The 115343-nt window shown below is 61.7% G+C and carries 106 protein-coding genes (2 of these 106 only partly in view); 78 read left to right on the top strand and 28 right to left on the bottom strand.

All coding sequences use genetic code 11. The annotated features are described in order from the left end of the window. The 57 genes from BM059_RS05645 to BM059_RS05925 all read left to right on the top strand — a co-directional run. Positions 1–1226, top strand: partial view of a flagellar hook-associated protein 3 gene (locus BM059_RS05645; protein WP_037002924.1) — the 3' portion only. 463 nt of this gene lie to the left of the window's left edge; 1226 of the gene's 1689 nt are visible here — the last part of the coding sequence; its start codon lies off the left edge, out of view; it ends in the stop codon at positions 1224–1226. A gap of 193 nt (positions 1227–1419) precedes the next feature. Continuing rightward, positions 1420–2190: a glucose-1-phosphate cytidylyltransferase gene (gene rfbF / locus BM059_RS05650; protein ID WP_037002922.1), complete on the top strand. Its 771-nt coding sequence runs from the start codon at positions 1420–1422 to the stop codon at positions 2188–2190. After that, entirely contained in the window at positions 2181–3248 is a 1068-nt protein-coding gene (gene rfbG, locus BM059_RS05655) for a CDP-glucose 4,6-dehydratase (protein ID WP_074937321.1), read from the top strand. Before rfbF ends, rfbG begins: the two co-directional genes overlap by 10 nt. Continuing rightward, on the top strand, positions 3241–4563 hold the full coding sequence (rfbH, locus tag BM059_RS05660; protein WP_037002919.1) for a lipopolysaccharide biosynthesis protein RfbH: 1323 nt from the start codon (positions 3241–3243) through the stop codon (positions 4561–4563). Before rfbG ends, rfbH begins: the two co-directional genes overlap by 8 nt. After that, positions 4563–5255 (top strand): sugar phosphate nucleotidyltransferase, encoded by a 693-nt coding sequence (locus tag BM059_RS05665; RefSeq protein ID WP_074937323.1) that lies wholly within the window; start codon positions 4563–4565, stop codon positions 5253–5255. Before rfbH ends, BM059_RS05665 begins: the two co-directional genes overlap by 1 nt. Next, positions 5252–6616 carry a GHMP family kinase ATP-binding protein gene (locus tag BM059_RS05670; RefSeq protein WP_074937325.1) on the top strand — a complete coding sequence of 455 codons (1365 nt, stop codon included), beginning with the start codon at positions 5252–5254 and terminating at the stop codon, positions 6614–6616. Before BM059_RS05665 ends, BM059_RS05670 begins: the two co-directional genes overlap by 4 nt. Then, the gene (locus tag BM059_RS05675; RefSeq protein WP_074937327.1) at positions 6613–8511 is read left to right on the top strand and encodes an N-acetylneuraminate synthase family protein; all 1899 of its coding nucleotides are present in this window, start codon (positions 6613–6615) and stop codon (positions 8509–8511) included. The genes BM059_RS05670 and BM059_RS05675 overlap by 4 nt, the downstream gene beginning before the upstream one ends. Before the next feature lie 25 nt (positions 8512–8536). Beyond that, complete coding sequence (locus BM059_RS05680) at positions 8537–10342, top strand: thiamine pyrophosphate-binding protein (protein ID WP_074937329.1); 1806 nt, start codon at positions 8537–8539, stop codon at positions 10340–10342. Continuing rightward, positions 10339–11094, top strand: a complete 756-nt coding sequence (locus tag BM059_RS05685) for a TylF/MycF/NovP-related O-methyltransferase (protein ID WP_037002911.1) — start codon at positions 10339–10341, stop codon at positions 11092–11094. Before BM059_RS05680 ends, BM059_RS05685 begins: the two co-directional genes overlap by 4 nt. Beyond that, a complete protein-coding gene (locus BM059_RS05690) occupies positions 11094–12176 on the top strand; it encodes an FkbM family methyltransferase (protein ID WP_074937332.1) in 1083 nt (360 codons plus the stop codon). Before BM059_RS05685 ends, BM059_RS05690 begins: the two co-directional genes overlap by 1 nt. Further along, the gene (locus tag BM059_RS05695; RefSeq protein WP_083413235.1) at positions 12173–13483 is read left to right on the top strand and encodes an FkbM family methyltransferase; all 1311 of its coding nucleotides are present in this window, start codon (positions 12173–12175) and stop codon (positions 13481–13483) included. Before BM059_RS05690 ends, BM059_RS05695 begins: the two co-directional genes overlap by 4 nt. 45 nt (positions 13484–13528) lie before the next feature. After that, entirely contained in the window at positions 13529–14206 is a 678-nt protein-coding gene (locus BM059_RS05700; protein WP_037002909.1) for a class I SAM-dependent methyltransferase, read from the top strand. Between the two features lie 12 nt (positions 14207–14218). Next, positions 14219–15142 (top strand): LicD family protein, encoded by a 924-nt coding sequence (locus tag BM059_RS05705; protein ID WP_074937335.1) that lies wholly within the window; start codon positions 14219–14221, stop codon positions 15140–15142. Positions 15143–15151: 9 nt separating this feature from the next. Beyond that, positions 15152–16228 (top strand): NAD-dependent epimerase/dehydratase family protein, encoded by a 1077-nt coding sequence (locus tag BM059_RS05710; RefSeq protein ID WP_244154384.1) that lies wholly within the window; start codon positions 15152–15154, stop codon positions 16226–16228. Positions 16229–16356: 128 nt separating this feature from the next. Further along, a complete protein-coding gene (locus tag BM059_RS05715; protein ID WP_083413236.1) occupies positions 16357–19914 on the top strand; it encodes a glycosyltransferase in 3558 nt (1185 codons plus the stop codon). Between the two features lie 248 nt (positions 19915–20162). Then, a complete protein-coding gene (locus BM059_RS05720; protein WP_074937337.1) occupies positions 20163–21647 on the top strand; it encodes a flagellin in 1485 nt (494 codons plus the stop codon). Between the two features lie 72 nt (positions 21648–21719). Next, the gene (locus BM059_RS05725; RefSeq protein WP_074937339.1) at positions 21720–22112 is read left to right on the top strand and encodes a flagellar protein FlaG; all 393 of its coding nucleotides are present in this window, start codon (positions 21720–21722) and stop codon (positions 22110–22112) included. 79 nt (positions 22113–22191) lie between these two features. Then, positions 22192–23661 carry a flagellar filament capping protein FliD gene (gene fliD / locus BM059_RS05730; RefSeq protein WP_074937341.1) on the top strand — a complete coding sequence of 490 codons (1470 nt, stop codon included), beginning with the start codon at positions 22192–22194 and terminating at the stop codon, positions 23659–23661. A 3-nt stretch (positions 23662–23664) separates the two neighbouring features. Then, positions 23665–24057 (top strand): flagellar export chaperone FliS, encoded by a 393-nt coding sequence (gene fliS / locus BM059_RS05735; RefSeq protein ID WP_037002900.1) that lies wholly within the window; start codon positions 23665–23667, stop codon positions 24055–24057. Positions 24058–24170: 113 nt separating this feature from the next. Beyond that, positions 24171–24551, top strand: a complete 381-nt coding sequence (gene fliS / locus BM059_RS05740) for a flagellar export chaperone FliS (RefSeq protein ID WP_017361938.1) — start codon at positions 24171–24173, stop codon at positions 24549–24551. A gap of 25 nt (positions 24552–24576) precedes the next feature. Then, complete coding sequence (gene fliT, locus BM059_RS05745) at positions 24577–24870, top strand: flagellar protein FliT (protein WP_074937344.1); 294 nt, start codon at positions 24577–24579, stop codon at positions 24868–24870. A gap of 259 nt (positions 24871–25129) precedes the next feature. Continuing rightward, the gene (locus BM059_RS05750) at positions 25130–26605 is read left to right on the top strand and encodes a sigma-54 dependent transcriptional regulator (protein ID WP_037002896.1); all 1476 of its coding nucleotides are present in this window, start codon (positions 25130–25132) and stop codon (positions 26603–26605) included. A 167-nt stretch (positions 26606–26772) separates the two neighbouring features. Continuing rightward, the gene (locus BM059_RS05755; RefSeq protein WP_037002894.1) at positions 26773–27987 is read left to right on the top strand and encodes a sensor histidine kinase; all 1215 of its coding nucleotides are present in this window, start codon (positions 26773–26775) and stop codon (positions 27985–27987) included. A gap of 3 nt (positions 27988–27990) precedes the next feature. Continuing rightward, positions 27991–29406, top strand: coding sequence for a sigma-54-dependent response regulator transcription factor FleR (gene fleR / locus BM059_RS05760; protein WP_074937346.1), 1416 nt, complete (start codon positions 27991–27993; stop codon positions 29404–29406). A 198-nt stretch (positions 29407–29604) separates the two neighbouring features. Continuing rightward, positions 29605–29934, top strand: coding sequence for a GIY-YIG nuclease family protein (locus BM059_RS05765; RefSeq protein WP_074937348.1), 330 nt, complete (start codon positions 29605–29607; stop codon positions 29932–29934). 135 nt (positions 29935–30069) lie between these two features. Continuing rightward, positions 30070–30399, top strand: coding sequence for a flagellar hook-basal body complex protein FliE (gene fliE, locus BM059_RS05770; protein ID WP_017679158.1), 330 nt, complete (start codon positions 30070–30072; stop codon positions 30397–30399). Between the two features lie 10 nt (positions 30400–30409). After that, positions 30410–32194: a flagellar basal-body MS-ring/collar protein FliF gene (gene fliF, locus BM059_RS05775; RefSeq protein ID WP_037002889.1), complete on the top strand. Its 1785-nt coding sequence runs from the start codon at positions 30410–30412 to the stop codon at positions 32192–32194. Continuing rightward, a complete protein-coding gene (gene fliG, locus BM059_RS05780; protein WP_037002888.1) occupies positions 32187–33203 on the top strand; it encodes a flagellar motor switch protein FliG in 1017 nt (338 codons plus the stop codon). Before fliF ends, fliG begins: the two co-directional genes overlap by 8 nt. 3 nt (positions 33204–33206) lie before the next feature. Continuing rightward, positions 33207–34010 (top strand): flagellar assembly protein FliH, encoded by an 804-nt coding sequence (fliH, locus tag BM059_RS05785; RefSeq protein WP_074937349.1) that lies wholly within the window; start codon positions 33207–33209, stop codon positions 34008–34010. Beyond that, entirely contained in the window at positions 34000–35346 is a 1347-nt protein-coding gene (gene fliI / locus BM059_RS05790) for a flagellar protein export ATPase FliI (protein WP_037002886.1), read from the top strand. Before fliH ends, fliI begins: the two co-directional genes overlap by 11 nt. Positions 35347–35392: 46 nt before the next feature. Next, positions 35393–35842 (top strand): flagellar export protein FliJ, encoded by a 450-nt coding sequence (gene fliJ, locus BM059_RS05795; RefSeq protein WP_037002885.1) that lies wholly within the window; start codon positions 35393–35395, stop codon positions 35840–35842. 85 nt (positions 35843–35927) lie between these two features. Next, on the top strand, positions 35928–36233 hold the full coding sequence (locus BM059_RS05800; RefSeq protein ID WP_037002884.1) for an STAS domain-containing protein: 306 nt from the start codon (positions 35928–35930) through the stop codon (positions 36231–36233). A 2-nt stretch (positions 36234–36235) separates the two neighbouring features. After that, a complete protein-coding gene (locus tag BM059_RS05805; RefSeq protein ID WP_074937350.1) occupies positions 36236–37924 on the top strand; it encodes an ATP-binding SpoIIE family protein phosphatase in 1689 nt (562 codons plus the stop codon). A gap of 30 nt (positions 37925–37954) precedes the next feature. Then, complete coding sequence (locus BM059_RS05810) at positions 37955–38308, top strand: Hpt domain-containing protein (protein ID WP_037002881.1); 354 nt, start codon at positions 37955–37957, stop codon at positions 38306–38308. A 67-nt stretch (positions 38309–38375) separates the two neighbouring features. Next, positions 38376–39602 carry a flagellar hook-length control protein FliK gene (locus BM059_RS05815; protein WP_074937352.1) on the top strand — a complete coding sequence of 409 codons (1227 nt, stop codon included), beginning with the start codon at positions 38376–38378 and terminating at the stop codon, positions 39600–39602. 240 nt (positions 39603–39842) lie between these two features. Further along, positions 39843–40364, top strand: a complete 522-nt coding sequence (gene fliL / locus BM059_RS05820) for a flagellar basal body-associated protein FliL (RefSeq protein ID WP_074937354.1) — start codon at positions 39843–39845, stop codon at positions 40362–40364. Between the two features lie 12 nt (positions 40365–40376). Beyond that, the gene (fliM, locus tag BM059_RS05825; RefSeq protein ID WP_013714989.1) at positions 40377–41348 is read left to right on the top strand and encodes a flagellar motor switch protein FliM; all 972 of its coding nucleotides are present in this window, start codon (positions 40377–40379) and stop codon (positions 41346–41348) included. 70 nt (positions 41349–41418) lie between these two features. Continuing rightward, entirely contained in the window at positions 41419–41895 is a 477-nt protein-coding gene (fliN, locus tag BM059_RS05830; protein ID WP_037002875.1) for a flagellar motor switch protein FliN, read from the top strand. 2 nt (positions 41896–41897) lie between these two features. Continuing rightward, positions 41898–42329: a flagellar biosynthetic protein FliO gene (gene fliO, locus BM059_RS05835; protein ID WP_074937356.1), complete on the top strand. Its 432-nt coding sequence runs from the start codon at positions 41898–41900 to the stop codon at positions 42327–42329. Continuing rightward, positions 42329–43114: a flagellar type III secretion system pore protein FliP gene (gene fliP, locus BM059_RS05840; RefSeq protein ID WP_037002867.1), complete on the top strand. Its 786-nt coding sequence runs from the start codon at positions 42329–42331 to the stop codon at positions 43112–43114. Before fliO ends, fliP begins: the two co-directional genes overlap by 1 nt. 11 nt (positions 43115–43125) lie before the next feature. Then, positions 43126–43395, top strand: a complete 270-nt coding sequence (gene fliQ, locus BM059_RS05845; protein WP_037002864.1) for a flagellar biosynthesis protein FliQ — start codon at positions 43126–43128, stop codon at positions 43393–43395. A gap of 13 nt (positions 43396–43408) precedes the next feature. Then, positions 43409–44185 (top strand): flagellar biosynthetic protein FliR, encoded by a 777-nt coding sequence (fliR, locus tag BM059_RS05850; protein ID WP_037002861.1) that lies wholly within the window; start codon positions 43409–43411, stop codon positions 44183–44185. A 9-nt stretch (positions 44186–44194) separates the two neighbouring features. Next, the gene (flhB, locus tag BM059_RS05855; RefSeq protein ID WP_037002860.1) at positions 44195–45331 is read left to right on the top strand and encodes a flagellar biosynthesis protein FlhB; all 1137 of its coding nucleotides are present in this window, start codon (positions 44195–44197) and stop codon (positions 45329–45331) included. Positions 45332–45416: 85 nt separating this feature from the next. Beyond that, complete coding sequence (flhA, locus tag BM059_RS05860) at positions 45417–47564, top strand: flagellar biosynthesis protein FlhA (RefSeq protein WP_074937360.1); 2148 nt, start codon at positions 45417–45419, stop codon at positions 47562–47564. An 11-nt stretch (positions 47565–47575) separates the two neighbouring features. Then, positions 47576–48886 carry a flagellar biosynthesis GTPase FlhF gene (gene flhF / locus BM059_RS05865; protein WP_074937361.1) on the top strand — a complete coding sequence of 437 codons (1311 nt, stop codon included), beginning with the start codon at positions 47576–47578 and terminating at the stop codon, positions 48884–48886. An 89-nt stretch (positions 48887–48975) separates the two neighbouring features. Continuing rightward, positions 48976–49806: a flagellar synthesis regulator FleN gene (gene fleN, locus BM059_RS05870; protein ID WP_162843938.1), complete on the top strand. Its 831-nt coding sequence runs from the start codon at positions 48976–48978 to the stop codon at positions 49804–49806. Next, complete coding sequence (gene fliA, locus BM059_RS05875; RefSeq protein WP_037002854.1) at positions 49803–50549, top strand: RNA polymerase sigma factor FliA; 747 nt, start codon at positions 49803–49805, stop codon at positions 50547–50549. The genes fleN and fliA overlap by 4 nt, the downstream gene beginning before the upstream one ends. 97 nt (positions 50550–50646) lie before the next feature. Next, entirely contained in the window at positions 50647–51021 is a 375-nt protein-coding gene (locus tag BM059_RS05880) for a chemotaxis response regulator CheY (protein ID WP_169968482.1), read from the top strand. Between the two features lie 19 nt (positions 51022–51040). After that, the gene (locus BM059_RS05885; RefSeq protein WP_037002853.1) at positions 51041–51829 is read left to right on the top strand and encodes a protein phosphatase CheZ; all 789 of its coding nucleotides are present in this window, start codon (positions 51041–51043) and stop codon (positions 51827–51829) included. Between the two features lie 12 nt (positions 51830–51841). Continuing rightward, the gene (locus BM059_RS05890) at positions 51842–54055 is read left to right on the top strand and encodes a chemotaxis protein CheA (protein WP_074937363.1); all 2214 of its coding nucleotides are present in this window, start codon (positions 51842–51844) and stop codon (positions 54053–54055) included. Positions 54056–54100: 45 nt separating this feature from the next. After that, the gene (locus BM059_RS05895) at positions 54101–55231 is read left to right on the top strand and encodes a protein-glutamate methylesterase/protein-glutamine glutaminase (RefSeq protein WP_037002848.1); all 1131 of its coding nucleotides are present in this window, start codon (positions 54101–54103) and stop codon (positions 55229–55231) included. Between the two features lie 25 nt (positions 55232–55256). Next, positions 55257–55997, top strand: coding sequence for a flagellar motor protein (locus BM059_RS05900; protein WP_037002846.1), 741 nt, complete (start codon positions 55257–55259; stop codon positions 55995–55997). 12 nt (positions 55998–56009) lie between these two features. Next, positions 56010–56819: a flagellar motor protein MotD gene (motD, locus tag BM059_RS05905; protein WP_037002845.1), complete on the top strand. Its 810-nt coding sequence runs from the start codon at positions 56010–56012 to the stop codon at positions 56817–56819. A gap of 82 nt (positions 56820–56901) precedes the next feature. Continuing rightward, positions 56902–57690, top strand: a complete 789-nt coding sequence (locus BM059_RS05910; protein WP_037002844.1) for a ParA family protein — start codon at positions 56902–56904, stop codon at positions 57688–57690. An 86-nt stretch (positions 57691–57776) separates the two neighbouring features. Beyond that, a complete protein-coding gene (locus tag BM059_RS05915; protein WP_074937365.1) occupies positions 57777–58601 on the top strand; it encodes a CheW domain-containing protein in 825 nt (274 codons plus the stop codon). 95 nt (positions 58602–58696) lie between these two features. Continuing rightward, positions 58697–59176, top strand: a complete 480-nt coding sequence (locus BM059_RS05920) for a chemotaxis protein CheW (protein ID WP_003243242.1) — start codon at positions 58697–58699, stop codon at positions 59174–59176. A 3-nt stretch (positions 59177–59179) separates the two neighbouring features. Further along, complete coding sequence (locus BM059_RS05925) at positions 59180–59593, top strand: DUF2802 domain-containing protein (RefSeq protein ID WP_074937367.1); 414 nt, start codon at positions 59180–59182, stop codon at positions 59591–59593. 75 nt (positions 59594–59668) lie between these two features. Here BM059_RS05925 and BM059_RS05930 read toward each other — a convergent pair whose 3' ends face one another. Further along, positions 59669–60025, bottom strand: coding sequence for an EscU/YscU/HrcU family type III secretion system export apparatus switch protein (locus tag BM059_RS05930; protein WP_074937369.1), 357 nt, complete (start codon positions 60023–60025; stop codon positions 59669–59671). After that, positions 60022–61554, bottom strand: coding sequence for a flagellar hook-length control protein FliK (fliK, locus tag BM059_RS05935; RefSeq protein ID WP_074937370.1), 1533 nt, complete (start codon positions 61552–61554; stop codon positions 60022–60024). The genes BM059_RS05930 and fliK overlap by 4 nt, the downstream gene beginning before the upstream one ends. Before the next feature lie 214 nt (positions 61555–61768). On the opposite strand from fliK, the gene ccmA reads away from it, so the two are divergent. The 10 genes from ccmA to BM059_RS05985 all read left to right on the top strand — a co-directional run bounded on the left by ccmA (position 61769) and on the right by BM059_RS05985 (position 69082). Further along, positions 61769–62413 carry a cytochrome c biogenesis heme-transporting ATPase CcmA gene (gene ccmA / locus BM059_RS05940; RefSeq protein ID WP_074937372.1) on the top strand — a complete coding sequence of 215 codons (645 nt, stop codon included), beginning with the start codon at positions 61769–61771 and terminating at the stop codon, positions 62411–62413. Then, positions 62410–63081 (top strand): heme exporter protein CcmB, encoded by a 672-nt coding sequence (ccmB, locus tag BM059_RS05945; protein WP_037002833.1) that lies wholly within the window; start codon positions 62410–62412, stop codon positions 63079–63081. Before ccmA ends, ccmB begins: the two co-directional genes overlap by 4 nt. 65 nt (positions 63082–63146) lie before the next feature. Continuing rightward, positions 63147–63902, top strand: a complete 756-nt coding sequence (locus BM059_RS05950) for a heme ABC transporter permease (RefSeq protein WP_037002831.1) — start codon at positions 63147–63149, stop codon at positions 63900–63902. Then, positions 63899–64075, top strand: coding sequence for a heme exporter protein CcmD (gene ccmD / locus BM059_RS05955; protein ID WP_037002829.1), 177 nt, complete (start codon positions 63899–63901; stop codon positions 64073–64075). Before BM059_RS05950 ends, ccmD begins: the two co-directional genes overlap by 4 nt. Beyond that, positions 64072–64560 carry a cytochrome c maturation protein CcmE gene (gene ccmE / locus BM059_RS05960; protein WP_037002828.1) on the top strand — a complete coding sequence of 163 codons (489 nt, stop codon included), beginning with the start codon at positions 64072–64074 and terminating at the stop codon, positions 64558–64560. Before ccmD ends, ccmE begins: the two co-directional genes overlap by 4 nt. Further along, complete coding sequence (locus BM059_RS05965) at positions 64557–66530, top strand: heme lyase CcmF/NrfE family subunit (RefSeq protein ID WP_037002827.1); 1974 nt, start codon at positions 64557–64559, stop codon at positions 66528–66530. Before ccmE ends, BM059_RS05965 begins: the two co-directional genes overlap by 4 nt. After that, on the top strand, positions 66527–67066 hold the full coding sequence (locus tag BM059_RS05970) for a DsbE family thiol:disulfide interchange protein (RefSeq protein ID WP_074937374.1): 540 nt from the start codon (positions 66527–66529) through the stop codon (positions 67064–67066). Before BM059_RS05965 ends, BM059_RS05970 begins: the two co-directional genes overlap by 4 nt. Then, positions 67063–67551, top strand: coding sequence for a cytochrome c-type biogenesis protein (locus BM059_RS05975; protein ID WP_074937378.1), 489 nt, complete (start codon positions 67063–67065; stop codon positions 67549–67551). Before BM059_RS05970 ends, BM059_RS05975 begins: the two co-directional genes overlap by 4 nt. Further along, complete coding sequence (gene ccmI / locus BM059_RS05980) at positions 67548–68759, top strand: c-type cytochrome biogenesis protein CcmI (RefSeq protein ID WP_074937379.1); 1212 nt, start codon at positions 67548–67550, stop codon at positions 68757–68759. Before BM059_RS05975 ends, ccmI begins: the two co-directional genes overlap by 4 nt. Further along, positions 68756–69082, top strand: a complete 327-nt coding sequence (locus tag BM059_RS05985; RefSeq protein ID WP_074937382.1) for a hypothetical protein — start codon at positions 68756–68758, stop codon at positions 69080–69082. Before ccmI ends, BM059_RS05985 begins: the two co-directional genes overlap by 4 nt. A 117-nt stretch (positions 69083–69199) precedes the next feature. Here the strand turns inward: BM059_RS05985 and BM059_RS05990 are convergent, their stop codons facing one another. The 3 genes from BM059_RS05990 to BM059_RS06000 form a co-directional block, all read right to left on the bottom strand. Then, positions 69200–70657, bottom strand: coding sequence for an SLC13 family permease (locus BM059_RS05990; protein WP_074937384.1), 1458 nt, complete (start codon positions 70655–70657; stop codon positions 69200–69202). Positions 70658–70740: 83 nt separating this feature from the next. Beyond that, positions 70741–71607, bottom strand: a complete 867-nt coding sequence (locus tag BM059_RS05995) for an ion transporter (RefSeq protein ID WP_074937386.1) — start codon at positions 71605–71607, stop codon at positions 70741–70743. An 86-nt stretch (positions 71608–71693) separates the two neighbouring features. Then, the gene (locus tag BM059_RS06000) at positions 71694–72083 is read right to left on the bottom strand and encodes a hypothetical protein (protein WP_074937388.1); all 390 of its coding nucleotides are present in this window, start codon (positions 72081–72083) and stop codon (positions 71694–71696) included. A 160-nt stretch (positions 72084–72243) separates the two neighbouring features. Between BM059_RS06000 and BM059_RS06005 the strand changes: the two genes are divergently transcribed. Continuing rightward, positions 72244–73143 carry a sterol desaturase family protein gene (locus BM059_RS06005; protein ID WP_074937390.1) on the top strand — a complete coding sequence of 300 codons (900 nt, stop codon included), beginning with the start codon at positions 72244–72246 and terminating at the stop codon, positions 73141–73143. On the opposite strand, the gene BM059_RS06010 is transcribed toward BM059_RS06005, so the two are convergent. The 8 genes from BM059_RS06010 to gcl form a co-directional block, all read right to left on the bottom strand. After that, on the bottom strand, positions 73132–73803 hold the full coding sequence (locus BM059_RS06010; protein ID WP_074937392.1) for a helix-turn-helix domain-containing protein: 672 nt from the start codon (positions 73801–73803) through the stop codon (positions 73132–73134). The two genes, BM059_RS06005 and BM059_RS06010, sit on opposite strands and share 12 nt — an antisense overlap. Before the next feature lie 152 nt (positions 73804–73955). Next, on the bottom strand, positions 73956–75848 hold the full coding sequence (locus BM059_RS06015; protein WP_074937393.1) for a PhoX family protein: 1893 nt from the start codon (positions 75846–75848) through the stop codon (positions 73956–73958). 91 nt (positions 75849–75939) lie between these two features. Further along, entirely contained in the window at positions 75940–76851 is a 912-nt protein-coding gene (locus BM059_RS06020) for an urea transporter (protein ID WP_074937395.1), read from the bottom strand. A 250-nt stretch (positions 76852–77101) separates the two neighbouring features. Further along, a complete protein-coding gene (gene pyk, locus BM059_RS06025; RefSeq protein ID WP_074937396.1) occupies positions 77102–78517 on the bottom strand; it encodes a pyruvate kinase in 1416 nt (471 codons plus the stop codon). Then, positions 78514–79785 carry a glycerate kinase type-2 family protein gene (locus BM059_RS06030; protein ID WP_074937398.1) on the bottom strand — a complete coding sequence of 424 codons (1272 nt, stop codon included), beginning with the start codon at positions 79783–79785 and terminating at the stop codon, positions 78514–78516. Before BM059_RS06030 ends, pyk begins: the two co-directional genes overlap by 4 nt. 410 nt (positions 79786–80195) lie before the next feature. Then, positions 80196–81086 (bottom strand): 2-hydroxy-3-oxopropionate reductase, encoded by an 891-nt coding sequence (locus BM059_RS06035; protein WP_074937399.1) that lies wholly within the window; start codon positions 81084–81086, stop codon positions 80196–80198. A 12-nt stretch (positions 81087–81098) separates the two neighbouring features. Then, positions 81099–81881, bottom strand: coding sequence for a hydroxypyruvate isomerase (gene hyi, locus BM059_RS06040; RefSeq protein WP_037002801.1), 783 nt, complete (start codon positions 81879–81881; stop codon positions 81099–81101). A gap of 104 nt (positions 81882–81985) precedes the next feature. Further along, positions 81986–83761 carry a glyoxylate carboligase gene (gene gcl, locus BM059_RS06045; RefSeq protein ID WP_037002799.1) on the bottom strand — a complete coding sequence of 592 codons (1776 nt, stop codon included), beginning with the start codon at positions 83759–83761 and terminating at the stop codon, positions 81986–81988. A gap of 109 nt (positions 83762–83870) precedes the next feature. On the opposite strand from gcl, the gene BM059_RS06050 reads away from it, so the two are divergent. Together BM059_RS06050 and BM059_RS06055 are read left to right on the top strand one after the other, a co-directional pair. Next, positions 83871–84785, top strand: a complete 915-nt coding sequence (locus BM059_RS06050; RefSeq protein WP_017679201.1) for a LysR family transcriptional regulator — start codon at positions 83871–83873, stop codon at positions 84783–84785. Positions 84786–84961: 176 nt separating this feature from the next. Further along, the gene (locus BM059_RS06055; RefSeq protein ID WP_026088791.1) at positions 84962–85396 is read left to right on the top strand and encodes a GlcG/HbpS family heme-binding protein; all 435 of its coding nucleotides are present in this window, start codon (positions 84962–84964) and stop codon (positions 85394–85396) included. Between the two features lie 290 nt (positions 85397–85686). On the opposite strand, the gene BM059_RS06060 is transcribed toward BM059_RS06055, so the two are convergent. Then, positions 85687–86331, bottom strand: a complete 645-nt coding sequence (locus BM059_RS06060) for a TetR/AcrR family transcriptional regulator (protein WP_017679203.1) — start codon at positions 86329–86331, stop codon at positions 85687–85689. A gap of 212 nt (positions 86332–86543) precedes the next feature. Here BM059_RS06060 and moaA point away from each other — a divergent pair, with 212 nt between their 5' ends. Together moaA and BM059_RS06070 are read left to right on the top strand one after the other, a co-directional pair. Continuing rightward, positions 86544–87539, top strand: coding sequence for a GTP 3',8-cyclase MoaA (moaA, locus tag BM059_RS06065; protein WP_017679204.1), 996 nt, complete (start codon positions 86544–86546; stop codon positions 87537–87539). 42 nt (positions 87540–87581) lie between these two features. After that, the gene (locus BM059_RS06070) at positions 87582–88421 is read left to right on the top strand and encodes a substrate-binding periplasmic protein (protein WP_074937401.1); all 840 of its coding nucleotides are present in this window, start codon (positions 87582–87584) and stop codon (positions 88419–88421) included. 4 nt (positions 88422–88425) lie between these two features. Here BM059_RS06070 and BM059_RS06075 read toward each other — a convergent pair whose 3' ends face one another. The 7 genes from BM059_RS06075 to puuE form a co-directional block, all read right to left on the bottom strand. Next, entirely contained in the window at positions 88426–89892 is a 1467-nt protein-coding gene (locus BM059_RS06075; RefSeq protein ID WP_037002794.1) for an NCS1 family nucleobase:cation symporter-1, read from the bottom strand. A 1291-nt stretch (positions 89893–91183) separates the two neighbouring features. Continuing rightward, complete coding sequence (locus tag BM059_RS06080; protein ID WP_017679207.1) at positions 91184–92044, bottom strand: outer membrane protein OmpK; 861 nt, start codon at positions 92042–92044, stop codon at positions 91184–91186. 76 nt (positions 92045–92120) lie between these two features. Next, entirely contained in the window at positions 92121–93638 is a 1518-nt protein-coding gene (locus tag BM059_RS06085; RefSeq protein WP_017679208.1) for a nucleobase:cation symporter-2 family protein, read from the bottom strand. 234 nt (positions 93639–93872) lie between these two features. Beyond that, positions 93873–95210, bottom strand: coding sequence for a urate hydroxylase PuuD (locus tag BM059_RS06090; protein WP_017679209.1), 1338 nt, complete (start codon positions 95208–95210; stop codon positions 93873–93875). Between the two features lie 48 nt (positions 95211–95258). Further along, a complete protein-coding gene (locus BM059_RS06095; RefSeq protein ID WP_017679210.1) occupies positions 95259–95762 on the bottom strand; it encodes an ureidoglycolate lyase in 504 nt (167 codons plus the stop codon). Between the two features lie 41 nt (positions 95763–95803). Further along, a complete protein-coding gene (gene uraD / locus BM059_RS06100) occupies positions 95804–96319 on the bottom strand; it encodes a 2-oxo-4-hydroxy-4-carboxy-5-ureidoimidazoline decarboxylase (protein WP_017679211.1) in 516 nt (171 codons plus the stop codon). Continuing rightward, positions 96316–97257, bottom strand: a complete 942-nt coding sequence (gene puuE / locus BM059_RS06105) for an allantoinase PuuE (protein ID WP_017679212.1) — start codon at positions 97255–97257, stop codon at positions 96316–96318. Before puuE ends, uraD begins: the two co-directional genes overlap by 4 nt. Positions 97258–97659: 402 nt before the next feature. Between puuE and uraH the strand changes: the two genes are divergently transcribed. Then, positions 97660–98013, top strand: a complete 354-nt coding sequence (uraH, locus tag BM059_RS06110; protein WP_017679213.1) for a hydroxyisourate hydrolase — start codon at positions 97660–97662, stop codon at positions 98011–98013. Positions 98014–98320: 307 nt separating this feature from the next. On the opposite strand, the gene BM059_RS06115 is transcribed toward uraH, so the two are convergent. Beyond that, on the bottom strand, positions 98321–99661 hold the full coding sequence (locus tag BM059_RS06115) for an NCS2 family permease (RefSeq protein ID WP_017679214.1): 1341 nt from the start codon (positions 99659–99661) through the stop codon (positions 98321–98323). 593 nt (positions 99662–100254) lie between these two features. On the opposite strand from BM059_RS06115, the gene BM059_RS06120 reads away from it, so the two are divergent. Continuing rightward, positions 100255–101022: a GntR family transcriptional regulator gene (locus BM059_RS06120; protein ID WP_003243324.1), complete on the top strand. Its 768-nt coding sequence runs from the start codon at positions 100255–100257 to the stop codon at positions 101020–101022. A gap of 181 nt (positions 101023–101203) precedes the next feature. Here the strand turns inward: BM059_RS06120 and guaD are convergent, their stop codons facing one another. The 6 genes from guaD to BM059_RS06145 form a co-directional block, all read right to left on the bottom strand. Next, entirely contained in the window at positions 101204–102508 is a 1305-nt protein-coding gene (guaD, locus tag BM059_RS06125; RefSeq protein WP_037002790.1) for a guanine deaminase, read from the bottom strand. A gap of 103 nt (positions 102509–102611) precedes the next feature. Then, positions 102612–103442 carry a xanthine dehydrogenase accessory protein XdhC gene (gene xdhC, locus BM059_RS06130; RefSeq protein ID WP_017679216.1) on the bottom strand — a complete coding sequence of 277 codons (831 nt, stop codon included), beginning with the start codon at positions 103440–103442 and terminating at the stop codon, positions 102612–102614. Continuing rightward, complete coding sequence (locus BM059_RS25715; protein ID WP_277813605.1) at positions 103439–103570, bottom strand: hypothetical protein; 132 nt, start codon at positions 103568–103570, stop codon at positions 103439–103441. The genes xdhC and BM059_RS25715 overlap by 4 nt, the downstream gene beginning before the upstream one ends. Before the next feature lie 103 nt (positions 103571–103673). Then, positions 103674–106070 carry a xanthine dehydrogenase molybdopterin binding subunit gene (gene xdhB / locus BM059_RS06135; RefSeq protein ID WP_074937402.1) on the bottom strand — a complete coding sequence of 799 codons (2397 nt, stop codon included), beginning with the start codon at positions 106068–106070 and terminating at the stop codon, positions 103674–103676. 62 nt (positions 106071–106132) lie between these two features. Continuing rightward, on the bottom strand, positions 106133–107572 hold the full coding sequence (gene xdhA, locus BM059_RS06140) for a xanthine dehydrogenase small subunit (protein WP_074937404.1): 1440 nt from the start codon (positions 107570–107572) through the stop codon (positions 106133–106135). 382 nt (positions 107573–107954) lie between these two features. Continuing rightward, the gene (locus BM059_RS06145) at positions 107955–109088 is read right to left on the bottom strand and encodes an alkane 1-monooxygenase (RefSeq protein ID WP_074937405.1); all 1134 of its coding nucleotides are present in this window, start codon (positions 109086–109088) and stop codon (positions 107955–107957) included. 232 nt (positions 109089–109320) lie between these two features. Between BM059_RS06145 and BM059_RS06150 the strand changes: the two genes are divergently transcribed. From BM059_RS06150 to ligA, 4 genes are all read left to right on the top strand, one after another. Next, on the top strand, positions 109321–109980 hold the full coding sequence (locus BM059_RS06150) for a GntR family transcriptional regulator (protein WP_037002784.1): 660 nt from the start codon (positions 109321–109323) through the stop codon (positions 109978–109980). A gap of 6 nt (positions 109981–109986) precedes the next feature. Beyond that, positions 109987–113475, top strand: coding sequence for a chromosome segregation protein SMC (smc, locus tag BM059_RS06155; protein ID WP_074937406.1), 3489 nt, complete (start codon positions 109987–109989; stop codon positions 113473–113475). A gap of 213 nt (positions 113476–113688) precedes the next feature. Then, positions 113689–114510 carry a cell division protein ZipA gene (gene zipA, locus BM059_RS06160; protein WP_074937408.1) on the top strand — a complete coding sequence of 274 codons (822 nt, stop codon included), beginning with the start codon at positions 113689–113691 and terminating at the stop codon, positions 114508–114510. A gap of 59 nt (positions 114511–114569) precedes the next feature. Further along, positions 114570–115343, top strand: the beginning of a protein-coding gene (gene ligA / locus BM059_RS06165) for an NAD-dependent DNA ligase LigA (protein WP_074937409.1). Its footprint extends 1587 nt past the window's final position; 774 of the gene's 2361 nt are visible here — the first part of the coding sequence; its start codon is at positions 114570–114572; its stop codon lies off the right edge, out of view.

A 115343-nucleotide genomic window follows, 5' to 3' on the forward strand; every position in this document is an offset into this window, starting at 1 on the left:
CCTATTCGTACTTCGGTGACGAAGGGCAGCGTACGCTGCAGGTGGCCAGCTCGACCAATGTCGCGATCAACGACAACGGCAAGCGCCTGTTCGAGGACGTCACCAACGCCAACCGTGTGGCAAACGACAACGGAGTCAATAATCCGGCACTGCCATCGCCCCCGTTGCCGGCAACGACCATCCCGGCAGTGCCCGCTGCCGACCAGCGCGTGTTCATCTCGCCCGGCCTGGTCGAAGATGAGCGTGCCTTCAACTCGGACTTCCGTAACGGCGAGCCCTATTCGCTGGCGTTCGTCAGTGGCAGCGAGTTCCGTATCTACGATGCCAGCGGCGCTGACGTAACCTCGGAGATTCCTGGCGGCGGCAAGATCGACCCGTTGGTCAATGGCGGCAACGTCATCAACTTTCGTGGCATGCGTTTTCAGCTCGACGTAGTGCTGAAAGAGGGCGATAACGAGCTGGATCTGGACAATCTGCTGGCAGATATCCAGCCGCCAGCTACCGCGGGTTCGCCAGGCATCGGCACCCATAGTTTCACCCTGCAGTCCGCGTCCACCGAGTTCGCTGTGACCCGCGCGTCCACCAATGGCTCTGCCGCCGTGGTGGCAGGCGGTAATGTCGTCAACCAGGCGGTATTCGACAGCCAGTTTCCTACCTCCGGCGTGGTGCTTCGCTTCACCGACGACACTAACTACGAGGTCTATGCCCAGCCGGTCGGCCCCAACAGTCCGGTACTGACCACCGGAACCGTTACTGCGCCTTATCCTGCCACCTTCACCGTGTATGGCGCGGAGTTCACGATGTCCGGCCCTGCCGCCGCCGCTGGTGGCGACGAGTTTGGCGTGAAGCCGCAGTTCCAAGAGCAACGCAGCATCCTCAACACCATCTCCCGCCTGCGCCAGTCGCTGGAGTCCTCGCCCACTTCGGCAGCGGGTAATTTGGCCATTCGCGACGAAGTGGCCATCGCCCTGAAGAACCTCGACAATGGCATGGGCAACGTGCTGGAAGTGCAGACCGAAATTGGCGCGCGCCTCAACCTGATCGACACCACCAGCGTCGACAACGAAGACGTGACCCTGGTGAACAAATCGGTGCAGGCCGAACTGCGTGAACTCGACTATGCCGAGGCATTGTCGCGCCTGTCGTTCCAGACCATCATTCTCGAAGCGGCGCAGCAGAGCTACGTGAAGATTGCTGGGTTGAATCTTTTCAATCAGTTACGTTAGTTTCCTGCCTAGCCGCCTTCCGCTCGGGGCTGTTACGCTCGCGCCCCGGGCGGGCATTCATCGCGTGACCTTTCGCCACGTCGTACGCGCGCCCGTCCCATCCAATGGTACGGCATGTATTTTGCTCGGTGGGTGATACGAGTAGGGTAAGGTCAATGAATTGTCGGTCAGTACGGACGACCTGGGCGAATCTATGAAAACAGTCATTCTGGCCGGTGGATTGGGCACGCGTATCAGCGAAGAGTCCCACTTGCGGCCCAAGCCGATGATCGAGATAGGCGGCAAGCCGATCATCTGGCACATCATGAAGATCTACTCCCATTACGGCATCAACGACTTCGTGATCTGCCTGGGCTACAAGGGCTACGTGATCAAGGAGTATTTCGCCAACTACTTCCTGCACATGTCTGACGTGACCTTCGACATGGCAGAAAACCAGATGCACATCCACAACCGTCATGCCGAGCCGTGGCGTGTGACCCTGGTCGACACGGGCGAGAGCACCGCTACGGGCGGGCGCCTCAAGCGCGTGCGCGATTACCTGGGCGACGAGACCTTCTGCCTGACCTACGGTGATGGCGTCGCCGATATCGACATTGCGCAACTGATCGATTTCCACCGCAGTCACGGCAAGCTGGCCACGGTAACGGCCGTGCAGCCGCCAGGTCGCTACGGCGCGTTGGATATCCAAGGCCAGCAGGTGCTGGGCTTTCAGGAAAAGCCTCAGGGTGATGGCGGCTGGATCAATGGCGGCTTCTTCGTGCTTGAGCCAGGTGTCCTCGATTACATCGATGGCGACAGCGCCACCTGGGAATTCGAACCGATGCGCCAGTTGTCCGAGCAAGGACAGTTGATGAGTCATCTGCATCGTGGCTTCTGGCAACCGATGGACACCCTGCGTGATCGCGTGCTGCTCGAAGATCGCTGGAAGAGCGGCCAGGCGGAGTGGCGTATATGGCCGTGAGTGCGGCTTTCTGGGCCGGTCGCCGAGTCTTGCTGACCGGGCATACCGGTTTCAAGGGCGGCTGGCTGGCGCTGTGGCTGCAGGAACTGGGCGCCGAGGTCTGTGGCTATGCCTTGCCTGCGCCTGCTGAGCCGTCGCTCTGGCAGGTCGCGCGCCTGGTCGAGTGTGTGCCCGGCACCCTGGCCGATATCCGTGACGCTCAGCGCGTTGCCGAGGCCGTTACGACCTTTCGCCCGGAAATCGTCCTGCACCTGGCGGCTCAGCCGTTGGTGCGTGAATCCTACCGTGCGCCGGCCGAGACTTACGCCACCAATGTCATGGGCACGGTCAATCTGCTGGAGGCGCTGCGTGGCTGCGACAGCGTGCGTGCGGTGCTGGTGGTTACCAGCGACAAGTGCTACGAAAACCGCGAATGGCTCTGGCCGTACCGCGAAAGTGATGGCCTCGGTGGGCATGACCCCTACAGCAGCAGCAAGGCCTGCGTGGAGTTGTTGTGCGCGTCCTGGCGTGAGTCTTTTTTGCGCGAGTCGGGCATTGCCCTGGCCACGGCCCGAGCCGGTAATGTGATTGGCGGCGGTGACTGGTCGGCTGATCGCTTGCTGCCCGACATCCTGCGTGCCTGGCAGGCAGGTCAGACGCTGACGCTGCGCTACCCTCAGGCCGTACGTCCCTGGCAACACGTGCTCGAGCCGCTGCAAGGCTATCTGTGCCTGGCACAGGCGTTGGTCGAGCAGGGCGAGGCTATGGCCTCGGCGTGGAACTTTGGCCCCGATAACGAGGGGCAGGTCAGTGTCGGCGAGCTGGTCGAGCGATTGGCTCAGCGCTGGCCAGGTCAGGCGCCTTGGACGGTCGAGGCGAGCGGGCAACCGCACGAGGCGGGCCTGCTCGCGCTGGACTCCAGCCAGGCACGTGTTCGACTGAACTGGCACCCCCGCTGGAACTTGCAGCAGGCCATCGAACGAACCCTCGACTGGCACCAGGCCTGGCAGGCCGGCGAGGATATGCAGACATTCAGCCGCGCGCAGATCGCGGCCTATCAAGGCGAAACTCATGAGTGAACAGACGGCGCAAGCGCTGCGTCAGCAGATAGCCGAGCTGGTGGAGCGGTATGCCGAGTTGCAATTGGCACCTGCTGCTTTTGAAGCTGGCCGCGATGCCGTGCCGCCCTCGGGCAAGGTGATCGGTGCCGGTGAGCTGAAAAACATGACCGAGGCGGTGCTCGACGGCTGGTTGACCACTGGGCGCTTCAACCAGGCCTTCGAGACTCGTCTGGCTCGCTATTTGGGCCGCCGCTGCGTGCTGACCACCAACTCCGGTTCCTCGGCCAATTTGCTGGCGTTCTCCGCCCTGACCTCGCCGCGTCTGGGCGATCGGGCAATTCGCAAAGGTGACGAAGTGATCGGCGTGGCCGCCGGTTTTCCCACCACGGTCAACCCCATCCTGCAGTTCGGTGCGGTGCCGGTGTTCGTCGATATCGAACTGGGCACCTACAACATCGATCCGGCATTGGTCGAGGCGGCCATCGGCCCGCGCACCAAGGCGATCATGCTCGCCCACACGCTGGGTAACCCGTTTAACCTCAAGGTCATCCGTGAACTCTGTGATCGCCACAGCCTGTGGCTGATCGAGGATTGTTGCGACGCTCTCGGCTCGACCTACGAAGGTCGCCAGGTGGGCAGTTTCGGTGACATCGGCACGCTCAGCTTCTATCCGGCGCACCACATCACCATGGGCGAGGGCGGGGCGGTGTTCACTGACTCGCCACTGCTCAAACGCATCGTCGAGTCGTTCCGCGACTGGGGCCGTGATTGCTATTGCGCGCCTGGCGAGGACAACACCTGTGGCAAGCGCTTCTGCTGGCAACTGGGCGATTTGCCGGAGGGCTACGACCACAAGTACACCTACTCGCACCTAGGCTACAACCTGAAGATTACCGACATGCAGGCCGCTTGTGCCCTGGCGCAGATGGATCGTCTGGATGACTTCATCGCCGCGCGCAAGCGCAATTTTGCTTGGCTCAGCGAACGCCTGGCTGGCTGCGCCGAGCAACTGATCCTGCCGCAGGCGACGCCTGGCAGTGATCCGTCTTGGTTCGGCTTCCCGCTGACCCTGCGCGATGGTTGCGGCATCGAGCGTGTCGAGCTGTTGCGTTATCTGGACGAACAACGTGTGGGCACGCGCCTGCTGTTCGCTGGCAACCTGACTCGCCAGCCCTATATGCAAGGCCAGCAATACCGTGTGAGCGGTGAACTGACAGTGACCGACAAGGTGATGCGTGACACCTTTTGGATCGGCCTCTGGCCGGGGCTGTCCGAGGATCATCTGGAGCACGCCGCGTGCAGCCTGGAAACCTATGTGCGGAGGCTGCGCTGATGCGCGCCTACGTGCTCTGCGGTGGTTTCGGCACGCGCCTGCGCAGCGTGACGGACACGCAGAAAGCTCTGGTGCCGGTGCATGGCGAGCCTTTTCTGGCGCGCGTGCTGCGCCAACTAGAGCGGGCCGGCATCAGTGAGGCCGTGCTTTGCGCGCACTACCGGGCCGAGCAGGTCGCTGAACAACTGGCGGCTCTGGCACAGGACGCCGGGCTGCGACTGGTACTGGTGGTCGAACCCAGCCCAATGGGCACCGGCGGGGCGTTGCTCAATGCGTTGCGCGAGCAACCGCCATACGGGCGCTATCTGGTGCTCAACGCCGACACCTTTCTCGACGTCGATGGCTACGCGCTGATAGCGCAGGGGCAAGGTAATGCGCTGCTGAGTGTGCAGGTCGATGAGCGCAGCCGCTACGGTAGCCTCGAGGTCGATGCCTGTGGTCGGTTGCAGGCGCTGCTGGAGAAGGGGCGCGGGGGTTCGGGCCTGATCAACGCTGGCGTCTACGCTTTTACCTGCGAAACCTTCGCGAGCATCACTGTGCGTGCGTGCTCGATGGAGCAGGAGCTACTGCCCGAATTGCTGGCGCGCGAAGCCGTGAACGTCATCGAGTACAGCGGTCGCTTCATCGATATCGGCACGCCGGAGTCGCTTGACCGATATGCCAATGATTTTCGGATGGAACCTCGATCATGAGCCTGCTCGTGCAAACCCTCAGTATCCGTGAACAGCAGAGCATCCTCGACGCTGTCGAATGCATTGAGGCCGGCGCCCTGCAGATCGTTTTCGTGGTGGACGAGCAGATGCGTTTGCTGGGAGTGGTGACCAACGGTGACGTGCGCCGCCACTTGCTACAGGGTGGCAAGACGGACGAGCCAGTGACCACCTGCATGAATGAGGAGTTTCGTTCGGTGCGCATAGGCGCGCCGCGTGAGGATCTGCTCAAGGCGTTTGATCTGGGCTGCATCGCTCTACCAGGCCTGGATGAACAGGGCCGTCTGGTGGAGGTGTACACCCGGCAGATGGCTGCCAGCGTCGAGGTGCCCGTACTGGCCCGTGCCCGTGCGCCCGTGCGCATGAGTTTCTGCGGCGGCGGTGCGGATCTCACCTATTTCTTCATCGATCACTCGGCGGCAGTGCTCAGCTGCACCGTGGGCCTGTATGCCCATGCCACCCTGATCCCGCGTGACGATGGGCGTATCAGCATCTACGCCGAAGACTTGGGCCGTGAGGAGCATTACAGCTCCCTGGCCGAGTTGCTGGTCGCGCCGGAGAAGAGCCTGTTGGCCACCATCGTCGCAGTGATCAAACCCAAATACGGCTTCGACCTTTACCTGCGTTCGGACTTTCCCGTGGGCTCCGGCCTGGGTGGCTCGTCGGCAGCGACCACCGCGACCATCGCGGTGTTCAATGAGCTGCGTCAGGATCGTTGGAATACCTACGAAATCGCCGAGCTGGCGTTTCAGGCTGAACGCCTGTGCTTCGGCATCGCCGGTGGCTGGCAGGATCAGTACGCCTCGGCGTTCGGCGGCTTCAACCTGATCGAGTTCGAGAACCAGCGTAATCTCGTCCATCCTATTCGCTTGGAAGACTCGATCCGCAACGAACTGGAGTCCTGCCTGGTGCTGTGCGACACCGGCATCTCCCATGACTCCGGGCGCCTGCACGAACTGCAGCGCGAGGAGATTGAGGCCGAGCTATCGCAAACCGAACTGCTCAGCGCCAGCGTTACCCTGTGTCGGCGTATGCACCACTTTCTTATCCGGGGTGAGCTCAAGGCATTCGGTTCCTGCCTGGACGAAGCCTGGCACTTGAAGAAGCGCTTTTCCTCGGCCATCAGCGATGGCCGGCTCGATGACATCTATGCGGCCGCGCTGGCTGCCGGAGCCTGTGGCGGCAAGCTGCTGGGCGCTGGTGGCGGCGGCTTTTTCCTCTTTTACGTTCAGCCCCAGCATCGTCAGCCCGTGGTCAACGCCGTCGGCGCGCTGGGCTGTCAGACCCAGAACTTCCGCTTCGAATCGAGCGGCGTGACCTCATGGCGAACGAAAATCCAATGACCTCATTTAATATCGACGGCTTCCCGGTTGGCGGCGAGCGCGTCTACGTCATCGCCGAAGTCGGCAACAATCATAACGGTTCGCTGGAACTGGCGCGGCAACTGGTCGATGCTGCCATCGAAGCCGGTGCCGATTGCGTCAAGTTTCAATTGCGCAACCGTGACGCCCTGTATCGGCGCAAGGCAGACGGCTCACGCGCCGAGGATCTGGGGGTCGAGTACATTCAGGACTTGCTGGACAAGGTAGAGCTCAGCCACGACGAGCACCGCGAGGTGCGTGCCTATTGCGCGCAGAAGTGCATCAGCTATCTGTGCACGCCCTGGGACGAACCCAGTGTCGACGCACTGGCCTGTTTCGACGTTGCGGCGCTGAAGATCGCCTCGGCGGATCTGTGCAACCCTTACCTGATCGCCAAGGCTGCCAGCCTGGGCAAGCCGCTGATCCTGTCCACCGGCATGTCCTTCGAGCATGAAATTGTGCGCGCCATCGAGCAGCTCCAGGCGCTCGGCACGCCCTTCGCCCTGCTGCATTGCAACAGCGCCTACCCGGCGCCGGAAACCGATATCCAGCTTGGTTACCTGCGGCGCCTGCAGGAACTGCATGGCCTGATCGGCTACTCCGGTCACGAACGTGGTATCGCCATTACTCTGGGTGCGGTTGCCCTGGGGGCCAAGCTGGTGGAGCGGCACATTACCCTGGATCGCGGCATGGAAGGGCCAGATCACCTGGCCAGCCTGGAGCCGGGCGAGTTTCGCCAGCTGGTCGACGGCATCCGCCAGCTTGAGCTCGCATTGCCTTGGCAAGGCCCGGGTCGCCATGCCAGCCAAGGCGAACTGCTTAACCGCGAGAATCTCGCCAAGAGCGTCATCGCCGCCTGTGACATCACCCGAGGCAGCATTCTCGAGGCAGGCATGCTGCGCGTTGCCAGCCCTGGCCAGGGTCTGCCGCCGTATCGTTTGCAGGAGCTATTGGGCAAACCGGCCGGTCGTGATATCGATCAGGGGGATTTCTTCTTCGAGAGCGACCTCAACGAGCAACAGACCGAGGAGAAACTGGCGTTCAAATTGCCGATTCGCTGGGGTGTACCCGTACGCTACCACGACTTTCACGACTATCGTCGACGGATCAGCCCGGACCTGTTCGAGTTCCATCTGTCCTACCGTGACCTCAGCCTGAAACCGCAACCGTATCTTGCCGAGGTCGACTGTTCGCGCCTGGTGGTGCACGCGCCGGAGCTGTTCGAGAACAGCGAACTGCTGGATCTGGCCTCGGACGATCCGGCCTATCGCCAGCGTTCGATCGATAATCTGCAGCGCGTGGTGGATGCCACCCTGCAAATCGGTGAATGCTTCCCCAATGCCGATGCGCGGCTGATCGTCGCCAATATCGGTGGCTTCTCCGCCGACGCGCCACGTCCGCTGGCAATGCGCCCGGAGCTTTATGAGCGCTTCCACGAAGCCTGCCGCCAGGTGGATTTCGCCGGCACCGAACTGATTCCGCAGAACATGGCGCCGTTCCCCTGGCACTTCGGCGGTCAGCGCCACCAGAACATCTTCATGATGCCCGAGGAGCTGGCCGCCCAGGCGCGTGATCATGGCCTGCGCCTGTGCCTGGATCTGTCGCACCTGCAGATGACCTGCTTCCACTTCGGCCTCGATTTCCAGCAGGCACTGGCGCTGCTGCTGCCGCATTCGGCGCACCTGCACGTGGCCGATGCCAAGGGCACCAATGGCGAAGGCGTGTTGATGGGCACCGGCGACATCGACTGGCCAGCCACCTGGGCGCAGATTCGCCAGCACCCACAGGTCAGCTTCATCCCCGAGGTCTGGCAGGGGCATAAGGATCATGGCGCTGGCTTTTGGTCGGCGCTGCAATTTTTGACGCGGCTCGCTTAAGCGCCGGTTTCGAGAGGTCTTCGATATGACTCAGACTATCCGTGTAGCTGATTACATCATGGAGCGCCTGGCGCGCTTGCAGGTGAAACAGGTCTATTTCCTGCCAGGCGGTGGCGCCATGCACCTCAATGACGCGCTGGGACGCCACCCCGAACTGGAGCCAGTGTTGTGCCTGCATGAGCAGGCGGCCGCCATCGCCGCCGAAGCCGCTGGCAAGCTCACCGGTGGGCCCGCTGCCTGTATGACCACCTGTGGTCCGGGAGCGACCAATACCGTGACTGCGGTGCTCGGTGCCTGGCTGGATTCCACCCCTGTGTTCTTCGTCTCCGGCCAGGTCAAAAGTGCCGATCTCAAAGCCGGTACCGGCCTGCGCATGTTGGGTGTGCAAGAGGCCGATATCGTCTCGATCGTCCAGCCGATCACCAAGGGGGCCATCACCTTGACCGATCCGCAAGCGGTTGCGGAGGTCTTCGACCAGCTCGAACACGCTGCGCTCAGCGGGCGTCGTGGGCCAGTGTGGCTGGACGTGCCGTTGGACGTGCAGGCTGCCCAGGTCGATCCCGCCACTCTACGTCGGGCAAAACCGCCAGTAACGATCGAACAACCGGATGTCAGCGCGGCTGTGGAGCAAACCGTGAGACTGCTGCGTGAGGCCAAGCGACCGGGGATCATTGCCGGTAGCGGCATCCGCATGGCCGGCGCTGTTGACGCGTTCCACCAGATGATCGCGGCCGCGGGCGTGCCGGTCATGCCAACCTGGCTGGCCATGGATATCATCGATGATGAGCATCCGCTCTATGCTGGACGCCCTGGTTCGATTGCGCCGCGTTGGGCCAACTTCGCCCTGCAGAACTGCGATTTGCTGATCGTTCTCGGCTCGCGTCTGGACATGGCACTGACGGCATACAATCACGCGCATTTTGCTCCGTATGCGAAGAAGGTGGTGGTGGACATCGATCCGGCGGAAATCGCCAAGTTGCAGATGCCTATCGAGGTATCGGTAGTCTCCGACGTCAAACCCTTTATCGAAGCGCTGGCGTTGCAGTCATCCCGTGGGCGCCTGCCGTCTTACGCCGACTGGCTGACGCGTATCGGCGAGTGGCGCAGACAGTACCCGCTTCTGCAGGAGGAGCACGCCGACGACAGCCAAGGTGTCAGCATGTACTACTTCACTGACCAGCTTTCCTCGCTGCTCAACGAGGGGGATGTGATCGCGCCGGGTAGTTCGGGATTCGCTTCCGAGTTGTTCTTGCTCAACTTACGGCTGAAGAAGGGCCAACGTTGCTTCCATAATCGCGGTACCGGTTCGATGGGGTTCGGGATTCCGTCGGCGATTGGTGCGTGCCTGGCATCCGGGCGTCGGCCGACCGTATGTGTCGAGGGTGACGGTGGTCTGCAGTTGAACGTTCAGGAGTTGGCGACGCTCGCTGCGCAGCGGCTGCCGGTCAAATGCTTCGTCATCAACAACCAGGGTTATGCTTCGATTCGTACTTCGCAAAACACGCACTTCAAGCTACTGGTCGGGGCCGACTCCACGAGCGGCCTGCAGTTGCCGGATCTGGCGCAACTGGCCGGTGCCTATGGAGTGGGGTATGCACGCATTGATTCGCACGCCGATCTGCAGGCTCGTCTACAGGCGGTGCTGGACATCGATGGGCCTGTAATCTGTGAGGTACTGGTGCAGGTCGAAGAGCCGCGGGTGCCACGTGTCATGACCCGTATCGATGAAAACGGCAAGCCTGTAACCGGCGCTCTGGAGGACTTGTATCCCTTCCTCCCGCGTGAGGAACTGGCAGAACAAATGGCGGTTTCCGCCGAGTGTGCCGAATGACTGGCTGGATCAAGCGGCGCTTGACCGGCTTGTGCTATGGCTATCTGCGTAGCCAGGAAGATTGGGCGCATCCGCAGGCGCAGGAGCTTCGTCACTCACGGGTGCTACCTTATGCCAGTTACGCTCCCTGGGTGGGCAATGCCGACTTCCTGGATGTATATGAGCGGGTTCGTGAGCATACCCTCGTGGACATCTATCGCCTCTACGAACTTTGGCAATTGGCTCGCCAGATGGATCATCTGGAGGGTGCATTCCTTGAGGTAGGGGTATGGCGGGGCGGGTCGGGTTGCTTGCTCGGACTTGCGAGTCGGCGCCCGGGGCGCCGCCTGTTTCTGGCCGATACTTTTGCCGGCGTCGTGAAGGTCGGTGAGCGTGATACCCGATATAAGGGGGGCGAGCATGCCGATACGACTGTCGATGAAGTCAGGGCATTGCTGTCACGGAATGGTCTGAATGAGGCGCAGGTGCTTGTGGGGATGTTCCCGGAGCAGAACGCCGAACAGGTGGATGAGCGCATCGCGCTCTTGCATATCGATGTGGATGTCTACGAGTCGGCTCTCGGTGTCCTGACCTGGGCGCTGCCACGACTGGTCATGGGGGCTGTGGTCATTTTCGACGACTATGGCTTTCATGGATGTGAAGGCGTAACGCGCTTGGTCAATGAGTTCGTCTTGGACAATCCGCAGTTCCGCTTCTTTCATAACCTCAACGGTCATGGCGTGCTGGTTCATATCCCAAGAGGTAGTGCCTGATGGTCAATCTTGGCTCTGAGTACGTTCTTGTCTATGGTGCCCGGTTGGCGGGTCAACAGGTTCAGGCGTATCTGGCACGCATGGGGGTCAAGCTGAGTGCTTTCCTGGATCGCGACAGGACACTGCGGAGTGTAGGCGACGTTCCTGTTCACTCGTGCGAGGACTGGGCCCTGCACCATGATCCGGCCAAGGCCTGCGTGATCATCGGGCTGTTCAACAATCATGTGAACGTCGGGGCCATAGTCGATCAGCTTGAGGCGCTCGGCTACGGGGAGATCGTAAGCCTCGTCGAGTTCGTGCGAGATCACCCTGAGGATCAGCCATTTCGCTATTGGCTTGTCGAACCCTCTTTCTATGAGCAGCACGCGGACCGTATAGCGAACCTGAGGCGTCACTTAGCTGATGAACGAAGCCGAGCCTTGCTTGATCGGATTGTCGAGTTTCGCACTGACGGTGACTATCGTTGCCTGCCAGAGCCGGATACGCGCCAGTATCATCCCGATGATCTGCCGATGTGGCCTCAGCCGCTGCGGTTCATTGACTGTGGTGCCTACGTCGGAGATACGATCCAGGAAATGAGCGAGTCTGGATTGCGATTCGACGCAATAGCGACCTTCGAACCCAATCTCGACCATTACCGAGTGCTTGTGCAGACACTCTCTGGCAGGCAGGCGAGCCATTTTCCCTGCGGCGTATCCGATAGCAACCGTTTGGCAGGCTTCGACAGCTCTCTTGGGGCTGGTGGTCACCTATCGGAGCAGGGGGGCGAACCCGTTTTTTGCGTGCGCCTGGATGATGCCTTACCTGGCTTCGCCCCCAATCTGATCAAGATGGATATCGAGGGCGAGGAGCCGGCAGCGCTGCGAGGAGCCGAGGGGTTGCTGCGTGCCTTTCGCCCAGGCCTCGCGGTCAGTGTCTACCATCGTGCGGAGCACCTTTGGAGTGTATTCGAACAATTGCACGCGCTGGATCTGGGCTATCGCTTCTACCTGCGTTGCCATGCCTACAGTTCGTTCGATACCGTGCTTTACGCCGTGCCGGACATTGCTGTCGTTCCCCAGCCCCCTATAGGTGACGTATGAGCGGTTATCCATCAGCGGAGCATCTGGCTGGACATGAGCTGGTGGCTGGCTCCAGTTATAAGTTGCCAATCATGCTGCCTGACGCCGAAACCTGCGAGGTCTGCTTCCGTTTCGACCCTCATGGAACTATCGACCCAGAGCAGGGGCTGCTCCTACGTGACGGCGCACGTCTCACGGTGCTGCGTCAGATCGCACGCTACCCGGCGATGTTGCGTTTATTGCAGGGCGCTGCGATACCCTGTGACTATTCCGTGCTGGAGCGACAGGTTGGCGACGAGGTCTACATTTTTGGCGCTCATCAGGTGGGTGTGCTGTTGGCTCGCCTGTTCCAGGCACGCGGTGGTCGCGTTCGCGCTTTCCTGGATAACGACGAGCGCAAGCACGGCGCGATCATTGAAGGTATTCCCGTGCAGGGCTTCGACCGTTCGACCATGGCGCCAGGTGCACTCGTGGTCTTGGGAAGTGGGCGTTACAGCGAGACGATTCGCGTTGATCTTGCGACCAAGGGCTGGATCAACGTGATGACCATGCAGGCATTTCTGGCTGCGATCGATGCGCCTTATATCACCGAGGACAGTTTTCGGAACTATCACTCGGTGCTGTTCAATCAGGCCTCTGCATTTGTGAGTGCTTTCCTCTGCCTGGAGGACGAGCGCTCGCGCGAAGTGTATGACGGACTTATTCGTATGCGTCTTGAGTTGGACAACGCGGCCGCCTCAATCCGATCCGATTTCCGACTCGAGTACATCGAGCCCGACTTTATCGAAGCACAGGACATCCGTTTCTATGTCGATGCCGGTGCCTACGATGGCGACACGCTCGCGCGGTTGGAGTCACGCTTGGGGGCAGCGCAGAATGCTTATTTGTTTGAGCCAGAGCAGCGCGCTTTCGAGGCTTGCCAGCGCAGGTTTGCTGATCGCAAGACGGTCAAAGTGTTGCAGGCGGCGATGAGTGAAACGCCGTGCTGGATTCCGGCACCACGCGCCAACAGTTGTGACGTACTCGGGCAACTGGCTGCCGGCGATGTGCAGCCCATGGCGGATGTCGCGGGTTTGCCGTTGGACGAGGTGGCGGTGGGTGCCGTCAGCCTCATCAAGCTCGATATCGAGGGTGCCGAGGGCTCTGCACTGCGCGGCGCACGTCAGGTGCTCCTGCGTGAGCGACCCAAACTCTGCGTGTGTGCCTATCATCGCAGCGACGATCTGTGGCGGCTGATCGATACGGTATTGGCTCTACGGGGCGATTATCGGGTGGGTGTTCGACACTACTCGGACATCATCGACGACACCACGCTGTATTTTTATTGAGATGCTGTCGCCATGAGTACACGACAGCCTAGCCAAGGACTAACCATGGATTCCTCCGTGTCGTATCGAGAGCACCCGAGCTACTGGAACGACTTCTACCAGCGAGGTCATGCTGCTGCGCCGCGCCTGCCGTCGCAGTTTGCTGCGTTTGCGCTGGGCGAGATGTTGACCCCGGACTCGCCTATGGGGCAGATCGATGGTGTCATCGAGTTTGGTTGCGGAAACGGACGCGACAGCCAGTTGTTCGCAGCCCATGGCCTATCTGTCTTGGGTCTTGATGAGTCGATCGAGGCGATTGGGCTCTGCAGGGTGGCAGGTCTTCCCGCCCATGCCCGTTTTGAGTGTTGTGCAGCACGTCAGGCTCGGGAGGCTGTAGAGGTATTTGCTGAGCAGCACAGCCGTGTAGCCGTGTATGCGAGGTTTTTCCTGCACGCGATCAGCGAAGAAGACGAGCACAGCCTTCTGGCGTTATTGCAAGCTACCTTGCCGGAAGGTGCACCACTTTTTCTCGAGTACCGCACGACCGCTGATGCGGATCAACACAAGATATTCGGAGAAAGTCACTACAGGCGTTACCTCGATCATCGGGCAACTCTGGCCCGGATTGCCGCCGCTGGCTTCGCCACTGTCTATGAGATTGAAGGGCGGGGGTTCGCCAAGTACCGTGAAGAAGATGCCCTGGTAGGTCGCTGTATCGCGATTCGTAACGCCTCGTTAGCCTAGTGGAGAGCGCCCATGCAGGAACTGAAAGGTAAGAAACTGGTGCTCTTCGGGGCGGGACGCAGCGGTGAAATCTTCGCTGAAAATGCCAAGGGGCTTGAGGTTCTGGCCTTCGCGGACAATGACGTCAAGAAGCAAGGGCAGCAGCTAATGGGCTTCCCAATCATTGCCCCGGAGCGAATCGCCGAGTCCGGTTGTGAGGTCATCGTCGTTACGACCGTCTGCCCAACCCAGCGTATCGTTGAGCAACTGATCTCTTTAGGCTTGGGCGACATTCCTCTGATTACCCCCGACAAGGCAGTGCTCAAGGGGACCCAGAACCATCCCTTCAGCCATCCGCTGACCAAACAGATCGCGCGTGAACTGATCGTTGCCCTTGATGAACTGGCAAGTCGTGCCGGTGTGGATCTTTACCTGGATTACGGAACCTTGCTCGGAGCATTTCGCGAGCAGGACTTCATCGCATGGGATGATGATATCGACATGTCGGTCAAGGACGAGCAGTTGGATGCGCTGCTTGTGCTTGTCCAGAAGGACAAGAGATGGCTGCCGCAGTATCCCGGCGTCGAATGGTCCGTCCAGGTGGTGACGGCAGGAACTCACCGGCTAGGCGTCTTGATCGCGTTCGATAATGCGCCGGGGGAGCGCTGTGTACTGCCGCTGGAGTTGGCGGTGACGAACCGGGTGGTGCGCGATGGCCAATCGGTGATGTCGGGTAAGATGCTTGAGTTCTTTTGTCCCGCGTCATTCTTCGACGGCCATGACACGGTTGAGTTCTTTGGTCGTCGCTTCAAAACCCCAGTCAATCCCACCGGCTATCTGGACTTCATTTACGGCGATTGGCGAAAGCCCAAGCAAAACATGTCGTTCAGTGAGTATCAGGGCATTCGGGAAGTGCCTCAGGATCAGGTCGAGGAAATCAATTATCAAAAGCTGTAGGTGTTCCCCGTGACGCATGATCAGCTCTATGAGATGGGGAAAGCCGGTATGGACTATCAGGGCACTTGTTCGGATTCATCGGCCATTTTCTCTGTGGATAATCTGCCCATACTTCAATCGCTGACTGACGCACTTGAAGGACGTCATCTTCTGGTGACCGGAGGAACTGGTTTCTTTGGGCGTTGGCTGTTGGCGCTTTTCCAGACCCTGCAATCGAGAGGGACTAAGTTCGAGGTCACTGTCGTCTCACGTGACCCTGAACGCTTTCTCATGCACTGGCCAACGTTTCGCGGCTGTCGCTGGTTGCACTGGGTTGCCAACGATGTGCGCCTTATTCCCTCCAGTCTGTCCATCGATCTGGTTGTGCATGCAGCCGCAGATACCTCGGCAGTTGGCCAGCGTGACTCCCTCGAGTTGTTCGATATCATTACCGAGGGTGCACGGCGCGTTTGTAAACTGGCGGTAGAGTGCGGTGCTCGGCGTGTCCTGCTGATCGGCTCCGGTGCTCAGTACGGTTTGATACCTGCCGGCCTCCCGGTGACGGAGGACTTTCTGGGGGGGTGTGACAGCACTTATGCCGGTAACGCTTATGCGGAAGCTAAACGTGCCCAAGAGGTTATAGGCTCGATTTATGCAAAAGACTATGGCCTCGACGTAATTATGGCGCGCTGTTTTGCATTCTCTGGGCCTGGCTTACCGCTGGATGGGCATTTTGCGATCGGCAACTTTGTGCGAGATGCCCTTTATGCTGATGCCATCGTGCTGAACTCCAGTGGTCAGGCAATGCGTAGTTATCTGCACGGTGCTGATCTGGCTGGTTGGTTGCTTACCTTGCTGTTGCATGGAGAAAGTGGTCAGGCTTACAACGTCGGTTCAGATCATGCGATCAGCATTGCCGATCTAGCCCATCTTGTCGCTGCCAGAATCGCTCCATACAAGCCTGTTTGCATTCTTGGGCAGGCTAATACGTCTGAACGGTCGTTCTATGTGCCCGATATCAGCCGCGCCCGAGGGCTGGGGCTTGATGTGTGGACAACACTCAATGCCTCTATAGATAGCATGGCTCATTGGGGGCGGGGCTTCTAGAGCCTTAAGGCTGGTTTTTATAATGCTCATATGCTGATAGTGAAATCACAGCGAGCTTTATAGGGTGTGCGGGCGCAATTGGTGATTGATTTTTTTTATCGTCATAGCAGTACTTGGGAGTGAAGGCGATGCGCAAACTATTTTCCAGACGGCCCCATCCTTATTATATTTATTCATACGATTATCGACGCAACTCGGCAGGGGTTCGGGTTTTACACATGCTGTGTGATGCTTTGAATCGATCAGGGCAAGAAGCATATGTGGTTGCCAGGAATATCTCGCCGAAGCTGATTACCCCAATGCTGAGCGATGAGGTGATTGAATATCACAAGGCTCAGGGGATAAAACCCGTTATGGTTTATCCGGAGGTTATCGACGGTAATCCCCTGAATGGTGAGACGGTAGTTCGTTATCTTCTGAATAAGCCGGGATTTCTTAAGGGGACTGGTGAGTATGAAGAAAGCGATTTGTTGTTTGCATTTAAAGAAGCCCTACTACAACCAGGTATGCCTCTTGATCATGTGCTGTATTTGCCAGCAATAGACTTGGAGGTTTTTAAGCTCTCTGACGATCCTAGTAAGCGTGAGCCGGGTCTAGTATGTTTCTACCAAGGGCGAGAAGGGGCTGCTCATATTGATCAGGCTTTGCTGCCTGAGGGCGCCATCGAGATCACACCAAACTTTCCCGCTACTTGGGAGGAGCTCGCAGATATTTTTCAGCGCTGTGAGTATTTCTATTGTGGGGAAGCTTCGGCCTTGGCGGGTGAGGCTGTTTTATGTGGCTGTTTGACCGTCATCATGGCTAGCCAGCATGCGCCTGGTACAGTGGGGCATCTCCAGAATAGCGGTTTTGGTGTTGCTAAAGATCTCAGCATAGAGGAGTTGGCACAGGCCCGTGCCAGCATGCCTAAGTTGAGAGAGTATCAGCTTCGCAAGCAAGAGGAATTCTGGCTTGCGCTGGATCGTTTTATCGAGATAACCCAGAGGGTCGCTGCCGAGAATCAGGTTCGTCCTGGCCGATATGAGTTGAATCGCTGGCTCGCTAAACGTTTACCAACATCAGTACAGAACCGTTTGATAGGTGATTACCTGCAACAGCATGCTGGCGGGCCTTTGATCGGACTTCTGATTCTCGATCTGTCTGGCAGTAGTAAGAAACTTGCAGCGACTATTGCAAGCCTGCGGCTGGAAAAGAACCTTTATGCCACTGTGAATATTGTCGTGTTGTCGGTAAATGACGTGCCGGCTACTTCAGCTCAGGGTAAGTTGCATTTCATAAAGATCGATGCGCATGAGTACGTGGCAAGACTCAATCAGGTGGTAGAGCAGAGCAGCTTTGATTGGATCATGCTGGTCAACGCAGGAGATGAGTTCACGCCGGCTGGCCTGATGATGCTGGCTTTGGAGCTGGTTGCTGCACCGGACTGCCGGGCGGTTTATGGCGATGAATTGCAGCGTTTGCCGAATGGCGATTTGGGGGGGGCGTTCCGACCGGCTTTCAATTTGGACATGCTGCTCGCATTCCCGACGGGCATGGCCAGCCATTGGTTGATCCGACGTGATGCGTTTCTAGAGCTTGGTGGTTTCGACCCGGAGTTTGGCGATGCACTGGTGTTCGAACTGCTAGTGCGCCTGATCGAGAAGGAAGGGGGGCAGGGTATCGGTCATATCGATGAGCCGTTATTGATAACTGACGCCCCTATATTGCGGGATAATTCTCAGGAACGTTTGGTCATTGAACGACATCTGGCGTGGCGTGGGTACCAGGGGACTGTATCTGCCAAGTTGCCTGGGCGTTACCGAATTAATTATGGTCATCAAGCGCAGCCACTGGTTTCCATCATTATTCCTACCAAGGATCAACTGCCGATACTCACGCGCTGCGTTGAAAGTTTGTTGGAGAAAACCCGCTATCAGCACTACGAAGTGTTGATCGTTGATAACAATAGTGAAACTCCTGAGGCCTGCGACTGGCTGGCGCAAATAGAGAGCCTTGGGGCGGATAAGGTGAGAGTGCTGCGTTATCCGCATCCATTCAATTTTTCGGCGATCAACAATGCAGCGGCTGCTCAGGCCAGGGGCGAATATCTGGTGTTGTTGAACAACGATACTGCGATCATTCAGGAGGACTGGTTGGACGCGCTGCTCAATCATGCGCAGCGTCCAGAGGTTGGCATAGTCGGCTCCAAGTTGCTTTATCCCGATGGCAGTATTCAGCACGCGGGAGTGATACTGGGGCTGCGTGGTCCGGCAGACCACCCTTTCCTTGGCGAACCTATAGATGCTCCGGGGTATATGCAGCGTTTGCAGGTCGACCAGGGCTACAGTGCGGTTACAGCAGCCTGCCTGATGATTCGCAAATCGATCTACGATCAGTTGGGGGGGATGGATGAGGAGGTCTTTAAGGTTTCTTACAACGATGTAGACCTGTGCCTGAAAGTTCGCGAGGCCGGTTATCTGATTGTATGGACCCCTTATTCGATCGTCATGCATGAAGGGAGTGTGAGCCAGACCCATGTCGATACAGCCGCTCATGCCATGAAGCGCAAGCGCTTCATGGCAGAGCAAGATGCGATGTATGAGAGGTGGTTATCCGTGCTGGCGAATGACCCTGCCTATAACCGTAACCTTGCTTTGAACGGTAAGGGGTTCGAACTGGAGACGGACAGCAATCTGACCTGGCGACCATTGACCTGGCGTCCTTTGCCAACGGTCTTGGCCCATCCGGCCGATCCATGGGGTTGTGGTAATTACCGTGTGATTCGTCCTTTCGAAGCTCTAAGGCGCGAAGGGCTGGTCGATGGAATGATGTCTGATGGACTACTTCAGGTTGTTGATCTGGCTCGCTATGACCCTGACGTAGTGATTTTGCAACGGCAAATCGGCGATGAGCGTCAGGAGGCCATGCGACGTATCAAGGCCTTCTCGCGGGCGTTCAAGGTATACGAATTGGATGACTATCTACCCAACCTGCCATTGAAAAGCCTCCACCGTGAACATATGCCGAAAGACATTCTCAAGTCGTTGAGGCAGGGGCTGCGTTTTGTAGACCGCTTCGTTGTTTCCACGCAGCCGCTGGCGGAAGCCTTTGTAGGGCTGCATGAGGACATCCGTGTGGTCGAGAACCGCTTGCCGGTGGAGTGGTGGAAAGGACTGTCCAGCCGACGTAGGAGAGGCCGAAAACCTCGGGTCGGCTGGGCCGGTGGGGTCAGCCATACCGGCGACCTGGATCTGATCGTCGATGTCGTCCGCGAGTTGGCGGGAGAGGTCGAGTGGGTATTCATGGGCATGTGTCCGGATGCGATCCGGCCCTTCATTAATGAGTTTCACGGCGGTGTCGATATCGAGAGCTACCCGGCTGCTCTGGCGAGCCTGGATCTCGATCTGGCGCTTGCACCGGTAGAGCAGAACCTGTTCAACGAATGTAAAAGCAATCTGCGTCTGTTGGAGTATGGTGCCTGCGGCTTTCCAGTGATCTGTAGTGATCTGGTGTGCTATCGCGGTGACCTTCCTGTGACGCGGGTGAAAAACCGCTTTCGCGATTGGGTCGACGCCATCCGCATGCACATCAGCGATCTGGATGCGACCGCCCAGGCCGGTGATCGTCTACGTGAAGCCGTTTATCGTGACTGGATGCTCGAAGGCGAGAACCTGGAGCGCTGGCGCAGGGCGTGGATGCCGGACTGATTGGGATGAAAAGTCCGCCGGGTGCTGCAATGGCGCTCGACGGATTTCAGTCAAAGCCCTCTGCTTAGCCGATGTGCTTGGTTAAGTGCCTGACAGCAAAGAATAAAAAAAACCTGAAAATTCCCTCTAAAGCTCCTTAGGCAAGCGCCGATAAAGAGATCGAATGCGAACTCTCTGGGCGTCTGAGCATGCAGGCCCGAGCTCGCAAGCTCAGACAAACGGTTCTAAGGTCATCTGGAGGCAATACCATGGCCCTTACAGTCAACACTAACGTTGCGTCCCTCAACACTCAGCGTAACCTGAACACCTCGTCCAAAGGCCTGGATACTTCCCTCCAGCGCCTGTCTACTGGCTACCGCATCAATAGCGCCAAAGACGATGCTGCTGGCCTGCAGATCGCCAACCGCCTGACTAGCCAGATCACTGGCCTGGGCGTAGCGACCCGTAACGCCAATGACGGTATCTCCCTGGCGCAAACCGCTGAAGGTGCCCTGCAGCAGTCCACTGGTATCCTGCAGCGTATGCGTGACTTGGCCCTGCAATCGGCCAACGGTTCCAACGGCGCCATCGAGCGTTCCGCCCTTCAGGGTGAAGTTGCTCAGTTGCAACAAGAGCTGAACCGTATCTCTGATACCACCAGCTTCGGCGGTCGCAAGATTCTCGACGGCAGCTTCGGTTCGCAGAGCTTCCAGGTGGGCGCCAACGCCTACGAAACCATCAGCGTTTCCATCGGTTCCGCTGCCACTGATCGTATCGGTATCAACCGCGTCACCACTTCCGGTGGGGCAGCTCAGGCCATCGCTTCCGGTGCCGCGTTCAGCGCCACCTCGGGCAGCGCCTACGCCAGTTCTTCGTTCAACATCAACTCCAAGCTTTCCGACGGCGATGTCGCGATCTCTGGTGCGGCCAGTGGTTCTGCCAGTGAAGTGGCACGTGCAGTCAACGCGAAGAGCGACGAGACCGGTGTGACGGCCAACGCTCGTACCGTCGCAACGCTCGGTGGTATCACTACCTCGGGTACCGTGTCGTTCAACCTGTCCGGCGTCACCAGTAAGTCCAAGGACACTGACGCGGCAACCGTCTCGGCTGTGGTGACCGATCTGACCGACCTTTCCTCGCTGGCTGACGCCATCAACCGTGAAACTGGCAAAACCGGTATCTCGGCTGTTTCCAAAGGCGACACCATCGAGCTGGTCAGCTCGCGGGGTGATGCCATCCAGATCACCAACTACGCTGGTTCGGGTGGTGCGACTCTGCAGGCCAAGAGCTTCGATGGCGAAGACGATGTGGGGGCTGTGGCTACCATCGCCACTGGTGGCGGCGCTCGCGCCGACGGCCAGGTGCAACTCGAGGCAGCCGATGCCTTCCAGGTTACCGGGATGACTGGCGGTCTGGGGTCTGACGGCTTCAGTGAGCTGGATGCGGTGAACACCATCGACATCAGTACGGCGACAGGGGCGCAGAGTGCTCTGGGTATCATCAACGGTGCGATCTCCAACATCGACAGCCAGCGTGCTCAGCTCGGTGCCGTGCAGAACCGCTTCGAGAACACCATCTCGAACCTGCAGAACATCGCTGAGAACTCCTCCGCTGCTCGTAGCCGGATTCGTGACACTGACTTCGCTGCCGAAACCTCGGAACTGACCAAGAATCAGATCCTGCAGCAAGCCGGTACCGCGATCCTGGCTCAGGCCAACCAGTTGCCGCAGGCCGTACTCAGCCTGCTGGGCTAAGGTCAAAGGCGCTAGACTACGGGGGGAAGGGCCTGGCTCTTCTCCCCGTTACCTCATTCTGAGGAGAAATTTATGGACGTCAGCTCAATTAAGCCCCAGGTCAATTCCACGGTTGTCCGCGATGGTGGCGTCTCCAATGCTGCCGAGACTCGGCAGAAACAAGGCCTATCGACTGTCTCAGCGGTTTCGAATCCCGACGAGCAGGCAGTTGCCCGAGCGGTCATACCTGCTCAGGAAGTCAGTCGTGAACAGGTCGAAGATGCGGTAGCTACCATTCAGGAATTCGTGCAGTCGGTTCGTCGCAGCATCAATTTTGCAGTCGATGACGGCTCTGGGCGTGTAGTTGTCAAGGTGACGGATGCTGGATCGGGCGATGTGATTCGCCAGATTCCGTCGGAGGAAGCGTTGAAGTTGGCAGAGAATCTGTCAGAAGTGCGCAGCCTTTTGTTCAAGGCCGAGGCATAACGAAACGTCTTGGCATGAGTTTTGACTGATACCCTTCAATCGACAGGGTGCAGTCGAATTTTTGACGAGGTGCAAGATCATGGCAGGTATTACGGGAATCGGTTCGGGTCTCAACATTGACGATATCGTCAAGGCGTTGGTCAATGCCGAGAAAGCGCCAAAGACCAACCAACTCGACAGTCTCGAACAGAAGACCACCACCCGTATCTCGGCGATCGGTACGCTCACGGGGGCGATGAACTCCTTCAAGACGGCCCTCGATGCTCTCAACAAGCCTGCCTTGTTCGAGTCGCGCACTGCCAGCACCTCCAACAGCAGTGTGCTCAAAGCCACTGCCACTCCTACAGCGCCCGCAGGCACCTACAGCGTTCAGGTTCAGCAACTGGCTGCCAGCAGCAAGGTTGCTCTGCAGTCCGTCTCGGGTGTGGGTGATGCCCCGGCTACTTTCAACAGCGGTACGCTGGAAATTTCCGCCGGCAACACCAGCATCAGTGTCGATGTCACTGCGGCCAACAACACGCTTGCCGGTATGCGTGACGCGATAAACGAAGCCGGGAAAAACAGCGGTATAAGTGCCACCATCATTACCGATGATTCTGGTCCCCGCCTAGTACTGAGTTCGACCAAGACTGGCGAAGGCAATGACATCCAGGTAGCGGTCACCGAAGATGGTGAAACGATCGGCGGCAATGCCCTGACGACTCAGGCGTTCACGCCAGAGGCTGATCCTGATAATGCTGGTGCTTTCCTCAAGCCAAGCTCGGACAGTGGTGCGGGTGGGGTAATCAGCCAAGCCAAGTCTGCGAAATTGACCATTGATGGTCTGCAACTGGTGCGTGACAGTAACAAGATCGAGGATGCGCTCGAGGGCGTTACGCTCGACTTGGTCGCCGTACAGAGCGCCGCTGATCTGACCGATGGCAAGACCATCAACCTGACCGTCGGCGTCGACAAGTCCAGTGTGAAGAGCAACCTGCAAAAATTCGTCGACGCCTACAACGCCTTGATCACGTCTTCGGCCCAGCTCACTGCGGTTGTCGAAGTGGAGGGCTCCAAACCAGTGGCGGGCCCGCTGGTTGGCGACTCCACGGTGCGTAGCGTTCTAGCGGGGCTGCGCAATGAAATCGTCAAGATGACCAGCGGCGGTGATACGGGCGTACGCGCCTTGGCCGACTTGGGTATCACCACAGGCAAGGACGGCAAGCTGGCGATCAATGACACCACGCTGACGAAGGCCCTCGACAGCAATTTCGATCAGGTGGGCAGCTACCTCACTGGCACGGACGGTCTGATGGGGCGTCTTTCCGGTTTCGTTTCGGATTATGTAGCCACCGACGGCGTCCTGAAGCAGCGCGACAGCGCCTTGCGTGGCACGCTGAAGGACATCGACAAACAACGTGAGTCGCTCGACAAGCGCGTCACCAGCCTGCAAGACCGTCTTTATGCTCAGTACAACGCAATGGATTCCCTGGTGGGCCAGCTTTCACGTACCAGTGAGAGTTTGAGTGGCATGCTCGCCAACCTTCCTGGTTTCGTGAAAAAGGATTAAGTAATGGGCAAGAACCCGATAGACGCTTACAAGCAGGTCAAGACCAGCCAGGAGGTATCGCCTTATCGCACGGTTCAGCTGTTGCTTGAGGGCGCCCTGCAACGTGTGATGCTTGCCAAGCAGGCGCAGGCCGAAGGCGATACCGAGATTCGCGGCATGGCGGTAGGCAGCACCATCACCATTCTTGGCGTGTTGCAGGCGGCTCTGGACAAAGAGCTGGGCGGCGAGATCGCCGAGAATCTGGATGCGCTTTACGACTACATGACCCGTCGTCTAGCGGGGGTGGCGCTGGATGATACGCCACGCAACCTGGAAGAAGTTCAGGCTCTGTTGGGCGATATCAAGAGCGCTTGGGATGCTATCGGCCCTGAGGTTGAGCCGGCACCTGCTGGCTGATTGATCGGTTCGCTCTTGGTTTGGCGGCGACGTTTCAGCGACAAAATCGTTAAAGCTTTGAGCCTTAGGGCCGATACCTGAAGTATCAGCCCATCGGTAGAGCGAGAGCGACTATGAACGCAATGGCGGCCCTCAAGCAGTATCAGACCGTCAACAACCAAGCGCAGGCCGCAGAGGCCAGCCCCCATCGTCTGATCCAGATGTTGATGGAGGGTGGTTTGTCTCGCATCGCTCAGGCACGTGGTGCCATGGAGCGCGGGCAGACTGCGTTGAAGGGTGAATTGATCGGCAAGAGTATTGCCATCGTCGCCGGGCTGCGCGAGAGTCTCGACCATCAGCAAGGTGGTGAGCTGGCTGGTAACCTCGACAGCCTGTATGAATACATGATCGCCCGCTTGACCGAGGCCAATGTCAGTAACGAGCCGGAGCTTCTGGAAGAAGTGTCGGTGTTGCTGCGCAACGTCAAGCAGGGTTGGGATGCTATCGCTCAGTAATGAGCGAGCATCGGAGGAGAAGCGAATGAGTTCATCCGTCCAGCGTTTGGAAGCGACAGGTTCGGCCCTGCGCGATGCTCTGGCCAATCAGGACTGGGCCGCGATTGGCGAGCTCGATCTGCAGTGCCGTATGGCGGTCGATGCCGCCATGGTCGATAGCCGTGACGAGGAAGAACTGCGCAACGGTCTGGAAAACCTGCTGTCGCTGTATCGAGAGCTGGTGACCGTTTGTCAGACAGAGCAGCAACGTCTGGCCGGCGAGTTGGTGCAGCTCAATCAGTCTCGCCAGGGTGCCAAGGTCTATCAGCTTTTCGGCTGATTACGCTGCATTTACCGAGCTTAACCACCAGGTTCGGCTCGGTTCTCTCTTTTGCTGCTTTCGTTTCCCCTTCTTTTTTATCTGCTTTCACTACCCGTCTCTGCAAACAGCTGCTTAGCTAGTGTCGTTTACGGGCGAAAAAGTTACGCCATAAAATTGACTGGCTTCAATTTTTTGACTTTACTAGTGGCCAAATGCCGGTGTGTGCCGAAGATCTGGCGCGCTATCCCACTCATTCCTCGAGTCAGACAAACACAAGATGTGGCGTGAAACCAAAATCCTGTTGATCGATGACAATGCTGCGCGTCGCCACGAGCTGGCGATCATTCTGAGTTTCCTTGGGGAAGAGCATCTAGCCTGCACCAGCCAGGACTGGCGCAGCGCAGTGGCCGAGCTGGGTTCCAGCCGTGAAGTGCTCAGCGTTTTGCTGGGTGACGTCGAAGCCAAGGGCGGTGCGCTGGAGCTGACCAAGCAGATTGCAGGCTGGGACGAGTTTCTACCGTTGTTGACGGTGGGCGACTCCAGCCTGGCCGAATGGCCTGAGGATTTGCGCAGGCGTGTGTTAGCCGCTCTGGAGACGCCGCTTAGCTACAACAAGCTGCTGGACTCCTTGCACCGTGCTCAGGTCTATCGCGAGATGTACGATCAGGCCCGTGACCGTGGTCGTCAGCGCGAGCCCAATCTGTTCCGCAGTCTGGTTGGCACCAGTCGCGCCATCCAGCAGGTGCGGCAGATGATGCAGCAGGTGGCCGACACCGAGGCCAGCGTGCTGATTCTGGGGGAGTCCGGAACCGGCAAGGAAGTGGTGGCGCGTAATCTGCACTATCACTCCAAGCGTCGCGAGGCGCCGTTCGTGCCGGTTAATTGCGGCGCGATCCCGGCCGAGTTGCTCGAGAGCGAGCTGTTCGGCCATGAGAAGGGCGCCTTTACCGGCGCTATCACCAGCCGGGCAGGGCGCTTCGAACTGGCCAATGGCGGTACGCTGTTTCTCGACGAGATTGGCGATATGCCGCTGCCGATGCAGGTCAAGCTGCTGCGCGTACTGCAGGAACGTACCTTCGAGCGTGTGGGTAGCAACAAGACTCAGACTGCTGACGTGCGCATCATCGCCGCCACGCACAAGAACCTGGAGAAGATGATCGAGGACGGCAGCTTCCGTGAGGATCTGTACTACCGCCTCAATGTCTTCCCCATCGAGATGGCGCCGCTGCGCGAGCGCATCGAAGACATTCCGCTGCTGATGAACGAGCTGATATCGCGCATGGAGCACGAGAAGCGCGGCTCCATCCGTTTCAACTCGGCAGCCATCATGTCGTTGTGTCGCCATGACTGGGCAGGCAACGTGCGTGAGCTGGCCAACCTGGTGGAGCGCATGGCGATCATGCATCCCTATGGTGTGATCGGCGTCGGCGAGTTGCCGAAGAAATTCCGTCACGTCGATGACGAGGATGAGCACCTTGCGGCTAGCCTGCGCGACGAGATGGAAGAGCGCGCGGCGATCATGGCCGGTCTGCCTGGGCTCGATACGCCGGCCATGTTGCCCCCGGAAGGCCTGGACCTGAAAGACTACCTCGGCAATCTGGAGCAGGGTCTTATCCAGCAGGCGCTGGATGATGCTGGCGGTGTTGTAGCACGTGCGGCCGAGCGTCTGCGTATTCGTCGGACCACGCTGGTGGAGAAGATGCGCAAGTACGGCATGAGTCGCCGCGAAGAGGACGGCCAGGACGAGGATTGATCCTTCGTTTTTCGGGTAAATGCCAGAAAGAAAGCCGGAGCTTTGACGCAAGCTCCGGCTTTGTTTTTTCAAGTGTCTGATAAATAAGAATAAAAAAATAGGCACGGGGATTGCTAAAGCTCTTGTATCCGACCGTCTTCTGACGGTGCGTCGTACGAGAGAAGCAGATGGAAGCCAACCTTCGTCCTACCGAGTCAGCCGAGCCAAGCGTCTCTGCGCCGCTCGAACAAGCCAGCCGTGAGGGACTGGAGCAGGCTTTTGCCCTGTTCAATCAGATGTCCAACCAGCTCAGCGAGTCCTACAGCCTGCTCGAGGCGCGGGTTAGTGAGCTGAAGGGCCAGCTGGCATTGGTCAGCGCCCAGCGCATGCAGGAGCTCGCGGAGAAGGAGCGTCTTGCTCATCGTTTACAAAGCCTGCTGGACTTGCTGCCCGGTGGTGTGATCGTTATCGACGGCCAGGGCGTTGTGCGCGAGGCCAATCCTGTTGCGCGCGCATTGCTCGGCCAGCCGCTGGTGGGCATGCTCTGGCGTCAGGTGATTGCCCGCAATTTCGCGCCGCGTGAGGACGATGGCCACGAAATCTCCATGCGCGACGGCCGTCGTCTATCCATCGCCACGCGTTCCCTGCACGGGGAACCGGGGCAGCTCGTGCTTCTGACTGACCTGACAGAAACCCGTCGCCTGCAGGATCAGCTTTCTCGTCACGAACGCCTTTCTGCGTTGGGGCGAATGGTCGCCTCCCTCGCGCATCAGATCCGTACGCCACTTTCCGCTGCGTTGCTCTATGCAAGCCATCTCAATGAGCAGGTGCTGCCAGCCGAACAGCAGCAGCGCTTCGCTGGGCGTTTGAAGGAGCGCCTGCACGAACTGGAAAACCAGGTGCGCGACATGCTGATCTTCGCCCGTGGGGAGCTGCCGCTGCCAGATCGTCTGTCGCCGTCTGTCTTGTTCGATGCGTTGCGCGCAGCTGCCGATGCGCATGTGGGCGACATGGCCGTGCGCTGGCAGTGCGACGTGCGTGACGGCGAGCTGCTGTGCAACCGTGACACGCTGGTTGGCACCGTGCTCAACCTGATCGATAACGCCATACAGGCGGCCGGGCGCGATGCGCGCCTGAAGGTTCATCTGTATCGCCGCGACAATCAGTTGCGCCTGTGTGTCAGTGATAACGGGCCCGGCATGAGTCAGGAAACCCTGGCGCGTTTGGGCGAACCGTTCTTTACCACCAAGACCACGGGAACTGGCCTCGGCCTAGCGGTGGTCAAGGCGGTGGCACGCGCCCATCAGGGCCAACTGCTGCTGCAATCGCGTGCGGGTCGTGGCACCTGCGCCATCGTTTCTCTGCCGCTGCAAGTTGCAGCGCCTCACTCGAATCAGGAGTAACCCATGGCTGCCAAAGTCCTGCTGGTTGAAGACGATCGCGCCCTGCGCGAAGCCCTGGCCGACACCCTGTGCCTGGGCGGGCATGATTATCGGGCGGTCGATTGCGCCGAGGCGGCGTTGGTCGCGTTGACCGAGGAGCCGTTCGGTCTGGTGGTCAGTGATGTCAACATGCCTGGCATGGATGGCCACCAGTTGCTGGCGCAGATTCGTGGCCGCTACCCGCAGTTGCCGGTGTTGCTGATGACGGCTTTCGGTGCGGTGGAACGGGCGGTCGATGCCATTCGCCAGGGTGCTGCCGATTATCTGGTCAAACCGTTCGAGCCGCGTACCTTGTTGGAACTGGTGGCCAAGCATGCCCTCGGAAAACTGACGGCGGGGGATCGTGATGGCCCCGTGGCGCTTGAGCCGGCCAGCGTGCAACTGCTGGAGCTGGCGTCGCGCGTGGCACAGAGTGATTCGACGGTGATGATTACCGGTGAGTCCGGGACGGGTAAGGAGGTGCTGGCGCGTTACATTCATCAACAATCGCCACGTGCATCCGGCCCCTTCATCGCCATCAATTGTGCGGCGATTCCCGACAACATGCTCGAGGCGACGCTGTTTGGTCACGAGAAGGGCGCGTTCACCGGAGCGGTCACCGCGCAGCCAGGCAAGTTCGAGCTGGCCGATGGTGGGACCATCCTGCTTGACGAGATTTCCGAAATGCCGCTGGGGCTGCAGGCCAAGCTGCTGCGTGTGCTGCAAGAGCGCGAGGTGGAGCGGGTCGGCGCGCGCAAACCGATCAACCTGGACATTCGCGTGCTGGCCACCAGCAACCGTGATCTGGCCAGTGAGGTTGCCGCAGGGCGTTTCCGTGAAGACCTCTACTATCGCCTGTCGGTCTTTCCCTTGGCCTGGCGCCCGCTGCGTGAGCGGCCTGCCGATATTCTGCCGCTGGCCGAGCGACTGTTGGCCAAACACGTCAAAAAAATGAATCAGGCGCCAGTACGCTTATCCGACTCAGCCGCGCAGAGCCTGGTACAGCATCAGTGGCCGGGCAATGTACGTGAGCTGGATAACGCCATTCAGCGTGCCTTGATCCTGCAGCAGGGGGGGGTGATCCAGGCACAGGACCTCTGCCTGCACGCACCTATCGGTCAGACGGTGCAGAGTGCTGCGCCGCGCCTGGCAGTCGTGCCGAGCGTTGCGCCGCCAGTGGTTCAGCCGCTCGAATCGCCGAGTGCGGTGGATTCCGGCGCCCTCGGCGAAGACCTGCGTCGTCGTGAGTTCCAGGTGATCATCGACACCCTGCGCGCCGAGCGTGGCCGGCGCAAGGAAGCTGCCGAACGCCTGGGTATCAGTCCGCGTACTCTGCGTTACAAGCTGGCGCAGATGCGTGATGCCGGCATGGATGTCGAGGCCTATCTGTATGCCAGTTAGCGTTGTGGTTCCTGGGTTCCCGCCTGCGCGGGAATGACGTGAACATTAGACAGTCGTCACCCCCGCGAAGGCGGGGATCCAGTTGCGGTGTTCAGGTTGTCCTGGCTTGTGTGAGCGACTATTTTTCGTTCGGGCTTAAATCGATCGCTGAGTAAATCTCCATGCTTATGGAAGGCGCCACCTGCAAAGGACTGCAGCATGAAACGACCTGTCGTTTACATCATGGCCGGCCAACGTAATGGCACGCTCTATACCGGCGTTACAGCGGATCTGCTGCAGCGTGTCTGGCAGCATAGAGAGGGAGCCGTTGAGGGCTTTACCCGCCGCTATGGGGTGAAGTTGCTGGTGTGGTACGAACGGCATGAGGACATGGGCAGCGCGATAACCAGGGAAAAGGCGATCAAAAAATGGAATCGGACCTGGAAGCTGCGCCTGATCGAAGAGCGAAATCCGCAATGGCGCGATCTTTGGTCAGAGATTGTGGGTGACTCGTCTGTTGCCGCTGGGTCCCCGCCTTCGCGGGGATGACTGTGGTTATCTCATTTATCTGCGTGTTCGCCGCCTAATTCCCATAAGCCGCCTGTAGCTGCTCTGTTGGCACCCTTGTTGCAGATACCCCTGCATAGCGCCGCTAGTGTCAAAAAGCGGGCAGTGGAGGAAGTCATGAGCCAGGGTGTCGAATTCAATCGCTTGATGCTGGAAATGCGTTCCATGCAGGCCGAGGCCATGGCGCGGCAGAAGCCGGCTGTGAGCGAACCTGTGCAAGGGGCGCCGAGCTTCTCGGAAATGCTCGGCCAGGCGGTGAACAAGGTCAATGAAACCCAGCAGGCCTCCAATAAACTGGCGACCGCTTTCGAGATGGGGCAGAGCGGGGTCGATCTGACCGACGTGATGATCGCCTCGCAGAAAGCCAGCGTATCCTTTCAGGCCATGACCCAGGTGCGTAACAAGCTGGTTCAGGCTTATCAAGACATCATGCAGATGCCGGTCTGAGGATTGATTCATGGCTGAGGCAGCAGTAGCAAACGTACCGGCCAAAGCCGATGCAGGTGGGCCCAAGAAGCCGCTGCTCGGCTTGAGCTTTCTGGAAAACCTTTCCGAGATGTCGGTGCTGCGCCAGCTCGGTCTGCTGGTTGGTCTGGCGGCCAGTGTGGCGATCGGTTTTGCCGTAGTGCTCTGGTCGCAGCAACCGGATTACCGTCCGCTCTATGGCAGCCTCAACGGTATGGATGCCAGTCAGGTGGTCGACACCCTGACCACGTCCGGCATCGACTACACCATCGAACCGAACTCGGGTGCGCTGCTGGTCAAAGCCGACGATCTGGCGCGTGCGCGCATGCGTCTGGCGGCTGCCGGCGTGGCCCCCACCGACACCAACGTGGGTTTTGAAATCCTCGACCGTGAGCAGGGCCTGGGCACCAGCCAGTTCATGGAAGCGACCCGCTATCGTCGCGGTCTCGAAGGTGAGCTGGCGCGCACGGTGTCCAGCCTCAACAACGTCAAGGCGGCGCGCGTTCATCTGGCGATGCCCAAGGCTTCGGTATTCGTGCGTGACGAGCGCAAGCCGTCTGCATCGGTCCTGGTCGAACTCTATCCGGGGCGTGCGTTGGAGCCGAGCCAGGTGATGGCGATCGTCAATCTGGTGGCGACCAGCGTGCCTGAGCTGGACAAGGGCCAGGTCACAGTGGTCGACCAGAAGGGCAATCTGCTCTCCGATCAACAGGAACTGTCCGAGCTGAGCATGGCTGGCAAGCAGTTCGACTACACCCGTCGCATGGAAACGCTGTTCACCCAGCGCGTGCACAATATTCTGCAACCGGTACTGGGTACTGGGCGCTACAAGGCGGAAGTGTCGGCTGACGTGGATTTCAGCTCGGTGGAATCTACCTCCGAAATGTTCAATCCGGATCAACCGGCGCTGCGTAGCGAGCAACAGGTCAACGAGCAGCGTCAGAGCAGCCTGCCACCGCAGGGCGTGCCGGGCGCGCTGTCCAATCAACCGCCTGGTCCGGCTGCCGCTCCGCAGCAGGCCGCTGGTGCCGCTGCTCCGGCTGGCCCGATCGCTGCTGGGCAGCCGCTGGTCGACGCCAATGGTCAACAGATCATGGACCCGGCGACCGGTCAGCCAATGTTGGCGCCGTATCCGGCAGACAAGCGTGAGCAGTCCACCCGCAACTTCGAACTGGATCGCTCCATCAGCTACACCCGTCAGCAGCAGGGGCGTCTGCGCCGTCTGTCGGTGGCGGTGGTGGTGGATGATCAGGTGCGTGTCGATCCGGCCACTGGTGAGAGCAGCCGCGTGCCGTGGACAGCTGACGACCTGGCGCGCTTCACTCGACTGGTACAGGACTCGGTGGGCTTCGATGCCAGCCGTGGCGACAGCGTCAGTGTGATCAATACGGCCTTTACCGCTTCGCTGAGCGAAGAAATCCCGGACATTCCGTTCTACACCCAGCCCTGGTTCTGGGACATCGTCAAGCAGGTGCTCGGCGTGTTGTTCATCCTGGTGCTGGTGTTCGGCGTGCTGCGTCCAGTGCTCAACAACATCACTGGCGGCGGCAAGGGCAGGGAACTGGCGGGCTCTGGCGATGTGGAGCTTGGCACGATGGCCGGTCTGGATGGCGAGCTTTCCGATGATCGCGTCAGCCTTGGCGGCCCGCAGAGCATCATGTTGCCTAGCCCCAGCGAGGGGTATGATGCACAACTGAACGCTATCAAGAGCCTGGTGGCGGAAGACCCTGGCCGCGTCGCCCAGGTCGTGAAAGAGTGGATCAACGCCGATGAGTGACAACCGTACCGCTACCAAGCTGAACAAGGTCGACAAGGCCGCCATTCTCTTGCTGTCGCTCGGCGAGACGGACGCGGCCCAGGTGCTGCGTCACCTCGGGCCGAAGGAAGTGCAGCGCGTCGGTGTGGCCATGGCTGGCATGCGCAATATTCATCGCGAGCAGGTCGAGCAGGTGATGGCCGAGTTCGTCGACATCGTCGGCGACCAGACCAGCCTGGGCGTCGGTGCCGATGGCTACATTCGCAAGATGCTCACCCAGGCACTGGGCGAGGACAAGGCCGGTAACCTCATCGACCGCATCCTCCTCGGTGGTAGCACCAGTGGCCTGGACAGCCTGAAGTGGATGGAGCCGCGCGCCGTGGCCGATGTGATCCGCTACGAGCACCCGCAGATCCAGGCCATCGTCGTCGCTTACCTCGACCCTGATCAGGCCGGCGAAGTGCTCAGCCATTTCGATCACAAGGTGCGCCTGGACATCATCTTGCGCGTGTCCTCGCTCAACACCGTGCAGCCCTCTGCGCTGAAGGAACTCAACCAGATCCTCGAGAAGCAGTTCTCCGGCAGCGCCAATACCACGCGCGCCACCATGGGCGGTGTCAAGCGTGCGGCGGACATCATGAACTTCCTCGACAGTTCGGTGGAAGGCCAACTGATGGACTCCATTCGCGAGGTGGACGAAGACCTGTCGACGCAGATCGAAGACCTCATGTTCGTCTTCGACAACCTGGCCGATGTCGACGACCGCGGCATCCAGGCATTGATGCGCGAAGTCTCGTCCGAAGTCCTGGTGCTGGCACTCAAGGGCGCCGACGACGCCATCAAGGACAAGGTGTTCAAGAACATGTCCAAGCGTGCGGCCGAGCTGCTGCGCGACGATCTGGAGGCCAAGGGCCCGGTGCGCGTCAGCGACGTCGAGACGGCGCAGAAGGAAATTCTCACCATCGCCCGCCGTATGGCCGAAGCCGGAGAGATCGTGCTCGGCGGCAAGGGTGGCGAGGAGATGGTGTAAACCATGGCGGCCAAGGAGCCCGATAGCGAGCTGATTCGCGCCAAGGATCTGGGTACATTCGACCGCTGGGCGCTGCCCAGCTTCGATGCACCGGGTGAAGAGACGATCGATGCCGATGTTGCCGCTGATGAGCAGGCGCAGCAGCATGCTGCGGCAGCCGAGGAGCCAGAAGCGAGGCAGGCCGAGGAGGTCGCACTCGAAGATGTCAAACCGCTGACACTCGATGAACTCGAAGCCATCCGCCAGGATGCCTACAACGAAGGTTTCGCCACAGGCGAGAAGGACGGCTTTCACGCCGGCCAGATCAAGGCCAAGCAGGAGGCTGACGCGGCCCTGGCGCTGAAGGTCGGCAGTCTGGAAAAAATCATGACGCAGTTGCTCGAGCCGATTGCCGAGCAGGATCAGCAGATGGAAGTGGCCATGGTGCGCCTGGTCAGCCATATGGTACGTGAGGTGATTCAGCGCGAACTGAGCACCGATTCCAGCCAGATTCGCCAGGTCTTGCGCGAGGCACTCAAGCTGTTGCCGATGGGCGCAGACAATGTGCGCATTCAGGTCAATCCGCAGGATTTCGAGACCATCAAGGCGTTGCGTGAGCGCCATGAGGAAAACTGGCGCATTCTCGAGGACGACAGCCTGCTGCCTGGCGGTTGCCGCATCGAGTCGGAGCATAGCCAGATCGATGCCAGCGTTGAAACGCGTATGGCGCAAGCGCTCAAGCAATTGTTCGAGCAGCAGCGCGCGCAAATCACTCAGCCGCCGGAAGCGGACATCAACCTGGATCTGGACAGCGACGATGCGCCTTGACCGCGTGAGCTTCGCCCGGCGTCTGGAGGGTTATAGCGATGCGATCAATTTGCCCAGCCAGCCCATACTCGAAGGCCGCTTGTTGCGCATGGTTGGTCTCACCCTGGAGGCCGAAGGGCTGCGCGCCGCGATTGGCAGCCGCTGCCTGGTGATCAACGAAGACAGCTACCACCCGGTTCAGGTCGAGGCCGAGGTGATGGGCTTTTCCAGTGGCAAGATCTACCTGATGCCGGCCGGCAGCCTGGCCGGCATTGCGCCAGGTGCGCGCGTGGTGCCGCTGCCAGATGCCGGGCGTTTGCCCATGGGCATGTCCATGCTAGGCCGCGTGCTTGACGGTGCTGGCCGCGCGCTGGACGGCAAGGGCGGGATGAAGGCCGAAGACTGGGTGCCGATGGATGGTCCCACCATCAACCCGCTCAACCGCGACCCGATCAGCCAGCCGCTGGATGTCGGCATTCGTTCGATCAACGGCCTGCTCACCGTCGGCCGTGGTCAGCGCCTGGGCCTGTTCGCCGGCACCGGCGTGGGCAAGTCCGTGCTGCTGGGCATGATGACCCGTTTTACCGAGGCCGAAATCATCGTGGTCGGGCTGATCGGCGAACGGGGGCGCGAGGTCAAGGAATTCATCGACGAAATTCTCGGTGAAGAAGGTATCAAGCGTTCTGTCGTCGTGGCGTCGCCTGCCGACGATGCACCGCTGATGCGCTTGCGCGCTGCGCAGTACTGTACGCGTATCGCCGAGTATTTCCGCGACAAGGGCAAGAACGTCCTGCTGCTGATGGATTCGCTGACGCGCTATGCCCAGGCCCAGCGTGAAATCGCCCTGGCCATCGGTGAGCCGCCCGCTACCAAGGGGTATCCGCCCTCGGTGTTCGCCAAACTGCCGAAGTTGGTCGAACGTGCTGGTAATGCTGAAGCCGGCGGTGGTTCGATCACTGCTTTCTACACCGTCCTGAGTGAGGGCGATGACCAACAGGACCCCATCGCCGATGCCGCGCGGGGTGTGCTCGACGGGCACTTCGTGCTGTCGCGTCGCCTGGCCGAGGAGGGGCACTATCCGGCGATCGATATCGAATCCTCCATCAGCCGGGTCATGCCGCAGGTGGTACCGCCGGAGCAGCTCAAGCAGGCGCAGCGTTTCAAGCAGCTGTGGTCGCGCTATCAGCAAAGCCGCGACCTGATCAGCGTTGGCGCCTATGTTCCAGGTGGCGATGCGGACACCGATCTGGCCATCGCGCGGCAACCGATCATGGCTCAGTACCTGCGTCAGGGGCTCGATGAAAGCGTGGGTATGCCGCTGAGCCGTGAACAGTTGGCTGCCGTACTGGGACAATGATGGTGTTGCCAAGGACAATTTTCGTCGCCACTGAGGTCGTGTATCCATGAGCCTCAGCCGAGCCAAGCGTCTGCAGCCGGTCGTTGAAATGGCAGAAAGGGCCGAGCGCGAGGCAGCTCGCCAGCTTGGCCATTGCAAGGGGCTGGTAGGCCAGGCCGAAGCCAAGCTGGGCGAGCTGGAGCGGTTTCGCGGTGACTACCAGCAGCAGTGGATCAACGAGGGCAGCAAGGGCGTTTCCGGCCAGTGGCTGATGAACTATCAACGCTTCTTGTCACAACTGGAAACGGCAGTTGGTCAACAGCAGCAGAGCCTCGAGTGGCACCGCGCCAATATGGAGAAGGTGCGCGCCGTGTGGCAGCAGCGCTATGCGCGTCTCGAAGGGCTGCGCAAACTGGTGCAGCGCTACATCGACGAAGCGCGGTTGGTCGAGGATCGGCGAGAGCAGAAATTGCTCGACGAGCTGGCGCAACGCCTGATCGACCGTGGTGAGCCCTGAATAGAAGTTGTTTCGGCGCCTGCCAAATGCTACACCTTGAGACGTGAACCGCCCCATCTGGCAGAGTCTCGACAAAGGAGTAGACATGGCCATCACTTCGCAGCCGTCGGCGGACGGACAAGAGCTGACCATCGTGATTCGAGGACGCTTCGACTTCGCCTCTCACCAGGAATTTCGTGACGCCTACGAGCGCACCAGTGTGACGCCCAAGCGTTATCAGGTCGATTTGCGTGATACCAGTTACCTGGATAGCTCGGCGTTAGGCATGCTGTTGTTGTTGCGTGATCATGCCGGCGGCGACTCTGCGCAAATTCGCTTGCTCAACTGCAGCAGTGATGTGCGCAAGATCCTCGCGATCTCCAACTTCGAGCAGCTGTTTCAGATCAGCTGAGGATGCCAGATCGTCTTGCGATCCTGATCGCCGAGGACAACGCGGCTGATCGCATGCTGTTGTCCACCATCGTCAGTCGCCAGGGCCATCGCGTGCTCACCGCCAGCAATGGCCTGGAGGCGGTCGCGCTGTTCGAGCAGGAGCGCCCGCACCTGGTATTGATGGATGCGCTGATGCCCGTGATGGACGGCTTCGAGGCCGCCCGGCGGATCAAGGAGCAGGCCGGCGAGGCGTTGGTGCCGATCATCTTTCTCACCTCGCTAACCGAAGGTGAGGCGCTGGTGCGCTGCCTGGAGGCCGGTGGCGACGACTTTCTCGCCAAGCCCTACAACCGGGTGATACTCGAAGCCAAGATTGGCGCGATGGACCGCCTGCGTCGTCTGCATGACACGGTCTTGCAACAGCGCGACCTGATCGCCCGGCACAACGAGCACCTGCTGAGCGAGCAGCGTGTGGCCAAGGCGGTATTCGACAAGGTGGCGCATTCCGGCTGCCTGGATGCGCCAAACATTCGCTACATGCAATCGCCCTACGCGCTGTTCAACGGTGACTTGTTGCTGGCTGCCTACAAGCCGTCCGGCGGCATGCATGTGATGCTCGGCGATTTCACTGGTCACGGCTTGCCTGCGGCCATTGGCGCCATGCCGCTGGCCGAGGTGTTTTACGGCATGACTGCCAAGGGCCACGCGCTTGCCGAGATCCTTCGCGAGATCAATGCCAAGCTCAAGCGCATTCTGCCGGTGGGCGTTTTCTGCTGCGCCACGTTGCTCAACATCAGCAGCAAACGCGGTTTGCTCGAGGTGTGGAACGGTGGGCTGCCGGATGGCTACTTGCTGCATGCCGATAGCCGGCCGCGTCAGCCATTGGTGTCACGTCATCTGCCGCTGGGGATTCTAGAGCCTGCGGCGTTCAGCGATCGTTGCGAGGTCTACCCGCTGGCACCGGGAGATCGCATCTTCCTGCTCAGTGACGGCGTGCTCGAAGCCAGCGATAAGCAGGGCGAGTTATTCGGCGAGGCACGCCTGCTCAGGCTGTTGGAGGCCAATCGTCAACCGCAGGCGCTGTTCGAGGAAATCCAGCAGGCGTTGGTGGCGTTTCGCGGTGAGCAGCAGGACGATGTCAGCATGGCCCAGGTCGGCTTGGCCGAAGACGACGAGCGTCCCCGGCCGTTAGCCTTTGCCGACAGCGGCCAGAGCTGCGTGATGGACTGGTCAGCCAGTTTCGAGTTTCGCGCATTGAGCCTGCGCCATTTCAATCCCTTGCCCTTTCTGTTGCAGCTGCTGCTGGATGTGCAAGCGCTGCGGCCACGCGGGGGCGAGCTGTACACCGTACTTTCCGAGCTTTATTCCAACGCGTTGGAGCATGGCGTGATGGGCCTGGACTCGTCGCTCAAGCAGGATGCCAGTGGTTTTGCCGAGTATTACCGGGAACGGCGTCTGCGCCTGGCGTCGCTGCATGACGGCTATGTGCGTTTTCATCTGCAGATGCTGCCCGAGGCCAATGGCGGTCGGCTGATCGTGCGGGTGGAGGACAGCGGGCCCGGTTTCGACCCTGCCACGATCATCGGCACGGCGGACGATGCGCTCTGTGGGCGTGGGCTGGCGTTGGTGCGTGAGCTCAGCGACGGTTTCGGTCGTTGCCCCGACGGGCGGGGCGTCAGCGTGGAGTTTTGCTGGTCCACTGAGGCATAATTCTGGCCTCGATGTTCAGGGAGTGACCCGGTGTCCGATATCCATCTCGACGATGCTGTCCTGGCAGCCTTGCAGGACGTCATGGAAGACGAATATCCGATTCTGCTCGATACCTTCGTGGCCGACTCCGAAGAGCGTCTGCGTCTGTTGCATCAGGCCCAGGTCGAGGGTGATGCCCAGGGAGTGCGCCTGGCAGCCCATAGCTTCAAGGGCAGCTGCAGCAACATGGGGGCGGTGCTGCTGGCCAACCTGTGCAAGGAGCTGGAGGACGCTGGCCGGCGCGACGCGCTGGAACTGGCTCCGGCCTTGATCGAGCAGATCGAGCGTGAGTTCGCCATCGTCCGCATCCTGTTCAAATCCGAGCGTCAGCGTTACCGGCTCTGACACCTTTTCACGAGTTGGCCCGCCCTTTGCTCTGATCCCGTCACGACCCATCAGACGGAGAGCGTCCATGTCCGCGTTGCCCGACCTACGCCTGCAGGCTACGCCTGAGGTGAAGAGCAAAGCGAAGCCGCCGGCCAAAGCGCCGGAGCCCAGCAAAAACGGTGCTTCCAGCTTTGCCGAGGTATATGCCAAGGAGCGTCAGGCCAAGCCTGGCGAGCGCGCTGGCAGTACCGACAAAACCAGCCAGGAGCAGAGTTCTGCGCCATCAACAGGGGAGCCCGATGCCGCTTCTGCCGCTGCCGAGCAGCCTGCGGTTGCCGCCCCCGGCAATTCCTTGCCGACGCAGGAGGGCGCTGAAGAAGAGCTCGATCCGTTGCTGGCAATGGCGCTGGGCGGTATCCAGCCACAGGTAGATGGCGCTCCGGTAACCGAGGAGTCGGCGGAGCTGCCGGCGCTGGTGATTACTGGTGCCAACGGCGATGTTGCTGAGAATGCCGAGCCGGTGCCAGAGGAGGATGCGCTCGACCCGTTGGCGCTGCTCAAGCAGTCGACGGAAGAGGCGAGCAAGGCGCAGTCGCCGCAGGACGCTGCGATCAAGAGCACGCGAGTGGCGACCAGCACGGATTTCGCCGCGGCCATGGCGGCCATGGGCAAGGGCGAAGAGTCGGCCGAGAGCGCTGAGGAGCCGGTGCTGGATCTACCGCTGGAAAGCCTGGCCAAGGATACCCTGGAGAGTCTCAAGGACAGCGTTCAGCCCAATCGGCCGGATCAGTTCGTCAGCAAGCTCAATGCGCTAACGCAGGCGCTCAATCATCAGGCTGGCGCTGCCCAGCGCGTGCCGTTGGTGCCCGGCCAGCCGGTAGCCATGCATCAGGGCGGTTGGAGCGAGGCGGTGGTGGATCGTGTCATGTGGCTGTCCAGCCAGAACCTCAAGTCGGCTGAAATTCAGCTCGATCCGGCGGATCTGGGGCGCCTCGAGGTGCGCGTTAACCTGTCTCAGGATCAGGCCCAGGTGACCTTCGCCAGCCCCAATGCCGGGGTGCGTGAAGCGCTCGAGGGGCAGATGCATCGCCTACGCGAACTGTTCGCGCAGCAAGGCATGAATCTGGCCGATGCCAACGTTTCCGATCAGTCGCTCAACCGCGGTTGGCAGGGGCAGGGCGAGGGAGGCCGGGGAGGTAATGGCTCGCGTGATGAATTGCTTGGCAGTGACGAGTTGCAGCCAGGTGTTCATCAGGAAGTGCGTAGCGAGCGTCTGGCCTCTGGTCGTGGGCTGGTCGATTACTACGCTTGAGTGACGCTGGGGCAGGATAGCCAGGCCGGGCAATGTCTGGTTATCGCTGATCCTCCGCTAGACTTGCATTCGCCCGGGTTGCCGAAAGGTACTCGGGCGAATGCATTTAGGGTGACAGCAAGGAGCTGGCGCTGTTAAATCCGCAGCCCAGAGTTAGACAAGCCTGCTCATATGCTGGCATAACACTTGCTCTTAACCCTTTGAATGCGGAAAGAACTCCGATAGTGACGGATTATTGGCATGGCTAAGAAAGAAGCGGCACCGGCTGCCGACGGACAACCCGCCGGCAAGAGCAAGCTCAAACTCATCATCCTGATCGTGGTGGGCCTGCTCCTGGCCGTCGGTCTTTCCGTGGGCGGGACCTGGTTCATTCTCAGCAAGGGCGACAAGAGCGAGGAGGCCAAGCCGGCAGAAGCTGCTGCATCGGCGGCTCCCGTGCGTCAGCCTGCCATCTACCAGGACCTGATGCCGGCCTTCGTGGTCAATTTCAACTACCAGAACCGTACCCGCTACCTGCAGGTCAGCATGGCCCTGATGAGCCGCGATGCGGCCGGCATGGAGAAGCTCAAGGTGCACATGCCGGTATTGCGTAATCGTCTGGTGATGCTGTTGTCCGGTCAGGATTTTGCCGCGCTGCAAACGCCGTTGGGCAAGGAAATGCTCTTGCAGCAGGCCCTGGCCAGCGTGCAGGAACTGGCGCAGAAGGAAACCGGCAGCACTGTGGTCGAGCAGGTGCTGTTCACCAATTTCGTGTTGCAGTAGCGGGAGCCGAAGATGGCCGTGCAAGACCTGCTTTCCCAGGACGAGATCGATGCGCTGTTGCATGGCGTCGACGACGGCCTGGTCGAAACCGAGGACGCCGCGGAGCCGGGGAGCGTCAAGCAATATGACCTGACCAGTCAGGATCGTATCGTCCGTGGGCGCATGCCGACCCTGGAGATGATCAACGAGCGCTTTGCCCGTTATACCCGTATCAGCATGTTCAACCTGTTGCGCCGCTCGGCTGACGTTGCCGTCGGTGGCGTACAGGTAATGAAGTTCGGCGAATACGTGCACTCGCTGTACGTGCCCACCAGTCTCAACCTGGTGAAGATGAAGCCACTGCGCGGCACCGGGCTGTTCATCCTCGACGCCAAGCTGGTGTTCAAGCTGGTGGACAACTTCTTTGGCGGCGATGGTCGCCACGCCAAGATCGAAGGTCGTGAATTCACCCCGACTGAACTGCGCGTGGTGCGCATGGTGCTCGATCAGGCCTTCGTCGATCTGCGCGAAGCCTGGCATGCGGTGATGGACATCAATTTCGAGTACGTCAACTCCGAGGTCAACCCGGCGTTGGCCAATATCGTCAGCCCCAGCGAAGTGGTGGTGGTGTCCACCTTCCACATCGAGCTCGATGGCGGTGGCGGCGACCTGCATATCACCATGCCGTACTCGATGATCGAGCCGATTCGCGAAATGCTCGATGCCGGTTTTCAGTCCGACGTCGACGATCAGGACGAGCGTTGGATCAAGGCCCTGCGCGAGGACATCCTTGATGTCAGCGTGCCGCTGGCCGCCACCGTCGCCCGCCGTCAGTTGAAGCTGCGCGACATCCTGCACATGCAGCCAGGTGACGTGATCCCGGTGGAATTGCCTGAAAACGTGGTCATGCGCGCCAATGGCGTGCCGACCTTCAAGGTCAAGTTGGGTGCACACAAGGGCAATCTGGCCCTGCAGGTGCTGGAACCCATCGAACGCCAGCGCTGATGCGCTGGTAACTCTTCAGGGCTGACAAGCCCGATGCGAACGAATAGCTGAAGCCAGGCGAGGAACGACGATGGCAGACGAAGAAAACACCTCTCCCGAGGAGCAGGCTCTGGCCGATGAGTGGGCCGCAGCGTTGGCCGAGGCGGGCGATGCCGACCAGGACGATATCGATGCCATGCTGGCCGGGCAGGCCGCTGCTCAGCCTGCAGCACCTGCCGCGCCGCGTGCACCGATGGAAGAGTTTGGCAGTGCGCCGCCACCGAGCAATCTGCCGGCGAACCTGGATGGACCTAATCTGGATGTGATCCTCGATATTCCGGTGTCCATTTCCATGGAAGTGGGCAACACCGATATCACCATCCGCAACCTGCTGCAGCTCAACCAGGGCTCGGTGATCGAACTTGATCGTCTGGCCGGTGAGCCGCTCGACGTGCTGGTCAACGGCACGCTGATCGCTCACGGCGAAGTGGTGGTGGTCAACGAGAAGTTCGGCATCCGCCTGACGGACGTGATCAGCCCCAGCGAACGTATCAAGAAGCTGCGCTGATCATGGCCCGACTCATCGCGTTGCTGTTGGCGCTGCCCGGTTTCGCACTGGCCGCCGAACCTGCTGGCAAGGCTGCAACGCCCATGGCCGGTAGCGATATCGCCGGTCAGCTCGGCCAATTGCTGCTCGGTCTGCTGCTGGTCATCGGGTTGATCTTCCTGCTCGCCTGGCTGCTGCGTCGCGTGCAGCAACTGAACCCGCGTGGTGGGCAGGTGATCAAGCTGCTGTCGAGCCAAGCACTCGGCCCGCGTGATCGCCTGGTGCTGGTGCAGGTGGGTAACGAGCAGATTTTGTTGGGCTTGTCGGCGGGACGCATCACCCCCTTGCACGTGCTCAAGGAGCCTGTGCACCTGGCTGATGCCCAGCCTGCCACACCGGAATTCGCCCAGCGCCTGATGGAGCTGCTGGGCAAGGATCAGAAGGACAAATCCTGATGCTGCGTTTGTTGCTGGTGCTGGTGTTGAGTCTGGCCGCTTCACTGGCGTTCGCCGAGGACCCGCCTGGTACCAGCACGCTGATTCAGCAGGGCAGCAACCCGCTGTCAATTCCGGCCATCACCCTGTCCACCGACGCGCAGGGGCAGCAGGAGTACTCGGTCAGCCTGCAGATTCTGCTGATCATGACGGCGCTGAGTTTCATTCCGGCGTTCGTCATGTTGATGACCAGCTTCACGCGGATCATCATCGTCTTCTCCATTCTGCGTCAGGCGCTGGGCTTGCAGCAGACGCCGTCGAACCAGATTCTGGTCGGTCTAGCGCTGTTTCTGACGATGTTCATCATGGCGCCGATTTTCGATCGGATTAACACCGATGCGTTGCAGCCCTACCTGAACGAGGAGATCGTCGCCCAAGAAGCATTGACCCGCGCAGAGGGACCGATCCGCGACTTCATGCTGGCGCAGACCCGTGAAAGCGATCTGGCGCTGTTCGTGCGCCTGTCCAAGCGCACCGATCTGGCTGGCGTCGAGGACGTGCCGCTGACCATCCTGGTACCGGCGTTCGTCACTTCCGAGCTGAAAACCGCGTTTCAGATCGGCTTCATGATCTTCATTCCGTTTCTGATCATCGACATGGTGGTCGCCAGTATCCTCATGGCGATGGGCATGATGATGCTCTCGCCACTGATCATCTCATTGCCGTTCAAAATCATGCTGTTCGTCCTGGTCGATGGCTGGGCGCTGATCATGGGCACCTTGGCCGCCAGTTTCGGCACCATTTAGCGAGGCTTTTGATGACTCCCGAGGTTGCGGTTGATCTGTTTCGCGAAGCGCTCTGGCTGATCGTGCTGATCGTTGGCCTGGCGGTGGTGCCCAGCTTGCTGGTCGGCCTGGTGGTCGCCATGTTCCAGGCGGCCACGCAGATCAACGAACAGACCCTGAGTTTTCTGCCGCGCCTGATGGTGATGCTGCTGACGCTGATCTGGTCTGGACCCTGGCTGGTGAGTCAGCTGATGGAGTACACCCAGACGTTGATTCAGAACATTCCGTACCTCATCGGTTGAGGGACAGGGCGCGATGTTGGAGTTGAGCAACGAGCAAATCAGCGCCTGGATCGGCCAGTTCCTGCTGCCGTTGTTTCGCATCGCCGCAATGCTGATGGTGATGCCGATCATCGGTACCCAGTTGGTGCCGACTCGCGTACGACTCTACCTGGCGCTGGCCATCAGCGTGGTGCTGGTTCCCACGCTGCCGCCGATGCCGCAGGTGGATGCCCTGAACCTGCGCAGTCTGTTGCTGATCCTCGAACAGGTGCTGATCGGCGCCATGTTCGGTTTCATCCTGCAGCTGTTCTTCCACCTGTTCGCCGTGGCCGGGCAGATCATCGCCATGCAGATGGGTTTGGGTTTCGCTTCCATGGTGGACCCTACCAACGGTGTATCGGTGCCGGTGCTCGGCCAGTTCATGCTGATGCTGGTGACCTTGTTGTTCCTGGCCATCAACGGCCATCTGGTGGCGTTGGAGATTCTGGCGGAGAGCTTCGTCACCCTGCCATATGGACAGGGTCTGATGGTCAATCACTACTGGGAGCTGGCCGGCAAGCTTGGCTGGGTAATCGGTGCGGGTCTGCTGTTGACCCTGCCTGCCGTCACCGCTTTGTTGGTGATCAACCTGGCGTTCGGTGTGATGACCCGCGCTGCGCCGCAACTGAACATCTTTTCCATCGGTTTCCCTCTGACCTTGGCCATGGGCCTGGTGATTTTCTGGGTAAGCCTCTCCGACTTCGGCAACCTGTTTCAGGCACTGGCCAGCGAAGCCCTGCAGCAACTGGGCGAATTCGCCCTGACGCGATGAGGTGCGAGTATGGCTGAGAGCGAGAGCGGCGCCGACAAGAGTGAGGAACCCACAGGCAAGCGACTGGAAGAGTCGCGCAAGAAGGGCCAGATCGCTCGCTCCAAGGAGCTCAACACCCTGGCGGTGACCCTCACTGGCACCGTGGCATTGATCATCTTCGGCGCCTATATGGGCAACGCGCTGATGGACATCATGCGCAGTAACTTCAGCCTGCCGCGTGACGTGTTGATGAACGAGGGCAGCATGGCGCTGTACCTGTTGGCGTCGGGCAAGCAGGCACTGTTGGCGGCGCAGCCATTCTTGCTCGCGTTGCTGATCGCTTCCGTCGTGGGTCCGATTGCGTTGGGCGGCTGGTTGTTTTCAGCTGAAGCGCTGCAACCCAAAGCCAGTCGGATGAACCCTCTGGCAGGCCTGAAGCGCATGTTCTCGGTTCAGGCATTGGTCGAGTTGATCAAGGCACTGGCCAAGTTTCTGGTGATTCTGGCTGTTGCCCTGGTGGTGCTGTCGGTGGATCAGGATGATCTGCTGGCGATTGCCAACGAGCCGCTCGAGTCCGCCATCCTGCACAGCCTCAAGGTGGTTGGCTGGAGCGCGTTCTGGTTGTCCTGCGGGTTGATTCTGATCGCTGCGGTGGATGTGCCGTTCCAGCTGTGGAGTCACAAGCAGAAGCTGATGATGACCAAGCAGGAGGTGCGCGACGAATACAAGGACACCGAGGGCAAGCCCGAGGTCAAGGGTCGTATTCGCCAGCTACAGCGGGAAATGGCCGAGCGACGCATGATGCAGGCTGTACCGCAGGCCGACGTGGTGATCACCAACCCGACTCACTTCGCCGTAGCACTCAAGTACGACCCGGAGAATGGCGGGGCGCCAGTGCTGCTGGCCAAGGGTGGCGACTTCCTGGCGCTGAAGATTCGTGAAATTGCCCAGGAGCACCAGGTGATGGTGTTGGAGTCGCCTGCTCTGTCTCGGGCCGTGTATTACTCCACCGAGCTGGATCAGGAAATCCCAGCAGGCCTGTACCTGGCGGTGGCGCAGGTTCTCGCTTACGTCTATCAGCTGCGGCAATACCGGGCGGGCAAGGGCAAGCGGCCCGGGCCGTTACCGGATCTGCCGATTCCGGCGGACCTGCGCCGCGACACGTAAGTCGCACCTTGCGCGGCACTGCGTCATTTCTGGAACGCTTCTTGCCATTACCCCTTCAAGACGCATTTTCGCGTCAAAAGATTGAATGGCTTGGGGTGGGGACGTGGCAGTAGATCGCGCACAGTTAATCGGTGATGTTCGCAGCAATCTGGCAGGCCTGCGTCACGGCAATCTGGGTATTCCCCTGCTGCTGCTGGTCATGCTCGGCATGGTCATGCTGCCGATCCCGCCGTTCCTGCTGGACGTGCTGTTCACCTTCAGCATCGCGTTGTCGATCGTGGTGTTGCTGGTCAGTATCTATGCACTGCGCCCGCTGGACTTCGCGGTATTCCCCACCATCCTGCTGGCCGCCACGTTGCTGCGTCTGGCCCTGAACGTCGCCTCGACGCGTGTGGTGCTGCTCAATGGGCATGAGGGGCATGGCGCCGCTGGCCAGGTGATCCAGGCTTTCGGTGAAGTGGTGATTGGTGGCAACTACGTGGTTGGTATCGTGGTGTTCGCCATCCTCATGATCATCAACTTCGTGGTGGTGACCAAAGGTGCGGGGCGTATCTCCGAAGTCAGTGCGCGTTTTACCCTCGATGCGATGCCCGGCAAGCAGATGGCCATCGATGCCGACCTCAACGCCGGTCTGATCGATCAGGCCGAGGCCAAGAAGCGGCGCAGCGAAGTGGCCCAGGAAGCCGACTTCTATGGCTCCATGGACGGTGCCAGCAAATTCGTTCGTGGCGATGCCATCGCGGGTTTGCTGATCCTCTTCATCAACCTCATCGGTGGTATCGCCATCGGTGTGTTGCAACACAGCCTGGCCTTCTCCGATGCGGGCAAGGTCTACACCCTGTTGACCATCGGTGACGGTCTGGTCGCACAGATTCCCTCTTTGCTGCTGTCCACTGCTGCTGCGGTGATGGTGACGCGCGTTTCCTCCTCCGAAGACATGGGCGCGCAGGTCAATCGGCAGATGTTCGCTTCGCCGCGCGCCCTGGCCGTGGCGGCAGCGATCATGATCGCCATGGGCCTGGTGCCGGGCATGCCGCATTTTTCCTTCATCAGCCTTGGCCTGATCGCTGCTGGCGGTGCCTACTGGATCGCCAATCGCCAGCGCAAGACCAAGGAAGAGGAAGTCAAGGAAGTGCAACGCCAGCAGGAGCTGATTCCGGCGCAAAAGGCGCAGGAGATCAAGGAGCTGGGCTGGGACGACGTTACTCCGGTGGACATGGTCGGCCTGGAGGTGGGCTACCGCCTGATTCCGCTGGTCGACCGCAACCAGGGCGGTCAGTTGCTGGCGCGGATCAAGGGTGTACGCAAGAAGCTGTCGCAGGAGATGGGCTTTCTCATGCCCTCGGTGCATATCCGCGACAACCTTGACCTGGCGCCCAATGCCTATCGCCTGACGCTGATGGGGGTCAGCGTGGCCGAGGCCGAGGTCTACCCGGATCGCGAATTGGCGATCAATCCGGGGCAGGTGTTCGGCCCGCTCAATGGCATCGCCGCCAAGGATCCGGCGTTCGGCCTGGAAGCGGTGTGGATCGACCCCAGCCAGCGTGATCAGGCGCAATCGCTGGGTTACACCGTGGTCGACGCCAGCACCGTGGTCGCCACCCACCTCAATCAGATCCTGCACAAGCATGCTCACGAGCTGCTGGGGCACGAGGAAGTGCAGCAACTCATGCAACTGCTGGCCAAGAGCTCGCCGAAGCTGGCCGAGGAGCTGGTACCGGGGCTGGTATCGCTGTCGACCCTGCTCAAGGTATTGCAGGCGCTGCTGCAGGAGCAGGTGCCGGTACGCGACATCCGTACCATCGCCGAGGCGATCGCCAACGTCGCGCCAAAGAGTCAAGATCCCGCCGCTATGGTCGCTGCCGTACGCGTGTCGCTGGCCCGTGCAATCGTGCAAAGCATTGTGGGACTAGAGCCGGAGCTGCCTGTCATCACCCTTGAACCCAGGTTGGAACAGATATTGCTCAATAGTCTGCAGAAGGCCGGTCAGGGCAGCGAGGATGGCATCCTCCTCGAACCTGGCATGGCCGAGAAGCTGCAGCGTTCCCTGGTGGAAGCGGCGCAGCGCCAGGAAATGCTCGGCAAACCGGTGATTCTGCTGGTAGCCGGACCGGTCCGGGCGATGCTGTCGCGCTTCGCGCGGCTGGCGGTACCCAGCATGCATGTGCTGGCGTACCAGGAGATTCCGGACAACAAGCAGGTCACCATAGTCGCTACGGTTGGCCAGAACTGAGGTAAAGGGTCATGCAGGTCAAACGCTTCTTCGCAGCCGATATGCGGACCGCCATGAAACTGGTGCGTGACGAATTGGGCGCTGACGCCTCGATCATCGGCAATCGCCGAGTCGCCGGTGGCGTCGAACTGACTGCTGCGCTGGACTACCAGGCGCCGACACCGGTACGTCCGAACCCGGCGCTGGAAGCCGAGCTGCGCAAGACCCAGGCGCGCATCGCCAGTGCCCAGGCCGAACTGACCACCCGTGCCGAGCAGGATGCCGGCAAGGACCGTCAGCTGTTCGCCAACGAATCGCTGCTGGCACCCGAGCTGCCCGCGACCCCGGTCAAGCCGCAACGTGCGCTCGAGGCCTCCGCGCCTGCCACGCCTGCGGTCGATCCGCGTGCGCTGGATGCCATGCGTTTCGAGCTGCACGGCTTGCGTGAGCTGATTGAAGTACAACTGGGTTCCATCGCCTGGGGCCAGCTACAGAATCGCCGCCCGCAACAGGCCAATCTGTGGCGTCGCCTGCAACGCATGGGCTTGTCCGCCGAACTGTCTCAGGCGCTACTGGGCAAGGTGGCCGGCATTGCCGAGCCGCGTCAGGCCTGGCGCATGCTGCTCGCGCATCTGGCTCACGCGATCAAGACGCCCAAGGTCGAGCCGCTGGAGGAGGGTGGTGTCATCGCCCTGGTCGGCCCGGCAGGCATGGGCAAGACCACCACCCTGGCCAAGCTGGCAGCGCGTTACGTGCTTAAGTACGGCTCGCAACAGGTCGCTCTGGTGAGCATGGACAGCTTCCGTATTGGCGCGCAGGAGCAACTCAAGACTCTAGGGCGCATCCTCGGTGTATCGGTGACCCAGATCGATCCGGGTCAGTCTCTGCTGCAGGCTTTGGCGCCGCTGGCGAAGAAGCGCGTGGTACTGGTCGATACCGCCGGCTTGCCGGCCAACGATCCGGCGCTGCGTCTGCAACTGGAAAGCCTGGCCTCGGCGCGGATCAAGGCGAAGAATTATCTGGTACTGGCGGCAACAAGTCAGAGCCAAGTGCTCAAGGCGGCCTACCATAGTTACAAGCGTTGTGGTCTTTCAGGCTGCATACTGACGAAATTGGACGAGGCCGCGAGCCTGGGCGAGGTTTTAGGTCTGGCTATAGGCCAGCAACTGCCGGTAGCCTATGTGACAGACGGGCCGCGAATTCCGGACGATCTGCAAGTGCCGCGCAGTCATCAGTTGGTAAGCCGGGCAGTAGGCCTGCAAGCCGCCGAGGAGCCGAGTGAAGATGCCATGGCGCAGATGTTCGCCGGCCTCTACCACAACTCGGCGCAGCGAACCGGCTGAAGCGGCGAGAATGTTGCACCCTCTCATGCGTGGGCGTGGGAGTGAACGGCCTGATGGCCAGTCGAAGTTAGACAAGGTGTAAAGAGAACATGGGTATGCATCCCGTACAGGTGATTGCGGTGACTGGCGGCAAGGGTGGCGTCGGCAAGACCAACGTGTCGGTCAATCTGTCCATGGCCCTGGCCGATCTTGGCCGTCGGGTGATGCTGATGGACGCTGACCTTGGCCTGGCCAACGTCGATGTTCTGTTGGGGCTGACGCCCAAGCGCACCCTGGCCGATGTGATCGCGGGCGAATGCGACCTGCGTGACGTGCTGCTGCAAGGGCCGGGCGGTGTGCGCATCGTGCCAGCGGCTTCAGGTACGCAGAGCATGGTCAGCCTCACGCCAATGCAGCACGCCGGCTTGATTCAGGCCTTCAGCGATATCAGCGAGAATCTCGACGTGCTGGTGATCGACACCGCCGCCGGTATCGGCGATGCAGTGGTCAGCTTCGTCCGCGCCGCGCAGGAAATCCTCGTGGTGGTGTGCGACGAGCCCACCTCGATCACCGACGCCTACGCCCTGATCAAGCTGCTCAACCGCGATCACGGCATCAGTCGTTTCCGCGTGCTGGCCAACATGGCCCACAGTCCGCAGGAAGGGCGCAATCTCTTTGCTAAGCTGACCAAGGTGACGGATCGTTTCCTCGATGTCGCCCTGCAGTATGTCGGTGCCGTGCCCTATGACGAGTGCGTGCGCAAAGCCGTGCAGAAGCAGCGCGCTGTGTATGAAGCCTTCCCTCGCTCCAAGTGCGCCCTGGCGTTCAAGGCGATAGCTCAGAAGGTTGACACCTGGCCGCTGCCGGCCAATCCCCGTGGCCATCTGGAGTTTTTCGTCGAGCGTCTGGTGCAGCAACCGACTGCAGACTCGGCCGTATGACAGCAGCCTCTGGACTTCGTATGTACAACAAGGCTCAGGCGCAGGATTCCCAGCATCAGCTGATCGAGCGCTACGCGCCTCTGGTCAAGCGTATCGCTTATCACCTGCTGGCTCGCTTGCCTGCCAGCGTGCAGGTGGATGACCTGATTCAGGCTGGCATGATCGGCCTGCTCGAAGCCTCGCGCAAATACGACTCCAGCAAGGGTGCCAGCTTCGAGACATTCGCCGGTATTCGCATTCGCGGTTCCATGCTCGACGAGGTGCGCAAGGGTGATTGGGCGCCACGTTCGGTACACCGGAACAGTCGGATGGTCAGCGATGCGATTCGCACCGTGGAGGCGAGAACGGGGCGTGACGCTAAAGATCACGAGGTTGCGGCCGAACTCCAATTGAGTCTGGAGGATTACTACGGCATTCTTGGCGACACTTTGGGCAGCCGCCTGTTCAGCTTCGACGACCTGTTGCAGGACGGCGAGCACGGCGGGTTGCATGAGGACGCCGGGCACAACCACCTCGAACCTTCGCGGGACCTCGAAGATGAACGCTTCCAGACAGCCTTGGCCGATGCCATTGCTGGCTTGCCGGAGCGCGAACGCCTCGTGCTGGCGCTGTATTACGATGAAGAACTGAACTTGAAAGAAATCGGTGAAGTGCTGGGGGTTAGCGAGTCGCGCGTGAGCCAGTTGCACAGCCAGTGTGCGGCGCGTCTGCGCTCGCGGCTGAGTGAATGGCGTGCTGGCTGAGCGACGTACTCGCAGGCGGAAGCGGTTTCACGATTAAAGGACGTAGTTGCAAGCGCAATACGTTTGGGACTGTACGGAGGTCGACTTGGACAAGAACATGAAAATCCTCATCGTTGACGATTTCTCGACGATGCGACGGATCATCAAGAACCTCTTGCGGGATTTGGGTTTCACCAACACCGCGGAAGCCGATGATGGCACCTCGGCGCTGCCGATGCTGCAGAGCGGCAGCTTCGATTTTCTGGTAACCGACTGGAACATGCCCGGCATGACCGGCATCGACCTGCTGCGTGCCGTGCGCGCCGACGAGCGCCTCAAGCACCTGCCGGTGCTGATGGTGACCGCTGAAGCCAAGCGCGATCAGATCATCGAGGCGGCCCAGGCCGGCGTGAATGGTTACGTGGTCAAACCCTTCACTGCTCAGGTGCTGAAGGAAAAGATCGAGAAGATCTTCGAGCGGGTCAACGGCTGATGTCAGCCGCGAGGGTGCTATGGAACACGATGACTCCACGATGGGTGACCTTGAGTCGACCCTGAAAAGCAATGCCCGCGATCTGGTAGACAGCCTCGAACAAGGCAACTTCGGTGCCGCGGTGCAACTGATCAACGAGCTCAACAAGGTTCGTGATCGCGGTCTTTACCACGAGGTCGGCAAGCTGACCCGTGAGCTGCACAACGCCATTGTCAATTTTCAGCTTGATCCGCGCATGCCGCATGCTCAGGAACTTTCGCAGATCGCCGATGCGACCGAGCGCCTCAACTACGTCGTGACCATGACCGAGAAAGCCGCCAACCGGACCATGGATCTGGTCGAGCAGAGTGCGCCGCTGGTCAATGACCTGAGCGACGAGGCGCAGAGCCTGAGCGTCGAATGGGGTCGTTTCATGCGCCGCGAAATCGGTGCCGACGGTTTCCGTGAATTGGCCAAACGCGTCGAGCTGTTCCTTGCCCGTAGCGAGCGAGACGGCAACAAGCTCTCAGGCCACCTTAACGACATTCTGCTGGCGCAGGACTACCAGGACCTCACCGGTCAGGTAATCAAGCGTGTCACCCAGCTGGTGACCGAAGTGGAAAGCAACCTGCTCAAGCTGATGTTGATGGCCAGTCAGGTCGACCGTTTTGCCGGTATTCAGCATGACCACGAAGTGCTGCGTACCGAACAGGAAAAATTAAAAGAGCCATCGCGGGGTGAAGGTCCACAGATTCATGCCGATAAGCGTGATGACGTTGCCTCCAGCCAGGACGATGTCGACGACCTGCTGTCCAGCCTAGGGTTCTAAGGAGCACACAATATGAGCTTCGGCGCCGATGAAGAGATCCTCCAGGATTTCCTGGTAGAGGCCGGCGAGATTCTCGAACAGTTGTCCGAACAATTAGTCGAGCTGGAAAGCCGACCGGACGACATGAACCTGCTCAACGCCATCTTCCGCGGTTTCCATACCGTCAAGGGCGGAGCGGGCTTCCTCCAGCTCAATGAGTTGGTGGAGTGCTGCCATATCGCCGAAAACGTCTTCGACATCCTGCGCAAGGGTGAGCGTCGCGTCGATTCGGAACTGATGGATGTGGTGCTCGAGGCTCTTGATGCTGTGAATGGCATGTTCGGCGAGGTGCGTGAGCGCCGCGAACCGACGCCTGCCACTCCTGAACTTCTGGCGGCGCTGGCGCGCCTGGCTGAACCGGGTGGTGCCGAAGCAGCGCCTGCACCGGTGCAGCAGGCCGAACTGGAGCCTGAGCCGGAATCTGCGCCTGTAGCGTCAGCGTCTGGCGATATCACCGATAGCGAGTTCGAGCAATTGCTCGACGCGCTGGGTGAAGCACCGGCTGCCGATGCGAGTGCTGAAAGCAGCACGAGTGGCGACGAGATTACCGACGACGAGTTCGAATCGCTGCTCGATCAGCTGCATGGTAAGGGCCAGTTCACTGGCACGGTCGATACCCCTGTCGCTACAGCGGTGGCCTCGGCTCCTGTGGCCGCGCCGGCAAGTGATGACATCACCGACGACGAATTTGAAGCGCTGCTTGATCAGCTGCATGGCAAGGGCCAGTTCTCGGCCGCGGCCGAAGCGGCTGCGCCGGTCGCTGCCGCTACGCCAGCCCCGGCCGGCGACGAAATCACAGATGACGAGTTCGAGTCCTTGCTCGATCAGTTGCACGGCAAGGGCAAGTTCGTTCCGCCCGTCGAGCCGGCACCTGCGCCTGCAGTGGCTGCAAAACCAGCTGCCACGCCCAAGGCGGCCGCACCGGCAGCCAAACCCGCGGCGGCCAAGGTCGAACCTGCTGCTGCCCGCCCGCCCGCTGCGCCGGCCCCGGCCGCCGACAAGGCGCCTGCTGCGAGCGAAGCGGAAACCACCGTACGGGTCGATACCGCACGTCTCGACGAGATCATGAACATGGTCGGCGAGCTGGTGCTGGTGCGAAACCGTCTGGTGCGCCTGGGGCTCAACAGCGGCGACGAGGCCATGTCCAAGGCGGTGTCGAACCTCGACGTGGTCACGGCGGATCTGCAGACCTCCGTGATGAAGACCCGTATGCAGCCGATCAAGAAGGTCTTCGGCCGCTTCCCGCGCCTGGTCCGCGATCTGGCGCGCAACCTGAAGAAGGAAATCAACCTCGAACTGGTGGGCGAGGAAACCGACCTCGACAAGAACCTGGTCGAGGCGCTGGCTGACCCGCTGGTGCACTTGGTGCGCAACGCCGTCGACCATGGCGTGGAAACCCCCGAGGAGCGCGAGAAGGCCGGCAAGGCCCGTGCAGGTCGCGTGGTGCTGTCCGCCGAACAGGAAGGCGACCATATCCTGCTGTCGATCACCGACGACGGTAAAGGCATGGACGCCGACGTGCTGCGTGCCAAGGCCGTGGAAAAAGGCCTGCTGGACAAGGACGCTGCCGAGCGCCTCAACGAGTTCGAATGCTACAACCTGATCTTCGCCCCGGGTTTCTCGACCAAGACCGAGATTTCCGACGTATCCGGCCGCGGCGTCGGCATGGACGTGGTGAAAACCAAGATTTCCCAGCTCAACGGCACGGTCAACGTGTTCTCGCAGAAGGGCCAGGGCTCGAAGATCATCATCAAGGTGCCGCTGACCCTGGCGATCATGCCGACGTTGATGGTCATGCTGGAAAACCAGGCTTTTGCCTTCCCGCTGGTCAACGTCAACGAGATCTTCCACCTCGATCTGTCGCGCACCAACGTGGTCGACGGCCAGGAGGTGGTGATCGTGCGCGACAAGGCGCTGCCTCTGTTCTATCTCAAGCGCTGGCTGGTGCCGCAGGCCTTCCACGAAGGGCAGCGCGAAGGTCACGTGGTGATTCTCACCGTTGGCAGCCAACGCATCGGTTTTGTCGTCGATCAATTGGTCGGTCAGGAAGAAGTGGTAATCAAGCCACTGGGCAAGATGCTGCAAGGCACGCCCGGGATGTCCGGCGCCACGATAACCGGCGACGGACGCATCGCGTTGATTCTCGACGTACCGAGCATGCTCAAGCGCTACGCTCGGCGTTTCTGATGTTTTGCGGCGCGGGCCCTGGCTTCGCGCCGTCTAGGAGTGTGTATGGCTGTTAAGGTTCTGGTGGTGGACGACTCCGGTTTCTTCCGCCGGCGCGTTTCGGAAATTCTGTCTGCTGACCCCAGCATTCAGGTCGTCGGCACGGCCACCAATGGGCGCGAGGCCATCGATCAGGCGTTGGCACTCAAGCCCGACGTGATCACCATGGATTACGAGATGCCGATGATGGACGGCATCACGGCAGTACGAAACATCATGCAGCGCTGCCCGACGCCAGTATTGATGTTCTCCTCGCTTACCCACGAAGGCGCTCGTGTCACCCTCGATGCACTGGACGCCGGCGCGGTGGATTTCCTGCCGAAGAACTTCGAAGACATCTCGCGCAACCCCGAGAAGGTCAAGCAGATGCTGTGCGAGAAGGTGCACAGCATTGCGCGCAGCAACCGTCGTTTCAGCTCGGCTGCGGTGGCTCCGGCGCCGACCGCGGCGAGCCCGAGCGTGGCGCCGACTAGTCGCCCGGCCGTTGCGACACGTTCCGCTGCACCGGCTCCCGCCGTTCCTGTGCGTCCGGCGCCATCGGCTGGCGGCGCAGCGTCGCCAGCGCCCAAGCGCAAGGCCTACAAGCTGGTGGCCATCGGCACCTCAACCGGTGGCCCGGTGGCGCTGCAGCGTGTATTGACTCAGCTTCCGGCCAATTTCCCAGCACCGCTGGTACTGATCCAGCACATGCCTGCCGCGTTTACCAAGGCCTTTGCCGAGCGTTTGGACAAGTTGTGCCGTATCCAGGTCAAGGAAGCCGAAGACGGCGACATCCTGCGTCCCGGTCTGGCACTGCTGGCACCCGGTGGCAAGCAGATGATGGTCGATGCGCGTGGCGCGGTGAAAATCCTGCCGGGCGACGAGCGTCTCAACTACAAACCTTGCGTCGATATCACCTTCGGTTCGGCCGCCAAGTCCTATGGCGATAAAGTGCTGGCCGTGGTGCTGACCGGCATGGGCGCCGATGGCCGCGAAGGCGCGCGACTGCTCAAGCAGAGCGGCAGCCAGGTATGGGCGCAGGATGAAGCCAGTTGCGTGATCTATGGCATGCCCATGGCGGTGGTCAAGGCCAACCTGACCGATGCGGTCTACGGCCTGGACGACATTGGTCGGCACCTGACCGAGGCCTGCCAGTGACCAAGGCTAACTCGGGAACCTGCGCATGGATGTACTGAGCCTAATCGGCGTCATCCTGGCGTTCGTTGCCATTTTGGGCGGCAATTATCTGGAAGGGGGCAACGCCGGGGCGTTGCTCAATGGCCCGGCGGCGCTGATCGTCATCGGCGGGACCTTGGGCGCCGCCTTTCTGCAGGCGCCGGTGCAGGTGTTCAAGCGTGCCATGGGCATCATGCGCTGGATTTTCTTCCCGCCGCGCATCGACCTGGTGGGTGGCATCAATCGTGTGGTCGGCTGGAGCATGGTGGCGCGCAAAGAGGGTCTGCTGGGCCTGGAGGCGGTGGCCGATGCCGAGCCGGATCCTTACGCGCGCAAAGGTCTGCAGTTGCTGGTCGACGGTGCCGAGCCGGAATCCATTCGCAGCATTCTCGAGGTCGATCTGTACACCCAGGAGGCGCGCGATATCCAGGCAGCCAAGGTGTTCGAGAGCATGGGTGGTTACGCCCCGACCATCGGCATCATCGGCGCGGTGATGGGCCTGATTCATGTGATGGGCAACCTGGCCGATCCGAGCATGCTCGGTAGCGGTATTGCTGTGGCGTTCGTCGCCACCATCTACGGTGTTGGTTTCGCCAACCTGCTGCTGTTGCCGGCGGGCAACAAGCTCAAGGCCATTGCCCTGCGCCAGTCGCGTTATCGCGAGATGCTCCTCGAAGGCATACTGTCCATCGCCGAGGGTGAAAACCCGCGTTCCATCGAGCTGAAGCTGCAAGGCTTCATGGACTGATGGAGGTATGGCATGGCACGCAGGCGGCATCATGAAGAGCACGAGAATCACGAACGTTGGCTGGTCTCCTACGCCGACTTCATCACCTTGCTGTTTGCCTTCTTCGTGGTGATGTACTCGATCTCCTCGATCAACGAAGGCAAGTACAAGATTCTTTCTGATTCGCTGACCGGTGTGTTCAACCAGCCGGACCGCTCGATCAAGCCGATTCCGGTTGGTGAAGAGCGGCCGCGCACCAGTGAGCCTGACAACACCGCACTCGACGACCCAAGCTCGGATTCGACCCTGCAGAACATTGCCTCCAGCGTGCGCGAGGCGTTCGGCGAATTGATCCAGAGCGAGCAGTTGACCGTGCGCGGCAACGAGATGTGGATCGAGATCGAGCTCAGCTCCAGCTTGCTGTTCCCCAGCGGCGATGCGATTCCGAACAATCAGGCATTCGATATCATCGAAAAGGTCGCCAAGATTCTGGCGCCTTATCAGAATCCAGTTAAGGTCGAGGGATTCACCGACAATCTGCCGATCCAGACCGCCCTGTATCCAACCAACTGGGAGCTGTCTTCGGCGCGTGCGGCGAGCATCGTACGCATGCTGGCCATGGATGGTGTCGACCCTTCACGTCTGGCTGCCGTGGGTTACGGCGAGTTCCAGCCGGTGGCCGACAATGCCACCGCGGAGGGCAGGGGGCGAAACCGCCGGGTCGTGCTGGTGATTTCGCGCAACCTCGACACAAGACGTGGCGCTGGCAGTGCCGCGACTCGGCAGTCGGAGGCTGGCACGCAACCTGCACCAGCGTCTGCGTCGGGGGTTCCACAGTCGTGAGCCGTCAAATCCCAGTCGCCTGCTGCGTGCGTGCGACAGCCATTCTCGGCCTGAGCGCCTCTTGCCGGGAGGATGAGAGAAGATGAAAGTCTGGGCAGTAGCCAATCAGAAAGGTGGTGTCGGCAAGACCACTACCTCCATCGCACTGGCAGGCCTGTTGGCCGATGCCGGCAAGCGGGTGGTCGTGGTCGATCTCGACCCGCATGGGTCGATGACCAGTTATTTCGGTCATGATCCCGATACGCTGGAGCACAGTTGCTTCGATCTGTTCCTGCATCAGGGCAACGTACCGCCGGGCCTGCCCAAGCAGCTGTTGCACGGCACCAGTCACGAGAATATTTCCCTGCTGCCGTCGAGCACCGCATTGGCCACGCTCGAACGCCAGTCGCCAGGGCAGAGCGGCCTGGGTCTGGTGATCGCCAAGAGCCTGGCGCAGCTGTGGGAAGATTTCGATCATGCCATCATCGATAGCCCGCCATTGCTCGGCGTGCTGATGGTCAACGCCCTGGCAGCCAGCCAGCAACTGGTGATTCCAGTGCAGACCGAGTTCCTCGCGGTGAAGGGCCTGGAGCGCATGATTACCACGCTGGCGATGATCAATCGTTCGCGCAAGCAGGCCTTGCCTTACACCATCGTGCCGACGCTGTTCGACCGCCGCACCCAGGCGTCCATGAGCACGCTGCGGGTGCTGCGCAACACTTATCCTGAGCACTTGTGGCCGGCGTACATTCCGGTCGACACGCGCTTGCGTGATGCCAGCCGGGCAGGGCGTACGCCTTCGCAGTTCGATGCCGGTAGCCGTGGCGTGATTGCTTACCGGGCATTGCTCAAACATCTGCTGAGTCATCAGCCGGCGGCGCAGGTGGCTTGAAATGAGCGTCTATGTTGAACTGCGTCACTCAAGTCGGAGCATGCTGCGGCCGATAGGCTGTAAAGATCTTATCCCGGGTTTCAGTCATGAGTCGTAACCTCGCCACTGCCACACGTTCCCAGCTCGCCCTGCAGTCCTACCTCGATGGTCTGCTGCAGGATGCGGCTGCCGAGTTGGAGCTGTCCGTCAGTCTCGACGAATTCGAGGCTGCGGTGCTTGAGGAGCAGGTGCGTGATGCACGATTGGTCGAGCCGGTAGCGCCTGTCGTTGTCCCGGTTGCGCTCGCCACGGTGATCGAACCGCAGGTGCAGGTGGACGTTGCACCTTTGGAGTTGCTGGCGCCGGTGAAGGTCCCGGTAGTCGAGGAAGCGCCGCCAGAGGTCGCCACAGTCGCTGAATTGACACCGCAACCGGCTGCTCTTCTGGCTGATGGCCGTCCGGCATGGGCCGAAGAGCCGTTCGAATGCCTGCTGTTCGATGTCGCCGGGCTGACCCTGGCCGTTCCGCTGATCTGCCTGGGTTCGATCTATCCGCTCGAAGGCCAGGAGCTGACACCGCTGTTCGGTCAGCCGGAGTGGTTCCTCGGTATTCTGCCGAGCCAGGCCGGTAACCTGAAAGTGCTGGATACGGCACGCTGGGTGATGCCGGACCGTTACCGCGAAGACTTCCGCGAAGGCCTGCAGTACGTTATCTCTGTACAAGGCTATGAGTGGGGGCTGGCGGTGCATCAGGTCAGCCGTTCGATTCGCCTCGACCCGAACGAGGTAAAGTGGCGCAGTCAGCGTACTCAACGTCCCTGGCTGGCCGGTACGGTGATCGAACACATGTGTGCCCTGCTGGATGTGGCGGCGCTGGCCGAATTGATTGCCAGCGGTGGCGCTAAACGCCTGAATGGCGGAAAACTGCATTGAGAATTGGTGAGCCTGTGCCAACGGGCTCTATAGTTGATGACAAGCGGGTCGACCCGCGCATGCCGCACTGAGCGGTTTTTGACGAGGCTAGGGACATGAAGAAAAGTTCTGCACAAGGTGCCGAAGATCCGATTCTGCAGTGGGTGACCTTTCGCCTGGACAACGAGACCTACGGCATCAACGTGATGCAGGTACAGGAAGTCCTGCGCTACACCGAGATCGCTCCAGTACCGGGTGCACCGAGCTACGTGCTGGGCATCATCAACCTGCGCGGTAACGTGGTCACCGTCATCGATACCCGCCAGCGCTTCGGCTTGGGTTCGGCGCCGGTTACCGACAACACCCGCATCGTCATCATCGAGGCAGACAAGCAGGTGGTTGGCATCCTGGTCGATAGCGTGGCTGAAGTGGTTTACCTGCGTCAGTCCGAGATCGAGACCGCACCGAACGTCGGTAACGACGAGTCGGCCAAGTTCATCCAGGGCGTATGCAACAAGAACGGCGAGCTGCTTATCCTGGTCGAACTGGACAAGATGATGTCCGAGGAAGAGTGGTCGGAGCTGGAGAGCATCTGAGCCATGTCCGAGTTTGCCATGCTTGCTGCGGCCCTGGCCTTCGTGGCGCTGCTATGCGTGGCACTGGGTATCGTCTGCCATGGCCTGTCTCGCAACCAGCAGCGTTTGCTGGCTGAGCAGGCCAAGCGTGACGCTGTACGCGACGCGCGGATCAAGGAGCTGAACAAGCGCCTTGATGCCTACCTGACCGGCAGCATTCGCATGGGCGAAGAGCTGCACGAGCTGCGTCGCGTGGTGGCACCGCTGCCGGACAAGGTCAGCCAGATCGAGCAGCGTGACCCCAATAGTCTCTCCTTCACCCAGGCCGCCCGCCTGGTCGGTATGGGCGCCAGCGTCGACGATCTCACTCAGTCCTGCGGCCTGAGCACAGCCGAGGCCGAGCTGATCAGCCGGTTGCATCGGCCGAAGACGCAATAGACAAGCTGAACTGTAGGAGCGAGCTCTGCTCGCGAACGCAGGCAAAGCCGGAAGCTTCGCGAGCAGGGCTCGCTCCTACAGGGTATTCCCGCCTGGCCCGCCCAGACGCGGCAGCGGCGGGGTGACGTCGCGCTCGCCTTCCTGAGCCGAGGTGAAGCCTGCAGGTGTTTTAGCCTGGAGATACCAGGCGAAAGCGATGATTTCGGCGATGCAGCGATACAGCGATTCGGGAATCGCATCGCCGAGTTCAAGGCGTGCCAGCAGGCGCACCAGTTCGGCGTTCTCGTAGATCGGTACTTCGTACTCGCGGGCGATAGCAAGGATGGCTTCAGCCAGTTCGTCATCGCCCTTGGCGCTGAGTACAGGTGCGGTCTGCCCGTCGTAGTTGAGGGCGATGGCCTGACGTGCCTCGGACTGCTGCTTGCGGCTCATGCGGTTTCATCCACCCAGCGTTGTTCCAGCGAGGTTTTCGGCCCTTGTGGCGGCATGCCCTGGCTGCAGGCCAGCTCGCCGACTTCCAGGCCGGTGGCTTGCAGGCGCTCACGCAGGTTGCCCAGTTCGGCAGTGATCAGTGATGCGGTGTCGGCACGTTCGGCCCAGAGCTGGCTGGAGAGGCTGCCGCGCAATAATTGGGCACGCACTTGCAGAGGCCCCAGGTGATCGAGGTCGAAGGCCAGGTCGATTCGCCACAGCGTTTCCTTGGTTTCGTTCTTCTCGCCCTTGGCGTTCTGTTCCTCACGCTGCAACTTGATCTGCAGCGGAATCACTTCCTGCTGATGACGCATGGGCAGCTCCAGCTGCCAGGTGGTCAGCAGGTTGCCGTTGGCATCGACCTGGGTCTGCGCCAGGCTCGACAGTTGATGGGTCTGCAACCGTGAAACAGCCGCTGCGGCGAGCTTGAGCAGGGTTTCCAGATCGGCTTCGCCATCCATGTTCTGCAGCAGGCGCGAGGGCAGGGGGAAGGTAAGCGCCTGTTGACGCGCCGACCCGGCTGCGCCCACCCCGAGCAGTTGCCGAGCCAGGTTGGGCAGGTTCTGGCTGAGCGCGCTCTGCAGGCCGGCAAGGGGGGCGGTGCTGCCTGGCAACTGCGGCATCAGTTGGGCGATCAGCCGCAGTAGGTTGGCCTTCAGGTCCTGCGGTAGGGCGCTTGTCTGACCCTGCAACAGCTTGGCTTCGAGCAACACGCCGCTGCCTTCCAGTGCCTGCGCCAGGCCCTTGGCGGTACTGAGTTGGGTGCTGTCGGGCAGGGCTCCGAGTAGTTTTTCGACGCTGCCGCGCAGTGCTTCGTTAGTTCCAGCCAACCCTTGCAGGCCTTTGAACAGCCCTTCCAGCGAGGCCTGGCGGTTCTGTTGTGCGGCCAGTTGCTGGCCCAGTACCAGTTGATCGAGGCGGCCACTGAGCGGCAGAAAGGCCAGGCTCTGGCTGCCTTGCACCTGAGCGCTGAGCAGGCTGCCTAGCGGCAGGTTCAGGGGGCTGTCGATGGCCAGCTTGTTGCTGGCCAGCGGTGTGTTGAGCAGGTTGACCACCAGGCGATAGATCGCCTGGGCATTCTGCGTTGGTATCGGGACGTTGCTGACGACCTTGCCTTGCACCAGCGTGCCGGGTGGCAGTTGCTGCAGGTCGAGTTGCGTCAGGGCCTTGTCGCCACCGGGTTGCAGCAACACGCTCAGGCGCGTGTCGGAGAGGGCGGTCACGGTCAGGGTCGTACCTTGTACCAGTGGCCGTGAACTGTCGGCCTGCACGGTCGCCTGCCGGCCGCCTTCCAGCGTCAGTTTGAGCAGCAATTGGAAGCTTTGCGCCTGTTCGCGCACTGCGATCACTTCGGCCTTGGCGCTTTCGCCGGTGGCCAGCATGCCTTCAAGCGGTTGCAGCAGGCGCACGGCCATATCGGCGGCCGTCGCCGTATTACGGATGACGGGCGCCGAAGGGGGGAGCGGGCGTGGACTGCTGATTTCGCTCATGGGATTTCGTGAGGCTCCGTCCTTTGCTGGTGCACCCGGCAGTCTCGACTGCGGGTGCGCATGACACACCCTACTCGATTCACACCCTGTCGAAAATGCTGACTGCGGGGACAGTGGTACGCCATGTATAATGCCGCCCCGCTGCGCATAGTACTTCCGGCACGCGTCAGTATAGCGGCCGGAGCACCGTCGACTTTAACCCTGCCAGGTATCGATGACCCGTCCCGTTCCCCTTCTAGAAGCCGTGGCGCTCAGCTGTGAGCGGGACTGGCGCATGCTCTTCGAGCAACTGGCCTTTCGTCTCGACGCCGGCGACATGCTGCAGATCAGTGGGCCCAACGGTAGCGGCAAGACCAGTCTGTTGCGGCTGATCGCCGGCCTGCGCCAGCCGACTGCCGGTGACATCCTGTTGCAGGGCAAGGCCTTGTCCGAGCAACGCAGCGAACTGGCGCGCAACCTGCTGTGGATCGGCCATGCCGCTGGTATCAAGGGCCTGCTGACAGCTGAAGAGAACCTGGCCTGGCTCTGCGCATTGCACCGTCCTGCCAGCCGCGAGGCCATCTGGCAGGCGCTGGAGGCGGTCGGCCTGCGCGGTTTCGAGGACGTTCCCTGTCATACCCTGTCGGCCGGTCAGCAGCGCCGTGTGGCCTTGGCACGCTTGTACTTGGCCGATACGCCGTCATTGTGGGTGCTCGATGAACCCTTCACCGCGTTGGACAAGGGCGGTGTGGCGCAGCTCGAAGCGTACCTGGCCAGCCATTGCGAGCGCGGCGGCGTGGTGGTGCTGACCACCCACCACAGCTTGCAGCACAAGCCGGCGACCTACCGCGATCTGGACCTGGGGCAGCACGCCGCATGAGTAACGTCTTCACTCAGCTGCTGTCGCGCGAAATGCGCCTGTTGGCGCGCCGTCCGTCCGACCTGGCCAACCCCCTGGTGTTCTTCGCCATCGTCATCGCCCTGTTTCCGTTGGCGGTAGGGCCGGAGACGCAATTGTTGCAAACCCTTTCCCCCGGCCTGGTCTGGGTGGCGGCGCTTTTGGCCGTGCTGCTCTCGCTGGACGGGCTTTTCCGCAGTGATTTCGAAGATGGCTCACTCGAGCAGTGGGTCCTTTCGTCGCACCCCCTGCCTCTTCTGGTGTTGGCCAAGGTGCTGGCACACTGGTTGTTCAGTGGGCTGGCGCTGGTTCTGCTGGCGCCCTTGCTGGCGCTGATGCTCGGGTTGCCCGGGCGTTGCCTGCCGGTGCTGCTGATTTCCCTGCTGCTCGGCACTCCGGTGCTGAGCCTGCTCGGTGCGGTGGGCGCGGCGCTCACTGTCGGTCTCAAGCGCGGCGGGCTGCTGCTGGCGCTGCTGATTCTGCCGCTGTACATCCCGGTGCTGATTCTTGGCAGCGGGGCGTTGCAGGCGGCCCTGCAAGGACTGCCGGCGACCGGTCATCTGTTATGGCTGGCCAGCCTCACTGCGTTGGCGGTGACCCTGACACCTTTTGCGATTGCCGCTGGTCTGACCATCAGCGTCGGCGAATAACAACGAACCGTGACTGACATCTGAACCGGATAACCGCCGGATCAGGCCTGAATAATGAGTCGAGCATGAACTGGACGTGGTTTCACAAATGGGGTTCCCCAAAGTGGTTCTATGAGATGAGCGGCCGTTGGCTGCCCTGGCTCAGCATCGCTGCCGTGTTGCTGATCGCCGCGGGTCTTGTCTGGGGCCTGGCGTTCGCGCCGCCGGACTACCAGCAGGGCAACAGCTTTCGCATCATCTATATCCACGTTCCTGCCGCCTTTCTCGCTCAGTCCATCTACGTGACGCTCGCCGTCGCCGGCCTGGTCGGCCTGGTATGGAAGATGAAACTGGCCGACGTCGCGCTGCAGCAGGCTGCCCCCATCGGGGCCTGGATGACCGCCATCGCGCTGCTTACCGGGGCAATCTGGGGCAAGCCGACCTGGGGCACCTACTGGGTCTGGGACGCACGCCTGACCTCCATGCTGATCCTGCTGTTCCTCTATTTCGGCGTCATCGCCCTGGGCAACGCCATCAGCAACCGCGACAGCGCTGCCAAGGCCTGCGCCGTGCTGGCCATCGTTGGCGTGGTCAATATTCCAATCATCAAGTACTCGGTGGAGTGGTGGAATTCGCTGCACCAGACCGCCACCTTCAAGATCACCGAAAAGCCGGCCATGCCGGTGGAGATGTGGCTGCCGTTGCTGCTGGCGGTGCTGGGTTTCTACTGTTTCTTCGGCGCCGTGCTGCTCTATCGCATGCGTCTTGAAGTGCTCAAGCGCGAAGCGCGCAGCAGTTGGGTGAAAACCGAAGTGCAAAACCTGGTGGAGGGCAAGGCATGAGCTTTTCCTCGTTCTCCGAGTTCCTCGCCATGGGTACCCATGGCGCCTATGTCTGGAGCGCCTACGGCATCAGCCTGGCGATCCTGGCATTGAATGTGGCGCTGCCGATTCTGGCGCGTCGCCGTTACCTGCAAGACGAGGCGCGCCGTTTGCGCCGGGAGAAGTCGAAGTGAATCCGGTTCGCAAAAAACGTCTGTACATCGTCCTGGCCATCCTCTGCGGCGTCAGCATCGCCCTGGCCCTGGCGCTGACCGCATTGCAGGAGAACATCAACCTGTTCTACACCCCGAGCCAGATCGCCAATGGCGAGGCGCCGGTCGATACGCGCATTCGTGCCGGCGGCCTGGTGGAAGAGGGTTCGTTGAAGCGCTCGGCCGATTCACTGGAAGTGGACTTCGTCGTCACCGATGGTGCGCACGGCGTGACCATCCGCTACAGCGGCATCCTGCCGGATCTGTTCCGTGAGGGGCAGGGCATCGTCGCCCTCGGCCGGGTCAACGAAGAAGGTGTGCTGGTAGCCGACGAGGTGCTGGCCAAACACGACGAGAACTACATGCCGCCTGAAGTCATGCAGGCACTGGAAAAGAGCGGAATGATGCAGCAGCACAATGAGGCCAAAGCCGCCAAACAGGGCTATCAGCAGGAGAGTGCACAATGATCCCCGAGCTCGGCCATCTGGCGATGATCCTGGCGCTGTGCCTGTGCCTGGTGCAGGCGACACTGCCGCTGATCGGTGCCTGGCGTGGTGATCACCAGTGGATGAGCCTGGCGCAGCCGGCTGCCTGGGGGCAGTTCGCCTTCCTGCTGTTCTCCTTCCTGTGCCTGACTTATGCCTTCATGGTCGACGACTTCTCCGTCGCCTACGTAGCCAACAACTCCAACACGGCGTTGCCCTGGTACTACAAATTCAGCGCGGTATGGGGCGCGCACGAAGGGTCCTTGCTGCTGTGGGCACTGATCCTCGCCGGCTGGACCTTCGCCGTGGCGATCTTCTCGCGCCACCTGCCGGAAGAGATGCTCGCCCGCGTACTGGCGGTGATGGGCATGATCAGCATCGGCTTCCTGCTGTTTTTGATCGTTACCTCGAACCCCTTCGAGCGCCTGCTGCCGAACGCGCCTGCTGATGGCCGCGACCTCAATCCGTTGCTACAGGACTTCGGCCTGATCGTGCATCCGCCGATGCTGTATATGGGCTATGTCGGTTTCTCGGTCGCCTTCTCCTTCGCCATCGCCGCATTGCTCGGCGGCAAGCTGGACGCCGCCTGGGCGCGCTGGTCGCGGCCGTGGACTATCGTTGCCTGGGCTTTCCTCGGCATCGGCATCGCTCTGGGCTCATGGTGGGCCTACTACGAGCTGGGCTGGGGCGGCTGGTGGTTCTGGGATCCGGTGGAAAACGCCTCGTTCATGCCCTGGTTGGTGGGTACGGCGTTGATTCACTCGCTGGCTGTGACCGAAAAGCGCGGCGTGTTCAAGAGCTGGACGGTGCTGCTGGCCATCGCCGCGTTCTCCCTGAGCCTGCTGGGGACCTTCCTGGTGCGTTCCGGCGTCCTGACCTCGGTACACGCCTTTGCCACCGACCCCGAGCGCGGCGTGTTCATCCTCGCCTTCCTGCTGGTGGTGGTTGGCGGCTCGCTGGCGCTGTTCGCCGTGCGCGCGCCGGTGGTCAAGAGTCGAGTCGGTTTTGGCTTGTGGTCGCGTGAAACGCTGCTGCTGGTCAACAACATCGTGCTGGTGGTATCGGCCGCGATGATCCTGCTCGGCACCCTCTACCCGCTGGTGCTCGATGCCCTGACCGGCGCCAAGTTGTCGGTTGGCCCGCCTTACTTCAACGCGCTGTTCCTGCCGCTGATGGCGCTGCTGATGGCGGTGATCGCCGTCGGCGTGCTGGTGCGCTGGAAGGACACCCCGCTGAGCTGGCTGGGGCGCATGCTGGCCCCGGTGCTGATCGCCAGCGTGGTGCTGGCGCTGATCGCCACCTTCGTGCATGGCGACTTCCACTGGGCCGTGCTGGCGGTCTGCTTGCTGGCCTTCTGGGTGGTGCTGGCCGGTGCGCGCGACATCCTCGACAAGACGCGTCACAAGGGCCTGATCAAGGGGCTGCCGAGCCTGACCCGCAGCTACTGGGGCATGCAGATGGCGCACCTGGGCTTTGCCGTGTGCGCGCTGGGTGTGGTGCTCACCAGCCTGGGCAGCTACGAGCGCGACCTGCGCATGGCGCCGGGTGAATCGGTAGAGCTGGCTGGCTATCGCTTCCAGTTCGACGGTGCCGTACATCACGAAGGCCCCAACTTCATCTCCGACAAGGGCACGGTGCGTGTCTTCGACGGCGAGCGGCAGATCAAGGTGCTGCACCCGGAGAAACGCCTGTACACCGTGCAACAGTCGACCATGACTGAGGCAGGCATCGATGCCGGCTTTACCCGCGACCTGTTCGTCGCCCTGGGCGAGCCGCTGGAGCAGGGCGCCTGGGCGGTGCGTATTCACATCAAACCCTTCGTACGCTGGATCTGGCTCGGCGGTCTGCTGATGGCCTTCGGCGGCTTCCTCGCCGCGGCCGACAAGCGCTACCGGATCAAGGTCAGAACCCGTGTGCGTGATGCTCTGGGCTTGCAGGAGGCCAACGCATGAGACGTTTGCTGCTGCTGTTGCCGTTGCTGGCCTTTCTCAGCATCGCGGTATTTCTCTACCGCGGCCTGTTTCTCGATCCGTCCGAGCTACCCTCGGCGCTGATCGGCAAGCCGTTCCCGGCCTTCAGCCTGCCGGCGCTGGACAACCCTGAGCGCACCCTGACCCAGGATGACCTCAAGGGCAAACCTGCTCTGGTCAACGTCTGGGCCACCTGGTGCCCGGCCTGCCGTCACGAGCACCCGGTGCTGAACAAGCTGGCCGAAGCCAGTGTGGTGATCCACGGCATCAATTACAAGGACCAGCGCGAGCCGGCGCAGAAGTGGCTGCGTGACTTGCACAATCCTTACCAGCTCAATATCGAGGATGCCAAGGGCAGCCTCGGTCTCGACCTGGGCGTGTACGGTGCGCCGGAAACCTTCTTCATCGACGCCAAGGGCATCATCCGCCACAAGTACGTCGGTGCCATCGACGAGCGTATCTGGCGTGAGCAACTGGCGCCGGTCTATCAGCAACTGGTCGACGAGGCCCAGCCATGAAGCGCCTGCTGATTTCCGCTGGCCTGGCGCTCGGCCTGCTGGCCAGCGCGCACGCTGCTATCGACACCTTCGAGTTCGCCAACGAGGCCGAACGCCAGCGTTATCGCAACCTGGTCGAAGAGCTGCGTTGCCCGAAGTGCCAGAACCAGAACATCGCCGACTCCGACGCGCCGATTGCCATGGACCTGCGCAACGAAATCTACCGCATGCTCGAAGAGGGCAAGAGCAATGACGAAATCATCGATTTCCTGGTCTCGCGCTACGGTGATTTCGTGCTCTACAAACCGCCGCTGACCAGCCGCACGCTGCTGCTCTGGTATGGCCCTGCCGGCCTGCTGGTACTGGGCTTCGGCGTGCTCGGAGTGATCGTTCTGCGCCGCCGTGGCGAGCAGAAGAATCGCTCGGCCGCTGGCCTCTCCCTTGATGAGCAGGCGCGTCTCGCCGCGCTGCTCGACCAAGCCTCTCAGGACAAGAAAGACCGATGATTGATTTCTGGTTGCCCGCCGGGCTGTTGTTGCTGACCGCCCTGGCGTTTCTGCTGATTCCGGTGCTGCGCATTCGCAAGCTGCAGGCCGAAGAAGACCGCACAGCACTCAACGTCACCCTCTATCAGGAGCGTCTGCAGGAGCTGGAAGTCCAGCGCCAGGCCTGCGTGCTCGATGATGCGCAGCTGCAGGCCGGTCGCGCCGAGGCCGCGCGCGAGCTGCTCGACGACACCGAAGGCGTGCAGCGCCGCAGCAGCGTGCTGGGCGGCAAGATCCCGCTGATCTCGGCGTTGCTGGTACCGGTGCTGGGCGTGGCCCTGTACCTGCACTGGGGCGCCATCGATCAGGTCGAGCAGACCCGGCAGATGGCCGCTGCGCAGCCGCAAAGCATCGAGGAGATGACCGCGCGCCTGGAGCAAACGGTCAAGCAGCAGCCGGACTCCGCTGAAGCCTGGTACTTCCTCGGCCGTACCTACATGGCCCAGGAGCGCGCCAGCGATGCCACCAAGGCATTCGAGCGCGCCGTTGAGATTGCCGGGCGTGCGCCGGAGCTGCTCGGCCAGTGGGCGCAGGCGCTGTACTTCGCCGAAGGCAAACAGTGGAACGAGCAACTACAGGCCCTCACCGATGAGGCACTGAAGGCAGACCCGCAGGAGGTCACCAGCCTTGGCCTGCTCGGCATCGCGGCCTATGAAAGTCAGCGCTATGCTGATGCGGTGCGTTACTGGGAGCGCCTGGTCGCTGTATTGCCGGAGCAGGACCCGTCCCGTGCAGCCATCGTTGGCGGCATCGAACGCGCCCGCCAGCAGATGGGCGAGGGCGAGCAGTCCAGTGCGGCCACTGCGCCGAGTGCCAAGGTGCATGCGCTGGAGGTCAACGTGTCGCTGTCGCCGGAGGTACAGAAGAACGTGCAGCCGGACGATGCCGTATTCGTCTTCGCCCGCGCGCTCAGCGGCCCGCCGATGCCCTTGGCAGTCAAACGGTTGAAGGTCTCCGACCTGCCGGTGCAAGTCAGCCTTTCCGATGTGGATGCGATGATGCCCGAACTGAAGATTTCCCGATTCGATCAGGTACAGCTGGTGGCCCGCGTTTCCCGCGCTGGCAATGCCACCCAGGGTGAATGGACCGGCAAGACCGGCCCGGTTGCCAATACCGCTCGTGACGTGCAGGCGCTGCTGATCGACAGCCGCGATGGGCAGGCCCAGTGAAGCGCCTGGCGCTGGCCTGTGCACTCGGGCTTGGCCTGAGTGGCTGCGTCTTGCAGCAGCCGAGCGCACCGGTCGGCGATCTGCCACCGGTGCAACAGCCATCGCATCCGCGCTATGCGCCGCCGCCTGGGGTGAAAAGCCATTGGAACCCGGCGCTGGGCGTCTACGTGGTCGAAGGTACGCGGGATCTCTACTACCGTGAGCGCGTGTTCTACCGCTGGGACGGTGGCTGGAGCTGGTCGTCGCAAGCCGGCGGGCCGTGGAAGGAAACCGATAGCTCGGGCATTCCGCCCGGGTTGTTTCGCCAGTACCAGAACCACTGATCGCGTAGGGCGGGTGAAACCCGCCACCTCCAATCCGGCGGGTTTCACCTGACCTACATTTGTCTACTAACGAAAACGGCGCCCGAAGGCGCCGTTTTCGTTGGCTGTGATCCGTGCTCAATGCGCCCAGATCATGCCCACCAGCAGGTAGCTGATCACTGTCACCAGCACCACGCCGAACAGGTTGAGGACGAAGCCGGCCTTGATCATCGACTGTATCTTCATGTGCCCGGTGCCGAACACGATGGCGTTGGGCGGCGTCGCCACTGGCATCATGAAGGCGCAACTGGCAGCGATGGCGGCAGGAATCGCCAGCAGCTCGGCCGGCATGCCCTGCGATACGGCCAGCGCCCCAAGCAGCGGCAGGAAGGCAGCAGCGGTGGCGGTATTGGAGGTGACTTCGGTGAGGAAGATGATCACCAGCACCACCACGCCGATCATCGCGATCACCGGCAGCGCGCCCAGTGCACCGAGGCTCTGGGCGATCCACTCGGCCAGGCCGGTGCTGCGAATCACGCTGGCCAGCGACAGGCCGCCACCGAACAGCAGCAGCACGCCCCAGGGCAGTTTGCTGGCGCTTTCCCAGTTCATCAGAAACACGCGCTGTTTGACGTCCACCGGAATCATGAACAGCGCCAGTGCCGCAGCAATGGCGATGCTGGTGTCATTGACGCCGGGCACCCAGCCGGAGATCAGCGGCTGGAATACCCAGGCCAGTGCAGTGACCACGAACACCAGTGCCACCAGCTTCTCACCGCGGCTTAGCGGGCCGAGTTCGGCCAACTCGCTGCGAATCAGCTGCGTGCTGTCATGCCCGGCCAGGTTGAAGCCGCCACGGGTCAGCCACCACCAGATGAATGCCAGCATGATCACCGCCACTGGCACGCCCAGCAGCATCCACTGACCGAAGCCGATCTGCACGTCATAGTTTTCGGCGAGGAAAGCGGCGAGCAGGGCATTCGGTGGGGTGCCGATCAGCGTGGCGATACCGCCGACACTGGCGGCGTAAGCAATCGCCAGCAGCAGTGCGGTGGCGAAGCGTTCACGCTCGGCCTCGCCGGTGTTCTTCTCGCTGGTGAGCATGCCGATCACCGACAGGCCGATGGGCAGCATCATGATGGTGGTGGCGGTGTTGCTCACCCACATGCTGAGAAAAGCCGTGGCCATCATGAATCCGGCGATCTGCTTGCTCGGCTTGCTGCCCATGGCCAGCAGCGTCATCAAGGCGATGCGCTTGTGCAGGTTCCAGCGCTCCATGGCCAGGCCCAGCACGAAACCACCGAGGAACAGGTAGATGGTCGGGTTGGCGTAAGGCGCGGTGGCGGCATTGAGGCTGTCGATGCCCAGCGCCGGGATCAACAGGATCGGCAGCAGCGAAGTGGCCGGGATCGGGATCGCCTCGGTCGACCACCAGGTAGCCATCAGCAGGGTCAGGCCGATGGTGGCCCAGGCCATGCTGGAAAGGCCGCTGGGCGGCTCGGTGACCAGGCAGACGAGCAGTAGTAATGGGCCCAGAATCAGGCCAATCCAGGCAGCCTTGGCGGGTGCCGTGGATTCATTGGTGGTAACGGCCATGGCGCGCTTCCTTCAGCTTAAAAGGCGGGCTTTATAGCCCAGAGGGCGACTTTAAGACCACGCGATGGCTGATCGGTTTTGCTTCAGTCTGTTTCAGATGCGCTTTGCGCGGACGATAAGGTGGCCGTCTGCCGGCTGAACAGCGGCCCACCACAACGGCTGCAGAACGCCGCACTTTGCTCGTGGCGGTTCTTCCGGCAGTGCGGACAGTCGTGTTCCATCAGCCCATCCTGGCGCATGGCATTGGCTAGCTCGGCGGTAAAGATGCCGGTCGGTACGGCGATGATCGAATAGCCGGTGATCATCACCAGCGTGGCCAGCATCTGGCCGATGGGCGTCTGCGGGGTGATGTCGCCGAAGCCCACGGTGGTCAGCGTCACCACCGCCCAGTAGATGCTGGTGGGAATGCTGGTGAAGCCGTTGGCAGGACCTTCGATGACGTACATCAGCGCGCCATAGACCGTGACCAGGGTCGAGACGCTGACCAGAAACACCACGATCTTCTGTTTGCTGCCGCGCAGCGCCACCAGCAGGAAGTTGGCCTGGGTCAGGTACTGGCGCAGCTTGAGTACACGGAAGATGCGGATCATACGGATGACCCGGACGATCATCAGGTACTGCGCATCGACGAACATCAACGCCAGGATGGCCGGCAGCACCGCCAGCAGATCGACCAGGCCGAAGAAGCTGAAGGCATAGCGCATCGGCTTGGGCGAGCTGTACAGGCGCAGGCCGTATTCGATGGCGAACAGTGCGGTGAAGAACCACTCCAGCGCGCTGAATACCCCCGCGTACTGGCTGTGAAAGCGCTCGATGCTGTCGAGCATCACCACCACCAAGCTGGCGAGGATGGCCACCAGCAGCCAGTTATCGAAGCGCTGCGCCGCTGGCGTGCTGGTTTCGAAGATGATGATGTAAAGGCGCTGACGCCAGCTCTGCCGGTTTTCCATGGCAAGGTCCAAATCAAGCAAAGAGCACAGCCTAGGCAGGAAGGAGGCGCGAGGGCAAGACCGTGGCAGTGCCTGCCGCTCGATCCTTAGTCGTCTCCCAGCGACGACTCTTCCCGCGGATCAGCCAGCACGAAGGTCTCGCCGGTGACCGCCGTCAGCCAGCCGGTGCCCATGTTGCGCAGCAGCCAGCGCCACTGGCCGTAGCGGCTGGTCAGTGTGCCGGTGGCGTAGCAGGGACCGTAGAGGTACCAGTCGTGTTCCTGGCGATTGGTGATGACGATGGCGTGGCGGAGGAAGTCGGCGACTTCCTCTGCGCTCACGCTATGGTCCTTGCAGCTGTCCACGGCCGTGTTGGGTCCCAGGCCGATCTCGAGGACTTCGATCTGCTCTACCGGGCCGATCACCGTCATCACTTCATCAGCCAGCAGCGGTGTGGCCAGCAGTTGCAGGCTCAGGCCCAGCATCCATCCTTTCATGTGTGTGTCGTCCCTTGCTGACAGCCTTCAAGCGGTAGCCCCGACTATAGAGGGCGCAGGCCGCCTGCGGTAGGAACGGCGTCAAGGATGCGTGGTTTGTTCAAGCCTGAAGAGGGCGTCTGGCAGCAGGCTGTGTGCTCCGATCATCGAGGAGAACACCATGCGTGATGCACTGCTTCGTTATCTCTACGCCCCCTGTTTCAGTATTGGCCTGACCGCGCTGGCGATCTTTCTGGTGGGCGACTGGCACCTGGGACTGTGGTGCCTGCCGATTCTATTGTTGCTGGCCATCGGCATTTCCACGCTGGCCGAAGCGCAGGTGCCTTATCAGCCCGAATGGAACCAGCCGCGCCTCGATGCATGGCGCGACCGCTGGCATGCCGCGATCAACGAAACACTGAACAGTCTGGGCGTGCTGAGTATCCCGCTGTTGGCGACGCTGCTGCCTGTCCATGACATCTGGCCACATGCCTGGCCGTTCTGGTTGCAGGTACTGATGGCGATCGTTGTCGCCGACCTCGGTATCACCCTGATGCACTGGCTCAGCCACCGCAGTGCCTGGCTCTGGCGCCTGCACGCCGTGCATCACTCGGTGCGACGCATGTATGGCCTCAACGGCCTGATGAAGCACCCGCTGCATCTGGGACTGGAAGCGCTGGCGGGCACGCTGCCGCTGATACTGTTGGGTATGCCGGTGGATATTGCAGGCGTTCTGGCCTTCGCCATCGGTGTGCAGTTGCTGTTGCAGCACAGTAATGTCGACATGCGTATCGGCCCCTTGTGTCATCTGTTCGCCTGGGCGCCGGTGCACCGCTTCCATCACCTGCGTTATGGCCGGGCGGGGGATGTGAATTTCGCGCTGTTCTTCAGTTTCTGGGATCGTCTGCTGGGCACGGCCTTTCACGCCCATTACCAGGTGGCCAGTGACGATCTGGGGATCGGCAGTCAGCCGGGCTACCCTGACGATTATCTGGCGCAGCTGGCCGAGCCCTTCGTCGATCGCGCCGGGCATGTCGCCGCGCCCGTTCTGCCGGTCGGTTTGCGTCGCTCAGTCGACTAGCTGCGGTTGCAGGTTGTGCAGTGCCCGCGCCTGGATGCCGAACATGCTGCGCACCGTGCGCGAGAAGTGCGCCGAGTCGGCGAAGTTGGCCGCATGGGCGGCGTCGGTGAGGTTGCTGCCCCGCAACACCATGGCCAGCGCCAGGCGCAGGCGCCGCCAGAGCACCAGGCGGCGGATGGAAAGGCCGACCTGATCACCGAACAGGCGCTCCAGCTGGCTGAGCGACAAGCGAACCCGGCTCGCCAGATCGACGGCGTCGACCTTCTCCAGCAACAGCGCGTCGATGCCGAGCAGTGCCTGTTCCACGCGACGATCAAGGGCGGGTCTCGGCCAGTGGCGCAAGTGCTCGACGAGGGCTTGCGGTTCTGTCGGGGCTTCGCCTTGCCAGGCCTGTAGGTGCTCCAGGCGGAATGACAGAGGCTCGGCGTAAAGTGCCAACATCGGCTGGCCTGACTCGATGAAGGCGTGCTGCTGCATCGAGGGAACCAGCAGGCGCCGGCCTTGCACCTGCTTGCCATCAACCATCAGGCGCAGCTCGCCGTCGTGAGCCAGCATCAACTGATGAGCGTAGTGGGCGTGCGCGTGGGTATCGCCCGCGCAGCCGTCGAGCAGGCAATAGTCCCTGGCCAGCCACAGGCGCCCTTGCCAGCCGGTGTTCATGGGCATTGCCGCGTTAGGTTGGCGAGCGCTGGGTTCATACGGGCTATCAACGAGTGATTCGGCCCAGATCATACCCGCTGCGCCTGTACGTATGGGGAGCAACGAGACGACGCGAGCCCTGCGCAGGCTCGCGTCCTGTACCGCTACCCGCTTCAGGCGCCGATCACGCCGCCGTCGTCGCGGGTGATGGCCACCACGGTCGAGCGCGGGTGCACGCCGGGCCGGTGATCGGGGAAGGACGAGCCGCCCGCTTCGCCAGGATGCTGGATGCCGACGAACATCGTCCGGTAGTCCGGTGAGAAGGTCAGGCCGGTGACTTCGCAGCCTACCGGGCCGACCATGAAGCGGCGGATTTCACCGCTTTGCGGGTCGGCGCAGAGCATCTGGTTGTTGCCCATGCCAGCGTAGTCGCCCTCGTTGCTGTATTTGCCGTCGGTCTGGATCCACAGGCGGCCGCCACCATCGAAACCGACGCCATCCGGGCTGTTGAACATGTTGTCGGCGTTGATTGCGTGGCTGCCGGCCTCGGGTTTGCCGGCATGCACCACCGGGTTGCCAGCGACCACGAACAGGTCCCAGGCGAAGGTGTCGGCAGCGGCGTCATCGGCCGCTTCGCGCCAGCGCAGGATCTGCCCGTAGAGGTTGTTGGCGCGTGGGTTGGGGCCGCCGACCGGCTGGCCGTCTTCGCCGCGCTTGCTGTTGTTGGTCAGGGTGCAATAGACCTGGCCGTCCTGCGGGCTGACGGTGATCCATTCGGGGCGATCCATGCGCGTGGCGCCGACCTGGGTACCGGCCTGGCGAGCGCGAATCACCACCTCGGCCTGGTTGGCAAAGCCATTCTCTGCGGTCAGGCCGTTCTTGCCGGCGCTGAGTTCGATCCAGCGACCCTGGCCGCGCGGTTGGTCGGCGTCGCCGTTACCGGCGTCGAACTGCGCCACGTACAAGGTGCCGTGGTCGAGGATATGCCGATTGGCTTTGGTGTCGCTGCGGTTCAGGCGATCGCGGGTGATGAACTTGTAGATGAACTCGCCACGCTCGTCATCGCCCATGTACACCACCACGCGGCCGTCGCGGCTAGTGGTCAGTGCCGCGTTCTCGTGCTTGAAACGGCCCAGGGCGGTGCGTTTGATCGGCTTGGCGGTGGGGTCGAACGGGTCGATCTCGACGATCCAGCCGTGGCGGTGCAGCTCGTTCGGGGTCTGGGCCAGATCGAAGCGCGGGTCGAAGCGGTGCCACTGGTTGTCGACGCTGGCGTGTACGACGCTGAAGCGCTTCTGGTCGGCGCTGAACTGCAGGTTGGCGTCGTTGCTGCCGAAGCAGTCGCTGAAGTTCTCTTCGCAGGTCAGGTAGGTGCCCCACGGGGTTTGGCCGCTGGAGCAGTTTTGGAAGGTGCCAAGCACCTCGATGCCGGCCGGGTCTGCCTGGGTCTTGAGCAGGTCGTGACCACGGGCCGGGCCGCTGACTTCGATGGGCAGGTTGGCGTGGATGCGGCGGTTGTACGGCGAGCCCTGGATGAAGCTCCAGGCACCGTTGTGGCGGCGCATCTCGATCACCGTCACGCCTTCGGCGTTCTGCGCCTTGCGCACATCCTCGGCGGATTTCGGCAGCTCGCCGTGTGGCAGTAGGTAGCGGTAGTTGACGTACTCGTTGTTGATCGCCAGCAGCGCGCGGTTCGTGTCACCCGGCCAGGGGAAGAAGCTCATGCCGTCGGTGTTGTCGCCGAACTGCAGCAGTTGCTCGGCCGCGCTGTTGCTGCCATCACCCTTGAAAGCCGGGCCGCCGGCGTGCAGCGGTTGGCCCCAGCTGATCAGCGTGCTGAACGAATAGCCGGGCGGCAGGGTGATGGTGTCGGCGTTAGTGGCGGCAATGTTGGCGAAGCCCATCAGCGGGTTGCGGCTGTTGGCACTGACTGCCTCGGCCAGCGCACTACGCCCCAGCAGGCCGCCGCCAAGAAACAGGGCGGCGCCAGTCAGGGCGCCCGCGCTGATGAAGCGACGACGGGACAGGGTCAGGCGTTCAAGGTCGGTCAATTGGTGGTCATGCATCACGGTAGCTCCTGCTTTGGATGCGCAGGGACCCTAGGGCACGAGGATGACAGCTGAATGACAGTGGCGTGATGGTTTCGCCCTTGAGGGCTCAGCCTGCGGGTGTGCTGTCGCGTACCGCTCGCTGCCAGCTGTGTGCGCCGGCTCTGATCAGCCAGCAGGCGAGGATGAACGGCATGGTCAAGGCAGGTAGGCCGATGGCGCTGAAGCCCGGCTGCAGCAGCAGCGCGAGGAGAATGCCGAGGGCCGGCAGCAGCGGGCTGCGATGGGTTTGCGCCAGGGCGATGGCGGCGAGGGTGGCGTTGTAGCCGTAGAGACCGGCCAGCGCGCCATCGCTGGGCCAGCCGTAAATCAGCGCCAGGGCTGAGCCGCAGCTGGAGCCCAATACCGCCCACAGCGCCGTGCGTCCATCGGCCAGGCGCAAGCCGATCAGCAGGCACAGGCCGGCCAGGGGCGAGTCGAGAAAGATGACCTGACCCAAGCCGCGCAGCACGCCAAGCAGCAACTGCAGGACGTTCAGCTGCGGCGCGGCGGCCGTGCCGGCTGGCGTATCGAGGGGTAGCTGTAATTGGGCGACCAGTGCCAGCAACAGCCAGCCCAGCAGCACGAAGGGGAAGGTGAAGGCGGGTAGCCAGCCATGTTTGCGCATGCGCCGCATCCAGGGCGCCAGTAGCAGGCTGGAGAGTGCTGCGCTGGCCATGATCAGCACCGGCAGCAGCGCTGTCCATGGCAGTTTCAGGCTGAGCAGCAAGCCGAGGAGGATACCGTTGTAGCCGTACAGGCCGATGGCGATGTCGGCAGACGGGTAGCCACGGCGTTGCGCGACCAGCATCGAGGTCAGGCCGCCGAGCAGGGCTCCGGCCAGCAGTTCCGGGGCGCCGATGAGGATGGCGATCAGCACCAGCAGACCGCAGCCAGGGTGCTGCTGCAGGAATATCTGGGCGAAGCCGCTGAGCAGCGCACGCAGACTTAGCAGGATAGCGGGGGAAGGGAGAGGCAACATGCCGGGGCCGCTCGTAGGGTGCGCCGTGCGCACCGACAACGGGACGCAAGGTGCACACGGGCCAGGCGGCCCCGCGACACCCTACGAATCAATACAACGCGCAGCCCGGATGAAATCCGGGGCGCAGGGTCAGAGCATTCTCCGGATTTCATCCGGGCTACGGAGCTGTGTAGGGGGCGCCGTGCGCACCTTTTATTCGTGCGTACGGCTTTCGGTGCGCATGGCGCACCCTACAGGAGAGCCGCGCGGCTCAGTGCAGCGTTTCGATCCTCAGGCTGTTGGTGCTGCCGGGTTGGCCGAAGGGTTCGCCTGCGGTGATCACCACGGTTTCGCCGCGCTGGGCCATGCCCTGGGCCTGGGCGATTTCCAGCGCGGTGCTGGTGACTTCCTCGACCTTGCGCAGGCGTTCGTTGACCACCGAATAGATGCCCCAGGCCACGGTCAGGCGCCGCGCCGTGGTCAGGCTCGGGGTCAGGCTCAAGATCGGTGCCTTGGGCCGCTCGCGTGAGGCGCGAAGGCTGCTGGCGCCGGATTCGCTGTAGTTGACCAGCGCCGCCACCGGCAGGATCGAGCTGATGCGGCGGATGGCGCAGCTGATGGCGTCGCTCGCGGTGGCTTCGGCTTGCGGGCGACCGACGTCGAGCTGGGTCTGGTAGTCCGGGCCGTTTTCCACCTGGCGGATGATCTTGCTCATCATCTGCACGGTTTCCAGCGGGTAGTCGCCGGAGGCGGTCTCGGCCGACAGCATCACCGCATCGGCGCCTTCGGCTACGGCGTTGGCCACGTCGGTGACTTCGGCGCGGGTCGGCGCCGGGGAGAAACGCATGGATTCGAGCATCTGCGTGGCGACCACCACCGGGCGGCCGAGCTGGCGGCAGGTGCGTACGATATCCTTCTGGATGCGCGGCACGTTCTCGGCCGGCACTTCCACGCCCAGATCACCGCGCGCGACCATGATGGCGTCGCACAGCTTGGCGATTTCTTCCAGGTGGATCACCGCCGAGGGTTTCTCGATCTTGGCCATGAGGAAGGCCTTGCCGCCGATCAGCTCGCGGGCTTCGACGATGTCTTCCGGGCGCTGCACGAACGACAGTGCCACCCAGTCCACGCCCAGCTCCAGGCCGAAGGTCAGGTCGCGGCGGTCCTTCTCGGTCAACGGCGACAGTTGCAGCACGGCCTCGGGCACATTGACGCCCTTGCGGTCGGACAGCTCACCGCCCGCGATGACGCAGGTGTCTACCGCATCAGCCTGTTTGGCGGTCACTTTCAGGCGCAGGCGGCCGTCGTCCAGCAGCAGGCTCATGCCCGGCTGCAGGGCTTCGATGATTTCCGGATGGGGCAGGTTGACCCGGTTGGCGTCACCGGGCGTTTTGTCCAGATCCAGGCGCAGGCTCTGGCCGTTGACCAGTTGCACTTTGCCTTCGGCAAAACGGCCGACGCGCAGCTTCGGCCCCTGCAGGTCCATGAGGATGCCGATCGGCTGGTTCAGTTCGCGCTCCACCTCGCGCACCCACTGGTAGCGCTGGGCGTGGTCGGCATGTTCGCCGTGGCTGAAGTTGAGGCGGAACAGGTTGACCCCGGCTTCCACCAGTTGGCGGATATGCGCGGCATCGCGGATCGCCGGCCCGAGGGTGGCGAGGATCTTCACTTTCTTGTCGGCGTTCATTGGGTTTTCTCGAGAATCAGAATGGCGCGGAAATCGTTGACGTTGGTACGGGTCGGGCCGGTGACGATCAGCTCGTCGAGGGCGGCGAAGTAGCCATAGCCGTTGTTGTCGTCCAGTTCGTCGCGGGCGCTCAGGCCCTTGATGCCGGCACGGGCGTAGCTGAAGGGCGTCATGATGGCGCCGGCGTTGTCTTCGGAGCCGTCGATGCCGTCGGTGTCACCGGCCAGCGCGTAGACGCCGGGCAGGCCCTTGAGGCTGTCGGTGAGGCTGAGAAGGAATTCGGCGTTGCGCCCGCCACGGCCATTGCCGCGCACGGTGACGGTGGTTTCGCCGCCGGAGAGAATCACACACGGCGGCTTGATCGGCTGGCCGTGCAGCTGCACCTGGCGGGCGATGCCGGCATGCACCTTGGCCACGTCGCGCGACTCGCCCTCCAGGTCGCCGAGAATCAGCACCGGCAAACCGGCCGCTTCGGCCTTGGCTGCGGCGGCGTCGAGCGACTGCTGCGGCGTGGCGATCAACTGGAAGTGGCTACGGGCGAGCACCGGGTCGCCGGGCTTGACCGTTTCCGAGCGTGGGTCCTGCAGCCAGTTGCGCACGTTGGCCGGGATGTCGATGGCGTAGCGCGCGAGTATCGCCAGGGCTTCGGCCGAGGTGGTCGGGTCGCCCACGGTGGGGCCGGAGGCGATCACCGTGGCTTCGTCGCCGGGCACGTCGGAGATGGCGTAGGTGTACACGGTGGCCGGCCAGCAGGCCTTGGCCAGGCGGCCACCCTTGATCGCCGAGAGGTGCTTGCGCACGCAGTTCATCTCGCCAATGGTGGCGCCGGATTTCAGCAGCGCCTTGTTGATCGCCTGCTTGTCCTTGAGGCTGATGCCTTCGGCCGGCAACGCCAGCAGCGAGGAGCCGCCACCGGAGAGCAGGAAGATCACCCGGTCGTCCTCGCTGAGGTTCGACACGAGTTCCAGCACGCGGCGCGCGACACGCTCGCCGGCATCGTCCGGTACCGGGTGCGCGGCTTCCACCACTTCGATTTTCTTGCAGTCGGCGCCGTGTTCGTAGCGGGTCACCACCAGGCCGCTGACCTCGCCTTGCCACTCCTGCTCAATCACCTCGGCCATGGCCGCAGCGGCCTTGCCGGCGCCGATGACGATGACGCGGCCGCTGCGGTCGGCGGGCAGATGATCGGCCAGCACCTGGCGCGGATGCGCGGCGGCGATGGCGGTGTCGAACAGGTCGCGCAGCAGGCGTTGCGGGTCGAAGGTCATGGTGGTGTTCTCTTGTTCTGGGGGTGACGCTGGATGATCGTTCCCACGTCCGCGTGATAACGCCTGGCGAGACGCTCAGGCGTCTGCTGGTGTGTGACGCGGAGCGTCACGGGATGCATGCCCACGCAGAGCGTGGGAACGATCAATGTTCTCTCGCTGGATCGATTCCAGTCCGCAGGCGCCGCGTGGCAGCGCCTGGGGAGTGGAATCGACCAACCTGGCAATCGGGCCGTGACACCTCCTGCCAGGAAGGTCGAAAGGATGGGCCAGAAGCAAAGCCCCTCTCCCTGACCCTCTCCCATAAATGGGAGAGGGGACTGGTTTGGCGTACGCTGAAAATCCGTGCAACACCGAGCCGCTTGTCTCCCCTCTCCCGCATGCGGGAGAGGGGCGGGGGAGAGGGCGCTTTTTTACTCGCCGCGGATATTGAAGTTGGCCATATGCTCCAGGCCCTTGATCAGGCCGGAGTGGTCCCAACCGCTGCCGCCGAGGGCCGCGCAGGTGTTGAACACTTGCTGGGCATTGGCGGTGTTGGGCAGGTTCAGGCCCAGCTCACGCGCGCCTGACAGCGCCAGGTTGAGGTCCTTCTGGTGCAGGCTGATGCGGAAGCCCGGATCGAAGGTGCCCTTGATCATGCGCTCGCCGTGCACTTCGAGGATTTTCGAACCGGCGAAACCACCCATCAGTGCTTCACGCACCTTGGCCGGGTCGGCGCCGTTCTTGGCGGCGAACAGCAGGGCTTCGGCCACTGCTTGGATGTTCAGCGCGACGATGATCTGGTTGGCCACCTTGGCGGTCTGGCCGTCGCCGTTGCCACCGACGCGGGTGATGTTCTTGCCCATGGCCTGGAACAGCGGCAGGGCGCGTTCGAAAGCGTTCGGGCAACCACCGACCATGATCGACAGGGTTGCTGCCTTGGCGCCGACTTCACCGCCGGACACCGGGGCGTCCAGGTAGGCGGCGCCGGTGGCTTTGATCTTCTCGGCGAAGGCCTTGGTCGCGGTGGGGGAGATCGAGCTCATGTCGATCACTACCTTGCCGGCGCCAACGCCCGCAGCAACGCCGTCGGCGCGGAACAGTACATCTTCGACCTGCGGGGTGTCCGGCACCATGACGATGATGAATTCGGCTTCCTGGGCGACTTCCTGTGGGTTGGCCAGGGCAATGGCACCTGCCGCGATGAGGTCGGCAGGTGCCGGGTCGTGATGTTCGGACAGGAACAGGGTGTGACCGGCTTTCTGCAGGTTCTGCGCCATGGGTTTGCCCATGATGCCGGTGCCGATGAATCCGATTTTAGCCATTGGAAATTCTCCTCAGATTGCGTTATGCGCCTTCATCCAGCCGAGGCCGGCAGCGGTGGTGGTTGCCGGCTTGTATTCACAGCCGATCCAGCCCTGGTAGCCGATGCGGTCCAGGTGCTCGAAGAGGAAGCGGTAGTTGATCTCGCCCGTGCCCGGCTCGTTGCGGCCCGGGTTGTCGGCCAGCTGCACGTGGTTGATGGTCGCCAGGTTGCTTTCAACCGTGCGGGCCAGGTCACCTTCCATGATCTGCATGTGGTAGATGTCGTACTGCAGGTACAGGTTGGTGCTGCCGACCTTGTCGCGGATGTCCAGGGCCTGCTTGGTGTTGTTCAGGTAGAAGCCGGGGATGTCGCGAGTGTTGATGGCTTCCATGACCAGGCGAATACCGGCGCCGGCCAGCTTGTCAGCGGCGTAGCGCAGGTTGTCGACGAAGGTCTTCTCGACGGTGGCGCAGTCCAGGCCTTGCGGGCGGATGCCTGCCAGGCAGTTGATCTGCTGGTTGCCCAGCACCTTGGCGTAGGCGATGGCCTTGTCGACGCCAGCGCGGAATTCCTCGACGCGGTCCGGGTGGCAGGCGATGCCGCGCTCGCCCTTGCCCCAGTCACCGGCCGGCAGGTTGAAAAGCACCTGTTCCAGCTTGTTGGCGTCCAGACGGGCCTTGATCTCTTCTACCGGGAAGTCATAGGGGAAGAGGTATTCCACGCCGCTGAAACCGGCTTCGGCGGCAGCGGCGAAACGGTCCAGAAAGTCCACTTCGGTGAACAGCATGGACAGGTTGGCAGCAAAACGGGGCATGGTGTCGCTCCTTGTCGTGGGGCATGTTGCGGTCTGCGTAGGGTGCGCCGTGCGCACCAGGGGTACGCGTTGAGCGTTGCGGTGCGCGCGGCGCACCCTACGGGTCAGTCGAGCAGCGAGATGGCAGTCGGTGCGTCGACGCCGCGCTCGGCCAGTTCCTCGAACTCGTTGATGGCGTTGATCTCGGTGCCCATGGAGATGTTGGTGACACGCTCCAGGATGATCTCGACCACCACCGGTACACGGTGCTCGGCCATCAGACGCTTGGCTTCGGCGAAAGCGTTCTGCAGCTCGTTCGGGTCGAACACGCGGATCGCCTTGCAGCCCAGGCCCTCGACTACCGCAACGTGGTCGACGCCGTAACCGTTGAGCTCCGGTGCATTGATGTTCTCGAACGCCAGCTGCACGCAGTAATCGATGTCGAAGCCGCGCTGCGCCTGACGGATCAGGCCCAGGTAGGAGTTGTTCACCAGCACGTGGATGTACGGCAGGTTGAACTGCGCACCGACGGCCAGCTCCTCGATCATGAACTGGAAGTCATAGTCACCGGACAGCGCCACGACCTGACGTTGCGGGTCGGCCTTGACCACGCCCAGGGCTGCCGGAATGGTCCAGCCCAGCGGGCCGGCCTGGCCGCAGTTGATCCAGTGGCGCGGCTTGTACACGTGCAGGAACTGCGCGCCGGCGATCTGCGACAGACCGATGGTGCTGACGTAGCAGGTGTCCTTGCCGAATGCCTCGTTCATCTCTTCGTACACGCGCTGCGGCTTGGCCGGCACGTTGTCGAAGTGGGTCTTGCGCTGCAGGGTACGCTTGCGCTCGCGGCACGACTCGACCCAGGCGCTGCGGTCTTTCAGCTTGCCGGCGGCTTTCCATTCGCGGGCGACTTCGAGGAAGGCGTCCAGTGCGTTGCCGGCGTCGGAGGCGATGCCCAGGTCCGGGTTGAACACACGGCCGATCTGCGTCGGTTCGATGTCGACGTGGATGAACTTGCGGCCTTCGGTGTAAACGTCAACCGAGCCTGTGTGGCGGTTGGCCCAGCGGTTGCCGATGCCGAACACCAGGTCGGAGGCGAGCAGGGTGGCATTGCCGTAGCGGTGCGAAGTCTGCAGACCGACCATGCCGACCATCAGCTTGTGGTCGTCCGGAATCGCGCCCCAGCCCATCAGCGTCGGTACCACCGGCACGCCGGTCAGCTCGGCGAACTCCACCAGCTTGTCTTGCGCATCGGCATTGAAGATGCCGCCACCGGCGACCAGCAGCGGGCGCTCGGCCTCGTTGAGCATGGCGATGGCTTTCTCGGCCTGGATGCGGCTGGTGCTCGGCTTAGCCACTGGCAGCGGCTCGTAAGCGTCGATATCGAATTCGATCTCGGCCATCTGCACGTCGAACGGCAGGTCGATCAATACCGGGCCGGGACGGCCGCTGCGCATTTCATGGAAGGCGCGCTGGAACGCGCGCGGCACCTGGCCGGGCTCCATCACGGTGGTGGCCCACTTGGTCACCGGACCGACGATGCTGGTGATGTCGACTGCCTGGAAATCTTCCTTGTGCATACGGGCACGCGGCGCCTGGCCGGTGATGCACAAAATTGGAATGGAGTCGGCGGAGGCCGAGTACAGGCCGGTGACCATGTCGGTGCCGGCGGGGCCGGAGGTACCGATGCACACGCCGATGTTGCCGGCATTGGTGCGGGTGTAACCCTCGGCCATGTGCGAAGCGCCTTCGACGTGACGGGCCAGGACGTGATCGATGCCACCGAGTTTCTTCAGTGCGGCATACAGGGGGTTGATGGCAGCGCCGGGGACGCCGAACGCGATATCAACGCCTTCGCGACGCATCACCAGTACGGCTGCCTCGATTGCTCTCATTCTGGCCATGACCATTCCTCTCGAATCGGTTGTTTTTCTGTTGAGGGAGAGGATGACCGCTGGGCGAAAGAGGGGGAATTGATGGATACTTCAGTTCTGTCGATATCTGGAGTATCGAATGGACCGTCATACCCTTATTCGTAGTTTCGTTTTGGTTGCCGACAACGGCAGCTTCGCTTCGGCCGCCCTCAGCGAGGGCGTGACGCCCGTGGTGATGGGCCGGCGGCTGGATGCGCTGGAGCAACACCTGGGGGTCAAGCTGATGCATCGCTCCACGCGCGGGCTGCAGCTGACCGACCTGGGCGAGCAGTACCTGGAGCGCGCCCGCAGCCTGCTCAAGGACTTCGACGAGGCCGATGCCAGCGTCGCGCGCGGTGGTAAGTCGGTACGCGGGCATCTGGTGGTGTCTGCGCCAGCGGCGTTCGGCCGGCGCCATATAGCGCCCCATGCGCCGGCCTTTCTGGCGCGCTACCCAGACCTCAAGCTGTCGTTCAACTTCACCGACAGCCTGGTCGACCTGGTGCGTCAGGGCTACGACATGGGCATTCGCATTGGTGAGGTCACCGACCCTAACTATGTGGCGCTCAAGCTGTTTCCCAATCGCCGCGTGGTCTGCGGGGCGCCGCGCTATTTCGAGCTGTATGGCGTGCCGCGCACGCCGGACGACCTGGTGCGGCACAACTGCCTGGCGTTCAACATGCAGGGTGGCCAGCAGCGCGGCTGGACCTTCCTGCGTGACGGCCGGCAGGTCGCGGTGAAGGTCGCCGGTAACCTCGACTGCAACGATGGCGAGCTGCTCTACAGCTGGGTCAAGCAGGGGCTGGGGATTGGCTGGCGCTCCACCTGGGAGATCCAGGCCGAGCTCAAGGCGGGCGAGCTGGTGACGGTGCTCGACGAATACGCCCTGCCGGCCTACGACATCCAGGCGGTTTACCCGCAGCAGCGTTATCTGCCGGCCAAGGTGCGTTTCTTCATCGATTATCTGAAGGGCATCTACAACACCCCAGGCTATTGGGAGGCACGTAACGGCTGAGGTTTATTCGATACTTTAATTGAGTTATTTGATTTTAATTTTTGTGCACAAAAATTATTTAAATTGTGTTCTTTGATTGTAATCAGTATCTCTTTCGGCTATTTCATAGGGCGTTTTCTGATGCCGCGCACTTGCGTGTGTGGATGCCCGTATCCGCAGTTTTGGAGATTGCCTCTGTGAGTAGCCTTAACCTGAATGTCGCTTTGAACATCACCCTAAATGCCCTGGCCGTTGGGCGGGAGATAAAGGCGGCGCCGCTGACGGTGGCGGTGCTGGATGCCGGTGGGCATCTGATCAGTCTGCAGCGCGAGGACGGCGCCAGCCTGCTGCGCCCGCAGATCGCCATTGGCAAGGCCTGGGGAGCGCTGGCCCTGGGCAAGGGATCGCGGCTGATCGCCGCCGACGCGCAGCAGCGCCCGGCGTTCATCGGTGCGGTCAACAATCTGGCGCAGGGCAGCCTGATTCCGGCACCGGGCGGCGTATTGATTCGTGACGAGCGCGGTGAGGTGATTGGCGCCGTCGGTATCACCGGCGACACCTCGGATATTGATGAGCAATGCGCGGTGAGTGCGCTGGAGTCTCTGGGCCTGAAGGCCGACGCCGGGGCGTAGGGTGTTGCGGGGCCGCCTAGGCTGCGCGCACCGGTTCGATCGCGGCTGCGCGCTGCCCCGGATTGCATCCGGGCTACGACTGTGGGAGGGGCTTCAGCCGCGACTGCGGCATCGAAACGTCGCCGCTAAAGCGCCTCCACGGTTTTCGGCTTTGCGTAGGGGAGATGTCGTTTTTTACATCCACCAGTCCGTAGGGTGCGCCGTGCGCGCTAAGGCTTCCCGAATGTCCGCGTCGTAAGCTCGGTGCGCATGGTGCACCCTCCTGGTTTGGCATAGGCCGCGGATTCGAGTTAGGCGCTGGTCACCAGCTCGGAAGCCTTCGATGGCATCGGGCTGACGTCGCAGCCTTTGAGCACCAGGCGGATGATGGTCTGCGCGGCGGCTTCGTAGTCGGCATCGTCCAGGCTGGCCTTGCCGGTGACGGTGGAGATCTGCCAGTCGAAGTCGGCGTAGGTCTGGGTCGCCGCCCAGATGCTGAACAGCAGATGGTGCGGGTCGACCTGCGCCATCTGCCGTTGATCGATCCAGCGCTGGATGCAGGCGATGTTGTGTTTGGCCTGGGCGTTGAGTTGTTCGGTCTGTTCCGGCGACAGGTGCGGCGCACCGTGCATGATCTCGCTGGCGAACACCTTGGAAGCGTGGGGCAGTTCGCGGGAGATGCGGATCTTCGAGCGGATGTAGGCGGTCAGCACTTCGCTCGGATGGCCCGGCTGGTTGAAGGGGGCAGAGGCGGCCAGCAGTGGCTCGATGATGCTTTCCAGGACCTCGCGGTAGAGGTTTTCCTTGGACTTGAAGTAGTAGTAGACGTTGGGCTTGGGCAGGCCTGCCTTGGCCGCAATGTCACTGGTCTTGGTGGCGGCGAAGCCCTTGTCGGCGAACTCCTCGCTGGCTGCGCGCAGGATGAGCTCTTTGTTACGCTCGCGGATGCTGGTCATAAGGCCCTGTGGTTTGCTCTGCCGCCGGGCGGCGGTCGGGCATGGTAGCACCGGCTTTGCACGAGGCTCAAGGCAGCGGCCACGGGCTGCTCAGCGCTTAGCTGACCCTGTGGTCAAATTTTTGTATACAAGAAATCGCTTTTCTGTTTCTATCGCGCACAGCGTTATCCATGACAAAAAGTCTCGGCGCGTGACGCTGCAGGAGACCCACCGTGAACACCCATCAGCTCGTCGACCCCTTCGGTCGGCGCATCACCTACCTGCGCTTGTCGGTGACCGATCGCTGCGATTTTCGCTGCACCTACTGCATGAGCGAAGACATGCAGTTCGCGCCGCGTGCGCAGATTCTCAGCCTGGAAGAACTCTACGCCGTGGCCGATGCCTTCATCGGGTTGGGCGTGCGGCGTATTCGCATCACTGGCGGCGAGCCGTTGGTGCGCAAGAACCTGCTGAGTCTGTTGCAGCGCCTGGGTGAACGTGACGAGCTGGATGACCTGGCGATCACCACCAATGGCTCGCAACTGGTAGAGATGGCTGCGCCGTTGCGCGCGGCGGGCGTGCGGCGCCTGAACATCAGCCTGGATTCCCTGCAGCGCGAGCGCTTCGCCGCTTTTACCCGGCGCGACAAGCTCGATCAGGTGCTGGCCGGCATCGACGCGGCGCGCGCGGCTGGATTCGAGCGGATCAAGCTCAACTGCGTGGTGCAGAGCGGGCGTAACGACGACGAGGTGCTGGATCTGGTCGAGTTCGCCATCGCGCGCGGGCTGGACATCAGCTTCATTGAGGAAATGCCGCTGGGCAGCGTGGTCAGCCACAGCCGCGAGCAGACCTTCTGTTCCAGCGACGAGGTGCGTCAGCGTATCGAGCAGCGCCATGCGCTGGTGCGCAGCAGCAAGGTTACTGGTGGCCCGTCGCGCTACTGGCAAGTGCTCGGCACGCAGACCCAGGTGGGCTTCATCTCGCCGCACAGCCACAACTTCTGCGGTGACTGCAACCGTGTGCGGGTAACCGCAGAGGGCAAGTTGGTGCTCTGCCTCGGCCACGACAACGCACTGGATCTCAAGCGCCTGCTGCGTGCGCATCCGGGCGACGGCGAGCGCCTGCGTCAGGCGCTGATCGAAGCGCTGCGCCTGAAGCCCGAGCGTCACCACTTCGCCACCGACGAGCAGGTGCAGGTGGTGCGCTTCATGAGTATGACCGGCGGCTAGACCCGCCCTCGAATTGCCAAAACAACAATAAGGAGGCTCTGCATGAAGCCGGTACGACTGTGTCTGCTATCTGCCGTTCTACTGACCCCCAACGCCCTGGCGCAGACCTATGTGGTCGGCGTCGAGGACCTGCCGTTCGCGCCGCACTACAGCCTCGATGGCGAGGGGCAGTACCGTGGCTTCGCTCGCGAGGTTCTGGATGCCTTCGCCGCTGATAGCGGTGTCAGCCTGAGCTACAAGGCGTTGCCGGTGGATCAGCTGCTGCCGGCCCTGCGGCGTGGCGAGATCGACTTCAAGTATCCCGACAGCCCGCATTGGGCCGGCACGCAGAAAGCGGGCATGGCGCTGCACTACAGCCAGACCGTGGTCGATTACGTCGACGGCGTGCTGGTAGCGCCGCAGCGCCAGGGGCAGACGCTGGAGAGCATTCACCGCCTGGCCATGGTGCAGGGCTGGACGCCGCGAGGGTACGAGCAGGCCATCGACAGCGGGCAGGTTCAGCTGAGTTACAGCGAGGACCTGCGCCAGATGATTCGCCAGGCCTTGAAGCAGGAAACCGATGGCGCCTACTTCAATGTGGTGGTGGCCACCCATTACCTGGACAACATCCGCGCCCGGCCCGGTGCCCTGGTGTTCGATCCCAAGTTGCCGCACACCCGTGGCAGTTTTCACCTGTCGAGCCTGCATCACCCGCAGCTGATCGCCCGTTTCGACCGCTTTCTCGCCCAGCGCTCGGAGCAGGTGGTGGCGCTCAAGGCGAGCTATCGGGTCGAGGCCAATCTCGATAGCGAGTACATGGGCGTCGAGCAGTGGAAAGTGGATTTTCTCGAGCGCCAGAAAGCCAAAGCCGGCGCACAGGCGCCGGCTTCGTCCGCTCGTTGATGGCTTAGAGTGCGGCGTCGGCGCGTTTCAGCGCCTGCGCCTGGCCGTGCATCAGGCCATAGTGCAGCACCGCGCCGAGCAGGGCGCCGAGCAGCCAGGAATAGCCCGAAAGCTGACTCAGGACTGGCGCCCATACCGAGGCGACGGAGAACACCGAGCCGATGGCGAAGGCGATCATCGCCTTGCGGTTCCAGCCGCCATCGAAGTAGTAGGCCGAACCGACCTCGGCGCTGAACAGCTGCTGCAGGTCGAGCTTGCGCCGGCGTACCAGGTAGTAGTCGGCGACGATGATGCCGTACAGCGGCGCGAGAACAGCGCCGAGGGTGTCGACGAAGGCAGCGATGCCAACATTGCTGATGAAGGCCACCCATAGCGCGCCGATGAAGAAGGCGATGCCGGCAGTGATGAAGCCACCGGTGCGTGCGCTGATGTGTGCCGGAGCCAGGTTGGCCAGGTCATAGGCTGGCGGGATGAAGTTGGCCACCAGGTTGATGCCCACGGTCGCGGCAAAGAAGGTCAGCGCGGCGATGATGGTCAGGGTCAGGTTGTCCACGCGCGCAACGATGTCGGTCGGGTTGGTCAGCGTCTCACCGAATACCACCACGGTGCCGGCGGTGATTACCAGCGCGATCAACGAGAAGATCGCCAGGCTCACCGGCAGGCCGAGGAAGTTGCCGATGGTCATCTGCCTTTCGCTTTTGACAAAGCGGGCGAAGTCGCCGTAGTTGATCACCACCGCGGCGAAGTAGGCGACCATGGTGCCGACCACGGCGAAGAACGCGGCCACCGGGCCAGCGGCATACTCACCGTTGCCGCTGAAGATGTTGCCCAGCTCGCTGAGCAGGCTCGGGCCGGCCTGGTACCAGATCAGGCCCATCAGCGCGATCATCACCACGTAGACCAGCGGCCCGGCCCAGTTGAGGAAGCGGGTGATCCAGCTCATGCCGCAGACGAACAGGCCAACCTGGAACAGGCAGACGATCACGTAGGACAGCCAGCCGATGGCGGTCAGCCCCATGTACACGGCTGGGTTCTGCGGTTCCAGCAGCGAGTTGAGCAGCAGGGCTACGGCGGTGGAAGCGAAGTAGGTCTGCACGCCGTACCAGAAGATCGCGACGATGCCACGCACCAGTGCAGGGAAGTTGGCGCCGCGCACGCCCATGCTGGCGCGGGCGAACACCGGGAAGGGGATGCCGTACTTGACGCTGGGTCTGCCGGTCAGTTGCACCAGGCCCATGACGATGCAGCCGGCGAGCACGATGCCGGCCAGCACGGCCCAGCCATTGAGTCCGTAGGAGATGAACAGCGTCGCTGCCAGGGTGTAGCCGAACAGGCTTTGAATGTCGTTCGACCAGACGTTGAAGATCTCGAACCAGCCCCAGGTACGTTTTTCAGGAGCCAGCGGGGCGAGGTCTTCGTTATGTAGCGATGGATCGATGTTCTTGATGCGAAAGTCTTCGGTGGTGGACATGGACAGCTCCCAGTTTTGTTCTTGCGCCGCGGCGATCTATGAGGAGATTTGTCTGCAGGTTTCGTTCCGATTTTGTATTCGCGTCGTGACTGAATCAATGTATACAGCCATTTCGACAGTGTTTCGGTAGGAACCTGATTGTCTTGTACACAGAAAATGCACTGCTGAATATGGCTTCTGGATAAATTGCACACAAAAAATAGAAATATTGTGATCAAAAACTTGACCTTGCGGTCAGTTGTGTGATTGTAAGGTATTGATCGGAAAGCACCTGGTGTACGCCCGATTGTGCACCGGCGTGGTGCCGTTGCTTGCCTGTCGGCGCTGGGTTGGTGCGGTAGTGCAGGCCGCTTTGCCAAAGGCGGTGCGCGCGGCGCACCCTACGGATGGTGTATGGCCGCGTAGGCTATGCCGTGTGCACCTGGCATTTGTTGCTCAAAGAAAAAAGGCTCTTCGCATTCTCATGGGGAGGATACGCTTGACACCGGACTGGCAAGTTTGTGTGCGGATTGCTTACTGACTTAGCACTATCCATTACCGAGTCCACTGAGCGTTTGGGTTGCGCCCCTTACGGGCGCCACACCTTGATTCGCTCCGCTCACCCTGCGGGCCAGCCTCCGGCTGTTACTTCGCTTCGCTGCGTTTCCTCGCGCCGGTGCTGCTCCGGTGGCCGGCTTACAAGGGCCATCCCTGGCCCTTTAAGCGGGGCCGCCATCGGTATCTCGCCGCATCCATGCGGCTCGTCCCCCTACGCAACACCTCCACTCGGACTCCTGAAGGGGACCGGGTCGCGAGCTTGCGATATCTCCGGAAGGTCAAAGTCGATAGTGTTTGGCTTTTGCTCTTGAAGCGCGATCTCACAGACGACGCCCAAGTCCCCCTTCAGGAGGCCGAGTGGAATCACCGTGGAAGGGGTTGAGCGACATGGATGTCGCGAGAGCTGCGATGGGCCAGGGATGGCCCTTCGCAGCGGGCCCCTGGAGTGGTGATGGAGCGAGGGAACCCCGGCGCAGCCGGGGCCGTATGCAGGGGTGTGTTTCTTTGCTTACTTTCTTTGCACAAGCAAAGAAAGTGAGTCGCCCGTAAGGGGCGAAACCCGTCAGGTCAGGCGACGCGTTAATGGATAGGGCCAGCACCGAAAGCACACACTTATTTGCCAGTCCGGTCTCAAGCGCACCGTGCATGGAAAGATGAAGATCAAAGAAAAAGGGGGAAGGGCGCGAGCGCCCATCCCCCTTTTTACCCGGCCGCCGTCCCTACCCGACGTCGGCCAAGTGCGCTGTGGCTGTGGTCAGAAGTGGTACTTGACCAGTGCCTGCACCGCCGTCTGGTCGAAGCGGTCATCCGACCCGTCCACCGGCTTCACACCGTACTTGGCGCGCCACATGTTGATCTCTGTGCCTACATAGAGCTGACGCTCCTTGCCGAACAGGGCTTTGCCCGCATCCCACTTGACCTGGATCGAGGAGCCGACCGAGGTCTGGGTGCCGGCATCACGCGACGGCGAACGCCAGTCGAGGAAGCCGTCGACGACGAAGTCCTGCTCGCCGAGGCTGAACGGATACGCCGCGCTGATGGTCAGCTGGGTGGCGTAGCCGTTGCTGTTGCTGTCGGCGAAGAAGGTATGGTTGTTGATCTTGACCTGGTACAGGTTGGTCTTGAAGTAGGTGAAGCCGGGTACTTCCCAGTCCAGGCCGATGCCGTACAGGTAGTTCTCCGGGCCAGGGCCGCCATTGCCTTTTTCATAGGTAAAGGCGGCGAACACGTCTTTGATCGGGCCGGCGGCCAGCTTCTGCCCGGTCAGCCAGCTCAGGCTGACACGTGGGGAGAATTCCATGTAGTAGAAGGAATCCTTGTCATGTTGACGGAAGGTACCGTTGTCGAAGCTGCCGCGCGATTGCACGTTGTCGGTATGGATGTAGTCGAGGAAGTAGAAGATGTCGCCCCAGGCCCAGCCACTGGCGTGCTCGAAGGTGAAGGTGGTCTGGGTACGCTGTTCCTCGCCGTTGAAGTTCATGCGCTGGAAGTTCTCGCCGTACAGGTACGACAGGCTGTTGTCCTGCCAGTAGAGGAGGTCGCCAGCGAGTGCCTGCTGGCCGGAGAACAGTCCGGCTGACAGGGCGAGGCAGTGGGGCAGATGCTTGAATTTCATGAATTTTCCTTGTTTTTGACGTGCAAGCAGGTGTCCCCCGGCAGCGGACTGCCGGGAGTGGATCGGTTTGTCGCGGTTAGCTGGTGCGCGGGTCCGGGGTAAGGTCGCGGCTCAGAGTCTTGAGGTTGCTGTCATCGACGCCATCGTCACCCTGGCGGTTCTGCAGCACGGTGTGCAAGTGCGCCTCGGGATCGTAGTCGTCCTCTTCCACTTCCTGCTGTTCGTCGGGCAGGAATATGTTCAGCGCAATGGCGCTGAAGGCTCCGATGGTGATCGGTGAGCCGAAGATGTTCTTCAGCACGTCCGGCATGTGCGAAAGCACATCCGGCACGCCGGCCACACCCAGGCCAAGGCCCAGGGAAATGGCCACGATCAGCACGTTGCGACGGTGCAGACCGGCTTCGCTGAGAATCTTGATGCCGGCCACCGCGACGGTGCCGAACATGATCAGGGTGGCGCCACCGAGTACCGGCTTGGGCATCAGTTGCAGCACGGCACCCACCACCGGAAATAGCCCCAGCAGGATCAGGATGCCGGCGATGTAGAAAGCCACGTGGCGGCTGGCAACGCCAGTGAGCTGGATCACCCCGTTGTTCTGGCTGAAGGTGGTCATCGGCAGGCTGTTGAACATGGCGGCAACTGCCGAGTTGCAGCCATCGGCCAGCACTCCGGATTTGATCCGGCGCATGTATAGCGGCCCCTTGACGGGCTGCTTGGAGATGATCGAGTTGGCGGTCAGGTCGCCTGCCGTTTCCAGTGGCGTGATCAGGAAGATCACGGCAATGGGCACGAAGGCGATCCAGTCGAAACCGAAACCGTACTTGAATGGCTGCGGCATGCTGATCAACGGCACTTCAGCCATGTTGGCGAAATCCACCCGGTCGGTGAACCAGGCCACGCTGAAGCCGAGGGTCAGGCCGATGATCACGGCGGACAGGCGCAGCACCTGCGAAGAGGCGCGGTTGAGGGCGACGATGGTGCCCAGCACCAGCCCGCCAAGCGCCAGGTGGTGCAGGGCGCCGAGGTCTGGCGCGCCGTAGCCGCCGGCCAGGTCGGTCATCCCCACCTTGATCAGCGACAGGCCCATCAGGCAGATGATGGTTCCGGTGACCACCGGGGTGATGACCTTGCGCAGCTTGTTGATGAACTGGCTGAAGGCGATCTCGACGAAGGCGGCGCAGAAGCAGATGCCGAACAGCGTGGCGAGTATTTCCTCCTCGCTGGCGCCGCGGCCTTTGACAATGAATCCGGCGCTGAGCACCACGCTGAGAAAGCCGAAACTGGTGCCTTGCAGACAGAGTAGGCCGGAACCGATCGGGCCGATGCGCTTGGCTTGGACGAAGGTGCCGAGGCCGGAGACGAACAACGCCATGCTCACCAGGTACGGCACATGAGCGCCGAGGCCGAGGGCGCTGCCGACGATCAGGGTAGGGGTGATGATGCCGACGAAGCTGGCCAGCACATGCTGCAGCGCCGCGAAGATGGCAGGGGCGAAAGCTGGGGTGTCGTCCAACTGGTAGATCAGGTCGCTGTTGCCGACGGGCGCAGCTGGGGCTTGGGTATTGCTATCTGGGGTCATGTCATAGCCTGCCATTTGTTTTTATACGGTCATGGGCTTACACGAGGCTTCACGGCACCTCTTTCCTGCTCAATAGAAACTTGTCTTGTCGGTCAGGATGTTTCGACTATAGCAATATGTCGACATTGTTAAAAACAATTTATTTATAGATTGTGCACAAAAAATGAACCGCCGGTCAGCTTGCGCTGCCGGCGGTTCATGGGCGTAAAAAGATGCCGCACCCGGTCACGGGCGCGACATGTGCGGCAATCAGTTGATCTGAGCGCCTTTGGCGATCCAGCTGCCGATCAGGTCGCGTTCGTCCTGAGTCATCTGGGTAATGTTACCCAGTGGCATGATCTGCGAAGCGACGCTCTGGGCGTGGATCTTCGCGGCCTGCGCCTTCATCTGCTCCGGCGTATCGAGCATCAGGCCGGCGGGTGCGGCGCTGAACATCGGGCTGCTCGGACTCACCGAGTGGCACACGGTGCAGCGCTCGTGGATCACGCTTTCGACTTGGGCGAAATCGGTGCTGGCGGCAGGTGTCGCGCTATCAGCAGCAGTGGGCGATTCCTCGTTTGCATCAGCTTTGGGCTGGGTTGCCTCGGCAACAGGCTCGCTGGTTGTGGAGGGGTTGCCGGGGAGGCCGGTGGCGGGAACGGGAGCGTACTTGATCGCCGGAGCCTGAGCCGTTGCCGGTGCGCTGACCGATTTGGTTTGCGGGCCGGTGACGTAAGCCAGGCAGATCATGCCCAGCGCTGCGGCCGGCAGGGTCCAGACGTACTTGCTGCTGTCGTGGCGGGTGTTGAAGTAGTGACGCACCAGCACGGCCAGAATCGCGATGCCTGCCAGGATCAGCCAGTTGTATTGGCTGCCGTAGGTGCTCGGGAAGTGGTTGCTGATCATGATGAACAGCACCGGCAGGGTGAAGTAGTTGTTGTGACGCGAGCGCAGCAGGCCTTTGGCCGGCAGGGTTGGGTCCGGCGTGGTGTTGGTTTCGATCGCTTTAACCAGCGCGCGCTGGGCCGGCATGATGGTGAAGAACACGTTGCCGACCATGATGGTGCCGATGATGGCGCCGACATGGATGTACGCCGCGCGGCCGCTGAAGATCTGGCTGAAACCGTAGGCGGCAGCGATGATCAGCACGAACAGCACGGCACCGAGCAGGGCGGGGCGTTTGCCCAGTGGCGAGTCGCAGAGGAAGTGATAGATCACATAGCTGAGCGCCATGGAACCGAGGCCGATGGCGATGGCTGCAGCCGGTGCCAGATCAACACCCGGCTTGACCAGGTACAGGCTCGGGTTGAGGTAGTAAACCACCAGCAGCAGGGCGACGCCCGACAGCCAGGTGAAGTAGGCCTCCCATTTGAACCAGTGCAGGTTCTCCGGCATTTTCGGTGGGGCCAGTTTGTATTTTTCCAGGTGGTAGATGCCGCCGCCGTGAATCGCCCAGAGGTCGCCCGACAGGCCCTCGCGGGGATTGCTGCGGTTAAGGTTGTTCTCCAGCCAGACGAAATAGAATGACGCGCCGATCCAGGCGATACCGGTGATCATATGGATCCAGCGGATGCCCAGGTTTAGCCATTCGGTGAAATGTGCTTCCACGATCTGTACCTCTTTCCCCGGGGGAGGCACGCCAACCCCGGGCTTCTCTTATTGGTGGGGTTTGAGGAGAAGGAGCTCGTCCTCATTGAAAAAATGCTCATCGCAGTTGTTGCCGGAACCACTGCGATCAACCACCAGGAAGTCATCCCGCTTTTCGATCGTCAGCACCGGGTGGTGCCAGACGCCGCGATGGTAATTGATGCCCTGCCTGCCATTGCTGAGGAAGGCACGGACGGACCCTGATACAGGTACATCGCCAACTGGCGCGACCACGATCAGAAAGGGGTTGCCGAGCAGCGGGATGAAAGCCTGGCTGCCCAGCGGATGGCGTTCCAGCATGCGGATGGTCAGCGGCATCTCGAGCGACTCGGCGCTGAAAATGCTGATGATCGCCTGATCCTCTGGCTGTGCGGTCTCCACGCTGGCCAGCTTGTGATAGCGGCGAGTGGAACCGTTGTTGATCATGAAGAAGTCACTGCCTTCGGTTTCGATCACGTCACCGAAAGGGGCGAAGGCTTCTTTGCTCAGGGGCTCGATGGTCAGGCTACGCATGGCTGTTCTACTTGTTCTGTTTGATTGAAGGGGCGGCAGCGTTACAGCTGCTGCAGGCGGAAGAGGGCGATTTTGTTGATCTCGGCCAGGGCGGTCTGGAACTCCTGCTCCGGCGTGTTGTGAATGCGCTCTTCGAAGGCGGCCAGGATCTGATGGCGGTTGCTGCCCTTGACGGCCTTGATGAAGGGGAAGCCGAACTTGGCCTTGTAGGCATCGTTGAGTTCGGTGAAGCGTGCAAACTCCTCGGCTGTGCATTCATGAATGCCGGCGCCGGACTGCTCGGCGGTGCTGGAGGCAGTCAGCTCGCCACGTACGGCCGCTTTGCCGGCGAGGTCCGGGTGCGCATTGATCAGCGCCAACTGAGCATCGTGACTGGCGGACAGGAGAATGTCGGCCATGCGCTGCTGCAGGCTGTCGATATCGTTCACGCTTTCGTCCAGGCCGAGGTCGTAGGCTTTCTCGGCGACCCAGGGCGAGTGCTCGTAGATATCGGCGAAGGCGGCAACGAACGCGTCGCGGCTCAACTGGGAGGGGGTTAACGTCTGGAAACGGCTCATGGGCGGCTCTCTTGTTCGGTCACGCGGAAGGGGTGGGTGGCATGCCAGTGCTTGGCGATGTCGACGCGGCGGGCGCACCAGACCTTGTCGTGGCTTTTCACGTAGTCGATGAAGCGCGCCAGCGAGGCCAGGCGGGCCGGGCGGCCGAGCAGACGACAGTGCATGCCGATCGACAGCATCTTCGGTGCGCCGGCTTCACCCTCGGCGTAGAGCACGTCGAAGGCATCCTTGAGGTATTCGAAGAAATCGTCACCCTTGTTGAAGCCCTGTACCTGGGTGAAGCGCATGTCGTTGGTGTCCAGGGTGTAGGGGATCACCAGGTGCGGCTTCTCTGCGGTGCTGGCCGGGTCCCAGTAGGGCAGGTCGTCGTCATAGGTGTCGGAGTCGTAGAGGAAGCCGCCTTCCTCGCGCACGATGCGTCGGGTGTTCGGGCCCAGGCGACCGGTGTACCAGCCCAGCGGGCGCTCGCCGGTCAGCTCGGTGAGGATGCGTATGGCCTCGAGCATGTGCTCGCGCTCGGTGGCTTCGTCCATGTTCTGGTAGTCGATCCAGCGATAGCCGTGGCTGCAGATCTCGTGCCCGGCAGCGACCATCTCGCGGATCGCGTCCGGGTGACGCTGGGCAGCCATGGCCACGGCGAAGATAGTCAGCGGAATATCGTGCTGCTTGAACAGGTTGAGCAAGCGCCAGACGCCGGTGCGGCTGCCATACTCGTAGAGCGACTCCATGCACAGGTTGCGCTGGCCCTGCAGCGGCTGGGCGGCGACCATCTCGGAGAGGAAGGACTCGGACTCCTTGTCCCCATGCAGAATGTTGCGCTCGCCGCCTTCTTCGTAGTTGAGCACGAAGGATAGGGCGATACGGGCATCGTTCGGCCAGTGCGGGTGGGGTGGGTTTGCGCCGTAGCCGATCAAATCGCGTGGGTAATCAGCGTTCACTGCAGTCTTCCTATCTGGAACGTTGCGGTCACTGCGTGCCTGGAAATCGACGGCTACGCGACCGGGATGACTAATTGTATACAAAGTTAGTTGCCGTTTGTAAATCGACTTTTCATCATTTTCTTCGCTGCGCGCACCGATGGGGAAATTGCCGTATTGGTCAGTAATTCATGCTGTTTGTGGCGCGGTTGCTGGTTCGCGATGAGGCAGGTAATGAGCCTGTTTGCTGCGCAGATGGCATCGGCATCGGATTTATTGTGTACAATTTATGAGTAAAATGTTTTATATTCGATCTGCGTGCTATCCTGCCATTGCGTCGGAGCATTGCGACGAGCCGATTTCAACAGAGTAGAGGAGGTGTGGTGTTCGTAGGGCGCTGGGCGCCGCGAGCATCCGAAACCCATGGGACGTTTGACTACACATGTACTGGATGCCGCGCACGGCTGCCCAGGGAGTGACATCAAGGTCGAGCTGTACCGCGTCGAAGGCGCGCAGCTGGAGCTGATCACCACCGTTACCACCAACCACGACGGCCGTTGCGATGCGCCGGTGCTGCAGGGCGATGATTACCGTACGGGCGTCTATCAGCTGCACTTCCACGCCGGCGACTACTACCGCGCCCGTGGCGTGAAGCTGCCGGATACGGCATTCCTCGACGTGGTCGTCCTGCGCTTCGGCATCGATGCCGGCCAGGAGCACTACCACGTACCGCTACTGATTTCGCCTTACAGCTACTCCACCTACCGTGGTAGTTGAGTGACTGGCAGGCCGGCGGCCTGCCAGACGAATGCTTGTCACCCTCAGACTCGTTTGAGTCCTTACGCCCGCTCACACTGCGGGCTTTTTTTCGTCTGCGTGTAGGGTGCGCCGTGCGCGCCGGAACCCCACGTGGCACCGTGCAGCGCTTCGAAGCTGGTGCGCGCGGCGCACCCTACGAGCGACACGTAGCCCCGATGAAATCCGGGGCCGGCGATATGCATGCGACGAGCGCGCCTGTCGTTGCAAGTCAAACGAAAAACCCCGGCACAAGGCCGGGGCTTCGCTCAGCGCAGAGTATCTACCGTCAGAGGAAGGCGAACTTGGCGATGAAGATCACGCACAGCGCATACAGGCTCAGCGACACCTTGTCGCTCTGGCCGGTCAGCAGTTTCAGCGTGGCGTAGGTGAGGAAGCCCAGGGCGATGCCGTTGGCGATGGAGAAGGTCAGCGGCATCATCACAACGGTCACGATGGCCGGAATGGTGTCGGTATGATCCTTCCAGTCGATATGCGCCATGCCGCTCATCATCAGCATGGCGACGTAGATCAGCGCGCCTGCGGTGGCGTAGGCCGGAATCATGCCAGCCAGCGGGGCGAAGAACATCGCGGCGAGGAACAGGAGGCCGACGGTGATCGCGGTCAGTCCGGTACGGCCACCCGCGGCGACGCCTGCAGCGCTTTCCACGTAGCTGGTCACCGGCGGGCAGCCGACCATGGCGCCCACAACGCTCGAAGTGGAGTCGGCTTTCAGCGCCTTTGACAGGTTCTGGATCTTGCCATCCTCATCCACCAGGTTGGCGCGGTGGGCGACGCCCATCAGGGTGCCGGCGGTGTCGAACATGTTCACGAAGAGAAACGCCAGGATCACACTGATCATCGCCACGTTGAATGCGCCGGCGATATCCATGGCCAGGAAGGTCGGGCCCAGGCTCGGTGGCATCGACACCAGGCCACCGTATTCCACCAGGCCGAGTGCCCAGCCGATGGCGGTCACGCCGAGCATGCTGAAGAGAATGGCGCCAAACACGTTGCGGTGGCTGAGCACGGCGATCATCAGGAAGCAGACGGCGGCGAGCAGCGCCGACGGGTTGCTGAACGAGCCCATGGTCAACAGGGTGGCCGGGCTGTCGACGACGATCCCGGCGGTCTTCAGGCCGATCAGGCCGAGGAACAGGCCAACCCCGGCACCCATGGCGAAGCGCAGGCTCATCGGGATGCTGTTGAGCAGCCATTCACGGATCTTCGACAGGCTCATGATCATGAACAGCACGCCGGAGATGAACACCGCGCCCAGTGCGATCTGCCAGCTGTAGCCCATTTCACCGACGACGGTGTAGGTGAAGAACGCATTCAGGCCCATGCCTGGCGCCAGGCCGACTGGCCAATTGGCGTACAGGCCCATCAGGAAGCAGCCCAGGGCCGCCCCGATGCAGGTGGCGACGAAGGCGGCGCCATGATCGATGCCGGCAGTGGCCATGATGTTGGGGTTGACGAAAATGATGTAGGCCATGGTGACGAAGGTCGTCAGGCCGGCCAGCAGTTCGGTCTTGATGGTGGTGCGGTGCTCGGTCAGTTTGAAGAAGCGGTCGAGCAGGCCACCCCTTGCCAGTTGATTCGCGTGTTGTTCTTGTTTGACGCTTTCCACAGCGGGTACTCCTCATCTCTCTTGTTGTGTACCACCCAGAGCGTTGCGCAAGAACAATGCTCTCTGAGGCAGGCGGTGTTGTCGGCGGTGCTTCCTGGCTAAGTTGTTGACCGAGCGGTCAAGAAGTCACTCAGGCGCGATTATGCTGTTGTATACAAAAAATGCAATTAATGTTTTTAATGTTGCATTAATCGCACCAGTCGAGCGTGCCGATAGAGAAGTGAGCGGATTTGGCGACAATCTTTTCAGTTTTTAAAATTAAATCCTTTTAAAACAATCAGATATGATTTCACCTGGCGTGGTTGCATCTGTCTGCTGAGCATCGTTTCGGCGGCCAAAGCAAACCCTTAGCCTCTAATGAACTGAGACTGTGGCTGTATATAAGGAAAGAATTTGTTGCTCTGCGCGTGATCGCCAGTGAGGCACTGGCGGCAGTCAGCTATGACGTCATACAACGCATGGTGTAGTGGCTGATTGATTTGTGTACAATTGAGCCAATTTTTTTCTGATGTTTTTTCGCTCGGAGCTTGTCAGCTACCGGGTAGAACACAGTAGAGTCGCAGTGTCGCCGACTCTCATTGACGCGAGCCAGAATGAACGATCAATTGCAGCCTCTCAAGAAGCAGCCGCGCGCGGGTAAAAGCAGCCGCAGCGGGACTCAGGACGATGTCGTATATGCCCATATCTTCGATGCCATTCTCGAGCAGCGTCTGGCGCCTGGCACCAAGCTGAGCGAAGAGGCGTTGGGTGAGATCTTCGGCGTCAGTCGCACCATCATTCGCCGCGCTCTGTCACGTCTGGCTCACGAGGGTGTGGTACTGCTGCGCCCGAACCGCGGTGCGGTAGTGGCCAGCCCGAGCGTCGAGGAAGCACGGCAGATTTTCTATGCGCGCCGTCTGGTCGAGCGTGCGATTACCGAGCTGGCCGTCGAGCACGCGACCGCCGAGCAACTGGCCGAGCTGCGCCAGATGGTCAAGGACGAGCAGGACAGCTTCTCGCGCGGTGACCGCGGTGCGGGCATTCGTCTGTCCGGCGAGTTCCACCTGAAGCTGGCCGAGGCAGCACGCAATGCACCGCTGGTGAGCTTCCAGCGCAGCCTGGTATCGCAGACCTCGCTGATCATCGCCCAGTACGAAAGCGGCAGTCGCTCGCACTGCTCCTATGACGAGCACAACCAGTTGATCGACGCCATCGAGGCGCGCGATGCCGAGCGCGCAGTGCACTTGATGATGCATCACATGGATCACATCGACAGCAAACTCAACCTGGACGAGGAAAGCGCCTCGGACGATCTGCACGCGGTGTTCTCGCACCTGCTGCAAACCAAGAAGAAGCCTGGCCGCAGCGCTGCCAATCGCTGATCGACTGCGCGTAACAAGAAAGCCCCGATGCTCGCGCATCGGGGCTTTTTCGTTGTGGAGACGATGTGGCTGAGGTGAGGCGCATTTGTGTAGGAGCGAATTCATTCGCGATGCTGTAGAGCATTGCCTACAGCCTGATCGCGGATAAATCCGCTCCTACGAGGCGCGCAGATCGTCGTCTTCAATCGCGCTGGTGCACCGACACACCCGCGGCGAAGGTTTCCTTCACCGCGCGATCATCACCAAGCATGGTCAGGGCAAACAGGCGTTCTTCCAGGCTCTTGGCCTGTTGCATGCGGTAGCTGATCAGCGGCGTGGCGTTGTAGTCCAGCACCAGGAAGTCGGCGTCCTTGCCGGGCAGGAAATTGCCTAGCTTGTCGTCCAGATACAGCGCATTGGCGCCGCCCAGGGTGGCCAGGTACAGCGACTTGAATGGGTCGAGCTTCTTGCCCTGCAGTTGCATGATCTTGTACGCCTCGTTCAGCGATTGCAGCTGGCTGAAACTGGTGCCGCCGCCGACGTCGGTGCCCAGACCGACGCGTACGCCGTGTTCTTCCAGCTTGTTCAGGTCGAACAGGCCGCTACCCAGGAACAGGTTGGAGGTTGGGCAGAAGGCGACCGCCGAGCCGGTTTCGGCCAGGCGCTTGCACTCGTCGTCGCACAAGTGCACGCCATGGGCGAACACCGCGCGTGGGCCGATCAGCTTGTGGTGGTCATAGACGTCCAGGTAGCCCTTGCGTGCCGGGAACAGCTCCTTGACCCAGGCCACTTCGGCCTTGTTCTCGGAAATATGGGTGTGCATGTACAGATCGGGGTATTCGCCGAACAGCTTGCCGGCCAGGTCCAGTTGCTCGGGGGTGCTGGTGGGGGCGAAGCGCGGGGTGACGGCGTAGTGCAGGCGGCCCTTGCCGTGCCAGCGCTCGATCAGCGCCTTGCTCTCGGCGTAGCCGGTTTCGGCGGTGTCGGTCAGGTAGTCCGGGGCGTTGCGATCCATCAGCACCTTACCGGCGATCATGCGCAGGTTGAGCTTGTCGGCCTGCTCGAAGAAGGCATCGACTGACTGCGGGTGCACGCTGCCGAATACCAGGGCGGTGGTGGTGCCGTTGCGCAGCAGTTCCTTGAGGAAGATCGCTGCCACGTCGCTGGCGTGCGCCTTGTCTTCGAACTGTTTCTCGGTGGGGAAGGTGTAGGTGTTGAGCCAGTCCAGCAGTTGCTCGCCGTAGGAGGCGATCATGCCGGTTTGCGGGTAGTGAATGTGGGTGTCGATGAAACCGGGGGTGATCAGCGCATCGCGATAGTGCTGAACCTCGACGCCAGCCAGCTTCGGCAGCAGTTCTGCAGCCGCGCCAACCTGGGCGACCTTGCCGTTTTCGATCAGCAGGATGCCGTCCTCGAAATACTGGTAGGACTGCTCGACGCCAACCACGGCGGGGTCGGCGATGCTGTGCAGGATGGCGGCGCGGTAGGCTTTGCGGGTGTTGCTCATCGTATGAATCTCATCAGTAGGGTGGTGCGGGGCCGCCTAGGCCGTGCGCACCAGGGAATTGGTGATTGGTGCGCGCAGCGCACCCTACGGGTCGCGACTCGAATCAAGACCGGCGCGAGGCCGGCAGCAGCTTGGCGACGCTGGATTCGCCTTTCTTCACGTCCTGGCCAAAGCTTGCGTTGTAGGTGGCGATCACTTCACCGGCGATGGATACGGCAATTTCCACCGGCAGCTTGCCTTTCACTTCGGCCAGGCCCATGGGGCAGCGCATGCGTGCCATTAGCGTTTCCTCGAAGCCGCGTTCGCGCAGACGATGCTCGAACTTGACGCGTTTGGTCTTCGAGCCGATCAGGCCGTAGTAGGCAAAGTCGCCGCGCTTGAGGATCGCCGCGGTCAGCTCCAGATCGAGCTGGTGGTTGTGGGTCATGACGATGTAGTAACTGCCGGGCGGCATGTTTTCCACCTCATCGACCACCTCGTCGTTGACGACCTTCTGCGCACCGGCGGGGATGTGCTCGGGAAATTCGTTCTCCCGCGAGTCGATCCAGCGCACCTTGCACGGCAGGCTGGCGAGCAGCGGCACCAGCGCGCGGCCGACGTGGCCAGCGCCGAAAACGGCGATCTGCGCCTGTGGCTGGCCCATGGGCTCGAACAACAGCACAGTGGCGCCGCCGCAGCACTGGCCGAGGCTGGCGCCGAGAGAGAAGCGCTCCAGGCGAGTGTCCTGGCTGCGCGTGGCGAGCATTTCGCGCGCCATCTCCATGGCCTTGTATTCCAGATGACCGCCGCCGATGGTCTCGAAGATGCGTTCGGCGGTGACCACCATCTTCGAGCCAGCATTGCGCGGCGTCGAGCCGCGCTCTTCGATGATGGTCACCAGCACGCAGGCTTCACCTTGCTGCTGCAGGTCGGCGAGGGCGCTGATCCAGCTCATTTGCTCAGCCTCCAGGAAGGCGTGGTCTGCCCCGGGCGCGGCAGGCGCCAGTTGCTCGGCGACGGGTCGAGAATCGGCACCGGTACCGGGCGAGCGGGTGGATTATTCGGTTCGGTGTGTTTTGTCATTGTTGTGCACCGTGGTTTGGGGTGTGGACGTAGGCTGGGCCGGGCGGTGCTCCGCTTCAGCCCACCAATACACGCCGTTGATGTTGGTGGGCTGAAGCCCACCCTACGCCCCGACCGTTTCCATTTCGACGGCGCTTGTTCTGGCTTGTTTCAGCTTGCGCATCTGCTCCACGCCCCAGAGCACGCGCTCGGGGGTGGCCGGGGCGTCGATCTGCGGCTGTACCTTGTAGTCCGCCAGGCTGGCCACGGCGTCCTTCAGGGCGCACCAGGCAGCGATGCCGAGCATGAACGGCGGCTCGCCGACGGCCTTGGAGTGGAACACGGTGTCTTCCGGGTTCTTGCGGTTCTCCACCAGCTTCACGCGCAGGTCGATGGGCATGTCGGCGATGGCCGGGATCTTGTAGCTGGCCGGGCCGTTGGTCATCAGCTTGCCTTTGGCGTTCCACACCAGCTCTTCCATGGTCAGCCAGCCCATGCCTTGGACGAAGGCGCCTTCGACCTGGCCGATGTCGATGGCCGGGTTCAGCGAGTCGCCGACGTCATGCAGGATGTCGCCACGCAGCATGCGGTATTCGCCGGTCAGGGTGTCGACCAGCACTTCCACGCAGGCCACGCCGTAGGCGTAGTAGTAGAAGGGACGGCCAGCCGCCTTGTCGCGGTCGTAGAAGATCTTCGGAGTGCGGTAGAAGCCGGTCGACGACAGCGAGACCTGGCCGAAGTAGGCCTTCTGGATCATCTCCTCGAAGGACAGGAAGTGATCGCGCACGCGCACCTGGCCGTTGCGGAACTCGACGTCTTCCGGGGTGACCTTGTACTCGCGCACCAGGAAGTCGATCAGGCGCTGCTTGATGGTCTCGGCGGCGTTCTTCGCTGCCATGCCGTTGAGGTCGGTGCCGCTGGAGGCGGCAGTGGGCGAGGTGTTCGGCACCTTGTCAGTGTTGGTGGCGGTGATCTGGATGCGTTCGATATCGACCTGGAACACCTCGGCCACCACCTGCGCGACCTTGGTGTTGAGGCCCTGGCCCATCTCGGTGCCGCCGTGGTTGAGGTGGATCGAGCCATCGGTGTAGATGTGGATCAGCGCGCCAGCCTGGTTGAGGAAGGTGGCGGTGAAGCTGATGCCGAATTTCACCGGGGTCATGGCCAGGCCTTTCTTCAGCACCGGGCTTTTTTGGTTGAACTCGATGATTTCACGACGGCGCTTGGCGTACTCGCAGCTCTCCTCCAGCTCGGCGGTCATCTCGTGGATAACGTTATGCTCGACGGTCTGGTGGTAGTGGGTGACGTTGCGCTCGGTCTTGCCGTAGTAGTTGGTCTTGCGCACTTCCAGTGGGTCCTTGCCCAGGCTGCGCGCGACGGCGTCCATCACTTCCTCGATGGCGACCATGCCCTGTGGGCCACCGAAGCCGCGGTAGGCGGTGTTCGAGGCAGTGTTGGTCTTGCAGCGATGACCGTTGATGGTGGCGTTGCCGAGGAAGTAGGCGTTGTCCGAGTGGAACATGGCGCGGTCGACGATGGAGCCGGACAGGTCCGGCGAGTAGCCGCAGTTACCGGCCAGGTCCATCTCGATGCCGTGCAGCAGGCCGTCGTCATCGAAACCGACGTCGTACTCGACATAGAAGGGGTGACGCTTGCCGGTCATGCTCATGTCTTCGACGCGCGGCAGGCGCATCTTGGTCGGCCGACCGGTGAGGTGGGCGATCACCGCGCACAGGCACGCCGGACCAGCGGCCTGGGTTTCCTTGCCGCCGAAGCCGCCGCCCATGCGGCGCATGTCGATGACGATCTTGTTCATCGGCACGCCGAGCACTTCGGCCACCAGCTTCTGTACCTCGGTGGGGTTTTGCGTCGAGGTGTAGACCAGCATGCCGCCGTCTTCGCTGGGCATCACCGAGGACACCTGGGTTTCCAGGTAGAAGTGTTCCTGGCCGCCGATATGCAGCGTGCCCTGCAGGCGACGCGGGGCGCTCGCCAACTTGCTGGCCGAATCGCCGATGCGGTGGGTGTGACTGGCCAGCACGAAATGCTTTTTGCGCAAGGCATCGACGACGTCGAGTACCGGCTCCAGGTCCTCGTACTCGACGATGGCAGCCATGGCCGCCTTGCGTGCGGTTTCCAGGCTGTCGGCGGCGACTGCCAGCACGACCTGGCCAACGTATTCGACCTTGCCGTCGGCCAGCAGTGGGTCACCGGCGACCACCGGGCCGATATCCAACTGGCCTGGTACGTCATCCTTGGTGATGGCGATGGCCACACCCGGAATCTCGTAGCAGGGGCTGGTGTCGATGCGCACGATGCGCGCATGGGCGCGATCGGACTGGCGCGCGTAGACGTGCAACTGGTTGGGGAATTCCAGGCGATCGTCGACATAGACCGCTTCGCCGGACACGTGTTTGTCCGCGCTCTCGTGCTTGACGCTGCGGCCGACGCCGCTGGTCATGCCGGCGCGGAACAGGGCGGCCAGCTCTTCCTGGGATTTGTGTTCGATATGACTGGACATCTTCGCCTCCAAAACTTCGCATGCCGCCGGGCGCGCCGGCGGCGTATCAATTCACTGCACGCTTACGCGTAGGCGGTAACCCGGGTCTCGACCTCGGGCGACTGCTGCTCCAGGAAGAACTTGCGCAGCAGGTTCTGGGCAGTGAGCAGGCGGTATTCCTTGCTGGCGCGGAAATCCGACAGCGGGGTGAAGTCCTCAGCCAGTGCGTTGCAGGCGCGCTCGATCACGCCCGGATACCAGGCTGAACCGACCAGGGCCGTTTCGCAGGCACTGGCGCGTTTGGGGATGGCGGCCATGCCACCGAAGGCGATACGGGCTTCGGTGACCACACCCTCTTCGATGGTCAGGTTGAAGGCGGCGCACACGGCGGAGATATCGTCGTCCAGGCGCTTGGACACCTTGTAGGCGCGGAACGCCTGGTTTGCCTGGGCGCGCGGCACGATGATCTTCTCGATGAATTCGGCTTCCTGGCGGGCAGTCACCTTGTAATCGAGGAAGTAGTCCTGCAGCGGCAGGATGCGGCGGGTATTGCCTTGGCGCAGGGCAATCTGCGCGCCGAGGGCGATCAGCAGCGGCGGGGCGTCGCCGATGGGCGAGGCGTTGCCAATGTTGCCGCCCAGGGTGCCTTGGTTGCGAATCTGCAGGGAGGCGAAGCGGTGCAGCAGTTCGCCGAAGTCCGGGTATTCGCGCGACAGCGCTTCGTAGCAGTCGGACAGGGCCGCGGCCGCGCCGATCTCGATGGCGCTGTCGGTCACTTCGATGCGCTTCATGTCTTCGATGTGGCCAACGTAGATCATCACCGGCAGTTCACGGTGGAACTGGGTGACTTCCAGGGCCAGGTCGGTACCGCCAGCGAGCAGGCGAGCCTCGGGGTTGGCGGCATAAAGGTCGGCCAGGTCGGCCACGGTCAGTGGCACCAGGCAGCGCTTGTCGCCGCTGTTGAGCTCGGCGGTTTCACGCGGGGCGATGGCTTGGAGTTGGGCGACGGTATTGCTTTCGAAGGCATCGAACTGATCCGGCTGCTTCTGGCAGCAGGCCTGTTCGGCGGCGTCGATGATCGGGCGGTAGCCGGTGCAGCGGCACAGGTTGCCGGCCAAGGCTTCCAGGGTCTGGCCTTTGTCATAACCCGTGGAGTTCTTCTGCAGGGCGAACAGCGACATGATGAAGCCGGGGGTGCAGAAACCGCACTGCGAGCCATGACAGTCGACCATTGCCTGTTGCACGCTGTGCAGCTTGCCCTGGTGCTTGAGGTCTTCGACGGTGATCAGTTGCTTGCCGTGCAGGCTGGAAACGAAGGTCAGGCAGGAGTTGAGGGTGCGATAGCGAACGTGATCGCCATCGAGCTCGCCCACCACCACGGTGCAGGCACCGCAGTCGCCGGAGGCGCAGCCTTCCTTGGTTCCGGTTTTGCCGACGTGTTCACGCAAGTAATTGAGCACGGTGACGTTGGGGTCCAGGGCATGCTCGGTACGCAGCTCCCGGTTGAGTAAAAACTGGATCAAGGACGACCTCCAGGCACTTTATTGTTATGAATCGTTTGGCTCGCCGGGTATGTGCACGTGTTGCAAGGCCCGGGCGTGATTGGCCATGGAGGCAATCTAGGGTTTTCTGACTTTTGGGTCAACAAATATTTGACCTTGTGGTCAGCTGCTTGTCATGCGTTTCAGTTATGAGCGCGGCGGGCTGGATGCATGCCCTGAGAGTAGCGGTTTTCGTGCCAGGAAGGGCTCTGCTGCGGGACTTGTGCAGGGTGTCGCGGGCTGCCCGGGTCGTGCGCAGCGATGCCGGGCGCGATTGGCTGGTACGCACAGGCACCTTGTGTGACAAACAAAACCCCGGAAGCAGGCGCTGCCGGGGTTGATCAGATGTGCTCGAACAGGGTGCTCAGGTCAGCTGCGATTCACTCAGTTGGTGCTCTTCGCCGGCATAGTAGGCGCGCACCTTGGGGTCCATCACCGCGCGCCATAGTGGTGGAAAGAGGGCAAGCACGATCATTCCGGCATAGCCATTGGGCAGTTGCGGGCTGTCGTCGAAGTGGCGCAGCACCTGGTAGCGGCGCTTGGCGTAGGCGTGGTGGTCGGAATGGCGCTGCAGGTGGAAGAGAAACAGGTTGGTCAGCAGAAAGTTGCTGTTCCACGAGTGGTGTGGCGTCGTGCGCTCGTAACGGCCATTTTCCAGTTTGCGCCGGTGCAGGCCGTAGTGCTCGACGTAGTTGACGACCTCCAGCAGGGTGAAGGCCATCACTGCCTGGCCGAGGAAGAACAGGGCGCCCAGCCAGCCCAGGGCGACAGTGAAGCCGAGCAGCATGAGCACGCTGATGGCGTACCACCAGATCAGCTCGTTGCGCCCATGCAGGGCCGGCAGGCCGCGCCGCTTGAGGCGTTCGGCCTCCAGTTTCCAGGCGTTGAGGAAATTGTGCTTGTAGGCGTGGGGCAGGAAGGCATACAGGCTCTGGCCGAAGCGCGAGGAGGACGCATCCTCACGTGTCGAGACATGCACGTGATGGCCGCGCACATGTTCCACCTTGAAACCGGCATAGCACACCGCTGCCAGCAGCAGGCCGCCAGCGTTCTGCTCCAGGGGCGCGTCCTTGTGGATCAGCTCGTGCGAGACGGTGATGCCAATGGCGCCCATCACCGTGCCCACCGAGAGCACCCAGCCGAGCTGGCCGACCCAGCTCCAGCCTTCGTAAGTGACAAATATCCAGCCGCTCCAGGCCAGCATCGCCAACAGCAAGGGTACTGTGGCCAGACTCAACAGGCGGTAGTAGCCCTGGGCTTCCAGCACCGGCACTTCGTCGCGCTCATTGGGGTTGGCCGGGTCGCGGCCAACGACGAAATCCAGCAGAGGGATCACGCCGAACACCGCGCTGATCACCAGCCAGGGCCAGGCGTCGGCATGGGCGCTGCCCTGTGACCAGTGATAGCTCAATGGAATGCCCAGTACCGGGATCAGCCAGATCCAGTAGCCGACCTTTTTCAGGGCGAGCATCCAGTGCGAGGGAAGGCGTTCGAACATGGGTTTCTCCGGTCAATTCTTGTTGTTGGATATATGTAGGATTGTAGGACAATCACTTTTCGTGACCAGGCTTCCACGCCCAACCTTTCGAACGGAAAGTGCGCCGTGAGGGCGCTTGGCGCGGTAACACCCTGTGTTACACTCGCCGCCAGTTTTTCTTGCTGCCGCCCAGCCGTGGCGGGGCTCCCAGACTCGACCGCCTGCCCCTGGATCGACGCAAATAAGGAATGTCATGACGTTCAAGGCCCCGGACAGCCTCGCCGAGCAAATTGCCCATTACCTGGCCGAACGCATCATTCGCGGTGAGCTCAAGGAACGTGAGCGCATCCAGGAGCAGAAAGTTACCCAGGCCCTCAACGTCAGCCGCGGTTCGGTACGCGAAGCGCTGCTGATTCTCGAGCGCCGCCACCTGATCGTGATCCTGCCGCGCCGCGGCGCCCAGGTCAGCGAGTTGACCCCGTATCACGTCACCAACCTCTATGCGCTGAGCATCGAGCTCTACATCATGCTGGCGCGCGCGGTGATCGAGCGCTGGAAGGTGGAAACCGACCTGGCGCCCTTCCTGGATATCCAGCAGCGCCTGCTGGCCAGCCTGGAACGTGACGATATCGGTGCCTTCGTCGAGGGCAGTTTCGACGTGATGCGCGCTGCCTTTCCGTTCGCCGACAACCCCTATCTGCAGGAAACCCTGGAGAATCTGCTGCCGGCGATCAGTCGCACCTATCACCTGGCGCTGGAGCGGCGCAAAGGCGAGATGGGCCAGTTCATCGGCACCTTCGCCAGCCTGTTGCAGGCGATCATCGCCCGTGACCACGAGCGCGCCCGTGAGGTGTTGTTGGCCTACGGTGAACACAACTGCCAGCTGGTGCTGGCGACCCTGGCCGAGCGCTAAGCCCAGATGCGCCTGAAGAGCATCAAGCTGGCTGGCTTCAAGTCCTTCGTCGACCCGACGACGGTGAGCTTTCCCAGCAACATGGCAGCGGTGGTCGGGCCCAATGGCTGCGGCAAGTCCAACATCATCGACGCCGTGCGCTGGGTGATGGGCGAGAGCTCGGCGAAGAACCTGCGTGGCGAGTCGATGACCGACGTCATCTTCAACGGCTCCAACACGCGCAAGCCGGTGACTCAGGCCTCCATCGAACTGATCTTCGACAACAGCGACAACTCGCTGGTGGGCGAATACGCCGCCTTCGCCGAGATTTCCATCCGCCGCCGGGTGACCCGCGACGGGCAGAACACCTATTTCCTCAACGGCACCAAGTGCCGGCGTCGCGACATCACCGACATCTTCCTCGGCACCGGCCTGGGCCCGCGCAGCTACTCGATCATCGAGCAGGGCATGATCAGCAAGCTGATCGAGGCCAAGCCCGAGGAACTGCGCAATTTCATCGAAGAAGCCGCCGGCATCTCCAAGTACAAGGAGCGCCGCCGCGAGACCGAGACCCGCATCCGCCGTACTCAGGAAAACCTGGCGCGCCTGACCGACCTGCGCGAAGAGCTGGAGCGCCAGCTCGAACGCCTGCATCGCCAGGCCCAGGCGGCGGAGAAGTACCAGGAATACAAGGCCGAGGAGCGTCAACTCAAGGCGCAACTGCTGGCCCTGCGTTGGCAAACCCTGAACCAGCAGGTCGGCAGCCGTGAGCAGGTGATCGGCGACCAGGAGGTGGCTTTCGAGGCCCTGGTGGCCGAGCAGCGCAGCGCCGACGCCAGTATCGAACGCTTGCGCGACGGTCATCACGAATTGAGCGAGCGCTTCAACCTGGTGCAGGGCCGCTTCTATTCCGTGGGCGGTGATATCGCCCGCGTCGAGCAGAGCATCCAGCATGGCCAGCAGCGCCTGCGCCAGTTGCAGGACGACCTGCGCGAAGCGGAAAAGGCGCGCCTGGAAACCGAATCGCACCTCGGCCATGACCGCACCCTGCTGGCCACCCTGGGCGAAGAGCTGGAAATGCTCCTGCCCGAGCAGGAGATGACCGCCGCCGCTGCCGAGGAATCTGCTGCCAGCCTGGAGGAGGCAGAGGCCACCATGCATGGCTGGCAGGAGCAGTGGGACAGCTTCAACCAGCGCAGTGCCGAGCCGCGTCGTCAGGCTGAGGTGCAGCAGTCGCGCATCGCCCAGCTGGAACAGAGCCTGGAGCGCCTGGCCGAACGCCAGCGCCGCCTGAACGAAGAATTGCAGCAACTGGTGGCCGACCCCGAAGACGCCGCCATTCTCGAATTGAACGAACAGCTTGCTGCGGGTGAACTGGAGCAGGAGTCGCTGCAGTTGGCCGAAGAGCAGCAGGCCGAGCGCCTGCAGCAGTTGCGCGAGGAGTTGCAGCAGGCCGGCCAGGCTCAGCAGCAGGCCCAGGGCGAACTGCAACGGCTGAATGGTCGCCTGGCGTCGCTGGAGGCGCTGCAACAGGCTGCGCTCGATCCGGGGCAGGGTGCTGGCGAGTGGCTGCGTGAGCAGGGCTTGCAACAGCGTCCGCGCCTGGCCGAAGGCCTGCGCGTCGAGGCTGGCTGGGAGTTGGCGGTGGAAACCGTGCTCGGTGCCGACCTGCAGGCCGTACTGTTGGATGATTTCGCTGGCCTGGATTTCTCTGTGTTGGAGCAGGGCGAACTGCGTTTGGCCAGCCCAGCCAGCGGTGGTGCTCGCCGCGTTGGTAGCCTGCTGGACAAGGTCGAGTCGAGCCACGACCTGTCGCCCTGGCTGGCGGGTGTGCGCCCGGTGGAATCGCTGGAGCAGGCGCTGGCCGCCCGTGCGCAGTTGGCCGAAGGCGAAAGCCTGATCAGCCGCGATGGCTATTGGGTCGGCCGGCATTTCCTGCGCGTGCGTCGCGCTGCGGAATCCGACAGCGGCGTGCTGGCGCGTGGTCAGGAGCTTGAGCGTCTGCAACTGGAGCGCGAGGAGCGCGAAGCGGCGCTGGCGCAATTGGATGAACGCCTGCTGGGACTGCGCGACGAGCAACGTCTTCAGGAAGAGCAGCGTGAGCAGCAGCGCCGTCAGGGACAGGCGCTTGCTCGGCAGCTAGCCGAGCTGAAGGCGCAGCTTTCCGCCAGCCAGGCCAAGGCCGAGCAACTGGGTCTGCGTCGTCGCCGTCTGCAGGATGAACTGCAGGAGGCTGCCGAGCAGCGCGAGATCGAGCATGAGCAGCTGGGCGAGTCGCGCCTGCAATTGCAGGACGCGTTAGACGCTATGGCACTGGACAATGAGCAGCGCGAAAGCTTGCTGGCCAGCCGCGATAGCCTGCGCGAGCGCCTCGATCGCGTGCGTCAGGAGGCGCGTCAGCACAAGGATCATGCGCATCAATTAGCGGTGCGCGTTGGCTCGCTCAAGGCCCAGCACGACTCCACTCGCCAGGCGCTGGAGCGCCTGGAGATGCAGGCCGAGCGCCTGCACGAGCGGCGCGAGCAGCTCTCGCTGAACCTGGAAGAGGGCGAGGCGCCGCTGGAAGAGCTGCGTATCAAGCTCGAAGAGTTGCTCGAACGGCGCATGGCGGTGGACGACGAACTGCGTCAGGCACGCATGGCGCTGGAGGACGCCGACCGCGAGCTGCGCGATGCCGAGAAGCGCCGCACCCAGGCCGAGCAGCAGGCGCAACTGCTGCGCAGCCAACTGGAGCAGCAGCGCATGGACTGGCAGTCGCTCAACGTGCGACGCAAGGCCCTGGCGGACCAGCTCGCCGAGGATAACTACGACCTGCATGGGGTGATCGCCACGCTACCGGCCGAAGCCAGCGAGGGTGGTTGGGAAGAAGAACTGGAGCGCATGGCTGCGCGCATCGCTCGTCTCGGGCCGATCAACCTGGCAGCCATCGACGAGTACCAGCAGCAGTCCGAGCGCAAGCGCTACCTGGATGCACAGGACGCTGACCTGGTCGAAGCGCTGGAAACCCTGGAAAACGTCATCCGCAAGATCGACAAGGAAACGCGCAACCGTTTCAAGGACACCTTCGATCAGATCAATGGCGGTTTGCAGGCACTGTTTCCAAAAGTTTTCGGTGGCGGCAACGCTTATTTGGAACTCACCGGCGAAGATTTACTCGATACCGGTGTAACCATCATGGCGCGGCCCCCGGGCAAGAAGAACAGCACCATTCATTTGCTCTCCGGTGGAGAGAAAGCGTTGACCGCTTTGGCATTGGTGTTTTCCATCTTCCAGCTCAATCCGGCGCCGTTCTGCATGTTGGACGAAGTGGATGCACCGCTGGATGACGCCAACGTTGGGCGCTACGCGCGCCTGGTCAAGGAGATGTCGGCCACGGTGCAGTTCATCTACATCACCCACAACAAGATCGCCATGGAAATGGCCGATCAGTTGATGGGGGTTACCATGCACGAGCCGGGTTGTTCGCGTCTGGTGGCAGTGGATGTCGAGGAGGCGCTGGCGATGGTGGAGGCGTGATGGCAGAGCGCCGCGAGATAAACTGAATATAGGCGAAACCTTGTGTGGCTCCCTGTGTAAAGTTGCCTTTCGTCGTGCTAGCTTATTGCCCACTTTTGTTACACGCGGAAAACGTCAGATAGAACATGAAGTTGGCGTCGCGTTTTATAGTCGAGTTGTGATCCGTTTGATTGGATCTTTTTTTCACCAGAATTGTTAAGGGTCAGGTATTTCATGGAATTCGGTCTGCGCGAGTGGCTGATCGTTATTGGCATCATCGTTATTGCTGGCATTCTTTTCGACGGCTGGCGCCGTATGCGTGGTGGCAAGGGCAGGCTCAAGTTCAAGCTCGACCGCAGCTTCGCCAACATGCCCGATGATGACAGTGACCCGGATCTACTCAGCCCGCCGCGTGTGGTCAATCACGACCACGAACCGCAGCTGGACGAAGACGACCTGCCGTCGATGAGTGCCAAGGACCTGCCACGTCGCCAACGTAACGAGCCACAGCAGGGCGACCTCAACCTGGCCGTCGACGAGCCGGTGCCGACCTTGCTCAACCCGGTCGACGACGAGCCTCAGGCACCGAAGAAATCCGCCAAGCCGGCTGCCGATGCCGCACCGGTGGAAGAGGTGTTGGTGATCAACGTGGTCGCCCGCGACGACTTCGGCTTCAAGGGCCCAGCACTGCTGCAGAACATCCTCGAAAGTGGCCTGCGCTTCGGCGAAATGGACATCTTCCACCGCCACGAAAGCATGGCTGGCAACGGTGAGGTGCTGTTCTCCATGGCCAACGCCCTCAAGCCGGGCACTTTCGATCTGGACGATATCGAAGGTTTCAGCACTCGTGCGGTGAGCTTCTTCCTCAGCCTGCCTGGCCCGCGTCATCCCAAGCAGGCCTTCGACGTGATGGTCGCTGCCGCACGCAAGCTGGCCCACGAGCTGGGCGGCGAGCTGAAGGATGACCAGCGCAGCGTGATGACCGCGCAGACCATCGAACACTACCGTCAGCGCATCGTCGAGTTCGAGCGTCGACAGTTGACCCAGAAACGCTGAAACACCAGTGCATTGCAAAAGAGCAGCCGAGGCTGCTCTTTTCGTTTGAGAGACCGAGCATGACCGACGCCGCCCACCGTATTTCCGAACTGCGCAACGAACTGGACGCGCACAACTACCGTTACTACGTGCTGGACGAGCCGAGTGTGCCGGACGCCGAGTACGACCGCCTGTTTCGCGAGCTGCAGGCGCTGGAGGCCGAGCACCCGGAACTGGTGACGCCGGAGTCGCCGACCCAGCGTGTCGGTGGCGAGGCGCTCAGCGCCTTCGGCGAGGTGCGTCACGAAGTGCCGATGCTTAGCCTCGGCAACGCCTTCGAAGAGGACGACCTGCGCGCCTTCGACCGCAGTGTGCAGAGCGGTCTTGGCGTGCAGGGCGGTGATCTGTTCGGCGGCGGCGCCGAGATCGAGTACAGCTGCGAACCCAAGCTCGATGGTCTGGCCGTTAGCCTGCGCTACGAGAATGGCCAGTTGGTGCGCGGCGCCACGCGCGGCGATGGCAGCACCGGTGAAGACATCACCAGCAACGTGCGCACCATTCGCAACGTGCCACTCAAATTGCAGGGCGAAGGCTGGCCGCAGGTGCTGGAGGTACGCGGTGAGGTGTTCATGCCCAAGTCGGGCTTTGAAGAGCTCAACGCACGTCAAGCCGAGAGTGGTGGCAAAACCTTCGCCAACCCGCGTAACGCCGCTGCCGGCAGCTTGCGTCAACTCGATCCGAAGATCACCGCCAGCCGCCCCCTGGAGTTCTGCTGTTATGGCGTTGGCCAGGTCAGCGGCGAGCTGCCAGGCACCCAGGTGGCCATGTTGCAGCAGCTCAAGGCCTGGGGCGTG

Source organism: Ectopseudomonas composti (assembly GCF_900115475.1).
Lineage (GTDB): Bacteria > Pseudomonadota > Gammaproteobacteria > Pseudomonadales > Pseudomonadaceae > Aquipseudomonas > Aquipseudomonas composti.

Bases quoted from the DNA above. Each gene is read 5' to 3' on its own strand.
- rfbF (WP_037002922.1), top strand. From the start codon at position 1,420: ATGAAAACAGTCATTCTGGCCGGTGGATTGGGCACGCGTATCAGCGAA.
- rfbG (WP_074937321.1), top strand. From the start codon at position 2,181: ATGGCCGTGAGTGCGGCTTTCTGGGCCGGTCGCCGAGTCTTGCTGACC.
- rfbH (WP_037002919.1), top strand. From the start codon at position 3,241: ATGAGTGAACAGACGGCGCAAGCGCTGCGTCAGCAGATAGCCGAGCTG.
- BM059_RS05665 (WP_074937323.1), top strand. From the start codon at position 4,563: ATGCGCGCCTACGTGCTCTGCGGTGGTTTCGGCACGCGCCTGCGCAGC.
- BM059_RS05670 (WP_074937325.1), top strand. From the start codon at position 5,252: ATGAGCCTGCTCGTGCAAACCCTCAGTATCCGTGAACAGCAGAGCATC.
- BM059_RS05675 (WP_074937327.1), top strand. From the start codon at position 6,613: ATGACCTCATTTAATATCGACGGCTTCCCGGTTGGCGGCGAGCGCGTC.
- BM059_RS05680 (WP_074937329.1), top strand. From the start codon at position 8,537: ATGACTCAGACTATCCGTGTAGCTGATTACATCATGGAGCGCCTGGCG.
- BM059_RS05685 (WP_037002911.1), top strand. From the start codon at position 10,339: ATGACTGGCTGGATCAAGCGGCGCTTGACCGGCTTGTGCTATGGCTAT.
- BM059_RS05690 (WP_074937332.1), top strand. From the start codon at position 11,094: ATGGTCAATCTTGGCTCTGAGTACGTTCTTGTCTATGGTGCCCGGTTG.
- BM059_RS05695 (WP_083413235.1), top strand. From the start codon at position 12,173: ATGAGCGGTTATCCATCAGCGGAGCATCTGGCTGGACATGAGCTGGTG.
- BM059_RS05700 (WP_037002909.1), top strand. From the start codon at position 13,529: ATGGATTCCTCCGTGTCGTATCGAGAGCACCCGAGCTACTGGAACGAC.
- BM059_RS05705 (WP_074937335.1), top strand. From the start codon at position 14,219: ATGCAGGAACTGAAAGGTAAGAAACTGGTGCTCTTCGGGGCGGGACGC.
- BM059_RS05715 (WP_083413236.1), top strand. From the start codon at position 16,357: ATGCGCAAACTATTTTCCAGACGGCCCCATCCTTATTATATTTATTCA.
- BM059_RS05720 (WP_074937337.1), top strand. From the start codon at position 20,163: ATGGCCCTTACAGTCAACACTAACGTTGCGTCCCTCAACACTCAGCGT.
- BM059_RS05725 (WP_074937339.1), top strand. From the start codon at position 21,720: ATGGACGTCAGCTCAATTAAGCCCCAGGTCAATTCCACGGTTGTCCGC.
- fliD (WP_074937341.1), top strand. From the start codon at position 22,192: ATGGCAGGTATTACGGGAATCGGTTCGGGTCTCAACATTGACGATATC.
- fliS (WP_037002900.1), top strand. From the start codon at position 23,665: ATGGGCAAGAACCCGATAGACGCTTACAAGCAGGTCAAGACCAGCCAG.
- fliS (WP_017361938.1), top strand. From the start codon at position 24,171: ATGAACGCAATGGCGGCCCTCAAGCAGTATCAGACCGTCAACAACCAA.
- fliT (WP_074937344.1), top strand. From the start codon at position 24,577: ATGAGTTCATCCGTCCAGCGTTTGGAAGCGACAGGTTCGGCCCTGCGC.
- BM059_RS05750 (WP_037002896.1), top strand. From the start codon at position 25,130: ATGTGGCGTGAAACCAAAATCCTGTTGATCGATGACAATGCTGCGCGT.
- BM059_RS05755 (WP_037002894.1), top strand. From the start codon at position 26,773: ATGGAAGCCAACCTTCGTCCTACCGAGTCAGCCGAGCCAAGCGTCTCT.
- fleR (WP_074937346.1), top strand. From the start codon at position 27,991: ATGGCTGCCAAAGTCCTGCTGGTTGAAGACGATCGCGCCCTGCGCGAA.
- BM059_RS05765 (WP_074937348.1), top strand. From the start codon at position 29,605: ATGAAACGACCTGTCGTTTACATCATGGCCGGCCAACGTAATGGCACG.
- fliE (WP_017679158.1), top strand. From the start codon at position 30,070: ATGAGCCAGGGTGTCGAATTCAATCGCTTGATGCTGGAAATGCGTTCC.
- fliF (WP_037002889.1), top strand. From the start codon at position 30,410: ATGGCTGAGGCAGCAGTAGCAAACGTACCGGCCAAAGCCGATGCAGGT.
- fliG (WP_037002888.1), top strand. From the start codon at position 32,187: ATGAGTGACAACCGTACCGCTACCAAGCTGAACAAGGTCGACAAGGCC.
- fliH (WP_074937349.1), top strand. From the start codon at position 33,207: ATGGCGGCCAAGGAGCCCGATAGCGAGCTGATTCGCGCCAAGGATCTG.
- fliI (WP_037002886.1), top strand. From the start codon at position 34,000: ATGCGCCTTGACCGCGTGAGCTTCGCCCGGCGTCTGGAGGGTTATAGC.
- fliJ (WP_037002885.1), top strand. From the start codon at position 35,393: ATGAGCCTCAGCCGAGCCAAGCGTCTGCAGCCGGTCGTTGAAATGGCA.
- BM059_RS05800 (WP_037002884.1), top strand. From the start codon at position 35,928: ATGGCCATCACTTCGCAGCCGTCGGCGGACGGACAAGAGCTGACCATC.
- BM059_RS05805 (WP_074937350.1), top strand. From the start codon at position 36,236: ATGCCAGATCGTCTTGCGATCCTGATCGCCGAGGACAACGCGGCTGAT.
- BM059_RS05815 (WP_074937352.1), top strand. From the start codon at position 38,376: ATGTCCGCGTTGCCCGACCTACGCCTGCAGGCTACGCCTGAGGTGAAG.
- fliL (WP_074937354.1), top strand. From the start codon at position 39,843: ATGGCTAAGAAAGAAGCGGCACCGGCTGCCGACGGACAACCCGCCGGC.
- fliM (WP_013714989.1), top strand. From the start codon at position 40,377: ATGGCCGTGCAAGACCTGCTTTCCCAGGACGAGATCGATGCGCTGTTG.
- fliN (WP_037002875.1), top strand. From the start codon at position 41,419: ATGGCAGACGAAGAAAACACCTCTCCCGAGGAGCAGGCTCTGGCCGAT.
- fliO (WP_074937356.1), top strand. From the start codon at position 41,898: ATGGCCCGACTCATCGCGTTGCTGTTGGCGCTGCCCGGTTTCGCACTG.
- fliP (WP_037002867.1), top strand. From the start codon at position 42,329: ATGCTGCGTTTGTTGCTGGTGCTGGTGTTGAGTCTGGCCGCTTCACTG.
- fliQ (WP_037002864.1), top strand. From the start codon at position 43,126: ATGACTCCCGAGGTTGCGGTTGATCTGTTTCGCGAAGCGCTCTGGCTG.
- fliR (WP_037002861.1), top strand. From the start codon at position 43,409: ATGTTGGAGTTGAGCAACGAGCAAATCAGCGCCTGGATCGGCCAGTTC.
- flhB (WP_037002860.1), top strand. From the start codon at position 44,195: ATGGCTGAGAGCGAGAGCGGCGCCGACAAGAGTGAGGAACCCACAGGC.
- flhA (WP_074937360.1), top strand. From the start codon at position 45,417: ATGGCTTGGGGTGGGGACGTGGCAGTAGATCGCGCACAGTTAATCGGT.
- flhF (WP_074937361.1), top strand. From the start codon at position 47,576: ATGCAGGTCAAACGCTTCTTCGCAGCCGATATGCGGACCGCCATGAAA.
- fleN (WP_162843938.1), top strand. From the start codon at position 48,976: ATGGGTATGCATCCCGTACAGGTGATTGCGGTGACTGGCGGCAAGGGT.
- fliA (WP_037002854.1), top strand. From the start codon at position 49,803: ATGACAGCAGCCTCTGGACTTCGTATGTACAACAAGGCTCAGGCGCAG.
- BM059_RS05880 (WP_169968482.1), top strand. From the start codon at position 50,647: ATGAAAATCCTCATCGTTGACGATTTCTCGACGATGCGACGGATCATC.
- BM059_RS05885 (WP_037002853.1), top strand. From the start codon at position 51,041: ATGGAACACGATGACTCCACGATGGGTGACCTTGAGTCGACCCTGAAA.
- BM059_RS05890 (WP_074937363.1), top strand. From the start codon at position 51,842: ATGAGCTTCGGCGCCGATGAAGAGATCCTCCAGGATTTCCTGGTAGAG.
- BM059_RS05895 (WP_037002848.1), top strand. From the start codon at position 54,101: ATGGCTGTTAAGGTTCTGGTGGTGGACGACTCCGGTTTCTTCCGCCGG.
- BM059_RS05900 (WP_037002846.1), top strand. From the start codon at position 55,257: ATGGATGTACTGAGCCTAATCGGCGTCATCCTGGCGTTCGTTGCCATT.
- motD (WP_037002845.1), top strand. From the start codon at position 56,010: ATGGCACGCAGGCGGCATCATGAAGAGCACGAGAATCACGAACGTTGG.
- BM059_RS05910 (WP_037002844.1), top strand. From the start codon at position 56,902: ATGAAAGTCTGGGCAGTAGCCAATCAGAAAGGTGGTGTCGGCAAGACC.
- BM059_RS05915 (WP_074937365.1), top strand. From the start codon at position 57,777: ATGAGTCGTAACCTCGCCACTGCCACACGTTCCCAGCTCGCCCTGCAG.
- BM059_RS05920 (WP_003243242.1), top strand. From the start codon at position 58,697: ATGAAGAAAAGTTCTGCACAAGGTGCCGAAGATCCGATTCTGCAGTGG.
- BM059_RS05925 (WP_074937367.1), top strand. From the start codon at position 59,180: ATGTCCGAGTTTGCCATGCTTGCTGCGGCCCTGGCCTTCGTGGCGCTG.
- BM059_RS05930 (WP_074937369.1), bottom strand. From the start codon at position 60,025: ATGAGCCGCAAGCAGCAGTCCGAGGCACGTCAGGCCATCGCCCTCAAC.
- fliK (WP_074937370.1), bottom strand. From the start codon at position 61,554: ATGAGCGAAATCAGCAGTCCACGCCCGCTCCCCCCTTCGGCGCCCGTC.
- ccmA (WP_074937372.1), top strand. From the start codon at position 61,769: ATGACCCGTCCCGTTCCCCTTCTAGAAGCCGTGGCGCTCAGCTGTGAG.
- ccmB (WP_037002833.1), top strand. From the start codon at position 62,410: ATGAGTAACGTCTTCACTCAGCTGCTGTCGCGCGAAATGCGCCTGTTG.
- BM059_RS05950 (WP_037002831.1), top strand. From the start codon at position 63,147: ATGAACTGGACGTGGTTTCACAAATGGGGTTCCCCAAAGTGGTTCTAT.
- ccmD (WP_037002829.1), top strand. From the start codon at position 63,899: ATGAGCTTTTCCTCGTTCTCCGAGTTCCTCGCCATGGGTACCCATGGC.
- BM059_RS05965 (WP_037002827.1), top strand. From the start codon at position 64,557: ATGATCCCCGAGCTCGGCCATCTGGCGATGATCCTGGCGCTGTGCCTG.
- BM059_RS05970 (WP_074937374.1), top strand. From the start codon at position 66,527: ATGAGACGTTTGCTGCTGCTGTTGCCGTTGCTGGCCTTTCTCAGCATC.
- BM059_RS05975 (WP_074937378.1), top strand. From the start codon at position 67,063: ATGAAGCGCCTGCTGATTTCCGCTGGCCTGGCGCTCGGCCTGCTGGCC.
- ccmI (WP_074937379.1), top strand. From the start codon at position 67,548: ATGATTGATTTCTGGTTGCCCGCCGGGCTGTTGTTGCTGACCGCCCTG.
- BM059_RS05990 (WP_074937384.1), bottom strand. From the start codon at position 70,657: ATGGCCGTTACCACCAATGAATCCACGGCACCCGCCAAGGCTGCCTGG.
- BM059_RS05995 (WP_074937386.1), bottom strand. From the start codon at position 71,607: ATGGAAAACCGGCAGAGCTGGCGTCAGCGCCTTTACATCATCATCTTC.
- BM059_RS06000 (WP_074937388.1), bottom strand. From the start codon at position 72,083: ATGAAAGGATGGATGCTGGGCCTGAGCCTGCAACTGCTGGCCACACCG.
- BM059_RS06005 (WP_074937390.1), top strand. From the start codon at position 72,244: ATGCGTGATGCACTGCTTCGTTATCTCTACGCCCCCTGTTTCAGTATT.
- BM059_RS06010 (WP_074937392.1), bottom strand. From the start codon at position 73,803: ATGAACACCGGCTGGCAAGGGCGCCTGTGGCTGGCCAGGGACTATTGC.
- BM059_RS06015 (WP_074937393.1), bottom strand. From the start codon at position 75,848: ATGCATGACCACCAATTGACCGACCTTGAACGCCTGACCCTGTCCCGT.
- BM059_RS06020 (WP_074937395.1), bottom strand. From the start codon at position 76,851: ATGTTGCCTCTCCCTTCCCCCGCTATCCTGCTAAGTCTGCGTGCGCTG.
- pyk (WP_074937396.1), bottom strand. From the start codon at position 78,517: ATGAACGCCGACAAGAAAGTGAAGATCCTCGCCACCCTCGGGCCGGCG.
- BM059_RS06030 (WP_074937398.1), bottom strand. From the start codon at position 79,785: ATGACCTTCGACCCGCAACGCCTGCTGCGCGACCTGTTCGACACCGCC.
- BM059_RS06035 (WP_074937399.1), bottom strand. From the start codon at position 81,086: ATGGCTAAAATCGGATTCATCGGCACCGGCATCATGGGCAAACCCATG.
- hyi (WP_037002801.1), bottom strand. From the start codon at position 81,881: ATGCCCCGTTTTGCTGCCAACCTGTCCATGCTGTTCACCGAAGTGGAC.
- gcl (WP_037002799.1), bottom strand. From the start codon at position 83,761: ATGGCCAGAATGAGAGCAATCGAGGCAGCCGTACTGGTGATGCGTCGC.
- BM059_RS06050 (WP_017679201.1), top strand. From the start codon at position 83,871: ATGGACCGTCATACCCTTATTCGTAGTTTCGTTTTGGTTGCCGACAAC.
- BM059_RS06060 (WP_017679203.1), bottom strand. From the start codon at position 86,331: ATGACCAGCATCCGCGAGCGTAACAAAGAGCTCATCCTGCGCGCAGCC.
- BM059_RS06070 (WP_074937401.1), top strand. From the start codon at position 87,582: ATGAAGCCGGTACGACTGTGTCTGCTATCTGCCGTTCTACTGACCCCC.
- BM059_RS06075 (WP_037002794.1), bottom strand. From the start codon at position 89,892: ATGTCCACCACCGAAGACTTTCGCATCAAGAACATCGATCCATCGCTA.
- BM059_RS06080 (WP_017679207.1), bottom strand. From the start codon at position 92,044: ATGAAATTCAAGCATCTGCCCCACTGCCTCGCCCTGTCAGCCGGACTG.
- BM059_RS06085 (WP_017679208.1), bottom strand. From the start codon at position 93,638: ATGGCAGGCTATGACATGACCCCAGATAGCAATACCCAAGCCCCAGCT.
- BM059_RS06095 (WP_017679210.1), bottom strand. From the start codon at position 95,762: ATGCGTAGCCTGACCATCGAGCCCCTGAGCAAAGAAGCCTTCGCCCCT.
- uraD (WP_017679211.1), bottom strand. From the start codon at position 96,319: ATGAGCCGTTTCCAGACGTTAACCCCCTCCCAGTTGAGCCGCGACGCG.
- uraH (WP_017679213.1), top strand. From the start codon at position 97,660: ATGGGACGTTTGACTACACATGTACTGGATGCCGCGCACGGCTGCCCA.
- BM059_RS06120 (WP_003243324.1), top strand. From the start codon at position 100,255: ATGAACGATCAATTGCAGCCTCTCAAGAAGCAGCCGCGCGCGGGTAAA.
- guaD (WP_037002790.1), bottom strand. From the start codon at position 102,508: ATGAGCAACACCCGCAAAGCCTACCGCGCCGCCATCCTGCACAGCATC.
- xdhC (WP_017679216.1), bottom strand. From the start codon at position 103,442: ATGAGCTGGATCAGCGCCCTCGCCGACCTGCAGCAGCAAGGTGAAGCC.
- BM059_RS25715 (WP_277813605.1), bottom strand. From the start codon at position 103,570: ATGACAAAACACACCGAACCGAATAATCCACCCGCTCGCCCGGTACCG.
- xdhB (WP_074937402.1), bottom strand. From the start codon at position 106,070: ATGTCCAGTCATATCGAACACAAATCCCAGGAAGAGCTGGCCGCCCTG.
- BM059_RS06145 (WP_074937405.1), bottom strand. From the start codon at position 109,088: ATGTTCGAACGCCTTCCCTCGCACTGGATGCTCGCCCTGAAAAAGGTC.
- BM059_RS06150 (WP_037002784.1), top strand. From the start codon at position 109,321: ATGACGTTCAAGGCCCCGGACAGCCTCGCCGAGCAAATTGCCCATTAC.
- smc (WP_074937406.1), top strand. From the start codon at position 109,987: ATGCGCCTGAAGAGCATCAAGCTGGCTGGCTTCAAGTCCTTCGTCGAC.
- zipA (WP_074937408.1), top strand. From the start codon at position 113,689: ATGGAATTCGGTCTGCGCGAGTGGCTGATCGTTATTGGCATCATCGTT.